The sequence below is a fragment of the Paraburkholderia sp. Ac-20342 genome (assembly GCF_017104985.1).
Lineage (GTDB): Bacteria > Pseudomonadota > Gammaproteobacteria > Burkholderiales > Burkholderiaceae > Paraburkholderia.
Genome location: NZ_JAAGPQ010000008.1, coordinates 1 through 115,343 on the forward strand (window position 1 = coordinate 1; position 115,343 = coordinate 115,343).

99 protein-coding genes and 1 pseudogene (1 of these 100 running past the window's edge) are annotated in these 115,343 nt (G+C 59.6%); 35 read left to right on the plus strand and 65 right to left on the minus strand.

Features of this window, described 5'->3' with window-relative positions; all coding sequences use genetic code 11:
• Window positions 1-54 precede the first annotated feature (54 nt).
• The 11 genes from hemF to G3N58_RS04430 all read left to right on the plus strand — a co-directional run bounded on the left by hemF (window position 55) and on the right by G3N58_RS04430 (window position 15,175).
• Window positions 55-978: an oxygen-dependent coproporphyrinogen oxidase gene (hemF, locus tag G3N58_RS04380; RefSeq protein WP_167047863.1), complete on the plus strand. Its 924-nt coding sequence runs from the start codon at window positions 55-57 to the stop codon at window positions 976-978.
• Between the two features lie 63 nt (window positions 979-1,041).
• Window positions 1,042-1,818 (plus strand): nicotinate-nucleotide adenylyltransferase, encoded by a 777-nt coding sequence (locus G3N58_RS04385; RefSeq protein WP_205998633.1) that lies wholly within the window; start codon window positions 1,042-1,044, stop codon window positions 1,816-1,818.
• 4 nt (window positions 1,819-1,822) lie between these two features.
• The gene (rsfS, locus tag G3N58_RS04390; RefSeq protein ID WP_205989199.1) at window positions 1,823-2,275 is read left to right on the plus strand and encodes a ribosome silencing factor; all 453 of its coding nucleotides are present in this window, start codon (window positions 1,823-1,825) and stop codon (window positions 2,273-2,275) included.
• Window positions 2,276-2,320: 45 nt separating this feature from the next.
• Window positions 2,321-2,791, plus strand: a complete 471-nt coding sequence (gene rlmH / locus G3N58_RS04395) for a 23S rRNA (pseudouridine(1915)-N(3))-methyltransferase RlmH (RefSeq protein WP_008919684.1) — start codon at window positions 2,321-2,323, stop codon at window positions 2,789-2,791.
• A gap of 340 nt (window positions 2,792-3,131) precedes the next feature.
• On the plus strand, window positions 3,132-3,761 hold the full coding sequence (locus tag G3N58_RS04400; RefSeq protein ID WP_205989198.1) for a Maf family protein: 630 nt from the start codon (window positions 3,132-3,134) through the stop codon (window positions 3,759-3,761).
• A 9-nt stretch (window positions 3,762-3,770) separates the two neighbouring features.
• Complete coding sequence (gene rng, locus G3N58_RS04405) at window positions 3,771-5,240, plus strand: ribonuclease G (RefSeq protein ID WP_167047872.1); 1,470 nt, start codon at window positions 3,771-3,773, stop codon at window positions 5,238-5,240.
• A gap of 152 nt (window positions 5,241-5,392) precedes the next feature.
• Window positions 5,393-6,670 carry a site-specific integrase gene (locus G3N58_RS04410; RefSeq protein WP_205998551.1) on the plus strand — a complete coding sequence of 426 codons (1,278 nt, stop codon included), beginning with the start codon at window positions 5,393-5,395 and terminating at the stop codon, window positions 6,668-6,670.
• A gap of 314 nt (window positions 6,671-6,984) precedes the next feature.
• The gene (locus tag G3N58_RS04415; RefSeq protein ID WP_205998552.1) at window positions 6,985-8,148 is read left to right on the plus strand and encodes an ABC-three component system protein; all 1,164 of its coding nucleotides are present in this window, start codon (window positions 6,985-6,987) and stop codon (window positions 8,146-8,148) included.
• On the plus strand, window positions 8,145-8,654 hold the full coding sequence (locus G3N58_RS04420; protein ID WP_205998553.1) for a three component ABC system middle component: 510 nt from the start codon (window positions 8,145-8,147) through the stop codon (window positions 8,652-8,654). Before G3N58_RS04415 ends, G3N58_RS04420 begins: the two co-directional genes overlap by 4 nt.
• Window positions 8,655-8,731: 77 nt before the next feature.
• Window positions 8,732-10,609 carry a DUF3732 domain-containing protein gene (locus tag G3N58_RS04425; RefSeq protein ID WP_346778235.1) on the plus strand — a complete coding sequence of 626 codons (1,878 nt, stop codon included), beginning with the start codon at window positions 8,732-8,734 and terminating at the stop codon, window positions 10,607-10,609.
• Between the two features lie 465 nt (window positions 10,610-11,074).
• Window positions 11,075-15,175: a P-loop NTPase fold protein gene (locus tag G3N58_RS04430; RefSeq protein ID WP_241016979.1), complete on the plus strand. Its 4,101-nt coding sequence runs from the start codon at window positions 11,075-11,077 to the stop codon at window positions 15,173-15,175.
• A 99-nt stretch (window positions 15,176-15,274) separates the two neighbouring features.
• Here the strand turns inward: G3N58_RS04430 and G3N58_RS04435 are convergent, their stop codons facing one another.
• A complete protein-coding gene (locus G3N58_RS04435) occupies window positions 15,275-15,940 on the minus strand; it encodes a hypothetical protein (RefSeq protein ID WP_205998555.1) in 666 nt (221 codons plus the stop codon).
• Window positions 15,941-16,470: 530 nt separating this feature from the next.
• On the opposite strand from G3N58_RS04435, the gene G3N58_RS04440 reads away from it, so the two are divergent.
• Window positions 16,471-17,304 carry a DUF932 domain-containing protein gene (locus G3N58_RS04440; protein WP_205998556.1) on the plus strand — a complete coding sequence of 278 codons (834 nt, stop codon included), beginning with the start codon at window positions 16,471-16,473 and terminating at the stop codon, window positions 17,302-17,304.
• Window positions 17,305-17,431: 127 nt separating this feature from the next.
• A complete protein-coding gene (locus tag G3N58_RS04445; RefSeq protein ID WP_205998557.1) occupies window positions 17,432-19,579 on the plus strand; it encodes a ParB/RepB/Spo0J family partition protein in 2,148 nt (715 codons plus the stop codon).
• Window positions 19,580-19,624: 45 nt separating this feature from the next.
• Here the strand turns inward: G3N58_RS04445 and G3N58_RS04450 are convergent, their stop codons facing one another.
• The 3 genes from G3N58_RS04450 to G3N58_RS04460 are packed head-to-tail and all read right to left on the minus strand — an operon-like array spanning window position 19,625 to window position 21,458.
• Window positions 19,625-20,299, minus strand: a complete 675-nt coding sequence (locus G3N58_RS04450) for a hypothetical protein (RefSeq protein ID WP_075296345.1) — start codon at window positions 20,297-20,299, stop codon at window positions 19,625-19,627.
• Window positions 20,292-20,984 (minus strand): protein mobD, encoded by a 693-nt coding sequence (locus tag G3N58_RS04455; RefSeq protein ID WP_075296343.1) that lies wholly within the window; start codon window positions 20,982-20,984, stop codon window positions 20,292-20,294. The genes G3N58_RS04450 and G3N58_RS04455 overlap by 8 nt, the downstream gene beginning before the upstream one ends.
• Window positions 20,985-20,993: 9 nt before the next feature.
• Window positions 20,994-21,458: a hypothetical protein gene (locus G3N58_RS04460; RefSeq protein WP_205998558.1), complete on the minus strand. Its 465-nt coding sequence runs from the start codon at window positions 21,456-21,458 to the stop codon at window positions 20,994-20,996.
• Between the two features lie 332 nt (window positions 21,459-21,790).
• Between G3N58_RS04460 and G3N58_RS04465 the strand changes: the two genes are divergently transcribed.
• The 3 genes from G3N58_RS04465 to G3N58_RS04475 are packed head-to-tail and all read left to right on the plus strand — an operon-like array spanning window position 21,791 to window position 24,107.
• Window positions 21,791-22,141, plus strand: a complete 351-nt coding sequence (locus tag G3N58_RS04465) for a transposase (RefSeq protein ID WP_205998559.1) — start codon at window positions 21,791-21,793, stop codon at window positions 22,139-22,141.
• Window positions 22,138-22,485, plus strand: coding sequence for an IS66 family insertion sequence element accessory protein TnpB (tnpB, locus tag G3N58_RS04470; protein ID WP_205998560.1), 348 nt, complete (start codon window positions 22,138-22,140; stop codon window positions 22,483-22,485). The genes G3N58_RS04465 and tnpB overlap by 4 nt, the downstream gene beginning before the upstream one ends.
• A gap of 29 nt (window positions 22,486-22,514) precedes the next feature.
• The gene (locus G3N58_RS04475; protein WP_205998561.1) at window positions 22,515-24,107 is read left to right on the plus strand and encodes an IS66 family transposase; all 1,593 of its coding nucleotides are present in this window, start codon (window positions 22,515-22,517) and stop codon (window positions 24,105-24,107) included.
• A gap of 695 nt (window positions 24,108-24,802) precedes the next feature.
• Here the strand turns inward: G3N58_RS04475 and G3N58_RS04480 are convergent.
• The 4 genes from G3N58_RS04480 to G3N58_RS04495 all read right to left on the minus strand — a co-directional run bounded on the left by G3N58_RS04480 (window position 24,803) and on the right by G3N58_RS04495 (window position 33,560).
• Window positions 24,803-29,167: a hypothetical protein gene (locus tag G3N58_RS04480; protein ID WP_205998562.1), complete on the minus strand. Its 4,365-nt coding sequence runs from the start codon at window positions 29,165-29,167 to the stop codon at window positions 24,803-24,805.
• A gap of 429 nt (window positions 29,168-29,596) precedes the next feature.
• A complete protein-coding gene (locus tag G3N58_RS04485; protein WP_205998563.1) occupies window positions 29,597-30,373 on the minus strand; it encodes a hypothetical protein in 777 nt (258 codons plus the stop codon).
• A gap of 330 nt (window positions 30,374-30,703) precedes the next feature.
• Window positions 30,704-32,491, minus strand: a complete 1,788-nt coding sequence (locus G3N58_RS04490) for a P-loop NTPase fold protein (RefSeq protein WP_205998564.1) — start codon at window positions 32,489-32,491, stop codon at window positions 30,704-30,706.
• Window positions 32,492-32,516: 25 nt separating this feature from the next.
• Window positions 32,517-33,560 carry a Swt1 family HEPN domain-containing protein gene (locus tag G3N58_RS04495; protein ID WP_205998565.1) on the minus strand — a complete coding sequence of 348 codons (1,044 nt, stop codon included), beginning with the start codon at window positions 33,558-33,560 and terminating at the stop codon, window positions 32,517-32,519.
• A 262-nt stretch (window positions 33,561-33,822) separates the two neighbouring features.
• Between G3N58_RS04495 and G3N58_RS04500 the strand changes: the two genes are divergently transcribed.
• Entirely contained in the window at window positions 33,823-34,254 is a 432-nt protein-coding gene (locus G3N58_RS04500; RefSeq protein WP_205998566.1) for a hypothetical protein, read from the plus strand.
• Between the two features lie 79 nt (window positions 34,255-34,333).
• On the opposite strand, the pseudogene G3N58_RS04505 reads toward G3N58_RS04500, so the two are convergent.
• The 23 genes and pseudogenes from G3N58_RS04505 to G3N58_RS04615 form a co-directional block, all read right to left on the minus strand.
• Window positions 34,334-34,591, minus strand: a pseudogene (locus G3N58_RS04505) (DNA adenine methylase); the annotation flags it as partial.
• A gap of 15 nt (window positions 34,592-34,606) precedes the next feature.
• Window positions 34,607-35,620 (minus strand): relaxase/mobilization nuclease domain-containing protein, encoded by a 1,014-nt coding sequence (locus tag G3N58_RS04510; protein WP_205998567.1) that lies wholly within the window; start codon window positions 35,618-35,620, stop codon window positions 34,607-34,609.
• A gap of 1 nt (window position 35,621) precedes the next feature.
• Window positions 35,622-36,158, minus strand: a complete 537-nt coding sequence (locus tag G3N58_RS04515; RefSeq protein WP_205998568.1) for a plasmid stabilization protein — start codon at window positions 36,156-36,158, stop codon at window positions 35,622-35,624.
• A gap of 8 nt (window positions 36,159-36,166) precedes the next feature.
• Entirely contained in the window at window positions 36,167-37,705 is a 1,539-nt protein-coding gene (locus G3N58_RS04520; RefSeq protein WP_205998569.1) for an LPD7 domain-containing protein, read from the minus strand.
• 56 nt (window positions 37,706-37,761) lie between these two features.
• Entirely contained in the window at window positions 37,762-39,612 is a 1,851-nt protein-coding gene (locus G3N58_RS04525; RefSeq protein WP_205998570.1) for a PriCT-2 domain-containing protein, read from the minus strand.
• Window positions 39,609-41,327, minus strand: a complete 1,719-nt coding sequence (locus G3N58_RS04530; protein ID WP_205998571.1) for a type IV secretory system conjugative DNA transfer family protein — start codon at window positions 41,325-41,327, stop codon at window positions 39,609-39,611. Before G3N58_RS04530 ends, G3N58_RS04525 begins: the two co-directional genes overlap by 4 nt.
• Window positions 41,324-41,698, minus strand: coding sequence for a hypothetical protein (locus tag G3N58_RS04535; protein ID WP_205998572.1), 375 nt, complete (start codon window positions 41,696-41,698; stop codon window positions 41,324-41,326). Before G3N58_RS04535 ends, G3N58_RS04530 begins: the two co-directional genes overlap by 4 nt.
• 9 nt (window positions 41,699-41,707) lie before the next feature.
• Entirely contained in the window at window positions 41,708-42,826 is a 1,119-nt protein-coding gene (virB11, locus tag G3N58_RS04540) for a P-type DNA transfer ATPase VirB11 (protein ID WP_205998573.1), read from the minus strand.
• A complete protein-coding gene (gene virB10 / locus G3N58_RS04545) occupies window positions 42,823-44,058 on the minus strand; it encodes a type IV secretion system protein VirB10 (protein ID WP_205998574.1) in 1,236 nt (411 codons plus the stop codon). The genes virB11 and virB10 overlap by 4 nt, the downstream gene beginning before the upstream one ends.
• On the minus strand, window positions 44,051-44,887 hold the full coding sequence (locus tag G3N58_RS04550) for a TrbG/VirB9 family P-type conjugative transfer protein (RefSeq protein WP_205998575.1): 837 nt from the start codon (window positions 44,885-44,887) through the stop codon (window positions 44,051-44,053). The genes virB10 and G3N58_RS04550 overlap by 8 nt, the downstream gene beginning before the upstream one ends.
• Complete coding sequence (locus tag G3N58_RS04555) at window positions 44,884-45,588, minus strand: type IV secretion system protein (protein ID WP_205998576.1); 705 nt, start codon at window positions 45,586-45,588, stop codon at window positions 44,884-44,886. The genes G3N58_RS04550 and G3N58_RS04555 overlap by 4 nt, the downstream gene beginning before the upstream one ends.
• Entirely contained in the window at window positions 45,585-45,812 is a 228-nt protein-coding gene (locus G3N58_RS04560) for a hypothetical protein (RefSeq protein ID WP_205998577.1), read from the minus strand. The genes G3N58_RS04555 and G3N58_RS04560 overlap by 4 nt, the downstream gene beginning before the upstream one ends.
• A gap of 10 nt (window positions 45,813-45,822) precedes the next feature.
• Window positions 45,823-46,527: a P-type DNA transfer protein VirB5 gene (virB5, locus tag G3N58_RS04565; RefSeq protein WP_205998578.1), complete on the minus strand. Its 705-nt coding sequence runs from the start codon at window positions 46,525-46,527 to the stop codon at window positions 45,823-45,825.
• A 27-nt stretch (window positions 46,528-46,554) separates the two neighbouring features.
• Entirely contained in the window at window positions 46,555-47,712 is a 1,158-nt protein-coding gene (locus G3N58_RS04570; RefSeq protein ID WP_205998579.1) for a type IV secretion system protein, read from the minus strand.
• Window positions 47,709-50,189 (minus strand): VirB4 family type IV secretion/conjugal transfer ATPase, encoded by a 2,481-nt coding sequence (locus G3N58_RS04575; RefSeq protein WP_205998580.1) that lies wholly within the window; start codon window positions 50,187-50,189, stop codon window positions 47,709-47,711. Before G3N58_RS04575 ends, G3N58_RS04570 begins: the two co-directional genes overlap by 4 nt.
• A gap of 1 nt (window position 50,190) precedes the next feature.
• Complete coding sequence (locus G3N58_RS04580; RefSeq protein ID WP_205998581.1) at window positions 50,191-50,511, minus strand: VirB3 family type IV secretion system protein; 321 nt, start codon at window positions 50,509-50,511, stop codon at window positions 50,191-50,193.
• A 15-nt stretch (window positions 50,512-50,526) separates the two neighbouring features.
• Window positions 50,527-50,826, minus strand: coding sequence for a TrbC/VirB2 family protein (locus tag G3N58_RS04585; protein WP_241016985.1), 300 nt, complete (start codon window positions 50,824-50,826; stop codon window positions 50,527-50,529).
• A 92-nt stretch (window positions 50,827-50,918) separates the two neighbouring features.
• Window positions 50,919-51,572 carry a lytic transglycosylase domain-containing protein gene (locus G3N58_RS04590; protein ID WP_205998635.1) on the minus strand — a complete coding sequence of 218 codons (654 nt, stop codon included), beginning with the start codon at window positions 51,570-51,572 and terminating at the stop codon, window positions 50,919-50,921.
• Window positions 51,572-52,066, minus strand: coding sequence for a hypothetical protein (locus G3N58_RS04595; protein ID WP_241016981.1), 495 nt, complete (start codon window positions 52,064-52,066; stop codon window positions 51,572-51,574). The genes G3N58_RS04590 and G3N58_RS04595 overlap by 1 nt, the downstream gene beginning before the upstream one ends.
• 446 nt (window positions 52,067-52,512) lie before the next feature.
• Window positions 52,513-52,797: a hypothetical protein gene (locus G3N58_RS04600; protein ID WP_205998584.1), complete on the minus strand. Its 285-nt coding sequence runs from the start codon at window positions 52,795-52,797 to the stop codon at window positions 52,513-52,515.
• Window positions 52,790-53,029 carry an AlpA family transcriptional regulator gene (locus G3N58_RS04605; protein ID WP_205998585.1) on the minus strand — a complete coding sequence of 80 codons (240 nt, stop codon included), beginning with the start codon at window positions 53,027-53,029 and terminating at the stop codon, window positions 52,790-52,792. Before G3N58_RS04605 ends, G3N58_RS04600 begins: the two co-directional genes overlap by 8 nt.
• A gap of 114 nt (window positions 53,030-53,143) precedes the next feature.
• Window positions 53,144-53,686 carry a hypothetical protein gene (locus G3N58_RS04610; protein WP_205998586.1) on the minus strand — a complete coding sequence of 181 codons (543 nt, stop codon included), beginning with the start codon at window positions 53,684-53,686 and terminating at the stop codon, window positions 53,144-53,146.
• Window positions 53,687-53,890: 204 nt separating this feature from the next.
• Window positions 53,891-54,289: an ACT domain-containing protein gene (locus G3N58_RS04615; protein WP_241016982.1), complete on the minus strand. Its 399-nt coding sequence runs from the start codon at window positions 54,287-54,289 to the stop codon at window positions 53,891-53,893.
• A 209-nt stretch (window positions 54,290-54,498) separates the two neighbouring features.
• Between G3N58_RS04615 and G3N58_RS04620 the strand changes: the two genes are divergently transcribed.
• Together G3N58_RS04620 and G3N58_RS04625 are read left to right on the plus strand one after the other, a co-directional pair.
• Complete coding sequence (locus G3N58_RS04620) at window positions 54,499-55,440, plus strand: fatty acid desaturase (protein ID WP_205998587.1); 942 nt, start codon at window positions 54,499-54,501, stop codon at window positions 55,438-55,440.
• Entirely contained in the window at window positions 55,433-56,716 is a 1,284-nt protein-coding gene (locus tag G3N58_RS04625; protein WP_205998588.1) for a hypothetical protein, read from the plus strand. The genes G3N58_RS04620 and G3N58_RS04625 overlap by 8 nt, the downstream gene beginning before the upstream one ends.
• On the opposite strand, the gene G3N58_RS04630 is transcribed toward G3N58_RS04625, so the two are convergent.
• From G3N58_RS04630 to G3N58_RS04640, 3 genes are all read right to left on the minus strand, one after another.
• Entirely contained in the window at window positions 56,705-57,649 is a 945-nt protein-coding gene (locus G3N58_RS04630; RefSeq protein ID WP_205998589.1) for an HTH-type transcriptional regulator ArgP, read from the minus strand. The two genes, G3N58_RS04625 and G3N58_RS04630, sit on opposite strands and share 12 nt — an antisense overlap.
• Before the next feature lie 539 nt (window positions 57,650-58,188).
• Window positions 58,189-61,167, minus strand: a complete 2,979-nt coding sequence (locus G3N58_RS04635; RefSeq protein ID WP_205998590.1) for an FAD-binding and (Fe-S)-binding domain-containing protein — start codon at window positions 61,165-61,167, stop codon at window positions 58,189-58,191.
• Window position 61,168: 1 nt separating this feature from the next.
• Window positions 61,169-62,197 carry a DUF1338 domain-containing protein gene (locus tag G3N58_RS04640; protein ID WP_205998637.1) on the minus strand — a complete coding sequence of 343 codons (1,029 nt, stop codon included), beginning with the start codon at window positions 62,195-62,197 and terminating at the stop codon, window positions 61,169-61,171.
• A 147-nt stretch (window positions 62,198-62,344) separates the two neighbouring features.
• Here G3N58_RS04640 and G3N58_RS04645 point away from each other — a divergent pair, with 147 nt between their 5' ends.
• Entirely contained in the window at window positions 62,345-63,250 is a 906-nt protein-coding gene (locus G3N58_RS04645) for a LysR family transcriptional regulator (RefSeq protein WP_205998591.1), read from the plus strand.
• A gap of 377 nt (window positions 63,251-63,627) precedes the next feature.
• Here the strand turns inward: G3N58_RS04645 and G3N58_RS04650 are convergent, their stop codons facing one another.
• The 6 genes from G3N58_RS04650 to G3N58_RS04675 all read right to left on the minus strand — a co-directional run bounded on the left by G3N58_RS04650 (window position 63,628) and on the right by G3N58_RS04675 (window position 69,616).
• Complete coding sequence (locus tag G3N58_RS04650) at window positions 63,628-65,010, minus strand: MFS transporter (protein ID WP_205998592.1); 1,383 nt, start codon at window positions 65,008-65,010, stop codon at window positions 63,628-63,630.
• A 177-nt stretch (window positions 65,011-65,187) separates the two neighbouring features.
• Entirely contained in the window at window positions 65,188-66,429 is a 1,242-nt protein-coding gene (locus tag G3N58_RS04655; protein WP_205998593.1) for a diaminopropionate ammonia-lyase, read from the minus strand.
• A 68-nt stretch (window positions 66,430-66,497) separates the two neighbouring features.
• The gene (locus G3N58_RS04660) at window positions 66,498-67,226 is read right to left on the minus strand and encodes an amino acid ABC transporter ATP-binding protein (protein WP_205998594.1); all 729 of its coding nucleotides are present in this window, start codon (window positions 67,224-67,226) and stop codon (window positions 66,498-66,500) included.
• A gap of 8 nt (window positions 67,227-67,234) precedes the next feature.
• Window positions 67,235-67,930 carry an amino acid ABC transporter permease gene (locus G3N58_RS04665; protein ID WP_205998595.1) on the minus strand — a complete coding sequence of 232 codons (696 nt, stop codon included), beginning with the start codon at window positions 67,928-67,930 and terminating at the stop codon, window positions 67,235-67,237.
• A gap of 38 nt (window positions 67,931-67,968) precedes the next feature.
• Window positions 67,969-68,685 (minus strand): amino acid ABC transporter permease, encoded by a 717-nt coding sequence (locus G3N58_RS04670; protein WP_205998596.1) that lies wholly within the window; start codon window positions 68,683-68,685, stop codon window positions 67,969-67,971.
• A gap of 16 nt (window positions 68,686-68,701) precedes the next feature.
• On the minus strand, window positions 68,702-69,616 hold the full coding sequence (locus G3N58_RS04675; protein WP_205998597.1) for an amino acid ABC transporter substrate-binding protein: 915 nt from the start codon (window positions 69,614-69,616) through the stop codon (window positions 68,702-68,704).
• A gap of 93 nt (window positions 69,617-69,709) precedes the next feature.
• On the opposite strand from G3N58_RS04675, the gene G3N58_RS04680 reads away from it, so the two are divergent.
• Complete coding sequence (locus tag G3N58_RS04680) at window positions 69,710-70,621, plus strand: LysR family transcriptional regulator (RefSeq protein ID WP_205998598.1); 912 nt, start codon at window positions 69,710-69,712, stop codon at window positions 70,619-70,621.
• A 38-nt stretch (window positions 70,622-70,659) separates the two neighbouring features.
• Entirely contained in the window at window positions 70,660-71,361 is a 702-nt protein-coding gene (locus G3N58_RS04685; RefSeq protein ID WP_205998599.1) for an alpha/beta hydrolase, read from the plus strand.
• Window positions 71,362-71,448: 87 nt separating this feature from the next.
• Here G3N58_RS04685 and G3N58_RS04690 read toward each other — a convergent pair whose 3' ends face one another.
• From G3N58_RS04690 to G3N58_RS04700, 3 genes are all read right to left on the minus strand, one after another.
• A complete protein-coding gene (locus G3N58_RS04690) occupies window positions 71,449-72,768 on the minus strand; it encodes a dicarboxylate/amino acid:cation symporter (protein ID WP_205998600.1) in 1,320 nt (439 codons plus the stop codon).
• 106 nt (window positions 72,769-72,874) lie between these two features.
• Window positions 72,875-73,336, minus strand: coding sequence for a RidA family protein (locus G3N58_RS04695; RefSeq protein WP_205998601.1), 462 nt, complete (start codon window positions 73,334-73,336; stop codon window positions 72,875-72,877).
• Between the two features lie 172 nt (window positions 73,337-73,508).
• Window positions 73,509-74,735 carry a diaminopropionate ammonia-lyase gene (locus G3N58_RS04700; protein WP_205998602.1) on the minus strand — a complete coding sequence of 409 codons (1,227 nt, stop codon included), beginning with the start codon at window positions 74,733-74,735 and terminating at the stop codon, window positions 73,509-73,511.
• A gap of 303 nt (window positions 74,736-75,038) precedes the next feature.
• On the opposite strand from G3N58_RS04700, the gene G3N58_RS04705 reads away from it, so the two are divergent.
• Window positions 75,039-75,962, plus strand: coding sequence for a LysR family transcriptional regulator (locus G3N58_RS04705; protein ID WP_205998603.1), 924 nt, complete (start codon window positions 75,039-75,041; stop codon window positions 75,960-75,962).
• Window positions 75,963-75,967: 5 nt separating this feature from the next.
• On the opposite strand, the gene G3N58_RS04710 is transcribed toward G3N58_RS04705, so the two are convergent.
• From G3N58_RS04710 to G3N58_RS04725, 4 genes are all read right to left on the minus strand, one after another.
• The gene (locus G3N58_RS04710) at window positions 75,968-79,096 is read right to left on the minus strand and encodes an FAD-binding and (Fe-S)-binding domain-containing protein (RefSeq protein ID WP_205998604.1); all 3,129 of its coding nucleotides are present in this window, start codon (window positions 79,094-79,096) and stop codon (window positions 75,968-75,970) included.
• Window positions 79,097-79,111: 15 nt separating this feature from the next.
• A complete protein-coding gene (locus G3N58_RS04715; protein WP_205998605.1) occupies window positions 79,112-79,816 on the minus strand; it encodes a haloacid dehalogenase type II in 705 nt (234 codons plus the stop codon).
• Window positions 79,817-79,946: 130 nt separating this feature from the next.
• Entirely contained in the window at window positions 79,947-81,611 is a 1,665-nt protein-coding gene (locus tag G3N58_RS04720; RefSeq protein WP_205998638.1) for an MFS transporter, read from the minus strand.
• A 176-nt stretch (window positions 81,612-81,787) separates the two neighbouring features.
• Window positions 81,788-82,690: a LysR family transcriptional regulator gene (locus G3N58_RS04725; protein ID WP_205998606.1), complete on the minus strand. Its 903-nt coding sequence runs from the start codon at window positions 82,688-82,690 to the stop codon at window positions 81,788-81,790.
• 118 nt (window positions 82,691-82,808) lie between these two features.
• Between G3N58_RS04725 and G3N58_RS04730 the strand changes: the two genes are divergently transcribed.
• The 3 genes from G3N58_RS04730 (at window position 82,809) to G3N58_RS04740 (ending at window position 85,412) form a co-directional block, all read left to right on the plus strand.
• Window positions 82,809-84,092 (plus strand): CoA transferase, encoded by a 1,284-nt coding sequence (locus G3N58_RS04730; protein WP_205998607.1) that lies wholly within the window; start codon window positions 82,809-82,811, stop codon window positions 84,090-84,092.
• Between the two features lie 3 nt (window positions 84,093-84,095).
• Window positions 84,096-84,512: a PaaI family thioesterase gene (locus tag G3N58_RS04735; RefSeq protein WP_205998608.1), complete on the plus strand. Its 417-nt coding sequence runs from the start codon at window positions 84,096-84,098 to the stop codon at window positions 84,510-84,512.
• Between the two features lie 75 nt (window positions 84,513-84,587).
• Window positions 84,588-85,412 carry a CoA ester lyase gene (locus G3N58_RS04740; protein WP_241016983.1) on the plus strand — a complete coding sequence of 275 codons (825 nt, stop codon included), beginning with the start codon at window positions 84,588-84,590 and terminating at the stop codon, window positions 85,410-85,412.
• Between the two features lie 251 nt (window positions 85,413-85,663).
• Here G3N58_RS04740 and G3N58_RS04745 read toward each other — a convergent pair whose 3' ends face one another.
• From G3N58_RS04745 to G3N58_RS04760, 4 genes are all read right to left on the minus strand, one after another.
• Window positions 85,664-86,968: an MFS family transporter gene (locus G3N58_RS04745; RefSeq protein WP_205998610.1), complete on the minus strand. Its 1,305-nt coding sequence runs from the start codon at window positions 86,966-86,968 to the stop codon at window positions 85,664-85,666.
• Window positions 86,969-87,181: 213 nt separating this feature from the next.
• Window positions 87,182-88,663 (minus strand): aldehyde dehydrogenase, encoded by a 1,482-nt coding sequence (locus tag G3N58_RS04750; RefSeq protein ID WP_205998611.1) that lies wholly within the window; start codon window positions 88,661-88,663, stop codon window positions 87,182-87,184.
• 68 nt (window positions 88,664-88,731) lie between these two features.
• Window positions 88,732-89,334 (minus strand): thiamine pyrophosphate-dependent enzyme, encoded by a 603-nt coding sequence (locus tag G3N58_RS04755; protein WP_205998612.1) that lies wholly within the window; start codon window positions 89,332-89,334, stop codon window positions 88,732-88,734.
• Between the two features lie 8 nt (window positions 89,335-89,342).
• Entirely contained in the window at window positions 89,343-90,032 is a 690-nt protein-coding gene (locus G3N58_RS04760; protein WP_346778236.1) for a phosphonopyruvate decarboxylase, read from the minus strand.
• Window positions 90,033-90,815: 783 nt separating this feature from the next.
• On the opposite strand from G3N58_RS04760, the gene panB reads away from it, so the two are divergent.
• The 3 genes from panB (at window position 90,816) to G3N58_RS04775 (ending at window position 96,141) form a co-directional block, all read left to right on the plus strand.
• The gene (gene panB, locus G3N58_RS04765; RefSeq protein WP_205998613.1) at window positions 90,816-91,646 is read left to right on the plus strand and encodes a 3-methyl-2-oxobutanoate hydroxymethyltransferase; all 831 of its coding nucleotides are present in this window, start codon (window positions 90,816-90,818) and stop codon (window positions 91,644-91,646) included.
• A gap of 583 nt (window positions 91,647-92,229) precedes the next feature.
• The gene (locus tag G3N58_RS04770) at window positions 92,230-93,531 is read left to right on the plus strand and encodes a serine hydrolase (protein ID WP_346778237.1); all 1,302 of its coding nucleotides are present in this window, start codon (window positions 92,230-92,232) and stop codon (window positions 93,529-93,531) included.
• Window positions 93,532-93,834: 303 nt separating this feature from the next.
• A complete protein-coding gene (locus G3N58_RS04775) occupies window positions 93,835-96,141 on the plus strand; it encodes an SdiA-regulated domain-containing protein (protein ID WP_346778238.1) in 2,307 nt (768 codons plus the stop codon).
• A gap of 118 nt (window positions 96,142-96,259) precedes the next feature.
• Here G3N58_RS04775 and G3N58_RS04780 read toward each other — a convergent pair whose 3' ends face one another.
• From G3N58_RS04780 to G3N58_RS04830, 11 genes are all read right to left on the minus strand, one after another.
• Entirely contained in the window at window positions 96,260-97,732 is a 1,473-nt protein-coding gene (locus G3N58_RS04780) for an NAD-dependent succinate-semialdehyde dehydrogenase (RefSeq protein WP_167047878.1), read from the minus strand.
• A 63-nt stretch (window positions 97,733-97,795) separates the two neighbouring features.
• Window positions 97,796-99,178: an aspartate aminotransferase family protein gene (locus G3N58_RS04785; protein ID WP_205998615.1), complete on the minus strand. Its 1,383-nt coding sequence runs from the start codon at window positions 99,176-99,178 to the stop codon at window positions 97,796-97,798.
• A gap of 125 nt (window positions 99,179-99,303) precedes the next feature.
• Window positions 99,304-100,869 carry a PucR family transcriptional regulator gene (locus G3N58_RS04790; protein WP_205998616.1) on the minus strand — a complete coding sequence of 522 codons (1,566 nt, stop codon included), beginning with the start codon at window positions 100,867-100,869 and terminating at the stop codon, window positions 99,304-99,306.
• Between the two features lie 93 nt (window positions 100,870-100,962).
• Entirely contained in the window at window positions 100,963-101,382 is a 420-nt protein-coding gene (locus G3N58_RS04795) for a DUF126 domain-containing protein (RefSeq protein WP_205998617.1), read from the minus strand.
• 10 nt (window positions 101,383-101,392) lie between these two features.
• Window positions 101,393-102,631 (minus strand): aconitase X catalytic domain-containing protein, encoded by a 1,239-nt coding sequence (locus G3N58_RS04800; protein ID WP_205998618.1) that lies wholly within the window; start codon window positions 102,629-102,631, stop codon window positions 101,393-101,395.
• A 35-nt stretch (window positions 102,632-102,666) separates the two neighbouring features.
• Complete coding sequence (locus G3N58_RS04805; protein ID WP_240159220.1) at window positions 102,667-103,503, minus strand: ABC transporter permease; 837 nt, start codon at window positions 103,501-103,503, stop codon at window positions 102,667-102,669.
• A complete protein-coding gene (locus G3N58_RS04810) occupies window positions 103,500-104,357 on the minus strand; it encodes an ABC transporter ATP-binding protein (protein ID WP_240159221.1) in 858 nt (285 codons plus the stop codon). Before G3N58_RS04810 ends, G3N58_RS04805 begins: the two co-directional genes overlap by 4 nt.
• Window positions 104,314-105,318 (minus strand): ABC transporter substrate-binding protein, encoded by a 1,005-nt coding sequence (locus tag G3N58_RS04815; RefSeq protein WP_205998619.1) that lies wholly within the window; start codon window positions 105,316-105,318, stop codon window positions 104,314-104,316. The genes G3N58_RS04810 and G3N58_RS04815 overlap by 44 nt, the downstream gene beginning before the upstream one ends.
• 25 nt (window positions 105,319-105,343) lie before the next feature.
• Window positions 105,344-106,903 carry an amidohydrolase gene (locus G3N58_RS04820; protein ID WP_205998620.1) on the minus strand — a complete coding sequence of 520 codons (1,560 nt, stop codon included), beginning with the start codon at window positions 106,901-106,903 and terminating at the stop codon, window positions 105,344-105,346.
• 68 nt (window positions 106,904-106,971) lie between these two features.
• Window positions 106,972-108,438, minus strand: a complete 1,467-nt coding sequence (locus G3N58_RS04825; protein ID WP_205998621.1) for a sulfatase-like hydrolase/transferase — start codon at window positions 108,436-108,438, stop codon at window positions 106,972-106,974.
• Window positions 108,435-109,235, minus strand: a complete 801-nt coding sequence (locus tag G3N58_RS04830) for an IclR family transcriptional regulator (RefSeq protein WP_205998622.1) — start codon at window positions 109,233-109,235, stop codon at window positions 108,435-108,437. Before G3N58_RS04830 ends, G3N58_RS04825 begins: the two co-directional genes overlap by 4 nt.
• Before the next feature lie 56 nt (window positions 109,236-109,291).
• On the opposite strand from G3N58_RS04830, the gene G3N58_RS04835 reads away from it, so the two are divergent.
• Window positions 109,292-109,474 (plus strand): hypothetical protein, encoded by a 183-nt coding sequence (locus tag G3N58_RS04835; protein ID WP_167047905.1) that lies wholly within the window; start codon window positions 109,292-109,294, stop codon window positions 109,472-109,474.
• Window positions 109,468-109,644: a hypothetical protein gene (locus tag G3N58_RS04840; RefSeq protein WP_167283340.1), complete on the plus strand. Its 177-nt coding sequence runs from the start codon at window positions 109,468-109,470 to the stop codon at window positions 109,642-109,644. Before G3N58_RS04835 ends, G3N58_RS04840 begins: the two co-directional genes overlap by 7 nt.
• Window positions 109,645-109,767: 123 nt before the next feature.
• On the opposite strand, the gene G3N58_RS04845 is transcribed toward G3N58_RS04840, so the two are convergent.
• Both G3N58_RS04845 and G3N58_RS04850 read right to left on the minus strand, forming a co-directional pair.
• Entirely contained in the window at window positions 109,768-111,471 is a 1,704-nt protein-coding gene (locus tag G3N58_RS04845) for a GGDEF domain-containing phosphodiesterase (protein ID WP_205998623.1), read from the minus strand.
• 426 nt (window positions 111,472-111,897) lie between these two features.
• Window positions 111,898-112,398: a GAF domain-containing protein gene (locus G3N58_RS04850; RefSeq protein WP_167047914.1), complete on the minus strand. Its 501-nt coding sequence runs from the start codon at window positions 112,396-112,398 to the stop codon at window positions 111,898-111,900.
• 373 nt (window positions 112,399-112,771) lie between these two features.
• Between G3N58_RS04850 and G3N58_RS04855 the strand changes: the two genes are divergently transcribed.
• From G3N58_RS04855 to G3N58_RS04865, 3 genes are all read left to right on the plus strand, one after another.
• Entirely contained in the window at window positions 112,772-113,185 is a 414-nt protein-coding gene (locus tag G3N58_RS04855; protein ID WP_167283338.1) for a DUF1493 family protein, read from the plus strand.
• A gap of 247 nt (window positions 113,186-113,432) precedes the next feature.
• The gene (locus G3N58_RS04860; protein WP_167283337.1) at window positions 113,433-113,798 is read left to right on the plus strand and encodes a tlde1 domain-containing protein; all 366 of its coding nucleotides are present in this window, start codon (window positions 113,433-113,435) and stop codon (window positions 113,796-113,798) included.
• Entirely contained in the window at window positions 113,795-114,286 is a 492-nt protein-coding gene (locus G3N58_RS04865; RefSeq protein ID WP_205989189.1) for a hypothetical protein, read from the plus strand. The genes G3N58_RS04860 and G3N58_RS04865 overlap by 4 nt, the downstream gene beginning before the upstream one ends.
• 149 nt (window positions 114,287-114,435) lie before the next feature.
• Here G3N58_RS04865 and G3N58_RS04870 read toward each other — a convergent pair whose 3' ends face one another.
• Window positions 114,436-114,858: a TOBE domain-containing protein gene (locus tag G3N58_RS04870; protein WP_167047923.1), complete on the minus strand. Its 423-nt coding sequence runs from the start codon at window positions 114,856-114,858 to the stop codon at window positions 114,436-114,438.
• Between the two features lie 208 nt (window positions 114,859-115,066).
• On the opposite strand from G3N58_RS04870, the gene G3N58_RS04875 reads away from it, so the two are divergent.
• On the plus strand, window positions 115,067-115,343 hold the 5' portion of the coding sequence (locus G3N58_RS04875) for an SH3 domain-containing protein (protein WP_205998624.1). Its footprint extends 1,457 nt past the window's final position; 277 of the gene's 1,734 nt are visible here — the first part of the coding sequence; its start codon is at window positions 115,067-115,069; its stop codon lies off the right edge, out of view.

Consider the following 115,343-nt stretch of genomic DNA (forward strand, 5'->3'; position numbering starts at 1 on the left):
TTCTTCGAAGAACCCGCGGCACGACGAGCGTGCCGCCCTCAGCAATCTGCATTCATGACCGATTCGAGCTACGACGCACAGGCCGTGCGCAGCTGGCTGCAAGGCCTGCAATCGCATATCGCGGACACGCTCGGCGCCTTCGACGGCACGCCGTTCGCAACCGACGCATGGCAACGCGCGCCCGGCGAGAAGCTGCGCGGCGGCGGCATCACGCGGATTCTCGAAGGTGGCCAGTTCTTCGAGCGCGCGGGCATCGGCTTCTCGGACGTCGCGGGCGACGCGTTGCCGGGCTCGGCAAGCGCCGCGCGTCCGCAACTGGCCGGGCGCGGCTTCGAGGCGATGGGCGTGTCGCTCGTGCTGCACCCGCGCAATCCGCACTGCCCGACCGTGCACATGAACGTGCGCCTGCTCATCGCGACGAAGGCAGGCGAAGCGCCGGTGTTCTGGTTCGGCGGCGGCATGGACCTGACGCCGTACTACGGCTACGAAGAGGACGCGCGGCATTTCCACCGCGTCTGCCGCGACGCGCTCGCGCCCTACGGTGCGGACCTCTACCCGCGCTTCAAGCGCGGGTGCGACGAATATTTCTTCCTCAAGCACCGCAACGAAGCACGCGGCATCGGCGGGATTTTCTTCGACGATTTCTCGGAGCCGGGCTTCGACCCGTCGTTCGCGATGCTCAAAAGCGTCGGCGAGGGTTTTCTCCAGGCCTACCTGCCGATCGTCGAGAAGCGCCGCGACACGCCGTACGGCGCGGCCGAGCGCGACTTCCAGGCGTACCGGCGCGGCCGCTACGTCGAGTTCAATCTGGTCTTCGACCGTGGCACACTGTTTGGACTGCAGAGCGGCGGACGCACCGAATCGATCCTGATGTCGATGCCGCCCGTGGTGAACTGGCGCTACGACTGGCAGCCCGAGCCGGGCACGCCGGAAGCGCGTCTTTACAGCGATTTTCTCGTGCCGCGCGAGTGGGTGTGAGGCGGCGTCCGCGCTGCGCACGATCACACTCGACACGCTCCCGGTCACGATAAGGATTTTCACCTGAAGCCGAACGCTCACCCTGTCGCCCTGCCCCGCCGGATCGGTCTGCTGGGCGGCACTTTCGATCCGATCCACGACGGCCACCTCGCGCTCGCGCGACGGTTCGCCGACGTGCTGCGGCTCACCGAGCTGGTGCTGCTGCCGGCCGGCCAGCCGTGGCAGAAGGCGGACGTCTCGCCGGCCGTGCACCGGCTCGCGATGACGCGCGCGGCGGCCGCCTCGCTCGCGCTGCCCGGCGCGAGCGTGCGCGTCGCGACCGACGAGATCGATCACGACGGCCCGACCTACACGGTCGACACGCTGCGCCGCTGGCGCGAGCGCGAAGGCCAGGACGCGTCGATCACGCTGCTGATGGGCGCCGACCAGCTCGTGCATCTCGATACGTGGCACGGCTGGCGGCAGTTGTTCGACTTCGCGCACATCTGCGCGGCCACGCGGCCCGGCTTCGACCTCGCGTCGATACCGCCCGCGGTCGCACAGGAAATCGCCGCACGCGAAGCCGGCGCCGACGTGCTGCAGGCGACGCCGTGCGGGCATCTGCTGATCGACACGACGCTCGCGTTCGACGTCTCGGCCACCGACATTCGCGCGCATCTGCGCGACCAGGTGAGCCGCGAACTCGCGCTGGCGGACGACCCGACGGGCGGCAACGCGGACAGGAAAGCGGATCACCAAGCGCAAAACGAGGCCCACGGCGCAACCCACGACAAGGCCGCGAGTCATGTCCCGGCCGCGGTGTGGGACTATATTCTTCAACATCATCTGTACCACCGGTAACTCCATGGATATTCGCAAACTGCAACGCGTGATCGTCGACGCTCTCGAAGACGTCAAGGCGCAAGACATCAGGGTGTTCAACACCACCCACCTGACCTCGCTGTTCGATCGCGTGATCGTCGCGAGCGGCACCTCGAACCGGCAAACCAAGGCGCTCGCCTCGAGCGTGCGCGAAGGCGTGAAGGAAGCCGGCGGCGAGATCGTCAGCACCGAGGGCGAGGATATCGGCGAATGGGTGCTGGTCGATTGCGGCGACGCGATCGTCCACATCCTGCAACCGGCGCTGCGCCAGTACTACAACCTCGAAGAGATCTGGGGCGACAAGCCGGTGCGCATCAAGCTGTCGACGCCGAATCCGTTCGGCGGCGCGCGCGCGAGCGAGTCCGACGAGGAGGACGAAGACGAGGAAGCCCCGGTCGCGAAACCCGCGCGCAAGACGGCGGCGCGTCGCAAGTAAGCCGGCCCTATCCGGCACACCGGGCACACCGCTACTTTCCTCGCGATGAAACTGCATATCCTCGCCGTCGGCCACAAGATGCCGGACTGGATCGCCACCGGCTTCGACGAATACGCGAAACGCATGCCGCCCGAGCTACGCATCGAGCTGCGCGAGATCAAGCCCGAGCAGCGTTCGTCGGGACGTTCGGCCGAGAGCGTGATGGCCGCCGAGCGGCAGAAGATCGAAGCCGCGTTGCCGAAGAACGCGCGCATCGTCGCGCTCGACGAGCGCGGCAAGGACTGGACCACGATGCAGCTGGCGGGCGCACTGCCCGGCTGGCAGCAGGACGGGCGCGACGTGGCCTTTCTGATCGGCGGCGCGGACGGGCTCGATCCCGAACTGAAGGCGCGCGCCGACATGATGCTGCGCGTATCGAGCCTCACCTTGCCGCATGCGATGGTGCGCGTGCTGCTTGCCGAACAGCTTTACCGCGCGTGGACCATCACGCAGAATCACCCGTATCATCGCGCGTGAGCGTGTGAGCGCATAAGGCGTGTGCCGCGTGCTGATGCGCGGCGATGCGCGATGTCCGTGCCCATGTCCCTGCGTATTGCAGATCAGGCATTGCCGGGCGACGACTCACGGGGCACCGGCCACCGATACTCGTCGATGCGCCGAACGATGCGTTTCGACGTAGCGTGTCCAGACATTTGCTCCGCGCCCCACTTGATGTAATGATCGCTGCGCGGCTCGTTGCGGCGCGCCGATGCGGCGCTCAGGCTACCCGCTCACCCTGCCCGCTCATCTCCGTCCGTTACCGTCACCGCGCCCACCGCCTCCACGCCATCCGAATCCCCTCCTTCGAGACCCGTTCATGCCCACGCCCGCCGCTTCGCTGCATCCGTTCGTCTACCTCGCCTCGCAAAGTCCACGCCGCCAGGAGCTGCTGCAACAGCTCGGCGTGCGTTTCGAACTGCTGCTGCCGCGGCCCGACGAAGATGCCGAAGCGCTCGAAGCAGAGTTGCCCGGCGAGCACGCGCGCGACTACGTGCAGCGCGTGTGCGTCGCGAAAGCGCATGCCGCGCGTGCCCGGCTCGTGGCCGGCGGTCATGCGAGGCGGCCGATCCTCGTGGCGGACACGACCGTCACGATCGACGACGCGATTCTCGGCAAGCCCGCCGATGCCGACGACGCGGTCGCGATGCTCACGCGCCTCGCGGGCCGCACGCACGAGGTGCTGACCGCCGTCGCGGTGATCGACGCCGACGGTGCCTTGCTGCCCGCGGCGCTGTCGGTGTCGAAGGTGTGCTTTGCTGCGCCGCACGCCGACGCGATCCGCCGCTACGCGGCCAGCGGCGAGCCGCTCGGCAAGGCCGGCGCTTATGGCGTGCAGGGACGCGCGGCGGAGTTTATCGAGCATATCGACGGGTCCTATTCGGGTATCATGGGTTTGCCGCTTTTTGAAACTGCTGCCCTCCTGCGCGCAGCGCGCATCGACTTCTAGAACAACACTATGAATGAAGAAATCCTGATCAATGTCACGCCGCAGGAAACGCGCGTCGCGCTCGTTCAACAAGGCGCCGTCCAGGAACTTCATGTCGAACGAACGCTGTCGCGCGGGCGCGTCGGCAATGTCTATCTCGGCAAGGTCGTGCGCGTGCTGCCGGGCATGCAATCGGCGTTCATCGACATCGGCCTCGAACGCGCCGCGTTTCTTCATGTCGCCGACATCTGGCATCCGCGCATGGCCGGCGAAGCGCAACATCAAGCACCGCATCAGCCGATCGAAAAGATCGTCTTCGAAGGTCAAACGCTGATGGTGCAGGTCGTCAAGGACCCGATCGGCACGAAAGGCGCGCGGCTGTCCACGCAAGTAAGCATTGCCGGGCGCACGCTCGTGTATCTGCCGCAGGAGCCGCATATCGGCATCTCGCAGAAGATCGAAAGCGAAGCCGAGCGCGAGGCCGTGCGTGCGCGCCTGACCGCCGTGCTGCCCGCCGACGAGAAAGGCGGCTACATCGTGCGCACGATCGCCGAGGATGCGACGAGCGAGGAGCTTGCCGCCGACGTCGCCTATCTGCGCAAGACGTGGGCGACGATCCTGTCGCAGGCGCAGCGCATGCCACCCACGAGCCTGCTCTACCAGGACCTGAACCTCGCGCAGCGCGTGCTGCGCGATTTCGTCAACGACGAGACCTCGCGCATCCAGGTCGACTCGCGCGAGACGCATCAGATGCTGGCCGATTTCGCCGCGGAGTTTACGCCGGCGGTGTCGTCGAAACTGCATCACTACACCGGCGAGCGGCCGCTCTTCGATCTCTACAACATCGAGGCCGAAATTCAGCGCGCGCTGTCGCGCCGCGTGGATCTGAAGTCGGGCGGCTACCTCGTGATCGATCAGACCGAGGCGATGACGACGATCGACGTCAACACTGGCGGATATGTCGGCGCGCGCAATTTCGACGATACGATCTTCAAGACCAACCTCGAAGCCGCGCATACGATCGCGCGGCAATTACGGCTGCGCAACCTGGGCGGCGTGATCATCATCGATTTCATCGATATGGAAAACGCCGAGCATCGCGACCAGGTGTTGGGGGAACTGAAGAAGGCGTTGTCGCGCGATCGCACGCGCGTGACCGTGAATGGCTTCTCGCAACTCGGGCTCGTGGAGATGACCCGCAAGCGCACGCGTGAATCGCTCGCGCATGTGCTGTGCGAACCGTGTCCGGTGTGCCAGGGCAAGGGGCAGGTAAAGACCGCGCGCACCGTTTGCTACGACGTGCTGCGCGAGATTCTGCGCGAGTCGCGGCAGTTCAATCCGCGCGAGTTTCGCGTGGTGGCGTCGCAGCAGGTGATCGATCTGTTTCTCGAAGAAGAGTCGCAGCATCTGGCGATGCTGATCGATTTCATCGGCAAGCCGGTGTCGTTGCAGGTGGAGTCGAATTTGAGCCAGGAGCAGTACGATATCGTTCTGATGTAGGTCCGCCAAGGGCCGACGAGCTCCAGAGAATTCCTATAAATTCGTTAAAATTCAAACGCATATAAAAATAACCATCCGTATCAATCCGTTGCCATCCGTGCAGAGCGCGCCTAAAATGTGTAGCTAGATATGTAGCTAGGCAGAGGCGCGTCATGGCAACTCGCGGGACGAATGTTCTATCGGATCTCGAACTAAGGCGATGGATTCGGGAAAGTCGACCTCTCGCAAGAACTGACGGCGGCGGCTTGACCTTTACCCTTTCAGCCACCGGCACTGCGTCTTGGATACTCCGTTTCCGGATAGGCGGAAAACCGGAAGAATTGACACTCGGCCGCTACCCCGATCTGACGCTGTCGGCAGCACGCAAGCTCGCGGCCGAAAAGCGCGTCGAAGTCCAGAAAGGCAACAACCCGGCGACCGAGAAGCGCAAGGACAAATCCCGGAAGAATTGGACAGTCCGCCAGCTCGTTTCCGACTACCGAGAGAAGGTGCTGGTCAATTTGGGATTAAGCACGCAGCGAAGCTACGGCCGAAACCTGAAGCGGACCGAGAACGTACTCGGTGCGATGCAGGTACGCGAAGTCGAAGCGGCAGATATCGTTGGGCTGATCGAGCGCGCCAAGCTTGGATGGGTCGAGGCGAACACGCTGTTAATCGTTGCAAAAGCCATCTTCCGTCACGCCGCTGGCAAGAAGGTCATTAATGCAAATCCCGCCATCGGGGTCGAGCTAGTTTCGATCATTGGTCCCCGTCCTCCCATTCGGCAACGTCTTATGCTGACGGCCAGTGAGCTGCACGTGCTTTTGAACGCAGACATGAATCGCGAGAACCTGCTCTCGGTCAGCATCCTTCTCGCGACTGGCGTTCGCTCGGAGGAGTTGTATAAAGGCCTGCGGACAAACGTATTCCTCGATGAAGCACGCTGGCATATTCCGGGCAGCAAGACAGGCACAGCAATGGACATTCCGCTCGCGCCGATTGTTGTCGACTGGTTCCGTGAACTGCTCGCACTCAATACCCGCTCCCGCTATATTCTTCCAACCAGGGCCGCCAGCCGAGCGGCGCGGCATGGTGGTGACGCACACCTCAGCAAGGACGCCATCCGGGAAGCCATCGATTACTGGATCGACAACCACAAACCTTCGATACGCCGATTTACACCGCATGATCTTCGTTCGACCATGAAGTCCCATATGCGGAAGCTAAGGATCAGCCGCGACGTCTCTGAGATGTGCCTGAATCACAAGCTCCCCGGCGTCGAAGGAATCTACGATCAATACACATACTACGGTGAACGACGCCTTGCCTTGGAACGGTGGGCAGCATTCATCGAAGACTGCCGACAATCAAAGGGGGAACTTGTCGAGTCCACAACAGAGACAGATTGCGACGACAGCGATCTTGATCTCATTGACGCGTTATCGGCTTGAGGGAGAGCAACCGACTCACCGACGAAGCGCCGGCCCAGGTAGTCGACGCGCCCACGATCATGGCGTTCGCTCACACCCCGAAACACTGCCCCGCCCCATGAGCTAAAGTCTTCCCCTACCACGCCGTTAGCCAGAGTATGGCCGTTTCATCGGATATGATTCGACTGCAGGAGACCTACATTAAGTACCCTATGCGTAACAAATCGTGCAGACCAGCCCTAAGCTGAATTGCGTTGAGATTCGGGGAACATCATGGAGTTTACGAATTCTAGATGGGAAGCATTCCATAGTCGGGCGGACTTGGGGCGAAGCGGATGAAAGCCTTGGTCAAGCACAGCGCACCTGGCCCCTATCTGGGCTTTTCATTGCAGCCAGTCCGGCTCTGTTACCACCTCCTCAGCAGTCCATCGGATTCGAGCGTTTCCTTAGAGCTTTTGGATGATGTCGCTGTTCACTATTCCGATGGAAATGTTCTTTTGGAACAGTGCAAGAGCGCGCTGTCCCACAACGCGCTCTCTGATTGGTCCGAGGACCTTTGGAAAACCATCGCGAATTGGCTTGTCGCGGTCGAGTCCAAGAAGGTAGATGGGACCAAAGCAACGTTTCGCCTGTACGTGACACCGCCGAAGTCCGGGAAGGTAAGCTCAGCCATTCATAATGCGACGTCTGCAGATGCCGTAGACCAGTTGCTCAAACAGGTCGAAGGCAAGCTTAGCAAGAAGGCTGAACCGCCGAAGTGCATGCTGCACGTGCAAAAATTTCTCGATGTCGCAACCGCTCTTCGCAATCAGGTCATTTGTAAGACGTCGGTTTTCAGCAACGATACAGATCCGATACAACCTCTCCGTGCTCTGTTGGCGCCCACTGTTCCGGATGAATCAATTGACGTCATTTGCGAAGCTGCCATTGGCATGGCACAGGCGAGAGCAGACCGCCTCATCCGTGACGGCATGCCGGCTCTGATTGGTGTCGGAGAGTTTCGGAAGAGTTTTCACGCCTTCGTTCAGCAGAACAACATGCCTGGCTACCTTGCCTCGCTATCCGCGATTCCAACGACGGTTGACACGAAAGCAGTACTCTTGAGTAGACCGATGTTCGTGCGCCAACTGCAGTTAATCGAAGCCACGGAGGCGCAGCAACTTCGGGCGGCAAGTGATCTCATGCGAACGTCCGGCGACAAGGTGAAGTGGGCCGAAGCCGGATTCATCTATGACGACACCTTTAAGGATTGGGAAGACTCGTTGCTGCGTCGGCACGAAGCGTTTGCCGGCGAGGTCAAAGATCTCTATTCGGACAAGCCGGAAGTCGTGCAAGGCCGACTCGTCTATGGCCGATGCTCGGTCTTGGAGGTGCCCATAGGTAGCCGCACGGTGCCGAACTATTTCACCCATGGAGCGTTCAACGATCTGGCAGACAAACGAGAGCTTGGCTGGCATCCGGAGCACAAAGCCCTTCTAGATGACGAGGACGAAGCATGAGCGAAGTCGTTCAACTACGCCGCCTTAGCGAGGCTGCACTGGTTCAGAACGAGGCGCTGGGTGCCTACGCCCTTTGGAAGTTTGGACTTGGATACCAAGATCGTGACGGACTTGCAGCGACGCTGCCCCTCGCATTCCTTGTCCTTCCGCTGATCCTGCATAGCCCAACCTTGGCGACGGTGCTGAGTACGCATAAAGTATCGGGGTTGCATCTGTTCGCCGGCAAGCTCGGGGATAAGCGGGAAGATCTCATTGCGATTCACAGTCGGGCGATAGCGCTAAGGCGACTGACCTTGGACTCACTAGTGTCGGCGGAGCGAGCCGGTCTCATTCGGATCGATCCGATGACGGCCACGATCTGGTCCAATGGTCCGTACGACGACTTGCGCATACCTGTGCTGCGGGAGCGAATTCGACGCCTTGAGCCGGCTTGCGAAAGGATCGGATACTGGTTTGCTGGCCTCACCGATCAGCAGGTAGTGCACATACTGAAAGTGGGATTTTGATGTATTTTCAACTGCGACAACTCATTTTATGGCCACGACGCGGCGGCGAACCGCGCATAGTGACGTTCGAGCCCGGCGTGGTCAACGTTATCAGCGGGGCATCGAAGACCGGCAAGTCGTCGGTGATACCCATAATTGACTACTGTCTGGGATCGGAAAAATGCACTATTCCAGTGGGCGTAATTCGCGAGAGTTGCTCCTGGTTTGGCGTGCTGGTCGATACACTTGAGGGACAAAAACTGATTGCCCGCCGGGAGCCTGGCGATTTGAAGGCCTCTGGCGACATGTTGCTTTTGGAGGGAGCGGAAATCGAGCCGCCGTCTGTCATCCAAGAGAAGAACCAGACAGTTGACTACGTCAAGGCAGTCCTGAATCGCCTTGCCAGCCTGTCAAACTTGCAATTTGAGCCTGGTAGCGAGGATCGATTCAAGTCACGGCCAAGCTTTCGAGATCTGATGGCTTTCATTTTTCAGCCTCAGAATATCGTCGCGAACCCCGATGTCATGTTCTTCAAAGCGGACACCACGGAGCATCGCGAAAAGCTAAAAACCATCTTCCCTTACGTGCTTGGTGCAATCAGCCCCGAGCTTCTGCAAGCGCGCCACGAATTGGAGCGCATCGCACGACTGCTTCGCCGAAAGGAAGGCGAGTTGAAAGCCCGACAGGCTTCCGGAGCTTCCTGGCAACGCGAGGGCTTCGCTTGGGTACGTCTTGCGATTGAGTACGGACTACTGCCCGCGGACACAACTGTACCGAACGACTGGTCCTCGATCGTAGACCTACTTCGAGCCGCAATGCAAAGCGACGCTCAAGCTGCGACCCCAACGCTCGCTTCCATGGACGTCATATTAGCGCGGCTCACTGAGCTTAGGGTGGCTGAGTCCAAGCTAGTGATGGATCTTAATCAGTCTCGTAATCGGCTGCACGAACTGCGGCGCCTAGATGAGAGTAGTGACACGTTTCTGGATGGCCTCCACGTCCAGCGTGATCGGTTGGAATTGTCGAGATGGATTCGCGAATTGGCCACCGAACGTCCGGCGTCGGTATTTGAACCGAGCGATGCGGGACGAGCGCGGATTGATCAGCTTTGCGAAGCGCTTGACGGCATAGAGCTTCGGCTGCGATCGCATCCGGGAGTTACGGAATCTTTGGGAAGAGAAACGCTTCGTCAGCGCGAAGCAGTGGATACGACCCTTGCGAATCTCGCGGCAATTCGTCAAGAAATAAGAACACTGGAAGGCCAATCGGAAAAAGCGCGCAAGGTGACAACTCGTGGCGAGGAAATCTCCCGTTTCCTCGGCCGCCTAGAAGAAGCCCTGAGGTTGTATGAAACGCTCGACACGTCCTCAACACTTCATGAAGAGATTTCCTCGCTAAGGACACAGGTTGAGGACCTGAACAAGCTGATATCTGAACACGAGATAGGTCGGAAAACGGAAAACGCTTTGGATACGATCCAATCTATTTCATCACGGCTAATTCCACAGCTTGATGGCGAGTGGCCAGATGCCCCTATTCGACTCAATATCCAAGATCTCACGGTAAAGGTTATTCGTGGTACGCGCGATGATTTCCTTTGGGAGATCGGTAGCGGTGCAAATTGGCTCGCATACCATGTCGCGCTCACCCTTGCCCTGCAAGGCTTCTTTCTGAGCAAGCTGAATCATCCAGTGCCGGGTTTGCTAATCTATGATCAACCAAGCCAAGTCTACTTTCCAACCCTACGGGCAGGAAAAGCATCAGATGCGAACTTAGACCCAGAATGGGACAACGAGGACGTAGCTGCTGTACGAAAGGTATTTACGCTTTTCGATGGAATCATCACAAAAACCGCAGGCCGGTTGCAGATCGTCGTACTTGATCACGCTGATGAAGAAGTCTGGGGTGGACTCGCCAACGTCCATCGCGTCGAAGAGTGGCGCGGACAAGGCCTAGTGCCGACTGAATGGATCTAAATTCTTGGGATCACGGCGATACGTACTGCGACGGCCAGCCGCAACAACAAACTCCTCCTTCTGCGATACGCGCAGCCAATCACCTGCGCGGAGTGGCAAATACATGCGTTCAGCGAACGGCCACGGCGGGCGCGCCTCGCACCCGTCCGTTCCACGAAGACTCGGTTGTTCCCATCGGCGACGACAGACCGCAGTTTATGGCTGTCACATGCTGTCAGTTTATCGAACCCGTAGCGTCCGGGCGCGTTTGTTCGGAGCTCCCGCCGGAGTATTATGCCTTGTGACATACTTGGACTCACGTCGCGTGTACGGTCAAAACCTTTCGGGAGCGACAAGGTTCGAACGAGGACTTTCGTTTGCCGGATGAACCGGGTCGCTTATTTCGATCGAGATCAAGTGGGCACAATCGAATCGAGCAGGTTTTCGATTGATCTTCATGTCAAAACAGCGCTAAAAAAATAGACCATGAAAAAAGAAGCTCCCACCGCCAGTGAAATGCCGTCTGTTTTAGACCGGGAGATCGCGGACGCGCAACTCGACGCGTTTGGTCACCGTCATTTCGCGCTTGCGTTACGCAGTCTGATCGAGTCTGAGGATCACCCGACCCCTTTCAGCATTGGCCTTCTCGGTGGCTGGGGCACAGGTAAGAGCAGTATCAAAGAGATGTACATGGCCGAGCTTCGAAACGATGCCACAAAGCATCAGGGCGCGAGGCGATCGGAGAAGATCCAGTGCATAACCTTTAATGCATGGCGCTTTGGCGGGCGTGACCAAGACATCAAGCGGGCGCTCCTGCGCCACGTATTCCTTGAACTCGGAGGGCACGAGGAAAACCTGCAGGACAGGCTCTTCCGGCAGATCAGCCACGTCACGGAGCAACCCAAACCGACGCTCAAATACTTCTGGGAGACGCTTCGCTCCTGGATGCTGCCGATTCCCGCTGTGCTGGCGGTCATGGTCGCATTCATCATCGTTCTCGCTGCCAGCAACTTGGTTTTTGGTTCCGGTCACGACGTGACCAAGGCGACGTTGACCTTGTGTGTGGCGATTCTCTTTGGGTATGTGTTCAAGCACGTGAAACCACCAGACGTGAAGGCAACATCTGCCATGACGCGCGTGATGCTTCCGAGCACCAGTTCGGAGCAGTACGAGGACATGTTGGTTGGACAGCTTGCCCGCTACAAGGACGGAAAAGACGAGTCCCCTGACGGGCGGAGCGGGAAGAAATGCGAACGGCTGGTTGTGTTCGTTGATGATTTGGACAGGTTGTCGGCGGAAGAGATGGTGCTCGGCCTGGATGGCGTGCGCACGTTCATGGAGATTCCGAAAGGTCGCCTTCCGAACGGACTGGGTCTGGTATTCGTTATTTCATGCGACGAAGGGAAGATTGCGGATGCGCTGGCCAAAGGCCGGCGCTCGGCCGACTTGCCCGCGACAGTGTTCAACCGCTTTGATGCCCGACGATATCTCGACCGGATCTTCCAGTTTCGCCTGGAGATTCCACCGTCACCGCGTAACGACATGCGAGACTTTGCTACCCGGAAGCTGGAAAGCATGGGGGGCGTTGCGGCCGATCTCGCAGCGCGCGGCGTACCTCTGGCGCCCGTTGTTGACCGAATGATTCACACGGGCGTGCAGGATCCGCGAAATGCGCTGCAGATCGTCAACGCGTTCGAGCAGTCGTGGTGGCTGGCAAAGAAGCGTGAAGCCGACGGGGTAGGCAGCGATCGTGCCGGTGGGTTGCACGAAGGGGCCGTCACCGATCATCCCATATCGCTAGGCGCGCTTTCAGCCCTGAAGGTGAGCTTTCCAGATTTTTATCGCGAGCTGCAGGACGACCCTGAGCTTCTCTTTCACTTCACAGAAGTTGTCGTGAGAGGGCAAAGTCTGTCGGAGCGGCCGGAATCCATCCGGCGAATCCTCACCGACAAATACCTGTCCGAGCCCGCGTTGGGTGGACAGCAGGCTGCCACCGAACAGAAACCGCAACTGCGACCGGAATACCGGCCACTACGTCAGTTTCTCGCCGGGCTCGTAGGTGTTCGATGGCCCCAGCCACTGGAAAGCTTGCTACTGCTTTCCGAAGACCCCATCTCCCGACGGCTGGGACCCAAGATTGCCCCCTTGCGAAACGCATTCATATCCGGCGACACAAATGGAGTTCTGGAGGGACTGGGCAGGCACCATGATGTTTCGCCGTTGAGCTTGGAACAGGCAAAGAACCTTTACAACCTCTTTGAGGATATGAGAGGCGAAACGGAAGCACGCCGCACGAATGGCGCACGCGTGATGGCAGACGTAATCGAGCGGATTCCAGACCCACCTCTCACACAGGTGCTAAACGAGCTTTGCAGGACGCTTGACGACAGTCCGGACCTGCGTGCGCAACTGGGACCTGCACGAATCAAGGGGCTGCTCGCCAAAGCGTCAGGCTCCGACCAACGCGCCGTGACTTCCCGACTCGTTGGCGACGCGATGGTGGACGACGACCTGGGCCTCAAGCTTGACTCTGGCCAAACGCCAAACCTGGACGAGGCAGTCGGGATGGTGAAAATCATTGTTGCGCTTGCCATCCGTGTGCGTGCGCAACAGGGTCTGGAAGCGAGGGAAGATGCCCTGTTCCTGGACTGGTTGCTGGCCCGAAATGTTCGTGTTCGCAACGCATCCCGACAGCTTGGTTTTGATGAGCTGGAGGGCTGGCTCTCCGTGGACACAGGTAGCATCGCCAGCTCTCTTGGGACGCGCTACGTGGACGCGCTCGCCAGTGAGCTAGATAAGGAGGAGCCAGCGACATTCGACATCGATGCCGCGACGCAACGTGCTGGCGGCGTGTTCTCGGCACAGATGACGCTCGGAGAGGAGGCACGGCGCGCAACGTGGCCGATCGTCTGCCGGTTTATGGAGCTCACCCAGCCAATTGCAGTAAGAACCGCCTGGCAGGTCGCCGTATCAAACGAGGGGCTCGCCACGAATGTCGAAATCTCGTCATTCGTCAACGCCTTCGCTGCCCGCCTGCTGCACGACCTCACAGACAACAGTTCTGAGGTCGACGTTCGTGAGGCGTTCCCCGAGTTGATGAAGCTGGTTGTCGCGCGGATTGAGTCGCTCGACGATAGCGCGCTGCAGAGTCTGGTTGAGCTTGCAACAGCGTGGAGTCGCAACGATGCTCACGCCCGGTTCGCGTGCGACGTCGTCTCTCAACTGCGTCGGGTGAACAAGACCAAGGCCACGGCAGTGTTGACCACCTGGGCACCGCGGGTTATTTCGGACCTCCCGCTGCCGTGTCTTGAGATGCTGACGGAGCTTCTGCCCGGAGAAGATGACAGCCTCAAGGCCTCAGCCGTGAACACAGTGACCACCATACTGAACAAGGAACCGATTAACGATGCCATGTCAGCCCGTTACTCAACCTTCGTCACGGGGCTTCCCGCTTCCAGCTGGGACAAGGCGCCATTCAAGCCGCACCTAGACAGTGCCTTGAGCAATCTCGCCAACCGGAGCGCGAACGAGAGCTATCTTAGAGCGATCTTCCCCCCCATCGCAACAGTGCTTGCCCATGCAACACCCTCCACGCTTGGAAGCTCGCTGCAGCAGCTCTTCCAGCAGGCCAAAAACCATCCGGGTCACTACGCGTTGCTACATCGACAGATGGTCGGTCGCTGGCCTGCGTCGGCCCCGACGATTGCGCCGTACGACCCCTCTGTCTTGTTTGAAGAGGCCTGTGCCACTTCAATCAGCCAGGCGGCCACCGTGAAAGACGATGTGCTCGCCTCCGTTTCCGATATGTTCGACCGCGGTGTGGTCGGGCAGGACAAGCGCGCGCGTCTCATCGAGACCGCATGCGCCCTCTGGAAGGTCGAGCCGCGACTTGCGCTACCGTTCGTCCGTCGATATCCGGGCCTGTCGGTCGAGCAGATTGATGCGCTTGTGAGCACGTTGAAAACCAGCGAGCCGGAGCAGATAGCGACACTGAACGAGGCATGGCAGATCGTGTCACGACACATCGCGGATGATGCGCGTCGGGCGGTTACCGTTGCGCTGCTTCGTCGCGGAGCCATTCAGGCCAGTGGGGACGCAGACCTAGCCTTGAATGTATGGCTTTCTGCTCAGGATGACAGCGGACGTGCGTTGCTGAACGACTTGCTCGTCGATTCCACAATTGCTGATGAACAACGAACAAGACTCTGGCGACAAGCCATCTCACGCTCTCAGATATTTGGCAAAGGTTTTTTTGTTGACGCAATTCCACGTTCCTTGGGCGTGCAGAACAGCGAGGCCACCTCGGCCGCCATTTTCGACAGCGAACAGACCATTGAGAAGCTGATGCACGATGGCGAGTCACGTTCGGATCTAGCCCGTGGCCTGATGGGCCGGTTCCACGAGTTCGGAACGGAAACGATCAAGGGCGGCGCAAGTGCAATGGCAAATCGGCTGGTTGGCAACGTTGCGCTGAAAGGGTTGAGCATCGAGAGTCTAACGACAAACGATGTTGCAATTCTCTCTGGCGCTTTTGGATCGTCCAAGGAGCTAGACCGGATCGGAGACAGGATCCATAAGGACACTTAGAAGCGTGCTGGCTCTCGCAAGCTGTTCGCAACTTTATCTGATCGTCCGAGCCAATCCGGTTTGTTAGAAACCAGATTGGCTCGTTAAACCATGGGATAGTCACAGCACGTTAGAGTCAGGTCCATCGACAGTCATATCGGCCGCCACTGCCTGCTGTTTCTTCTGACAAGCCTTGCGCTTCTCACCTTGCTCTGCGATGTACAGCGTGAGTTCTCTTTCCAAATCAACATCCGTCACGCCGGGATCCCACGACGCAACGCCGTGCTTCGCACGCGTCAAACGTGAAAGTTCGAGCGCCCGTTTCGCCGCTTTTGCACACTCGAATTCCACCTCAGCGCACCAATCGAGCGGATCACCATACTCCCATTCCGCAGCCAAGGACTGACGAACCGAATGCAGCGTGGCCGGAAACTCCCGGAGTTGCGAGGCCACCTTGTGATTCAGCCATTTCCAGTCAATCGGCTCCGGAAATGTGAATTCGACAACGGAAACGCCTTTGAGCGAAGCATAGCTTTGCTCGCGTGAGGCCTCCTGCCTCGCCCAATCTGCCCGATGCATCATCAAACGTGCGTCCCGCGAATAGCTCTCCAGCGAAATGGCCACGGTCAACGCCACATGCCGCACTTCGCGCCTGGTGGTCCTGGCTTCCCGAACGCCATTCCAGCCCAGCGTGATAACCGAACTGATGATGCTTGCGATACCCCCAACTTTCAGCAGATCCATCCAGCCGCTCTGCTTCAGATACCCAATCCACTGAAGCGCCATATCCGCTCCCCTGTTTTCACGTCGCTAACAGTATAAGGGGCGCCTGGTCTCTAGCCGTCCGCCACGCTCCCGAGAAAACGCTATTCACCTCGTTGACGCCCAAAGCCTAATTAATTTCGTACTTGCGACTAACCTCGCAGGCAAATCCTATATCACTCAATTACTTGCGGTTTCGTCCATCAAGTTATCCACAGCATTGCCCCCAAAAACTGTGAATAAGCGAGGCTTCGCCGTTCCTCCCGGTCGGACTCGTGCTTAGGCATCTGCCCGGCACCCGGTTTCCTGCCCTGTCCCGCGACCGTAGTCGAAGGCGGGGCGGCATCAAGGGGCGAGGGACCGTGTTGCCCGCACCATCCCTCGCCTTTTTCCTTGACACCGCCCCGCCTTCGACTCCTTGAGTCGCACGGGCAGGAAACCGGGTGCCAGGCAAAAGCAGAGGCCAACCCCGAGTTCCACCGGGAAGGTTTCGCACGCAAGTGGCAAGACCATCTCACAGCCCGTCATTCAACCCTCTTGCTGTGGAGATTGTCATGCAACTCGCTTCCTCTTTCCGTTACGGCTCCCCGATACTCCGCGCCGACTCACCCCTGTCGGACGACCAGATCCATCGTGTTGCCCCGTCCATCTTCGCGGACAGCAAGCACGAAAGCCGCTCGGAACGCTACACCTACATTCCGACCATCGACGTGCTGCGCGGCCTGCGTAATGAAGGTTTCCAGCCGTTCATGGTCTGCCAGACGCGCGTGCGCGACGAAGGCAAGCGCGAGTACACGAAACACATGCTGCGGCTTCGCCACGCCGACCAGATCATCGGCGACGAAGCCAACGAAATCGTGCTGCTGAACTCGCACGACGGCACAAGCAGTTACCAGATGCTCGCGGGCGTGCTGCGCTTCGTCTGCCAGAACGGCATGGTGGCCGGCGACAACATCCGGGACATCCGCGTGCCGCACAAGGGCAACATCGTCCAGAACGTCATCAACGGCGCATTCGACGCGCTCGACGGCTTCGACCTGATCCGCGAGCAGAAGGACGGCATGCGCGCCGTCGAACTAAACCGCGACGAACAGCAGGCGTTCGCACGCTGCGCGCTCGCGCTGCGCTACGACCCGACCAACGCCGAGGCACCGGCACCGGTCACCGAAAGCCAGCTACTGGCTCCGCGCCGCTTCGAGGATCGCCGCGACGACCTCTGGACGGTCTTCAACCGCGTACAGGAAAACATGACCAAGGGCGGCCTGCGCGGACGCTCAAGTAACGGACGTGCTGTATCCACACGCCCCATAACAAGCATCGACCAGAACGTGAAGCTCAACCGCTCGCTGTGGATGCTCGCTGACGCTATGCGTCAGATGAAGGCGTAAGCGCTCCGGGGGCGGCGCTATTCGCCGCCCTGCCACCTCATTCCGTCAGGAACGCTGTCCGGGTCATGTCCTGACGGAATACGGTAGCAACCCCGACCCGGAACCTTCCATCTTTCTGGAGTCAATCATGCACGCCCAAGTCGAAACCATCACGGCAGACATCGCCGAAACGACTACCATGCTCGAGACCCACTTCGGCAACGAGCAGCCCATCGTCACCGTTCCGTATTCCAGCCTGCGCCGCTCGCCGCTGAATGCGCGCACGAAGCCCCTGTCGGGGATTCCCGGCCTCGCCGCCAACATCCGCGCAAAGGGTCTGCTGCAAAACCTTGTCGTCCACGAAATGAAGGGAACGCGGGGCAAGCAACGCCGATATGGTGTCTGCGCGGGTCAGCGCCGCGAAGCCGCACTCGACCTGCTGTACGAGCAGAAGCATATCGCCGCCGACTATCCGGTGCCGGTACGAATCGTCAGCGAAGGCGAAGCCCTCGCGATTTCTCTGATCGAAAACAGCGAGCGCGAAGGACTCGATCCGTTCGACGTGCTGCGCTCGTACCGGATGCTGGCCGAGGAAGGCCGCAGCGTCGACTATATCGCCGCGCTGTTCTCCGCGTCGCCGCTCACCGTCAAGCGGCGCATGAAGCTCGCCAACGTATCGCCCAAGTTGCTCGGCCTGTTGCGCGAGGACAGCATCACGCTCGACCAGTTGGCCGCGCTCGCCCTTTCTGACGATCACGAAATGCAGGAACTGATCTGGTCGGAAGCGAACGAGTGGCAACGTCAGCCGAACTACCTGCGGCAAGCAATCACACGCGCCGAAATCGACGCAAGCCGCAGCCGCCTCGTGCGCTTCGTCGGTCTCTCCGCCTATGAGGCAGCGGGCGGCTATGTACGCCGCGATCTGTTCAGCGACGACGAGAACGCCGGATTCATTGCCGACACGGAACTGCTGCAGCGTCTTGCGGGCGAAAAACTCGAAGCCGTGGCCGGGGAAGTCCGCGCCGAGGGTTGGAACTGGACCGAGACACGCGTGGAGCGTGACGTCATCGAACTGAACCGCTACCACAGGCTCGATCCGCTCAACCGTCCGTATACCGGGGACGAGCAGCGCGAGATCTACGCACTGACGGCGCGGCAGGACGAACTCGCGGAACAATACGATGCCCTTGCAGAGGACGACGAGAACGCCTATGAAGAAGGCGAACGGATCGAGGCCGAACTGAACAGCGTTACCGCTGCGATTCGGGCAATCGAAACGCGCACGCTGACGTGGGATGCAGAGCAGATGGCCGAAGCAGGTGCGTTCATCATCCTCGACCCGCAGGGCAACCTGACCATCGAGCGCGGGTTGATTCGCCGCGACGGGAATGCCACGCACGATACGGCGGTAACTACCGTGGGACAGGCTGTCGCCACGCTCAACGAGGCCAACCGGAAACCGGAGCCGGTACACAGCGCGAAGCTCTGCCAGCGTCTGACCGCCCACCGCACCGCAGCCCTCCACGCGGAACTGATCGCGCAGCCGTCCGTCGCGCTCGCAGCGCTGCTGTTCCGGCTCGTGCCGGTCGCCTTCCCCGAGCGGTACGGTGTCGGGCCAAGCCGCGACTATCTGGAGCTTAACGCCACCAGCAACCACGATGCACTGCTGAAAGCCGCCGATGACCTGTCCGCCAGTACCGCATGGGACGTCATCGACGCACAGCGCCAGCAATGGCTCGCCGCCCTTCCCCGCAATCTGGCTGCCCTGCTGCCGTGGCTGACCGGACAGGACGCCGGTACAACGCTGCTCGATCTGCTGGCGTTCTGCACCGGCACCCTGCTCGACGGGGTCACCGGCACGGAAGGACCGCACGCGATCAACGCCCTGAGCAATGCGCTGCACCTCGACATGGCCCGGTACTGGACGCCGACCCGCGCGACGTATTTCGATCACGTCAGCAAATCGCGTATCGTGGACGTAGCCATGCAAGCGGTGTCGCCCAAGGTCGCCCTCGACCTCAGCAAGATGAAGAAGGGCGACGCCTCAGCCACTGCCGAAATGCGGCTGGCGAAGTCCGACTGGCTCCCGGAAATCCTCACTGATCGGGAAGTGCCGCCTGTCCGTGCGCTCGGCGTACACAGCACGCCGGACGATGACGCGGACGAGGACGAAGCCGGCGCCGAGGAAGCAGAGGCACAGCCTGATGCGGAATCGGCCGACGAAAGCCGTACAGCATGGCCTTATCCGACCGCAGCAAATATGGCAAATACGGAAACCACGCAGCGCACCGCGTGATTGACCACTTCCTGCCTGTGCTCTGGCACAGGCAGGAAGCGCACTTTACCGTGCGTGTTCCCCTACCCAGAACGCAACGGCAACCATCACGGCGAACAGACCGATCACGACGGACAACAGATAACCTAGTCTGCGTGTCAGGCGCTGCCCAGATGCATCAATATTCTCCTGCGCCTGTCTGGCAGCAGACTCCATCGTCCGCTCAAACAGCCTCGCGACCTCATTCAGCCGCTCCCGCTGTTCCCGTGCCGCCACCGCTGCCGCACCGACAAGCCTGTTCCCGGCAACGCGCGCAACCTGGTTCGCCATCCGTTCAGCGAGCGAAGTCATCGATGCCGTGTTGAGTTCTGCCAGTGCTGCCTGATACCTCGCTTCGTGTTCCCGGATCATGCTCTCAGCCAACTGGATCGTGGCCTTGCAGCGCGCAAGCGCGTCGCGATGCTGGCGCATCAAGGCATCGGTCACCTCCCCTGCCTCCCGGCGCACGGCATCGAAACCGCCGTCTCCGGCCCTGCGGATGCGATCCGGCATCGCCTCGTAAAGCCGCGCGTAGTATTCGAGCACGGCGATCATCGACCAGAGCGCATCGTTGTCGCGCAGGTTCAGCGCCCCGGACATCCGGCGCATGCGCAGCAGACTCGTATCGTCGGGCATCTCGCCCGTGACATCGAGAAACAGACGGGCGAGCGCATCAGGCGACTTCGCCCGCCGGTTACGCATTGGCCGTTACCTTGGCAAACATGGCATCGCACAACGAACGCCAGCGCAACAGTTCGACCCGTTCACCGATATGCATCGTCTCTGCTGCCTTGCGGATCGACATACGCTGACTGCGAAGCTCGTCGGCGACGCGATCCGCGAGATCGGGAAAATCCAGCGAATGGCCGTGCAATTCGACAGAACGGCGAAGCTGCGACCCCTGATACAGGGTGAATTTTTCTGCTGGGCCGAAATAGCCGTTGCGCACGACATTCATCACCGCGTCTGGAAACGTCCGGTTGAAAGCGTTCAGCAGTTCAAGGCTGTCGCGTTGCCGGTTGATCACCCACAGAACCACAAGCTGACGCCGAAGCTCGCCAAGCGCACCGGCCAGTGTCGCGCCGAACTGCTCGACACCCGTCTGGCTCCGCGCCGCCGTGTTCACAACGATTGCTGCATCCCGGTGCTCGTCGCAGTAATTGACGAGTCCGATCCAGCCGTTTGCATCGTCCAGGTTATATGCGATGCAATGCATCTCGTCCTGAACTGCTTTCATCACGTCTGGATTTGAGGTATCGGTTTCCACCAGCGCCGCATGGATATCTCGCCGCAGCAAATAATCGGCCAGGGCGAGCGCAACAAAGCTCTTGCCCACGCCGCCCTTGCTGCCACCAACGAGATAGATGGGGTAAGTCGTCGTATCCATTTGAATCCTCTAAAGGTTCTCGGTGTCGGGCGTAATCTCGAATGAGTACGCGTCACGCATCACCATGGTTGCCGGCTTGTTGACCACCTTTCCCCCATCCTGCTTTTGATTCTCCCGGACTATCTCCACGCGCGGTACGTCGCCCTTGCTTGCCTTCTTCGAGCGAGGCGATGGTGCGGCACTGTCTCGTGCGGACTCCTTTACCGTCTGTCGAGCCGGCCGGCTTTTCTTCGACGGGTATAGTGCGTATTTGATGGAGCCGACACTAAAATCGACACCCTTTTCCTTCGCATGCTCGACGATTTCCTCCAGCGTATATCCCTTCTCTCTCACCGCGCTGATAACCACGCGCATCTCTTTCATCGCGTCGGTAATCGAGAGACGCTGCTCCGCCTCTGGCTTGATCGGCAGTGATTCGAGAGAATGGACAAGCTCATCCCATTGCGCCCGAGTGTAGCTTTTCGCAACCGGCATGGCTCGCTCCGTCGTGCTTTCTTCTCCCCATCTTGTTCACTTGGGAAAGGGCCGTCAATACCTGTTTTCGACCGAAATTTTGCTATCGGAACATCATGGAATTAACCGGATTGCGTCGGAATAAAGGAAATATTTTGGATGTGTCGGACACGAGCAACGGACCCGGATCGATGTCCATAAAACGCGTCGAAAGGGTACCGGGCAGACTTCATAACGGCGCAAGTACAGAGCGATCACAGCCAGCAGGCGTAAGCGTTGCTTCACCACCGTCTGTTCATAGGTGCGCTCAATCGGCAACCTAGTTCCCACCAAATCAAGTGGGAACTAGAACGATGGAAACGAAGGCGGTAGGCCGACGACTGGGATCCAAGAACTACTCGAAGGCATTCCGGGCGATGGTCGTAGCGCAATCAAACGATCCGGCCCGTTCGATCGCGGACGTAGCACAGGAGCACGGTTTGAATGCCAACATGATTGCGCGCTGGCGTCGTGCTCATGAGCGCGCTCAATCGATTACGCAGGCTCAGCGCACTGAGACGTTCATTCCTGTGCATTTGCCGGTGCCAGCACAATTGCCGTCGAGTATCGTCGTCGAGTGCGGCGCCGTGCGAGTCCGCTTTGATGGACCACCTGACCTGAGCGCGCTTCGGACGGTACTGGCAACGTTGCGGTCGTCGTCGTGATTGGCCTCCCATCAGGAACGCGCGTCTGGCTGGCTGCCGGTGTAACTGATATGCGGGCCGGGTTCAACAGTCTCGCGGCCAAGGTGCAGACCGTGCTTGAGCGAGATCCGTTCTGCGGGCACGTCTTCGTGTTTCGTGGCAAGCGCGGCGACCTGCTCAAGGTGCTGTGGTGGAGTGGCGATGGCATGTGCCTGCTGATGAAGCGACTCGAGAAGGGGCGCTTCGTATGGCCTCAAGCCGACAGTGGCGCTATTTGCCTGAGCCCTGCGCAACTATCAATGCTGCTGGAAGGCATCGACTGGCGGCAACCGACGAGAACGGCACGACCGACCTCAGCGTTGTAAACGTCGTTGCCGGCGCGTAAACTGCCTGCATGACGCGCGCGAACCCACTTCCCGACGATGTCGAAACGCTGAAGGCCATGCTGCTCAGCCGGGAAGCGGCGCTTCGCGAGCGCGACGCTCAGGTGCTCAAACTGCAGGAAACGGTCGACTCGCAACAAGCCGCGTTGGCTTCGCGCGCAGCCGAAGTTGAACACCTGAAGCTGCTCATTGCCAAGCTGCGCCGTATGCAGTTCGGTCGCAAGTCGGAGAAGCTGGACCGTCAGATCGAGCAACTCGAGCTGCGTCTCGAAGAGCTTGAGGCCGACGAAGGCGCGGCACCGGTCGAAATCCCGAAGACGCCGCGCACGGCTGTGGAACACGCACCGCGCAAGCCACTGCCCGATCATCTGCCGCGAACGATCCAGACGCACTTGCCCGAGTCCGCCGGGAAGTGCACGCAGTGCGGTGGCCTTATGAAGTCGCTGGGCGAAGACGTCGCCGAACAACTTGAGTACGTACCCGCCAGCTTCCGGGTCATCCGTCATGTGCGCCCGAAGTTTGCCTGCGTGTGTTGCGACCACATCTCTCAGGCGCCTGCACCGAGCCGCCCCATCGGACGCGGTCTCGCTGGTCCAGGGCTGCTGGCGCACGTGCTGGTCTCGAAGTTCGCAGACCACATACCGCTTTACCGGCAGTCAGTCATGTACGCGCGAGAAGGCGTCGAGCTTGATCGCTCGCTGCTTGCGAAGTGGGTCGGTCACGCAGCGACGCTGCTGCAACCGCTCGTTGAAACACTGCGTCGTCACGTGATGTCGGCGACGAAACTGCACGCCGACGACACGCCGGTTCCAGTGCTTGCTCCGGGCAACGGCAAGACGAAGACGGGTCGCTTGTGGGTGTACGTGCGCGATGATCGTGCGTCAGCCGACATCACACCACCGGCGGTGTGGTTCGCCTATACGCCAGATCGCAAGGGTATCCATCCGCAGCAGCACCTCGGGTCGTTCAACGGTACGCTGCAAGCCGATGCATACGGTGGCTATCAGGCCATCTACGAAACCGGACGCGTTACGGAGGCGGCTTGCTGGGCGCACGCCCGACGCCAGTTCTATGAATTGCACGCAGCGCGCCCCAATGCGTTGAACACCGAAGCGCTCGAGCATATCGGCGCGCTATACCGGATTGAGGAAACGATCAGGGGCCAACCGCCCGACCAGCGCCACGCGTATCGCCAGGAACACGCGCGGCCGTTACTTGACCGATTCCATGCGTGGCTCACAACGACGCTCGAAACACTCTCGCGCAAATCTGACACGAGTCAGGCGATCTTGTATGCGTTGAACCGGTGGGAAGCGCTCACACGCTACCGCGATGATGGCCAGCTCGAAATCGATAACCTGCCAGTCGAGCGCGCGCTACGCGGGGTGGCCATCGGTCGACGCAACTATCTGTTCGCTGGAGCAGACTCTGGCGGCGAACGTGCCGCCGCCATCTACAGCCTGGTGGGCACCGCAAAACTAAATGGCATCGATCCTGAGGCGTATCTGCGCTTAGTGCTCGCACGCATCGCCGATCATGCGATCAATCGCATTGACGAACTCACACCGTGGGCCGTCGCCGATCAGCTCCGCAGCCCCTCCTGACAATCACGATCCCCCGTCAAGACGTCGCTGCTGCCACGCTTACCAGCAGGCTGAATCGTTCCGGACATCAGGACGCACACGATGTGACTGCGCGCCGACAGCGACACGATGGGCTCGCAGACGATACCCGTCACCCCACGAACGCCCGATAGCCCGCTTGCATACTCTCGGGAATGACCGTGCAGACTTCAGATAATCAACGAACAGCCGAAGCAGGATCGATTTCACCGATTCAGAGCGCGCGCCTGCCGACTCCGGCCGCAGCCCTCGTGAACATTTGGCAGTCAGCTATCGGCGATATACCAAACCACTAAGCAGAAAGCGATCTGCCCGGTATGCGGATTCGATCAATCGACGTCCCGGACTCACGAGGTGAAGTACGCGGTCACGCAACAGAAGACCAGCGGACTCGTGAGGCGTATCCAGCCGACACCTCCGGCTACCTCACGGAAATTTCCAGTCGACCGCGCCGAAAGCGTTTAGACGATGGCATTAAAAACGACATTGAAACGAGGGATGGCAGGATAGGCTTGCGCCGGGATTCGGCGCCGTGCGCGTGCTGCAATGCCAATAGCCCGTGAAACGCACCGTTCTGCCTGGGCCAAGCTCTGCCTCTCGTGTTTCAGCACCTGGGCGAAACGCAGTCCGGCACATCTACCGCTTACCCGCCTGCCGGAGCGACGGTTATATGGAGGCTAGCCTTCAGCGGTCGCGCTCGGGTCCGGTGCCATGATAGGCCAAGGCTTACCGGACGCAAGATCGGGATGGCGTGGCTCGGACATAGGCATGCCACGCTCGTCCCTTATTGTGTCGATGGTGTTCAGGCAGCGCGCGGCAGCATCCGTTGGGCCGCCGTCCCTCGTCTCTGCAAGCAGTTTCTTTCTAAGTTCGGGGACAGGAACAGAGACGACGTTGTAAGCGCCGCTCCAATTCTCAACGGGAACGTGTTCGGTGACGGCGTTCTCTATCGAGCGCCACCCTAACAAGGACTGGTTCTGTTTGTTCTCAATGTCGGTCAGGAGCAGAATTCCCTCAACATCGGGACTTTCCGCGACTGCCCGCGCCAGCAGCACAAGCGCCTGCGACATTGCCTCGTCTTTCAATAGTCCGTATACGTGCCTGCGGACTTCAGGGAATTTGGCAATCAACGCGGCGAGTTCCCTCGCCTGGCGCCAATGGTCAAACGACTTGCCGTGAAGAGTGCCATTCGCCGTCAAGTCGATGAGGCGGAGTGCGGAAGATGTGGTGCCGAACTTCAGGGCAGTTTCGCGCCATCGATAATTTTGATAAAAGCGCGGGTCGTCCGCGGCGAGCTTGAACAAGATTTCCTCCCCCTCCTCTGAGGGGGTTTCGGCGAGACAGCCAATCATTTCTTCAAAGAATCCGGGATGGCGCAGGGTCGCAGGCATTTCACGTACGACCTCAAGCGTGTCTGCTGGGCGATTCGTGAATGGCAATAACCGCAGCCATTCGCGCAGCTCGTAGCCGTCGCTTTGCGTGAGTATCCACGGTTCCTTCTTCGCGGCCTCGAATGTTTCTGCGATGCCGCTAACGACAAGCTTGCTGTCGATCTCCTCGCCCGACAAGATGAGGCTCAGGAGCAGTTTGGAGCGTTCTCGCCGGGAAGACAGGGCGAGAAGCGTTTCGATCGTTGTTTTGCGCTGGCCGTGTGGCAGGCGCGCTGCGACGATGCCGAGTGAAACCGCAAGTTTCTTCTGCTCGTCGGTTGCGCCGTCCGCGATCAACGGCCCAATCGCAGTGAAAATAGCTTCCGATTCCACCGACGTCTCGGTGGGGTCGGTGGTACGTGCCGCGCGCTTTTCCTTCACACAGCTGAAATCCACGCTGCCGAAGAACCCCTTGTCGCGTGGTGGTTCGTTTGCGGTTTCCCATTGCGAGGCAAGAACCCTAGCCGCGAGCTCTCCGAAGTGCGGATCGGCGAGATATTCGCGCATGAGCGCGGCGGTCTCCGGCGCGGTGATCGCGAGAAACGCGCGCTGATACTCGTGCGTCATCGGCTGGCGTGCCTCATTGACAGCATTGCCCTGTCGCCAGCCTGCGGCTTCGGCCTCTTCTCTGAAGGCGCGGTAGCGTCGAAGATTTTCATCCAGCAGCTGCTTCAGCAGCGGCAGCAGGCTCGGGTCCGGAGCGTGGCTGGCGAGCGTTGCGATCGCCGCCAATTGCCATCGTTCTGCGATGCCAGAGACCAACATACGGTCGCCCCAGTCTGCAATAAGCGTGCGGATCGCTACGAGTCCTTCCGCATTGAAGGGCCTGGAGCTATCGGTTTCACCATTGGAATGACGTGACAGCCGCTCAGCCAACCGTGCCATCTGCTCGCTGTTTGCCTGCGCTGAACGAGCTTGCACTGCGGCGACGAGGCTCGCACCCGGCACGTGGGCAATGCGGGCTTGAATTTGGTTATAACGGTCGGCCGCCCTTTTGTTGTACGTGCCGTCTGAGTGGCGTAACCGCGTCGCGACATCCAATAGTGCGTCAACCAGGCGGCCTGTAGCCTGTGGACCGAGGACAGATGCGGCCGCTTCCGCACGGTCGTCGCGAACCGGGCCTTCCGCTAGCGCGAGCTGCAGCAGCGTGTCGTCCTCGAAGCTGTACCCCGCCGAAGTGAGAATGTCGTCTGCGCCATAGAACAACGTGCGGCCTGTCCGCACGCGGGCCAGCAGACCTTCAGCCACGGCACGGGGATACCGATTGCGCGCTTCATAGACGAGATGCACTACCGCATCCTGGCTGTTCTCGACTGCCATCTCGCTGATGATGGCTACGAGGTCTGCGCTCCTGTCCTGACCGTCGCCGGCAAAAACGATCGTGCGCAGTCGATCGTAAGCTGACTCGCATTCCTTGGCCTGCCTCTCATGAGCAGCTGCAATCCCTTGCCTTACGCGCTCGTCGCTTACCTCATCAATGAGGTCTTTTCGAACCAGTAAGTCGAAGGTCGATTCTTTCGCCTCTTTCAGCAGTACGGCAAGGTGGTGATCAGCGCGACGAAACGCCAGTGCTTCGGCCACTGAAGCCTGCACTTCAGGGTCTGGATCATCTTTCGCGATCGCAATCGCGAGATCGAGGCCATCCATCTCGCTGTGCGACGCCATTTCAGACAAGAGGACCAACCGTGGCTGTGGCGGTAAAATCTTGATGCGCTTCACCGCGTCCGGCCCAAGCAAGGGAGGACGGAATCGCCTGCAATTGCGCAGCGCCTTGAGACTTACCTGATCGTTTTCATGCGTAATGAGTGGCCAGACGCGATCGAGGAATTCGGGGCGCCCCGAGTTCATCATGAAGCGCAACGCGCGGTCGCATTTTCCCGGCGCGTGCCAGTGTTCGACTCGCTCTTGGATGGTCGAGGCGATGGAAGCCCAGACGTCGTCCGTCGCTCGATATATCATCTCGGCCGCAAGGAGCGGATCGACCTCGAAAGCGGCAAGAATGGCCGCTCCGCAAGCAGCCTTTTCGGGCACTTCGCCGCGCGCCATGCGTTCGACGGCGAAGAGAATCGCTTCTTCCCATACGGGGAAATTGAAGATTTCCGCTTTCAGAGTTTCGAGCCCCGCCATGACTAAAACGTTCGCCATGATCTGCCGCTCCACCCAGTGAGAGGCGTACCATTCCTGAAACTGCTGGTGCTGGAACGACACACCGGGCGTATCGCCCGCGCGCATGAGCACGTGGTTGTCGACCAGGACTTCAAGGACGGCGTCGGGTTCGGGCTTGGCCGCGATTTGCCCGTTCGCGACGAGCAGTGTTGCCGTTTCGGAAAGCGAGCGCCGCGCGCTGTAATCTGTGATGGCCGTGTTCGCTGTTTGCGTGGCGAAGACGGCCAAACTGTCCAGAAAGTCCTGCTGGAAGCCCCTCGCCACAGCTCGCAACGCCTCAGCGCGGCGCGCGTCTTTCTCGTGAGCCGCCACAAACCGTCGCAAGACTTCTTCCTTGGTTGTAGGAAACGGCGCGCCGTCTGGTAGAGAGAGCACGGCGATGAGATAGAGCGGAATTGAGACCAGCTCGCGCACGCCCGCCGTACGCCAAGCTTGATCGACAATCTTCGCGCCCGCATCGCCGCGCATCGCCTTGGCGATTTCCATTTGCTGCTCGTCGTTTAGCGACAGCAGCTCGACGAGTTTTCCGGGAAACGGAACATCGAGGACTTGCTTGCGTGTCGAAACGACGAGGCCAAGTTGGGGCAATGCCGCTTTAAGTGCTTCCACCTGAACTCGCGCACGCTCGCGCGCGACTGCGTCCAGCTCGTTCCAGCCATCGAGCAACAGCACGACACCGGGTACGGCCGCAGCGACACGGAAATCGACTTCTGAAATATCGCGAAACGCCGGGCGTTTCAGGATCGAGTCCAGTATCGCGATGTTCTCAGTCGCCCAATCGCCTAGAGGAATGACTACGGGTATGCCGCTGTCGCTGGCCAAAACGCCATCGGCAATCTGAAACAAAGTCGTTGTTTTGCCCATTCCGGGCGACGCGACGAGGATCAGGTCGTCGAACGTCCTAACGGCGCTGGCGAGCGCGGTCGTCATCGCGGATGTGTCGTAGCCGTCTACCTTTACCGTCAGCGCAACGGATGTGCGCGGCCACTTTGCCGTTCTCCGAAATGTCGCAAGATCAGCCTCGGCGGCACGGCGGAGTCGAGTATGCGAGTCGTCTTGCGGCGGAGACGCCAGCACTGGCAGCGCTTCGTTCCGCAGCACGCGTCGCCACGAGTCTTCTTCTGCCAGTTTCTTCCACTCGCGCAAACGTTCGGCGGTAAATTCCCTTACATCGGAGTCAACGGCCTTGCCGTGATCGCGACACAGCCAAATGCCATTGTTCGCAGAACTGCGTTCGTCCGCGGACATCGAAGCGTCGTAACGCGGACCGCCGGGAGCGGCGGCACAGATGTGTGCCGCTGTACCGATGTTGATCTCGCCCGTCCCATCCGCGGTTGCTCCTACCGTTGGCGTACGGCAAGTTGGAAAGGAGCAAAGCCAGCCCGCGCGCTTCGCGATCTGCAGCGCCGTCGTCTTTGAGAAATCGTCTCTGCGTCTGTTCGTCACGGACTAGATACTCGAACGTTCCACCAACTTGCCGGAGCAGCACGCTCGAAATATATCACTTCGGCGTTGCAGCCGGCCCTGACGCGGAACATCGTCGGAAGCTTGCGTATCGCCACGCCCTGCGAACAAGTCCGTTGATGGGAATAGGGTGGGTTGTGCGGATGAACCAAGGATGCACACGCGGCTCGCCTACAGGTCAAGTACATACGACCCCTACGCCTCTTTTCAAGGCATCGTACGAATATCACGCTTGATCGGACGACCGCTGTGCAACCGAAAGTCGCCATTTGCACAACCGCCGGACAAGCAGCAGAGAAGGGTCGCTTGCCGCCGTTTGCCTCGAAAATGGTGAAACCTTTTGCGACCTGATCTGACTGTGTCTATCAGATCAGGTCCGACTTGTACACCTGACGCAGGCGAAGTCTATACCTAGATTGGCGTTTGCTCATCAAGCGCAGGCTTCGTGGTCTCTTTCGCTTCGCTGAGGAGTTCGCCCCGATCCAAGATGTATTCCGAGCGCCGGTCCAAGTCGTTCGGAAAGAAGCGCATGCGTAAGCAGAGAATCCAGTTTGGCCACGAACTAAAGACGAACCGGTCGAGGTAGTAGTTTGCAAGTATCGCGTGTTCCACGCAGCGACCCCACGCCCACGTTGCCTGTGAAGCGCAGATGTCCAGTTTTAGCTCCGACGCGGAAACATCCTCGGGTGATGGATGCGGCGCGCGCGCTTCGTTGCGCGCCTCCCGATATTGTTCAAGTCTTGGCTCAAACTCTTCATGCGTTCGATGAGCATTGATTATATGAAGAAAGAGCCTCGTATCAATGTCGTATAGCTGCGTAACGACCGCGCTGTGAAGTGCGTTTATCGTCGGGCGCGCCCTGATCAGCATGTCGCAGACAAGGCGCTTCTTACGTGCCTTTGTCAGGTGGCTTGCATTCACGGCCGCAACGATCTGGTCGTTCTGAGCTCGAAGGCTGTAGATCTCGGGAAACACGGTGCTCGCAGCGCTCCTGCGCTCTCTTCGCGTACCGCGTGTCGCCACAATCAGCGCGCCGACGACGCCCATCAGCGCGCCGATGATTGCACCAGCAAGATCTTGCCAGTCGTGCAGTGTAGAGATGAAGTCGAAGCTGTTTGGCATGGGCAGGTGTTCGCACATCAGTGCGGCAGCCTGCGTGATCTGGAATATATGTCCGTCCGCCACCACGGTTGCCCTCGGTTGTTTTGGTCGCTAGTGTAGCAACGTCGCCGCCTGAGACTTTCCCCCGATCCTCCCTCCGTTCTTTCTGCCGCGTCCTCCGCTCGCCATACTCGATCCGCCGCCCGCTGAACCTGACAGTTTCGCCCACCGGATGCGCGCCGGCCGGGGACGACAGTGTGAATGGCGGCTGTAGCTGCCTCGGCCAACCGCATCGGAATCGCTTGTCAAGAGTCGTTCATCATATGCTGTCATACGCAGCTCAGGCGTCGGTTTTTCATCAGACGGCGCTGATCCAGTGGCGACAGTGCGGCCGCATCAACTCCCTGTGTTCCGATTCTAATCACCCACGTCATCGGCGACTTCAGCGTCTACGGCTGATGCGTATTGATCCGCTTGCGTAACGACACCTATGGAGCCAGCCAGCACAACTGGAGGCAATACGGCTTGCAGTTTTGCGTCTTCGAACAGCATCCTGAGTGTGCGGGAAAGGCGCCTTTGAGCAGGGTCCGCGCAAATGTTCCGGCATGCTTCGATGAAGTGGTCCAGGGCAGTCCCGAAGTGTGAGTCGTACGTCCTTCGGTGCATGCACATATCCACGCACCGACAAACAAAATGCTTGAAGCCGTCGCCTTCAAGGGTCTTCATCGCCACCTCAAAATCCTGAACGGTCGCGCTCGTCATTATTGCGGTTTCCGTGTGCCCCCACCCGCTCCGTTCGATGATATTCCGAACCGCGTCGACAACCGTCAGCTTTGCATGCGCTGTCGTCTTCGCAGCATCGAATGCGGCCCGTACACGAGGGTGAACTGGGCGTCTTAAGGCGTTTAGGAGATCGCTGCCATCATCCTCGTGATTCGACTTCTGCCGAAATACTTCAATCCAGTGGTCTACCATCTCTTCTGCGACCGACTTGCCGTCATCCAACTCCGACACGGCATCGCACAGTGCGGTAAGGTTGAGGGCATCGAGATGGTGCACCAATTTCACGAGCAATTTTGCCTCGGCAACGAGCTCAGCATCGGTCATCGTGTGATGCCAGTTGATGTGTTCGTAAAGCTGATTGCGCAGTCCGTGCGTTCGCATCGCCTCTGCCGCTGACGCATATCGCGCAATGAGATTCGTTACCTCCGTTACATCAAACAGGCCGGACTTCAGATAGTCCACCACGAGCCGCTCATATTCATCGCTACCATGGATGCCGAGCTGCCGTAGCTTGAGTCGCCATTGGGCTCTGCGCTTACCTTCTTCATCTAGCTCTTCTTCTTTCTTCCCCCAGTCGGCCCAATCCCTGTTATCAACGTTCAGAACAAAATCAAAGTCCGGTCCATCATCGATGCCCTTGTAGTAGATAGCCGACAGGAGCACCGTCGAAGGAATAACCCGGGCGAGAACATCATCCGACAAATTTTTCTGCTCTCCCAAGATTCGGCTTACTGCCCGGATTATCTTGCTGATGATCCGTATATTGGTCACGCCGCAACCTTCGACCGTCGTCCTGATCCGTTCGGCATAGTGCGAGGAAACCAGGCTCACTGCAATATCAAACGCTTCCGCAGGAGAAGTATCCAGCCGGATCTCCTGGTCGATCACTTTCTCCCGTAATGTATCCCACAAGTCCGGATCCGATAGTTCGTCGCTGTTCAGGATCAGAATGATCCTTGCCCCATGCTGTTGAGTGAACTCGTCAACGAATCCCAACACCTCGTCAACACTCAGCCTTTCGTGTTTCCGCTCTATATCGTCAATCACGATCACCCGATCTTTTAGAATGGACGGCACCGCCAGTAGCGCGATCTCATTGAGCGCCGAAAAGCCTTTATGAAAACTCTCCAATACCTTTGATGCTGCTGCCCAGCCCTTCTTGGTGCTGTCCCACCAAGTCGGATGCTGGTCGGCACTGGGAATCGCACTCTGCACGATCTTGAGCTTTACCTGTTCGATGTTCGACAGGCCAAATAACGAGACGTACAGTGCTGCATTGACCTTCCCGTCCTTCGACTCCTCCTTCACCTGCCGCCACAGATGGCTTTTCCCTGTGCCCCACTTTCCAGAAAGCGCTACAACCTTATTTTCCTGATCTGCGAGCACGTGTATCAGTTGCGCTTTTGTCGACTTAAGTGACATGCGAGGTTCCTTGAACGTTATTCACTCATGCAGAAAATAGGCTGCACCCCTCCCACGCGGGATCCATTGCTGCCCATGGCGTACCTGCATGCACGCGCGGATCCACATTGGCGTAACGCCGTGCCCACGTGATCGGATCGTCTTCGCAGGGGTGGTGACCAAGATTCGTGAGCGCCGCGTCAAAGGTTCGACCGATCACGTCGCTGACCTGCTGCTGATCTTCGAGCGCCGCAAAAGAGACTTGAAGACTCGACGCTGAATCTGCGCACACCAGTATGATCAGGTCCTTGTGGATCGCGATGTCTCGCCAAAATTTTGCGAGATCGAAGGATCGTCCGCCCCTGAAATACCAACGGGCGTGCCAAATATAGCCGGCTCGGCAACCAAGTTGCCCTTCGTCGTGTGTCAAGGGTGCCGCCCAAGGACGGGAGGAATATGCAAGACTGAAGTTCGTCTCGTACTGGCGCCTTGCATGTTCGATCAGATGTGCCTCGGGATGGGCACCGCGCACCCAATCCCGAACCAGGATATCCGGCCAATCCTCATCCGGCCTCGATTGATCATTGAACGATGACGTTGCCCGAAACGCGCCACCGTCGAGGTCACGCAGTGTCTGCTCCAAGCGATCGAGATCGTCATCATGAGGTCGGCGACAGTGGCCGATGCGATTTCGAATCGCCTTGAGTTCCTCGATCCGGCCCGCCCAGATCTTTTCGGCTGGGAAGTATGACCCAAACAGCGGCCACTGATCCAGCGTCAACTGCAGCAGCAGCGACGCGTCCAAATACGCGAGCTGGTCCTGTGCATCGGGCGTTCGCATGTAACGAATCTCATCGTCCTTTTGTTGACGACTCGCCGAGCCTGCCGGTAGTGCACTCGCCCAGGCGGCACCTTTCGCGCTGCGGAGTTCCAGGTAGACGAGCGAGCGTACCCAGGTCTCCAGTTGCCACCAGCGGCTGTACAGCGCTGACGCAGCGGCAGGCATCGCGCCGTTGTTCCAACCCGCCAACAATGCTCGTTGAACCTGAGCGGGCAATTGTCTCCAGTCCGAGTCTTCTGATGGTGTCATGGTGTCCCCGAAGGCGTGGCTTCTTTGCGTTCAATGTAGTTTAACCGGCCCCGCGCACGCCCTATCGTTCCATCGATCAGCTCGGAATCTGCACGCGCTTGCTCCACCGCTCCATGCGAGCGCGAGGATCCAAATTCAGCATCATTGCATTCGTGATACGAACATCTATATTAAGGGAGGCGGCCCTTGCGACTTGTTCGCAGTTTAGCTTTTCGATCGTTGAGAGAGCAGGTTACCAGGCCGAATGCGGGGAGGACATTCCATGGAACTTCTAAAACTTGCAATCATCCTCGGAACTGTTGTCGGGATTGCCAAGGGCATCCAGATTTTCAGTCGCCACTGCCGCCAGCGTTTCGGCCATCGCCTTTTCACGAAGCGCGGATTCTGGCTGGCAGCCATCGGCATCAATCTCCTGTGGTGGGGATTCTGCGCGTGGGGAACTGGGTACCTGCACCACACCCCTCAATCCGGCGGCATCGTCCTCATGGGAATGGGACTGGCCGCGGTCGTATGGCTGATTTACGAGAACATCCGAGACACCGATCTTCCGCACGGCGCCGGCGGATCGGCACTCCAGATCGTGCTGTTTTTCCCGCTCGCAGTCTATGGCGTTCCCATGCTCCTGATCACGGTGTTCTTTCTGCTGTTTGCCACGTTCAGGGCCGGCCCTGCTGCATGGTTCGCTGAGTCGTAAGTCCGCCCGCCGGTCGATAGCTGCCACGAACGACTCAAGTCTATCGTTCGGCGGTCTTAGGTCAGATCAGGTCCGCTGGAAACACTTGCCGGCTGCTCAAGGCCCACTTGCACCGGTGGGTGAATTCTTCGGGATGGTGCTGCACGACGCGATACAGGTTGACGAGATCATCGTTGATGTCGTTCAATACTTCGACCTCCGTCGGCGGCCGCAGGAAGAACAGCGCCGCCGCGCCCGCAAACACCTCGACATAGCAGGAATGCGGCGGGAACCGGGTAATCAGGATATCGGCCAGACGTCGCTTGCCACCGATCCACGGCACGATAAGTATGGCCACGCCGCGCTCCCATCGTCAACGATTCACATCCGGCCCGACATCGCCTGACCGGTCTTCGGCTTCCGGCAACTCCGGATCTGGCTGCTCACGCCGCACGTCATACCCCCGCTCTGATACAGGCCTATCTCGCTGCACTGGCATGCCACCGACGAAATACGCCATCTCGACGCCCATCACACGATCCTCGCGCGCACGCGACCTCGCCATCGCATAAGCCATTTCCCGCCACGCGGCGAACACCCCGCCGTGCGCGGCCCACCTTGCGTCACGCTGGGTATCAGCCGGCAGCGGCTTCCAGTATCTAGGAACTTCACCGCGAGCGATCAGATGAACGACTGCTGGTTTCGGATAGCGCTCCGTTACACCGCGCGCACGCCGAGGCGTCGCATTTGCCTCGACGCCATGTTCACGCAGTTGCTCGGCGAAGCATTCACGCCAGCGCTGCAGATCCTTGCGGCGAGGATTCAGGCGACGGCCATCCGGACCGCGCACCTGCACGCTCAGATGCACATGCGGATGGGCTTCATCGTCGTGCGCCGCGAACACATACGCACGTCCGTCACCGAACTCCTGTGCCGCAAAGTCGCGTGCCGCATCGCGCACAGCCCGCCGGTCCGTGCCAGGCGGCATCGACAACAAAACATTGAACACCTCGCGGCGTGTACTGTTCTCCGGGATGCCCCATCCGCTGAGCTGCCAAGCTTGCGTCAGATCGCGCAATGCTTCGACGCCAACAATGCGATCGCCGTTCTGGTCTTCCAGCTCGACCCTGCCGTTGCGCGAGATATAGCGCAGATGCCGGCGCACGGCCCCCATGCCCTGCGCGCTGGCCGCCTTGTTCGTGATCTTGACCATCACCTCGGGCGTGCGCCTAAGCGTGCGTGCGATCTGGGCACGCATGCGGGCGGCTTCGTCCCGAAGACCTGCACGCGAGAGTCGTGGGGCACGCGCGTGTAGCAACGGCTCCTGAAACAGCCTGTCGCCCCAGTTCACGAGCATCGCGTCGATGTAGATTTTCGGATAGGGCATGTCAGCGGCTCCATCGATCGAGGTTTGCGCGAATGACAGCCGAAGTCGCACGCAGATGCGCATCGATCCGGTCCCGCATGTCCGCCCAGTCCAGCATCCGATCCAGAGTCGCTAGTTCAGCCGCACCGGAGCGGACAAGCTGACCCAGCAGACGATTGATGCCGGCCAACTGCTGACTGGATTCCGACAGCGCGCGCATCTCGTGCTCGCCGAGCTGCGGCTCGCGCGTCAGCTGCACGCGAACAAGCGACACAATCCAGCGGTTACCGCTAAGGCCCGATGCCAACGCCCGCTGCTCCACGGCGGCCAGTTCGGACGCCGTCAGCCGAATCTCAATGCGGGTGCGCGGTTCGCCGACCACGGGTCTGGCCAGATCGCGCACGACCATAACGGATTGTGCGTCGCCATCATCATAGATAGCGGCCATGATCAACCGGCGTGCGCCTTCGCCCGTCGTCAGACCACGGCGCGCGCACCAGTCGTCCCAGTGCAACCTGACTGCACCGAGTTCGACACACAGACGCTCACGTGCGGCCACGAGCCACCTCAGCGGGATGGCGACATCGGCGCCGGACTCGCCGGCTCGCGGTCGATTTCGAGCGCGGGTGTGCGCTCCGGCGCCGGACGCCTGCGTTGATCCCGGCCCGACGGCGCCTTCGGATCGAATACCTTCGGTGCCGGAATGCGTGCGCCATCCTTTGCGAACGCAACCAGCAGGCGTTCAGCCTGCTGCTGCACACGGGCTATCGAGCGTTCGCTGAAACCCTGGTTGCGCATGGCCGTCACCAGCACGGCCAGATGCACGGTCTGATCAATCTCCGGACGCCGTGCGGCGCCATGACGGTGTGGCACCTCGTCCATAACAGGCTCGGTCTGCGAAGCGGCGGCGCGTGAATCACCAACGGTGCGATTGTAGGATCCTGGCGGAACAGAAGCGTCACGATCACGCTGTGCGACATCCACCTGCCACGTGTTCCGGTAAACGTCCTTGTCTTCCTCGCGAACCACATTGCCTTCGCCGTCGAACACCGGCACGCGCACGGTCACGAGACGCTTGCCGAGATTTTCGAGGACGACCGGCTGTCCAATGCCGGCCCCTGATTCCCGCACGGCGCGTTCGAGATCGACACCCCACACGGCCTGATCGACTCCTGCCGGATCGCGGAACACCACGTAATACGAGTCACTGCGCGCGGGATTATGCAGATAAGGCGCACCGCCGTGCTCGCGCAGTTCACCGACATAACGCCTCGGCGCATCGGGTTCGTCGCCGGCCGCGCTCCGGTCTGCCCGCGGGGTATGCGGTTCCCGCTCAGCGTCGTGGACTGGCGCAGGAGATGAGGCTCCATTGGCAGCAGAAGCTGGAGCAGAAGGCGTCGCCTCAGACGCAGGCGACCGGGTATCCGCACGGCTCTGCGGCCCCGTCGCTGCCATGGGCGCCGTTGTTAGTGGCGCGACCTCAATACGATTGTCGAGCCTCGCCTGCCGGGCATCAGCCAAACGGGCCAGGTCCGCCGCCTTCGGCTCGTAACCAGTCACCTCGATACCGTTCAATGTCGCCTGCAGCCAGACCTCACGCCGGAATGCTTCGTGACCCGACACGCGGACGCGCTGCCACGATTTGGCATGCACCATGTCGAGCATCGACTCGACCACGTCCGGCCGGTTATGCTCGGTGACAAGGTACGGCCCCAGATCCTCGAAGGCAAGCTGAAACGGCGCGTCCTTCAGGAAATACTGGTTGCCCGAGCGCATGTAGCGCTTGGTCACGCGTTCGGGCGGCCGTTCGAGCGGCACGTAATTCCGATCGCCCCCGGCCGCCGCCTCAGCAGGTGCCGGTGGTCCCGCCTGCTGGTCTGCCTGTACTTCCGCACCAGGATCGTCTCGGATCGCCTGATCACGCAACCTCGCACGGGCAGCGTCGAACTCGCGCCGGCGCCGGGCTGAGACGGCATCCCTCGCGGCCGAATCCAGCGTGTCCCAATGGGTGTCCGTCGGCACCGGGTCGCCATCACTGCCCGGAACGTCCTGCTCGATCACGTTGATGACCGGATCGGCCGCCTGAGCCGACGTTGTCTCTGCCATTTCGCCACCTCATATTCTTCAGGAACAGTCTGTTCGCGCGTAGGAGCCCGCGTGTGCTATCGGTCAGGCTCCGTACCCGGCTCACGCGACGCGCCCGACTCCTTTGATTTCTCCAGCGCCTCGGTCCTCAGTTCTCGAATACGCACCCACGATCGCGCCTGCAACTGGTCGAGCATGCCTTCAAGGTTCGGACTGAAGTTCAGCTCCTGGGCCGACTTCTTCAGTGAACGCACTGCCCGGTCGAGCAGATCGCGCGCACGGTCCCACGGATAGACCTTCGCCTCGCTACCGTCGTAGCCAATCTGTAGCTCGGCACCATTCAGCCGCGCGTTTTCGTTCATCCATTTCAGGCGGTCGGAAACAAAGGTCATCTGGTCCTTGCGGTGAAACACGACGCTGCGCGTCGCGACCTCCTGGATCAGGTAGTGCTCGGTGTTGAACACCTCGCCACGATACGGTCCGCCGTTCTCGCGCGGCGTGCCCATCCGGAGAGGCGAACCGAACCGATGCTCGGCCAGCGCCCTCATCTCATTCGGCACGTCACCAACCGCAAACAGGGGCTCGCCGACCGGTGGGCGCGACGGCGGGAAGCGCGACGGGCTGACGGCCTGCGCCGCCGGGGGAACAGCATCCGGCGCTGCGGCGGCCGGAGAATCGGCCGCCGCGGCGATCTCCGGTGCAACACTGGCCGATGGCTCACCTACTACCGGTACATCCGGCCCGGCCGGCTTCGACGCGCGTCGCTTCGATGACCCGCGACGCGGACTGCCTCCTTCATCCGACACCAGCTTTTCCTTGACGTTGCCCATTTCTCCGCCCTCCTCATGCTCGCCCATTTCAATCACTCTCACGCCGTCCGCCTTCGCGACGGAGCGAATCACCTCGCGCAGATGCGCGCCGACCGCATGGAAACCCGAGAGCACCGCCATGTCGCAGAAATCGTTCGGTACCTTGTCGTCAATGCGTTCATCCGCGTCAAACTGCGGCCAGACCACGCGCGCCTGCGCGTCTTCCGCTGCCTGCCGGGCCTGCGTCTCGCCTCGACCCAGTTCACCGAGTACGATCAGGTCCGCGTCGGGATACCGCTCGCGCAGGCCCGTTGCCACCAGCGACAGATTCGCGCTCGAGAGCGCGGCCACCGCGAACCAGCCCGTGGCGCGCGAAGCGGACAATGCTGTCGCCATGCCCTCAGCGATCAGGATCATCGACGACTCGGCGTCTGGGACCAGCGTCGGCTCCGTCATCCAGTAGCCGCCCTTCTTCACGCCACCAGCCAGCGACGACTTAAGCCCCTGCTCGTCGATCAGTTCCAGCGTCGAGATGGGCCCATTCCAGACCGGTACGAGCAGCACGCGACCCGCGAGCGTTTCCTCCTCGCTGGCAGGCGCATAGCCAAGCAACGCGTGCAGTTCCAGCGCGTCCAGTTCGCGCAGCGTGTCCACCGGTTCGAGGCGCTTACGCATGAGATACGGATGCTCCGGCCCGACTGGGCGTGCCCACTGCCAGATCGATGCGGCTTCGCGCGCGACGGCGACATGGCGCGCCTGACGCTGGGCCTCTTCCCGCTCTCGCTGCGCGAGCACCTCGGCAGATGGCACAAGCACGGCCGTCATGCGGTCGGGGTAATGTGTGCGGCTGAGATCGAAGCCGTTCTGGCGCGCATGCCAGAACAACGTGGCGAGCGTCTTACCGCCCGAGGCACTGGCCGAGCGCCATGTCGTGCGAGCCGCGCGCTCGTTATAGTTGGCGGCCGTACGGCTCCAGGCGTCCCAGATCTCGAATCCTTCGTCGCCGAATCCGTGCTTGAGCGCAAACGCCATGTCTACCCAGGTCCCGTAGTCATCGGCGGGAATCGCGGCGAGAGCCGCACGCGCACGTTCGGCTTCGTTTACATAGGGCGCCGTCATTGCAAGGCTCCTGCCATACGCGAACCGTGCGGTGCGAAACGCTGCGCCGGCTCAACGAAATCGAGTTCGGCCACGTCGAGATCGCCAGCAGCCAGACGGCGACGAGCCAGCTCGACCTTCTTCGCCGGCACGCCGAGCAGCATGAAATGCCGCTCCACGTAAGCCGCCGCATCGTCCTCGCTGATATCGGCCAGATTCGGTGGCAGGTCGCGTGGGTCCCATGCCTGCAATACTTCGAGGTACTCGGGCGGCAGGTTGATCACCCCAGCTCCGTCCGGGTCAATCTCGTGCGGATGCAGATCACGCAGTCGGCGCTCGACCACGGCACTGAAGTGAGCGAGGTTCATCGCAGGCACCGCGGGCGCGGTCATCACGCGCGCGGCAAACTCGGGATCGCGCCAGTAGCAGATCTTGTCGGCCAGGATCGGCTTCGTGCTTTCGAGGACGATGATTTCCTTCTCACGTCCAAGCTCTTTCAGTTCCTGCGGCAACAGCAATGGCCGGCGCTGCTCGGACACGCTCTCGCTCGATCCGCCCCGTCCGCCGAAGATCGCGTTCGACCGGCTGACGCTGCGCGACTGGTCGGTCAGCGTGCCGAGCATTTCCGAGTAGTCGTTCGCGTCCTTCTGCTCGCGAGGTGCATATAGGATCTGCATCGCGTGGTTCGTGATGAAAGTGCGGGCATCGGCCCGCCCATATACCGATTCGAGCTGCGCGATCGACTGGACGATCGACAGCAGGCGCAGGTTGTAGCCCGCCATGTAGGCCACGGCGCGGGCAAGAATGTGGATCTTGCCGATCGCAGTCATCTCGTCGAGCAGAAGCAGGCACTGGAATTGGAGCGTGGAATCAGCCTCGGGCAACTGCTTCGTATTCAGATTGATCACCTGCGAAAACAGCAGGTTCACGATCAGCGCCGCTTCCGACAGGTGATCGGGCGTTACGCCGATATAGACGGAGATGCGTCGCCGCCGCAAATCGCGCGGATCGAAATCGTTCGCGCTGGTTGCCGCATCGACAACCGGATTGGCCCAGATCGTCAGCGGTGCGTTGAAGGTCGCGAGGACGCTCGCCAGCACCTTATCGTCGTTCGACAGGAAGCGGTTCAGCGCATCGACACACTGCCCCGACAGCAGGTCACGATGCTGGACCAGTGCGCGCTGCAGATACGTCTTGACCGGCATGCCGTTGCCCGACGACTGCCGCAATACCTCGCCCATCGTGACCGGACAATTCGGAATCGACGTGTCCTTGCCGGCCCGGCGCGCGTCACGCCACTCGCACAGCAGCAGCACAATGGCGAGGAACAGGTTTCTGGCCTGGTCTTTCCAGAAATCATCGTGCCCGCCAGGCGGATACAGGGCGTAGCCGATCGCGAGGATGTCACCGACGCGGAACAGACCCTCCGAGATCGCCGACAGCGGGTTGTAGCGATGCGTGCGACCGTCCTCGGCGAACGGATTGAACAGGTACACGTCCTGTCCGCACGCGCGACGAAACCCAGCCGTGATGGCGTAGTTCTCCTGCTTCACATCGAGCACCACGACCGAATCCGGAAAACTGAGCAGGTTCGGAATGACGATGCCCGTGCCCTTGCCCGAGCGCGCGGGTGCGGCCAGCAGCACGAACTGTTGGCCGGTGAAGCGTAGGTAGCGCCCACGCCATACGCCCACGACAATCGACGGCAGAGAACCGGGGTATGCGGGCATCGTCATAGCAGCCCCGCCCGGCGGATTTCCGATTCGCTCGCGAAACGCGCGCTGCCGTAGAGACGGCGCCGGCCCGAGCGCTCCCACAACGCATGCAGACCGAATACCGGGCCGCCGAAGGACAGGAGCACACCAAAGAGCCCGGCACCCGCAAGCTTGCGGCCGGCTGCCGGCATCAGACCGTGCCGCCACGCCAGTGCCGCGTCGAGCCAACCCCACAGGCCCGCGTGCAGGGGATTGATCCGCAGGCTCGCGTACAGGAAGAACGACGCGAGCCAGAGCGATGCGGCCAGTCCGCCAAGAAGGCACATCAGCACGGCCAGCGTCAACGCCGCTGGTCGGAAGTGCTGAAGCAAACGCGAGGGTGACTCGATCATGGCCATCCCCTATACGAACGCGGTGCGCGTCTTGCGCACCGGATCAAACCAGACTTCCGTCATGCGCCAGCGTTTGCCGGTCTGCTTGCCCGCGGCATCGAATACGGGCTGCGCCTCCATGTGCGCAACGACGTCGATCGTCAGGAACAGCAGGCGCTTGAGCGCGGCATCGTCCCAGGCCGAGGCCTCGGGATGTTCCTTTGCCATCAGCGCAAACCGCTCAATCGCAACCGCAGCATTGGGTGCGTGATAGCTCGTGATCGAACCCGCGTGCCCGGTCGTCAGCAGCTTCAGGAAGTCGTAGGCTTCGGCACCGCGCAGTTCGGCAAGCAGCACCCGGTCGGGGCGCATGCGCATGGTGCTGGCGATGAGATCGGCAGGCGTGACGCGCGCCTGCCCGTGGCCGCCCTTGCTATACAACAGGTGAACGCAGTTCTCGATGTGGCGGATGAACAGCTCGCGGACGTCCTCGATCGTCACGATCCGCTCGGTCGCCGGAATCGAGCGGCACAGGGTCTTCATGAAGCTGGTCTTGCCCGACCCCGTGTTGCCGACGACCACGATATTGAGCCGGTCTGTCACCGCGCGCCTGAAGAAGGCGCCCCAGTCGTGCTCTTCCAGACACCGGATGAGCCCGCGGTCCTCTGCGCGCAGCACGGCCAGCGCGGCGTCGAGCCCGTCCGGGCGATGCCATACCGTGTCGTCGAACAGCCCTTCGTCGCGATACGCGTCGAGACTCTTCTCGCGCGCGGACGGCCGGCGGATCGTGACGGAGACCGTGCGCGGCGAGACGACCGGCGGCACCACGATCTGGATACGCGCATCACCTGGCAGCAACGCCGACAGGACCGGATGCTGGGCCGATATCTCCTGGTTCGCCAGCGTGGCGACTGCCACGGCGAACGACATCAGCCGGTCGAAATCGAGGTCCATGCAATCGTGACCGTGCCAGCCACGCGAGTTCTCAGTCAGGACGCGCTGCGGCCGGTTGATCACGAGTTCGGTCACGTCGGCGTCCTCTAGCAGCGGTGCGAACGCGCGCATCAGTTCGCGCACGGAAGCATCGTCGGGCAGACGGACCAGCACTGGATCGTGGGATGAATCCGGCATGTCGACACGGGGCATCATTGCGCGCCCTCCGGCTGCAGCGCGTAGACCGATCCGAAATCCAGGTCTCGCGCGATCACGATCGTGAATTCCGCGCCCTGGTTCTGTGTCAGCGTTGGCGGGATGTTGATCGTGCTGTTGAGCACGCGCGTGGCCATATCGTTGCCCTGCTGCTGCGTGTTCTCATACACCACCGACCCGTTGCTGTTGCCGCCGCGCGTCGCCAGATAGCCGATCGCGTCCTGCGTGATGCCGAGCAGCATGGCCGCGCCGATGCGCTGTCCCCAGTGGTTGTCCACATAGCCGTCGATCCCCATGCGGCCGAGTGCATCCGCCGCTGGCGAATCGATCTCGACCGTCACACCATTCGGGGTCTTGATGCGAGCCGACAGCACGAATACGCGCTTCTGCCCCGGTGCCAGGTTCGAACGGTACTCGCTGTTGATCTGCGAACCACGCTCGATCAGCAGGACGTGCCCGTCGTCCGAGTACACGTTCTTCGTGACCGTGCAGGTTGAGATACCGGCCTCGGTCGAATCGAAGGCCGTATCGCCCACGCAGTCGATCTTGGCGCCCTGCGCGAGAATGAAACCACGATCGCCAAGGATCGTGGCGCGCACACGCGGGGTCACCGTCGGCGTCAATGCCTGAGCGAGCGTCCCGCCCGACTGTTCCATCACGTGGCCCTGCCTCGCGACCCCGCTAGATAGAGCTGTCGCGTCTGACGAAGCGGCACCTGTCGCACTGCCGGCCTCAAGCACGCCGGGTAGCCCAGCCGAGGCTTCCTGCCCGCCGCCGGTAGCCAGTAGAGGCGCGTCGTAATAGGTGCGGGGCGCCGCCGCGTGCGGGGCGCTAACCGGGGAGATAGTCACACCCGACGCAGGCACAGGACGAACGACAACGGCACTCGCGGGCGCTGGCACCGATGCTGCGGTGACCGCAGACGCAGGCGCATCCCGGAACGTGCGCCCCTGCGCGGACGTGTCGGCCACCGAGTCGCGCCGTGCCTTCGTGTCGGCATCGTGACGCGCGAGGAAGCCATGCACGGTCCAGACCGCGCCGGCACCGACGACCAGCACGATTGCGATCGGCGTGAGCCACCAGGCCCGCGGACGGACACTACGGTACTGACCCAGTGCCGGCATGCCGCGATCGGTGGACGTCGGCGCAACACCGCCATTCGGGTTGCGGCCGGGCTGCGGGCCCGCGGAGTCGTTCGGCTCGATCAGGTTGCGTTCGGCATTGTCATTCATCGCCGTGACTCCGCAGGACACGCTTCACGCCGCTGACCGTTGTGCCGTCACGAGGCGGCACGCCGTCCATGTCGTAGGCGTCGTTCCAGATGCCGACGACTTCCTTGCCGAGCCGCAGCACAAACCGTTTCGCGACTTCATGCACGACAATCGCGTCGCCCTCGACGTGCTTGTCGACCACGCTCTCCGTGCCGTCATCAGCCACCCGGAAAATCGCCGGCATGCGACGGTTGTTCGGGATACGCAGGTAGGTGAAGCGCCTGTCGTCCCATGCAGCGGTCGGCGCGATGTCGTCCGAATCGCGCATGACCTGCATCGAGTACCGTGCGTTACGCACAACGGGCGGCTGAGCCAGGCGCTTCTCGACGAGCCCGGTGTCCGAATCCGCGTGCGCCTGCTTCGCGAGGTCGTCCGGATAGACGAAGGTCAAGCGGTACATCACCCGGTCGTTGCCGAATTTCGACTGGAGCGGCAACACCACCAGATCGAAGCTGTAGCTGCGGCAGTCCGTGCGGATCTCGAGGTTCGAGTCGTGCGCGGCGAGCTGCGGCTTCAGGTACACGTCGTGATCGCCCTTGTTCGCCACGATCTGCCAGCCATCCCGGTCACCAGGAGCTACGACCTGGATCTGTTCGTGCGGATCGAGCGCGATATGTGTGGCAAAACCGCGCTGCGCCTCGACGCGCACCACCTCGTCGGCGTGATAGATCACCTGGCGCACGCGCGAGTCGTCATCCCACCCCGGCAGATCGACCGCGTGGACCATGCCGGAAAATAGCAGGCTCGCGAGCGCCATACCGGAAAGAAGCGCGTAGAGAAGCGTTTTCATGGCGTGCCTCCCGCAGCTGCGGCAGAAGCCGGCGGCGTATATTCAGGATCGCGGCTGTAGGCCATGACCTTGAATCCGAACGGATTGGCGATCGCCACGCTCTCGCGCGTGAACACGGGCGGTCGGTAGATATAGGCCAGCGTGATCACGAAACGCTGCGTCGGCTCGGCGTCGGCCTGGCCGCTTTTGAACGAGGTACGCTCGATATGCACAACCGCGTGACCGGGTTCGTCGGGCGGCAGCGTGACCGAGATAATCCGCACGCGCCACTCAGTACCAGCCCCAAGCTGCCGGTCGAGTGAATCGGGACCGCTATAGATGCCACGGTAGTCGCGCGCGACCGCGTCATCGCTCATGGCAAGCACACTGTCGTAGTCCATCTGCAGCAGGCCCCAATCGTAGCGTTCACGCTCGCGCACATAGGTTTCGACCCAGTGCTTGTCCTGGATCTCCTTCGTATGCACATGGCGGGCGTCGAGCACGTCGATCACCTGGGATTCGCCCGTCAGGCGATCGACCTCGATCGGCAAGGGCACCACGCGATAGAACGGCACCATCACCGCGAGCGCGGCCACACTGAGTACGGCGACGCCGACCGCTGCATAGGCAACGTGCCAGGCGCGCCGCTCGGAACGTTCCTGCAGGTAGGTCAGCGACGCCTCGATGTCGAGCACGCGCCCGTAGTCGTGTGGCGCACTCATGATCGGTCTCCGGTATCCGGTGCAGCAGACAGATCAGAAACAGGCCGAGGCGTCGTTGGCGCAGCAGCCGGCGCCGCATTCGACACATCAGGAACGGGCGGCACGCGATTAACCGGCACGCGATGCAGGCCATCTGGCAGCACGGGTTTCGGTGGCCCGCTGCTGCACGCGGCCAGGCTCCAGGCAATGCAGCCGGCGAGGATCAGGGAAGTGGGCATGGACATGGCACCCTCCTCAGTTCCCGAACGACGCGGGAACCATCTGGTCCTGCAGCCGGCTGGTCTTGCCCGCGCGACTCAGTACCAGTTCGCCCTGCTGCTCGGCCACGAGCTTGTCCTCGGCGTCGGAGAGCATCCGGAATAGTTGCAGCTTCGTCATCTCGTTGCCGACCGTCGTGCTCTCGGCCTGGATGCGCGCCTGCAATTCGGCGACGCCCTTCGGGTCCTGGGTCACGTCGATCTGCTGCGCGAGGCTCTGGATCTGGTCCAGTTCCTGTAGTTCGGTCTGGTACGCCTGCTGCCCGAACGCCTTGTCCTGGAACGGCTTGTTCAGCGCACGCTGGCAGACCTGCTGGTCGAGTCCGGTTTGGTCCTCGCAGTTGTAGATCTGGCTCGCCGAACGCAATGCCTGGGCACTGCCTGTCAGGCCCGAGTAGCCACCGTTCTGGATCGCCGTGTAGACACTCTGCCAATTCGACGGCAGTGACTTCGCGACGACGGGATTGCTCATCAGTGCGCCAAAACCGCGCGTACCGACCGTCGACTGGTAGATCTGGATTTCCTGCTGCACTTCCTGCTCGAGCTGGGCTACCGTCGCGATGGCCTGCACGACGTTCTGTGCGTCAAAGACCGGGATGCCCTGTGCGTACGCGTTGTTCCAGTACACCGTGGATACCACCGATATCAACGCGGCACTCGTGCATCTGCTTAATCTGTTCATCGTCATCACCTCTTAATCCATTCGTCTTCAATCGCCCTGCTGGCCCAGGTTGGCGTTCGCGGCTCGCTGGTAAGCCGGCGTCGCACCGCCACCAGTGCCAATACCTGAAGCCGTTCGATCATGAATTTCGCCACCGGGACGCGGACCGCGTCCGTTGCCCTTGAACGCGCGGCCAATGGCAGTCAGGAGGCTTCGGGAGGTCATGCCCGCCACAAATGCACCGAAGCCGGAGAGTGTTGCGCCACCAGATAGCCCCGCTGCGACGGCTGGTAATTGCCAGCCGACCATCGCGAGGAACACGCCGGTCGCGAACAGTCCGATCGCGGCAGCGGCAGCCGCGGCGTCATCAAGGGATGCGGAAATGGCCTGTACGACGGCAGATGCGTCGGCGCTAGGCGTGCTGCCCGTCGCATGAAGCGCCGTTAGATTCGTGGAAAACGCCGTGAGCGCCATGCCGAGGAATGCCGCAACGAGCACTTGAAGCAGCGCGTAATTGACGACCTTCGCGGTCCACGCCTCGAAGAAGCGGGCAGTCGGCGAAAATGCCGCACAGGCGATGAAGACCGGGCCGAGGCCGAGCACCAGATCGAGCAGCATCCTCGCCATCACGACCTCGAACGCAAGCACAATCAGGAAGATCGAGCCACCGAGCGCGGCCACCAGGCCGCACAGGAAATCGCCGATGGCGGCGGCCAGTCCGCTCGGACTGAATCCTTCGTGCGTCGCTTTGTCGAAGTAGGCGTCCATTACGAGATCGATCTGCTGGTCGTAACAGTCGAGTGTCTGGTAGATGCTGGTCGCCGCCCCCTGCCCGGTCACGCTGCCGCCGTTGACCGATCCACACCCCGGATTGCCGCCACCCGTCGTGTTTGCTGCGTTCTGGATCGTCTGCGCGAGTCCGGACGTCGCACCGTCGACTGCAGTGACGACCTGCTGCTGGTAGATGCCGGAGCTCAGTGCGAACGCGAGCGTGATCGCCACCTTCAGCGCCCGCCACGCGAACGCCGGCACGGCTTCGTGAGCTTCGCCACGCACGACCGCGAGACCATAGGCAAGCACCCAGATTGTGACGCCCGTGGTCACGACGGGCACGAGCGCGCCAGACAATGCCGACGAGACATTCGTGACATAGGTCGACATGCCGTTTTCGAGGGTGCCGCCGACAGCGGTGAAGAGACCGCTCATCGCACACCTCCCGGCCTTGGCAACTGCTGCGACTGGCGCGTGCCGGCCTGCTCAGACTGTGCGGCACGACGCTTCGCCAGTTGCTCGTGGAATACGGGCAGCCAGTTCTGCGGCACGTCACCGACCTGGGCGCGGATAGCGTCGAGCAGTTCCACGTTGTCGGTCGTGCCGGACAGCACATCGAGCACGTCGCCGAGGCCGGCGAGATCGAGCCGGCCGATGGCCGAGCGATGCCCCTGCTTGACGAGGAACATGCGGCTGTTCTCGCCGAGGTTGCGCACGATGTTGAATTCGGCTGCGGTCAGCTTGAAGCCGCGCACGTAGTCGTCGTAATCGGCACGCGGGTTCGGCAGGAAGAAGAACGTCGCGCTCTGCTCGATCAGCGCGCTGGCGATCGGGCTGCGCAGCACATCGGCCGGCGACTGCGTGTCGAAGATCCCGAGGCCGTTCTGCTTACGGATCGTCTTCTGCTTGTTCTGCGCAAACTCGGTGAAGACCGGGTCGCCGAGCCGCTTCCAGAATTCGATCATGACGTACACGAAGCGCCGGCCGTCGATAAGATTCTCCGTCCGGTGCAGCAGGTACATCGTGACGGGCGTGGAGACCTCCGCGTCATCGAGCAGTTCGGTATCGTCGAAGCCGAACAGCGTCGCGTGCGAAAGATCGATACGGTCGGTCGGGTTGTCGAGCACCCAGCCCAGGCGCCCGCCCGCGCACCATTTGGCAAGCCGAGCATGCAGGCTGTTCTCGCCCACGTTGGGCAGGAGCTGCCGGACCATCGACAAGCGACGCAGGGGTTTGTCCATGCGCGCGACCTCACGCACGGCGCGCGAGATGTCGAGTTCGTCCTTCGCGGACAGCGCCACGCCGATATCGACAAGCTTGCGGACCATCCGCTCCCAGAAGTCGATCACGGGCTCGCCCGGCTCCATCTGGAACGGGTTCAGCCCGGTCGGCTCGCCGCGACGGAACACCGTATACGTGCCGCCCATCGCCCGGATCGCGATCTCGGTGCCGCGGTCCTTGTCGAATAGCACGGCCGTGATGCTGTACTTCGTCGCCATCGCGAGCAGGAACAGTTCGAGCACGGTCTTGCCTGCGCCGGCGCGGCCGATGATCTGGGTATTGGCGAGCGCCTTCTCGTCGAGCGAGTCCTGCTTGTCGGGCGTGACGTGGAAGTTCAGGTAGAGCGGCTGGCCGCTCGGCGTCTTGACGATCGTGATCGCTTCGCCCCACGGATTGCCGTCGCGCTTTCCCGTCGCGAAGTTGTGCAGGCTCGACAAGCCGCAGAAATTGCGCGAGGTGAGTTTCGCTTCGCGCGGCCGGTAGCGCCAGTTGCCCGGTAGCTGCGCGAACCAGGCCGCATCGGCGACAAGGTCAACCAGGGCTGTCTGAAAACCGGCATCGGCCAGTTGTGTGCGAGCCTTCGCTACGCTGCGCGACACGTCATCCAGCGTGTCGCCGAGCACGGCCAGCGAATAGTGGTATTCGCCAAGCACAAAATCGCCGTTGATCAGTTCATCGAGCGCGCGGTCCATCGCCTCGACCTGCGACACGGCGACATCCTCGCCCGCAATCAACTGGTTGCGCTGCCGCTCCAACGCTTCCTTCGCACTGGGCCGGTCGAGAATCGTGAACGACTGCGTCTCGATGTACTCGAAATCGCCGTACAGCAGGCCGTTGAGCATCCCCGGCTCGGTGTCTTCGGGGTAATCCTTCAGATCGAGCATCGCGGCGAAGCGTGTCGCGGCCGGCATGCGGATCTCGATCTTCTCGGCGCCGACGAAGAGGCGCGAGGTCGGCAGCGCCTCGCGGATCGGGCCGGATGGTATGGGCTCGCGCTCCCAGACGCCGTTCACCAGATAGCCAAGCAGTTCCAGCGCCGACGAATAGCGACGCGGGCGCGGCGCGAAGGAGGTCTGCCGCGTATAGACGCCGAGCGCAGCCGGATCGTAGGGCTTGAGGCTCGATTCGACCTGGGCGGCCAGCTCGGCCATGACCTTCAGGGCGTCGAACTGGTCGCGCCGGATATCGTCACGCGTGCGCCGCGCAGCGCGACTGAACACGCGCCCGAGCCGCGTACGGTTCGGCCGGTAGACCAGCGTCAGATACAGCTCGTTGGCCATCATCCGGTAGCCCGCGAAGCTCGCGTAGTAGCGCGTCGCCAGCTCCTCGCAGAAGCAGTTGCGGTACTCCGTCGCAAAGCTGTCCGACACGCGTCGACGTAGGCGATGCGACCACAGCGCCACATGGCCGCCGGCCAGCCCGCGCACGAACTGGTTGAATCCGTCGTGCCGCGCGAGGATATCGGCCGGGTCCGCCGCCTCGAACGCGATGCCGGCGATCTTCCAGACCTGCAGGTAGTCGCCTTCGCGCGTCTTGATGACGTGGTCGGTGACGTGTGTCGAGTACGGGATATAGCCGGCGAGCGGCACTTCCCGGTTGGCGACGGACACGAGTTGCGGTTCGGCCGGCATGTCACGCCCTCCTCTTCAGGCGGACCGGCACGTAGGCGTGCCCGCCCCAGAAGCGGCGGTTGCCCTGGCGCAGCACCATACGCAGGCGCAACAAATACTGCGCGAGGCGCTGGTCGTCGTGGCGCGTGATCACCCGCATCACGACAAACACCGGGATCGTCAGGAAAAGGATCGTGACACCCAGCGGCGGACTCGCGAGGAGCGCCCAGATGGCCGGGATCAGCATGCCGCCACCGACCATCAGGAAGGCCACCAGCGGCACGCCCCAGATCATCGCGGGACGTGTGGCGCCCTTGAATACGGGGTCCTTGAACGGATTCATGTGCGCGCCCCCGGATCAGCTCGTCGGAATCAGCATGCCGGCGATCACGGTCGCGCAGCCGACGAAGAGCCCGCCGATGAACACGTTCGCGATGTCGCCGAAGCGGGCGTGCTGGAACATCATCCGGAAGCCAGCCCAGATGATGGAGATCGAGCAGATCACGCCGCCGACGCCGAGCAGCGTCGTCTGGATCGTCGTCAGCAGCGTATTGACCTGGGAAAGCTGTGCCCACGCCGGTGACGTGGCCAGCAGCCCCACGCTTGCCGCGGTTGCCCACCGAGCAGTCAACCGGGCTTGCCTTCCGTCACGTGGCATGAAGAAAATACGCGATACATTAATTAGTATTCCTAATTTCATGAATAACTCCTTTCCGCAATGAATATTTCTGCTACCGCCTAATCGCCGGGCTAGAAAACCACAGCGCTGCCGTCCGGATCACCACCGGAATTCGTTGATGACGCGTCTGCCGGTTTCGATGCGTGACGCGGTTGCGTCCGGGAGGGCTCCGACGATTCACGGGTATCGGAATCGACCGGAATGACTGGAATCGGGACAATGGCCGGCACGACGACAGGCGTTGACGAAGCCGCCATGGCGCGCGCATTACCGACCACGCGCTGCACATAACCTGTCCGATACCCGGTCGAAAAGTCGCCACTGGCGTAACAGGACAGGCTTGCTCGAAGATTCGACTGCTCATCGACCGATGCACGTGCGTGCGCCTTTCGCGCCAGTTCAAAGCAGCCCTGGAGGATCGCGGCACCCGCGGCCAGGTTGCGGCACGGGTCGAATGCACTCCGTTCGCTCAGGCCATAGGCCGGCCAGCTGGTGCGGTTCACTTGCGCAAGCCCGACACTGAAATTCCAGCCGCCGCGCTCCAGCGCATCTACTGTGGCGACAGCCTCGGCCTCACTGGCGGGCTGACGCGCTAGCCGGCCACGCACGACACCGATCGCATACGGGTTGAAGCCCGATTCGGTCCGCACGACCGCTGCCATCGTCGAAAGCGAGACCTGCGGTGCACACTGTTGCGCGAGCGAAATAAAGTCGAGCGGCAACATCATTGTCTCCCGCCGCCAGCGCGGTCCTGTTGCTCCATCTGCTGCAGGAACTTCAAGGCAGATTGCGACGGGTCATATGGGGTCTGCGTGCTGCCCGCGCCGTAGAATTCGGTGAGCGTGCGATCCTGGCCGCTTACGTCCCACCAGACGCGGGTGTAGAGCTGGCTGTCGATGTCGACGTTGATCGCTCCGGTGGCACGGCACAGCAACTCGCTCTGCTCCGGGCCGCCCCAGTACAGCAGGTCTTCGCGGCAGTACCCACCGCTCGCGAAGGTGTTGGTGGCGAATGTCCTCTGAGAGCCGCCAGCACCGAAGTCACACGCCGGAAACGGATCGCCGTGGCGCAGCGCGCTCCACAGTTTCTCGATCGGCGGCACGCACTCGCTGTACTGTTCCGGGCCACCCGGATTGGAGAGGCACAGGAGCACCTGGCAGCCCCAGTCGTCTGCATGGGCCACACCGGGTGCGAAGATCGAGGTGCCGGAGAGCAGCATCAGCGCAATCGACCAGCGGCGCGCGACACGCCGCGCCGCACGCAGTCCGGGACACCAGGGAACAGTCCGACCCGTCTTCACGATCCACCCTCCATCAGTTCCTTCCATCAAGCCGAAGTACCGAGGTAGATGTGCGCGGAAAAAAGAACCCACGGGGCCAGGAAGGCACGCCGCGGGTTCAAGGGGGATCAGCACCAGAAAATGAAAAAGCCTGCGACCGTCAAGTTCGCAGGCTTCACACGCATCGCGACCACCACGCCAACGCACATACGTCGGTACATCGGGCCGCTAACGCGTACTCGGTCTCGCGTTGATGCGTCGACCGGAACAAGTTGTTGACTGCACTCTAGGCTTGATTTTCCTCCGATGCAAGCCACGAAACTGCCGGATTTTCTACGACTTCGTCCGTTGCATTCCGGGACAGTCCGGCAAGGTCCGAAAAATTTTTATGCCTCTCCCTTTCCGAGCAGGCGTGCAAGCGCGTGCTGGGCTGAAGCCAGTTCCAGGTCGTAACGGCTACGCGGATAACGGGGAATGCGGAGCCGGCGACAAACAACCTCGCGACCGGCATGCCACAGGTACACCACGCGAAGCAGTTCCTTGTGACGAGGTTCGAGGCAACGCCATGCGGCTTCGATTTTCGCTGCGTCGACGGGATCGTGCGGACCACGCGATGCATTTGCCCAGTTGTCCAGCCGGGATTCGATCGAGGTACGCGACGTGTCAATCATCGCCGTGCTCCTCGCCGGACTTGCTGGATGATGCTCCGTATCCGGCCGGATCGACGAGAAACAGCTCAATATCCGACGCACGCCAGCCAACCATCCTGCCGCCGAGCGGAACCGCCGGGGGAAACGTACCCTCCTTCATCCGCTGATAGATCGTCGAGCGAGATAAACCAACAAGCTGTTCCACCTGCCTGCGACGCAAAATCGCGCCCACCATCTTTATCGAATCCGACATGACTCCCATCTCCTGGTTCTACCCGGATCTGCCCGGTACAGATCCGATTCAAGCAGTAGGAGAAGGAACCGAAAATTCCGTCATGTCGACGGAATCACCCGTCGCAGTCTGCCCTCAACGGTGGCGACCATCTGCATCACTCAGGGAATCGGGACGCAGCGCAGCCGCAAACGACTGCGCGTTGCGGGATGCTTCGCCATCGGCCTGACCTTTCAGTCCAAGCTTTGCATCGATGGCGCGCGCAACCGTCGAGGACTTGGGAGGTCGTTCCGGGTCCCACTGTGCCCAGTGCTCCCACATGACCTCAAAGAGAAGAGAAAGCGTGCGCGTCAGATGGGGCAGCCGAACGATCACGCTGCTGCCCGCGCCGTCGGACCGAGCCTGTGGCCGCTGCTCCGGTGCCACGGCATGCTCCGGCAGCGATGAGCATTGTTCGAGGCGCTGCTCAAGGCTGTCTTCAAGCGCATGATGGAGTGCAGCAGTACGCGCGAGTGCGCGCTCAAGCAGCAGGATTCGCTGATCACGCCCTCGCAGGCGAGATGCAAGACGGGATGCAACGGCCTGGGCATCCTCGAAGCGGGTTTGCCAGTACACGGCAGATTCGGTGAGAACTTCGCTATCTGCCGGATGAAGATCACCATTCTCGGAATCGCACATTTGCTCTCCTTCCCCCTCCGTGCATGATCAGCAGGAGGATCACAAATCCCCGACTCTCGAATGCTCTTCTATATGAGCCTACAAAAGCAATCTAGAAAGGAGTGTCTTCAGATGCAAGGCAGGTGATGCGGGCGGCACGTTAACTATCCGGCCATCAAAAAAACTCATCACATACAACTTAATCTCGGCATACATGCAATCGACTCACAGGGTTGCCCCGCGTATCCCTTTCAACACAGAAAATGCCTCGTCTGCGCGATCGACGGGAATAAGAATGTGATCATGGTGATAACCGGCGATTGCATTGCAGGGAATTTCAGCTTTTGCCAGGTGTGCCGATACGACAGCCAAGAAACCCACCGCTTCGAGACTCGAATGCACCTTGAGGGTAATGAGGCGTGCCTTGAACGTATACGGCAGCGCGTACTGGTCCGCATCCCGCAGATCGAGCACGGCGGTCAATCCTTCGATTTCCCTGAAAGTAAAAAGCGCAGACAAACCTTCAGGCAGTGCGAAATCGGGAAAGGAACAGTACACGTAGATTGGCTCGGCCATCTCCGGTTCGATCGTCGCGCAAAGTATCGCAAGGTCTTTCTCGCTCAACGCTTCCTCCATAAGTTGTGGTGCCATCTCAACCTTACACCACTATTCACGACTCCTCGCAGCCAGAAAAATTAACTGCCCGGAAAGATTATTAACCACCCCGATGACGACGCGATTTATTCCTATCCTCAGATCGTTGCACCCAGAAAAGACAATACTTCAACCCAACCTGAACTACGGGGAGTTCATGCCTTCTGACGGAGGCCGCGATGAATCACGGCGATACATCGATGATCCTGATTGAACGGATCTCAATCAAGCAATCCCTTCTTTCCCATGCTCGGGTCTGGCAACAGCCGAAAGTCAAAACATGGTATGCCGTTTTCGATATCGCGCTCGACTGGATAGTTATCTACTTGTCAGTCTTCGCCGTGTATCAAATCGGCTGGGCGCTAACACCGGTTGCACTCGTCGCTATCGGAAACCGACAGCGTGCGCTGGGCAACCTTCTGCATGAAGCCAGTCACGGCAATCTGAGCCAGAATCGTCGCCTCAACGATTATCTTGCGCACCTGCTGCTTGCGGCTCCGCTGCTGGACAGCCTAACTCTCTACCGCGAGCTGCACGCGCGTCACCACGCGTGGCTAGGTGATGCCCAGCGCGACCCCGACCTGTTACCGCTGCTCGCTCATGAAGGAGATCGATGGTTTCGCGTCTACGCTCGATACCTCTCAAAATTCTCGCTCATTTGTGGATCGATCACGGGTCATTTGATAACGGGTCAATGCCACTATCGACAACAGTTTGGTATCGCGGCATGGTGGATGGCAACATTGTCGGTCCTGTCCGCCGTCAACATCCACTTCGCGATGGTATTCCTCGTTCTCTGGTTCGGAGCCCGTACTACCGTTTTCCATGCGATCACAACCTTCCGCGAGATGACGGACCACTACGGCCTGAAACCTGGAGGCATCTTCAGTTTTACGCGGGAAATTCCTGACCACGGGGTAGTGTCGACGCTGATTCACCCGCATCACAACGGCTACCACCTGACACACCATCTCTTCCCGGCAGTCCCATACCATCAGTTGCCCGAGTTGCATGCCCACCTAATGACGCTGCCAGCTTTCACGGAACGCGCCATCGTATGTCCAGCATACCTCTATGGCCGCCATTCAAGCGTGTTCGGATGGGGAGTGAACCATGGCTGAGCGAACATTGGCTGTCTGGAACGTCTCAAGCCTGCTTGTATCGACCAGTTGCGGAATCGGCTTCTTCCTGGGAACCGGCGAACTCGCACTGCAACAAGGTATGGCCGCCTGCCTTTACGCTGTAGCGACGGCCCTCGGCCTGGTCGCGCTGGCGCTTTCTGCGCCACGCCTCCAAGAATCCGGGCAGTCCATCTGGACGTATTTCGGCGCGCTATACGGTCCCACTGTCAGCCAGCAGGTCGCGGCATTTTCATTGATCTGGATGACTGGCGTGCTAAGCGCTCAGATCCGCGGAGCGTCAGCAATACTGGCACTATCGGGCATGCCGCAAACAGCCTCGATCATCTCCGTCGATTGCCTCGTGCTCACCTTTTCGTTTCTCCGGATCTCATGGCTCTCCGGCATGTTCGCACTCTGCATGTGCGGATGTACCGCGATACTGGTCTTTGCTCTGGCCGAAACTCACAACCTGATTTTATGGCTTCGCGCGCCGGCTATCTTCGTCGAGTCGATACGCACGCGGCCGGTTGAGCACACAGGATTGGTACTACTCTCCGTCGCCGCGCTAGTTTTATGCGGTGCCGACTATCAACAGTTCCCCGCTATGGCGCGAACGTCCACGCACGCTCGTGTCGGCTGTCTGATTGCTGCGGTAATCGTACTGGGTATTGGATTTCTTCCTGCCGCTGCAGTCATCGCTGGCGCAGTTCCGTGGCAGCTCAACCATCTGTCCGATCAAGCTCAAGTAGTCCCAACACTGCTCACTCGAGCGATCGGCAGTTCCAGCCAGGTCATTTCGCTGGCGGTGACATGTATCTTGATAATAACGGCCCTTGGTTCGGCCTGTTCGATTCTTCGCGCCATGAGCGATGCGACGGCCACAGTATCGCGCGGCGCCTCTATTCCACTTATCCTCCATCGGGTGCTGCCCATCTTCGCGGCAACACTCGTCGCGATTCACAGGCAGAGCATCATCAACGTGATGGTGACACTGAACATCGTCTACCTCGCAGCGGTGGTCCCGCTGCTCGTATTGACGCTACTGGGCTATCCGATTCAGGATCAGTCTGCGAAGCGATCGATGTTTATCGGCGCGGTAGTGTCGGCCCTATGTTTCATGATCGAATGGACACGTGCTATCAACATGCCGGAGGCAACACCGCTCATACTGGCGTGGCCCTGTGCGCTAGTTGCGGCCTTGCGATCGCGCTCCATCACCCAGACCAGACGTAGTTGTCTCAGTGCGCGAGAACTCCGTCAACGCTCACAGGGATGACTGGTCTATGGATTCGTCGTCATCGATACATGACATCGCATGAACGCTTGGCTGAATAAGCGCCTGACGAGAGTGACGAACTACGAGCTCGCTGATCGCCTGCGCGTTCGACGGTGCAGTCTCCCAGTGATGCCAATAAAGGTTGACCTCGACCTTATGGTCGGGAGCTAACCGCATCAGTTTTCCTACGTCGATCAGAGGCTTGGCTTGCAAGCAGGGAACGAGGCCGTATCCGATTCCCTTCTCGATCGCGGCTAGCAATGCCGACGGAGAGGGGAAATAATGCATCGCGTAGTTTCTTACCTCAACATCCAGAAACCGTTCGAGAAACTGTGTATGCAACCCATCTTTCCGGTTATAGAGCACAGCGGGCGCAGCAAGGACACCGTACAGCCCCAGCCCCTGCGGGAAGAACTTTTCGGCAAACGCCAAGTTCGCTACGCACTCGTACTCCATCATGCCGATAGGCTCGGCCAAAAATCCCGTCGGAGGATTGCTGGAGGTCGAAACGCAGCCCATCGCTTCACCCTTGGCCAGCAGCGGCAAGGTGTAATCCTGGTCGTCAACAATTAGTTCGAGGGCTACATTTCTTTCTGCGATTTCCCAGGCAACAGCCTCGAACCACGTTGCAAGAGAATCTGCATTTACAGCGATAGCCATGCGAGGACGCATGCCGTCCATCGGCTTGATCTGCAGTTGTGTATCTGCCTCGAGTATCTTGAGTACACGGATGTGCCTCAGGAGAACTTCGCCTGCCGGCGTGGGAACATTTCCGTCTCTTACCAGGAGCGGAGTACCAAACTCCTCTTCAAGCGCCTTGAGCCTAAGAGACACAGCACCACGAGTAACATTCAATAACGCCGCTGCCCGGCCGAAGTGCCGTGTTTCCACGACGACGGAAAATGCCTCCAATTGTTGACGGTCAAAATTCATATTACGTTGGCGACTTTGTCATTTTTTCCTCCTGAAGGTCCACCCGTCAGTTGGTTATAGACTCTCCACGAAATCCTCGGAACCCCATATTCTTTACATAGAGACTAACGACAAAGTAACCCATCGAGCTATGGTTTTTAGATATTGGGACATTCAATGCGTGAATACTTTGAAACATCTCCGTCGTGAGAAATATGGATTCTTAATCTAGTGAACAATTCCTATCGCATCCTTTGCAGGATCTCTCCGATGTCCTACTCAGGAAACCATCGTAGCGGCGCGCGATGTTCGGGTAGTGGAGCGAAGAAGACAGTATCGCAGCAGATCGTAAGCCTCTTTTTCCGGGTTGATGGCAATTTTGTGAGTCTGAATCAGACCGGCGCGACACCCGGCGTCCAGATAGTTTGAAGGATTGATGGAGGCCACCGAGGAACGTCAAGCGCCTCTCGCAGCTTCTCTAGCGACCGGGAGTAACCCCGCGCAAGACAGGTAGGTCCCGCAGCCAATCATGAGCCTGCGGGACATGCAAACTGAAACGCTCAGCCAACGTTCGTCAGATCTCTATTTTCACCACGCTGACGGGTGGCAGACCGAACTCCCTCGCCTTGTAGCGCCTTCAGAGCCAACTCCGCAATATGAATTGTCTGCCGCTCTGCGCCTTGTTCAATCTGCTCTCGACAGGAAAAGCCGTTCGTCACTACATAGGCTGATACGTGTGATCGTCGGATAAGAGGGAGCAATGCACTTTCGGCGATCTGCATTGAAAGATCGTAATGCTCGGCATTAAACCCGAAAGAGCCGGCCATCCCACAGCATCCCGTTTCCAGCACGTGGTAGCGCACGCCCAGTTTGTCCAGGAGCGTCGTATCCCCCTTCATACCGAAAACCGATTTCTGATGACAGTGCCCATGGACCACTGCGTCGACCTCGAGGCGCGGCCAGTCGTAGTCGACGCGAGCGACGAAATCTGAGAAGAGATGTGTTTGATCCGAAAGCGTTTGGGCTCGCTCGTCGCCGGGACACTGCTTGAGAAGTTCGTCCTTAAATACGGATAGACAGCCTGGCTCTAACCCTACGATCGGTACGCCGCTTCGAATTTCCGGCCAGAGTTCGTTCACCGCTCTAAGCAACAATGCTTTCGCCTCGTCCAGCAGTCCATAGTCGTACAACGGTCTTCCGCAGCAAAGGCGTTTGCTTGGAAGCACGACGTCGTAGCCAATCATGGCTAAAACGTCGTACGCAGCCTTCGCAATCTGAGGGGAAAAGTGTTCGTTGAAAGTATCGACCCAAAGAATAACCCGTGGACGAGTTGTTGAAGGCCCCTGTCGCGCTAGCGGAGCGTCCCGATCGATCATCCGACTAAAGCGCTTCGCCGCAAAAGCCGGCAATTGACGCTTTGGCGAAATGCCGGCAATCCATTTGCCGACGGCGCCCAAACCGGGAGAAGACATCACAAAGTTTGCAAGCCGGGGAAGGCGAGCCGCAATCGGAGCCCACTGGCCGATTCGCCCCATGAACATCGCCTGGCGCGGACGACGATGCTTCTGGTAGTAGTGCGACAGGAATTCCGCCTTGTAGGATGCCATGTCGGTATGCGTCGGGCATTCCGACTTGCACCCCTTGCACGCAAGGCATGTATCCAAAGCTTCCTTCACTTCCTTGCTGTCCCAACCATCCGTGATGATCTCTCCCTGCAGCATCTCCCAGAACAGGTGTGCGCGTCCGCGAGTCGAGAACCGTTCTTCTTTGGTTGCCCGATAACTCGGGCACATCGTTCCTCCGCTTGCTGAACGGCATTTTCCCATACCGATACAGCGCTCTACTGACCGCTGGAAGCCGTCGCCCTCTGGACTAGCGAACGTCAGTTTGGTGTTGATGGTGACAGCTTTGTACGATGGCCCCATCCGGAGGTTTTCATCTGCTCGATAGGCGTGAACCACCTTTCCGGGATTCAGACGATTAGTTGGATCCCAGATAGCCTTGAACTCCTCCATGGCCCGCATGACATCGGGGCCGTACATGATAGGCAAAAACTCTGCTTTAGCCTGACCATCGCCGTGCTCCCCGGATAGAGAGCCTCCGAACTTAACAACGAGCTGAGCCGCCTCTCGCAAGAAGGAACGCCAAGTCGCTACTCCTTCGACGGTCCGGATGTCGAACGTGATCCGGGCGTGCACGCATCCATCGCCAAAATGCCCATATAGACACGTTTCGTAACCGTAGCGATCAACTAGAGTTTGAAACCGGCGCAGATAGTCGCCGAGCCGCATGGGGTCAACGGCCGCGTCCTCCCATCCAACGATGGGATCAGGCTTTGACGAATCAATCGAAAGCGCAACGGCTGAGGCGCCTGTTTCGCGGATCGACCAGATTCGCAGTTGCTTTGACCGATCCTCGACCACAATGCCACTCACGTTCGGTCCCGCATTGCCACCGGTAAAGTACGCGTGCGCTTCCTGCGCTTGCGACAAAGCATCGGCAACGTGGTCAGCTCCGAACTCCAGAATCACCCATGCATCGCCGTCTGGCAAGAGAGCGATCTCCTCCGCTTTCAAGCCGCGTGCCTGCAGTCCGCGGATGATGCCTCGGTCCAGACCTTCGATCGCAAGCGGTGAGAAGTTGTTGAAATGGGGAACCGCATCGGCGGCCGTATAGATATCAGTGAAGCCCAGGGCAAGCAGTACACGACAGCAAGGGCTGTGTACCAGACGCACCTTAGCTCGTAACGTGACAGCACACGTACCCTCAGTACCAACCAAAGCGCGCGCGACGTTGAACCCGTTTTCTGGCAGAAGCTGATCGAGGTTGAAGCCGGACACGCGTCGCTTGATCTGCGGAAACTCCCTGCGGATGTCAGTTGCGTACCGGTCGCGCAGGTCGCGCAACTTGCGATATACCTCCCCTCTGCGGCCACCTTCCGCGATAATGCGCTCCAACTCCGGCTCGGAGGTCGGCCCGACCCAGAACCGCGCACCGTCATATGTGCAGACTTCAAGAGCCTCCACATTCTCGACCGTCTTCCCCGCCATCACAGAATGAGCGCCGCAGGAATTGTTTGCGATCATTCCACCCAAAGTGCAACGGCTGTGAGTTGCTGGATCGGGCGCGAAAGTCAGCCCATGTTTCTCGGCGGCATCGCGCAGCGCATCGCACACGACACCCGGCTCGACGATGGCGGTACGATCATCAACATCAATCGAAACGACGTTGTTCACATACTTGCTGGCATCTGCAACTACCGCAACGTTGACGCACTGGCCGTTTTGGGAGGTGCCGCCTCCGCGCGTCAGGAAAGGCACATCATTGCTCGCGCAAACATTCAGGGCACCCACAAGATCGTCGACGCTCCGCGGAACAACGACGCCGAGTGGGACCTGTCTATAGTTTGAAGCGTCAGATGCGTAAAGCGCCTTGGATCCTGCGTCGAAGCGAATCTCGCCCGCAACGGCGCGTCTTAGGTCTGCCTCTACTTTTTGCAGCAGCGCACTGCTCGCTTCATATCGTTTGGCTTCTTTCACGTTACTTAGTTGCGCTCGCTGTCATCTTGAAAATGCCGGTTGCGTTCCCTGCATCGAATCGGAGATCAGTTTCCCAGCGCCGATCGACGCGGTTTAGCTCGCGCTTTCGCGTGATGAACTCGTAGAATGAGCCGGGAACTTCGCGGACAACCTTAACCCCGTTTGCGGACACGAACTCGCGTTTCACCATGTCGGCCCGATATGCCGTCTGAAATACCCTTCCTGACCGGGAGCTTTCAACTTCGAGCTTCATCGGCCGACCCTTCGCTTTCTCGCTCTCGGACAATGCGAACACATCGCCGACCCGATCAGTTGCGTGATTGAAGGCGTTACCTTCGGTTGCAATCCAGGCCATTTCCGCAGACTCTTCCAGAAGGGCTTCGTAGTCTGCTTCCGCGGGAATGTCGTGCTGCCTCGCGAACGCGCTGACGATTACTGGCAAAAGTTCATGCGCGCTCTCGATCGTCAGTGACCCGTCTCTTTCCAGTTCAGCCAGTTGCGATTCCGCTAACGGTGTGATCGGATCTTTCGAAGTGCTTAACACGTTGCTAACTGCCGATTGGAATCGATCAGAGAATCGCTCCGGATGGAGTTCACTCAGAAAGAACTGGGCAATTTCGTCTGGTGCATCTTCGTGAGCATACGCTCGTCCCGTCATGCCGAGTTTGTCCAGCGGGTAGCGTCCGTTGAGCTTGAATCCAAGCGGTCGCAAGATACGCGTGAATGCCGCTTCTCCGGGCGGCAACTCGCCATGGTGAGGCCAACGCACTGTACGCAACGCACCATGATCGAAATACACGGAGCCGCCATCGGCGATAGCGTCATTTGTATATGCGCGGCCGTTCGCTGACCTCTCCAACAGATCCTCAAAAAGAACCATATTCATCGCTTGTGCCAACTCGGCACGCGTAACCAGGCCCGCTTCCCACTCCTGCAACGCGGAAGGGAAATTCAACGTCCGGAAAAGCGTCTCCGTTTTTTCACGACCAAGCAACTTGCAGAGGAGGCTTTCAACATTTGGGTTTCGCATCATCGAACTCTTGAAGATAGTCAGTTGTAAATCGGAGGGCTCTCGCGCCGCGCTACTGCCGATCAATGCATTTCTCTCATTATCAAGGCGCGATCGATCCTAGTAAAACGAGTTAAAATTCAAAGGTGATGAGTTTTTGGAAAGACCATGCGCAAGTTTCACGTACCCAATATGGGGGCCCTGCTGGCATTCGAGGCAGCGGCAAGATATGAGAGCTTTACGCATGCTGCCAGGGAACTTCTCCTGACGGAGAGTGCTATCTCCCGCCAGATCGCGACGCTCGAGTCGAATCTCGGAGTCTCGCTGTTCGTACGCACGAGGCAGCGTGTAGTGCTTACGCGAGCAGGACGACTCTACGCAACGCAAGTGCGTCGAACCCTGGAGAATCTGGACCGCGACACGCTTTCCATCGTTGCGCATGGAAGCGGTGGTGGTCATCTCGAGCTCGCCGTGCTTCCCACCTTCGCGTCACACTGGTTGATACCAAGATTGCCAGACTTCAACGAAACGGCTCAAGATGTGCGGATCAATATGGGCGTTCGAACTGGAGTGTTCTCGTTCGATGAATCTCATTTTGAGGCCGCCATCCATTATGGCGAACCAACATGGCCAGGAGCCTCGTGCGACTACCTCTTCGGCGAGGCAGTTGTGCCGATCTGCTCGAAGGCCTTGCTAAGAGGCAAGGTAAGAGAGCCCGCCGACCTTCTTCAATATCCCTTACTCCATTCGACGACCCGTCCAGAGGCCTGGAGCCGATGGTTCTCGGAGCAGGGCGTTGAAGATGCGTCAGCAATGCAAGGGGTCAGGTATGAGCTGCACACGATGCTGATCGCGGCCGCCGCTGCGGGCATCGGCGTCGCGCTAGTGCCCGAATTTTTTGTTGTGAATCAACTCGCCCAGCATGGTCTTGTCATCCCTTTCAATGCGCGCTCCACGGTCGACTCTGCATACTATCTCGTCTACCCGACAGAACTTAGTCACGGCAAGCCGCTAGCACTGTTCCGAACTTGGTTGCTTCAACAGGCGAGCTCTTATGACAGCAAGAGTGGCTAGCACGATAGTTGTCCACTCGCCCGTACTTGCCGGCTGAAACCCTCACACGCGTGCTCATCCTAGTTGTAGCCGAGTATTGCTGCATATGTGACGTCCGGCCTTTCTGGTACGTTTCCGGCTATTCGCCAGCGCTCTCGAAGCAAGCAAGATTCCGTACGTTGAAACTGGCTTGGGAGTGGACCTCAGATCTTCCTGGCGAACAATTCCGACGCGGGCGTCTTCACTCACTTCACTGTACTCATTCCGAGATTTGTACACTACAGCCTCGACACAATAATCGTTCGAACGGCTCGCCGTTCGCACTAGAGAAAAAAGTTCATCTTCACGGTCGTTGAAGACATCGCCCTACCACCCGAACATGAATGGGCCGAGTGACGTTATGCCAGTTGTCGAGCTGGCGTCCTCAACCGGAGTGCGCTGAATACGAGGCCGACCATCGCACTACCACTGCCGAGCCATAAAGCGAGTTCGGGGCCATGCTGGCTGGAAATGCGAAAACACTGTGCTACGAGTGCCGCGCCGGCCGCCTGCCCCATCAGCCTGCTGATGGCGACGATCCCGCTCGCACCGCCACTTCTATGGACAGGCGCGCTGCTCATGATCGCTTTCATGTTCGGAGCCTGGTAAAGACCGAATCCTGCTCCACACAGGACGAGCCTGAATGCAATGCTGGCAATCGAGGTATCGGACGATGCGCTGGCCAGAGCCATCATGCCAACGCACAGAATGAGCAGACCGGTACTGCACAGCCCGCCCGCAGACCACCTGTCGCTCAAAGGACGCACGAGCAACGCCATCGCTGCAACAACCAACGGCCACGTCGAAAGAAGAAGGCCGGTATTGACGACTGAAATACCAATCACGGCTTGCAGGAAAAACGGCAACGCCACCAGCGCCAAAGCCTGTGTAGCAAAGGCGCAAACGGAGGTGACTGAGGATAGTCCAATGATCGGCATCTTCAGTAAATCCACGGGGAGCATAGGCGCCGGATGGCGTGCCTGATTCTTGAGCAGTAGCGAGAGGGACAGCGCGCACACCGCCGCCGCACAAATCGCCACCGACTTCTCCATTCCGTTAGCGAGCGTGCAAAACGAGAAAGCCAGCAGTCCCAAAAACGCTGCGCACAGCGACCCTGTGATCGCGTCCAGCGAATTGCGTGTGCCGCACACATCCGGGAGAAAGCGGAAAGCCAGTGGCAACGCAATTAAGCCGACAGGGACGTTCAACAGGAAAAGCCAATGCCAGTTGGCCAAAGACAGGATGCCTGAAGCCAGCGGGGGGCCCAACGTGAAACCCACCGCAACGACAAGAGCGTTAAGGCTTAAGCCTCTCCCGAGTTGCGCGCTTGGATAAATGTGGCGAATGAATGCAGTGTTCACACTCATGATGGCGGCCGCACCGACGCCCTGGGCAACCCGACCCACTATCACCCAGCCAAGTGAACTGGACGCACCGCAAACGAGGGAGGCGATGACGAAGACCACCAGTCCGAACAGGTACACTCGGCGATAGCCGATCGACTCGCCTAACGAAGCGAGCGGCAACAAGCCCGCAATCATCGCGATCTGATATGCGTTCGCGATCCAGATGATCGATGCCTCCGAACTTTGGAGTTCTCTTGCGATCTGTGGAAGTGCCGTGTTGCTGATTGTGGTATCGAGCGTCGCTAGTACCACCCCGCTCATCAGCGCCACCATCGCCAGGATGCGCTGGCGCGGTGTCAGACTGAGGACAGATGTTTCAAAAGTTGTCGAAACCATGATGTTGTAATGCCATTAGGGATACTCCTAATGGTAGGCGCACTGCAAAATAATACTAATCAATGTTTAATATCGCGTTATTCAACGCGTGAATGCCCTCAGATACCGGTCGAATAGTAGGACTCGAGTCCGTCTCAGGTAAGAGCCCTACCCCAACTCACAGCATTTTCGGCACCGTCACCCGGCCGGCGCGCGCTCCGCCTGTCGCTCGAAAACCTCGTGCGAACTCAATCCGACTACCTGCTCATAGATTTGCGGGTCGGTCGCGCCCTCACAACCGAAGAGGAGTACCTGACTGTTTTCATCGAGGCCGAGCTGGTCCCGCAGCTCCGGGTTCAACATGCTTTGCAGCAAGACGCCCATCCCGCCTGAGGCTGACTCTCCGCTCACAATTGGCGTGTCTCCCCCCCCATCCGCCAAAGCGCGCATCGCAGATACGACCCAGTGATCCGGGATCTTGATGAAGTCACTTGCCAACCATTGCAAAACCGACCACGCCGCGGGAGAAACCTCACGGCAAGCAAGTCCAGCCATCAACGTGTGGAGAGATCCCGCCGAAGGCGTAGGACGCCCGTTGATTGCGCTCTGGAATAGGCAGTCTGCCTCCGTCGGTTCAACAATGACGAATCGCGGCGTCTTGCCGGGATACTTCTTCGCAAAACCCAGGAATACCGCGGCGGCGATGCTTCCTACCCCACCCTGCATGAAGACGTGCGTGATTCGGCTGTCAGACGGAAGCGCTTCCAGCGCCTCCTCGACCATCACCATGTATGCGTTCATCACATTCCGCGGGAGTCCTTCTTTGAAGTTATCCCATGATGTGCTGGATACGAAGTGCCAGTTGTTTATACGACCGTCCTCCTTCGCGCGAGCGACCGACGCCTCATATTCACCGTTTATCCGGATAACGATCGCCCCAAGCGCCTCCATTGCCTCCTTTCGACCCGGGCTAACGTGACCATGGACGTAGATTACGCATCGGCACCCAAAGACCTTGGCAGCATAAGCAAGTCCTCGTCCCTGGTTCCCGTCGGTTGCGACGCAGACAGTAACCCGCTCCGTGATCGAGTGGAATTCATGGGACCGCAACTGGTCTGCCGTCGGACGCTTGCCCGTCTTCGCCTCCACCTCGTCGGCCAGAAGTGCGTAAACCGCGTAGGGAGCGCCCAAAGCCTTGAAGCTGCCAAGTTGACGGCCGAATCGCTGGCTTTCGTCCTTGTAGTACAGCTTCTCAAGCTTCAAATTCCGTGCACGATTATCGAGTGACCACATCGGCTGAGGGGAGTATTCCGGCCATTGATGGATCTCGTTCACCGCCGCTTCCCACTGCAACAGGTTCTCAACTGCCGCTTTGGCCGCGAGTTCGGCATCCGGAGTCATGCGTCCAACATTCTTATGATGCTCATATTCTCGACTCATGCTTTACCTTTCAAAATCTGAGGGTGAGGTGCCAAATACGCTCGGCTGCGAACGTATGCCGATCAAAGTTAGTTTTGCGAAATGGACGAAATAAATGCTCTTGCACGATCAGAAGTCGGGCGATCGAAAAACTGTGCAGCGAGCGTCTTCTCAACGATCTCGCCTTTGTCCATGAACACAACCCAGTCTGCGACCTGACGAGCGAAGCCCATCTCATGTGTCACTACCATCATCGTCATGCCCTCTTTGGCCAGCGAGACCATCACGTCAAGCACTTCGCCAACCATCTCAGGATCGAGCGCCGACGTCGGCTCATCAAAGAGCAATACCTCCGGATCCATGGCAAGCGCCCGCGCAATCGCGACGCGTTGTTGCTGGCCGCCGGACAACTGACCAGGAAACTTGTGGGAGTGTGCGTCCATTGCTACTCGCCGGAGCAGGACTTCAGCCTTCTCTTTTGCATCTTTGCTAGTTCGGCGGAGCACCCGGGTCTGGGCAAGACAGAGGTTCTCCATCACGCTAAGGTGCGGAAACAGCTCAAAGCTCTGAAAGACCATCCCAACCAACCGCCGAAGTCGCGGCATGTTGGTTGTGCGTGCGCCAACCGCCGTCGCGTTCACCCGGATCAATCCATCCTGATACGCTTCCAGTCCGTTGACACACTTGATCAAGGTGGACTTACCCGAACCCGAAGGACCACAGATCACGGTTACCTCTCCTCTCTCAACCTTCATGGAGCACTGGTTCAAGACCTTGAAGGCTCCATACGATTTCGACACGTTTTCAATTTCAATCATCGGCTAACCTAGGTTCGAGGTAACGCAACGCGCAGTTGTAGACGCCGCACGACCTGCGACGCAGTGAATGAGATCGCGAAGTAGACCACCGAAGCGAAGACGTACATCTCAACTAGGCGGCCATCGCGTTGAGCCACATCGCTCGCCGCGCCCAACAGATCAGTGAGCGACAGCACGTACACAAGCGACGAGTCCTGAAAAAGGACAATCGTCTGGGTGGCCAGCACCGGAAGCATATTGCGCAGCGCCTGAGGAAGAATGACGTAACGCGTGACCTGAAAATAGGTCATCCCAAGCGAATACCCCGCAAACAACTGCCCCACCCGAATCCCTCTCAGGCCGGAGCGGATGATCTCGGCAAAGTAAGCCGCTTCAAACATCGTGAATGTCACGAAAGCAGACGTACGTGCTCCGACCTGTACGGGGCGAGGAGCTCCAAGAACCCACTGGCCTACAAACGGCAGTAGAAAGTAGATCCAGAAAATCACCAGAATCAGGGGCAGCGATCGCGCAATGTCGACATATAGCTCGGAAAATTTCTTGAGTGGCCAGATTGACGATTGCCGCATCAGCGCCAGGATTGTTCCGAGTACAACTCCGCCAACTGTCGCTGTTGCCGTTAGGGAAAGTGTGAAGCCGAGGCCGTCAATGAGGACGTAGTGCGCGGAGCGCTCGACAACGCTCCAGTCGAATGAGTAAGCCAATGTGAATCCGATTTCGCAAGGTTGAACCTAGGCGTTCGTCAATGCCGGAGTGCCGTCTTTTCTTCGATCACACGCGAGACGACGACGATCACCACATTCAGGATGAAATAAAGCAGGGTGGCTGCGGTGAACGCCTCGAATACGTTGAACGTGTACTCCTGCATTGCCCGTGCTTGTGCGGTCAGCTCCGCGAGTCCAATCGTCAGCGCGACAGAGGTGTTCTTCACAATCGCGATACCCTCCGAGGTCAGGGTTGGAAGCATCGCGATGTAAGCTCGCGGCAGCAGGATGTGTCGGTAGGCCTGCGGCAAAGTCATTCCCAACGCAAGCGCGGCTCCTTTCTGTCCAACAGGCAGCGCCTGGATGCCAGCCCGGATCTGCTCCGCGATGCGTGCAGAGGTGTAGATACCAAGACCTAAGAAGGCAATGTAGAACGATCCAAACGGAAGCGTCTTCAGCCACATGCCCCACTTCTCAGGCAAGAGTTCGGGCATCACGAAATACCAAAGAAAAAGCTGCAGTAGTAACGGCACGTTTCTGAATATCTCGACGTAAGTCCGTGCGGATACATTCGCAAACCGGTTGGGCACTGTTCTCAGCACGCCGACAACCGTTCCGAGGGCCAGTGCGATTACCCACGCTAAGGCTGCTGTGCAGACCGTCAGCATCAAACCTTTCAGCAAGAAAATCGCATAGTTGTCCGAGCTTCCCATTGCGGTCTGGGCAAATACACCCCAGTTCCATCTGTATTCCATAAGGCCCTCCGTTGCGTCACTTCATCACGTAAGTTGCCGGATCAGCGGAGTCCGTCGGGGAATGCCACACGCGCTGAAGCGCCTTGCTGGGTGGCAAATTCAGTGTGATGTTTCGCGGGGGAATCGGCGCCTGGAACCACTTCTTGTAGAGTTGCTCAGCCCCGCCGGAGGCGTAGAAATCTTTGAGTGCATCATCCACGACCTTCTTGAAGGCCGGATCATCCCGGCGCATCACGATCGCATAGGGTTCCGATGACAGTGCCTCGGACGAAATCACGTATTCCTGGGGATTCTTGGAATTTGCGATTGCACCGGCCAGAAGAATATCGTCAAGAATCAGGGCACTCGCCCGACCTGTCTCCAGCATCAAGAACCCTTCCGAGAAGTCCTTCGCCGGCAGCACCGTCATTCCGAGATGTTGCGACTCGTTCAACTCGTTCACCTGAAGCAGATTGTCCGAACCCGCATTCGACGTAACGGTTTTGCCCTTGAGGTCCGCCAGCGTGGTGATGTTGTCGGACTTGCGCGTCGCAAACCGGTTTGCCGCTACGAAGGTCGTGACGGAGAATGCCACCTGCTTCTGTCGTTCGAGGTTGTTCGTCGTCGTCCCGCACTCGAGATCGACAGTCCCGTTCACGATCAGCGGAATGCGAGTGGATCCGCTCACCTTCGCATAGCGAACCTCCAGAGACTTCATGTTCAACTTCTTTTGCACCGCCTCAGCAACCTTACGGCACAGATCAACGGCGTAGCCAATCGGTTGCTGCCGATCGTCCGTGTACGACAACGGAATACCTGCCTCGCGGTATCCAATCGTGATCGCACCGGTCTCAGCGACCTTGCCAAGTGTCCCTGTGGAGGTTTGTGCCGATGCGCTCAAGTTGGCAAGCAAAGCGATGGCGGAAAGCAGAAGCGTTTTTGTTCTCATCATCAAATCTCGAATGTGTGGTGGAAGAACAGTGATGATCTTAGATAGAAAAAAATATATGATTGGTATTGAAAAGTGCAGACACCTCCATAAAAAATGAACCTACGGCAGCTTCGTTACTTTTGTGAGATCGTCGAGTCCGGCAGCTCCGCTCAAGCGGCGGCCAGGCTCTATGTAGCCGCTACGGCCGTAAGCGCGCAGCTCTCTCAACTCGAGGGCGAGCTTGGCGGCGAACTCTTTGATCGATCGCGTCGTCCAATGGAACTCACGGCGCTCGGGCGGCATTTCTACCCACGTGCCAAGGAACTCCTCACAAACGCCGCCCGGCTCTGCGAAGAGACCCAGGCCATCGCGGCTGGACAGAGGGGGTGGCTTGCGATCGGTTTCGCGCGTTCGGCCATGTTTTCGATCGTTCCCAATGCGGTTCGCAGGTTTAGAGAAGCCTCACCCGAGGTGGAGATCGAACTGCTTTACAGGCCGAGCGAGCAGCAGCCTACAGAGCTTCTTACCGGACGAATTCAACTCGGCATATCCCGTTTCGTCGGCTCCTTTGATCGTGTCGACGGCCTCACATACACTCCTCTTTTCGAAGACCCCTTCGTTGTTGCATTACCGTGTGATCATCGGCTCGCGCGTCGCAAAGTGTTGAAGCCCGGTGAGCTCGACGACGTCCCATTCATTTCCTATCCGCGGGTCCCGCAGACACATTACGCGGAAGATACGTTTGCCCTGCTGCGCAAGGCCGGCGGAAATCCGGTGCCTGCCTACCACGCGGACGAGATCAATCTCGCGCTCGGGATGGTGGCGTCTGGTCTCGGCTTCTGTCTCGTTGGCCGTTCGGCCTGCGAGGGAAGCCGAAGTGATATTTCGTTCGTGAGACTCGCGGGCCTTCCCGAAGTCGCCACGATCGTCGCTGTCACACGTGCCAGTGAAGAGAACCGAATCGTGTCTGCGTTTGTCTCAGCACTCAATACCCACCCTCTTGCACAGAACGTCGACCAAGAATGAGGTCGATCTTCTAGCGCATCAACCCATAGAGCTGCCCCATGAATGTTGTGTTCCTGCCCGGTACCATGTGTGACGAGAGGCTCTGGAGCCGGTTGCTGCCCGAATTGGCACCGCTCGTCCATCCCAAATTCGTGTCGCTCTCTGAAGTCACAGATCGCGAGTCAGCCAAACAAACGCTACTGCGTGAGATTCCTTCAAGCTCGCACATCGTCGCCTTCTCGATGGGTGGCTATCTTGCGCTGGAGCATGCGCTGGCGAATCCGCATCAGGTGAGGTCGCTGGTTGTCGTTGCCGCATCAGCCAGAGGTCTCAACACGCAAGAAAAGGTTCGGCGTCAACGCATGCTCGAGCAGCTCTCCACGCACCCGTACGCAGGAATTTCGAAGCCCCAGTTAGCGGCATACCTAGGGCCGGCCGGCACTGGCAATCCGGAGATCGCCGCGACGATCGTAGAAATGGATCGAACGCTGGGGGGCAGCGTATTGCAGGCCCAGATGCGAGCCACAATGGAGCGCCCCGATCTCATCCCCTCATTAGATTCCATCGACTGTCCCGTGCTGATTGTTGGTTCTGTCAACGACAGGATGGTCCGGGTCGAGGATCTGCAGGAGATGCACACACACCTTCGCGACAGTCGCCTGCAGTTGCTCGACGGACCGGGTCACATGATCCCACTGGAATCGCCAGATGAACTCGCGATCCAGATTCGCTCGTTTTACGACACCCTGCCGTCGCTGTAGGCTGCCCCAATAGTGCTAACAGGTCAAAGCATGTACGCGAGGTTGGGCAGTTTGCTGCTCGACCGCCGCCACCGCGCCTCCTGAATGTCAGCTTGAGGCGGTGACCGTTCGATCTGGCGTCTCCATGGCATGTACCTCCTGAACTTCGTTTGCGATCCGTTCCGTCTCTGGCTGTGCGCGATTGAGCGCCCCTTCCCACTTCGCGACAATCGCACATGCGATCGAGTTGCCCACTGCGTTGGTCGCGGAGCGTCCCATATCCATGAAGGTATCTACGGCCATAATCATCAGCACGCCTGCTTCCGGAAGGTGAAAGTGGGAAAGCGTTGCCGCGATCACGACCAATGACGCGCGTGGGACACCCGCTATGCCCTTCGATGTCACCATCAAAACGAGAAGCATCGTGATCTGCGTTTCCAGCGGCAAAGCGATGCCGTAAGCCTGTGCAATGAATAGGACGGTGAAGGTGCAATAGACCATCGTTCCGTCGAGGTTGAACGAGTACCCCAACGGGAGAACGAAACTTGAGATTCGACGATCGACGCCGAATCGGTCAAGGGCCGTAAGCATCTGCGGAAACGACGCTTCCGAACTTGCCGTCATGAGTGACAACAGGAATGGAGCCCGAATCATTCGGATCAGCGAGAACACTCGTCGACCAAGAAACAGGAAGCCCGCGAAAATCAGAAAGAGCCACAACGACGCCAAACCCAAGTAAAAGAAGCCGACTAGCTTGGCGAACGTGAGGACGATCCCGATCCCCTTTGTTGCGATTATTGAAGAGATCGCTGTGAATACTGCGATCGGTGAAAATCGCATCACAGCTTCCGTGATCTTAAGCATCATGGCGCCGATCTGCTCAATTACATCGACGAGAAGTACCCCGCGCGCCCCGAGTGCGGCGAGTGCAGTACCGCAAAAGATGGAAAAGACGACGACCTGCAAGATCTCATTCTGGGCCATCGACTCCGCCGCAGAGCGCGGCACTAGATGGGTGATGAAGTCTTTGAGCGAGAATGCGTTCGTTGCCAGTGAAGCGTGCGCCGAAGTCTCTGGAAGCGGGAGCCCGGTATTTGCACCGGGTTGGAGCCAGTTGGCGAGGACGAGGCCAAGGGCAAGGGAGACGAGTGATGCTGAAATGAACCACCCCATTGCCTTCAGACCGACTCGGCCGACAGCAGACGCGTCGCCAATCCTAGCAATTCCGGGCACCAATGTCGCAAAAACGAGTGGGGCAATGATCATTTTGATCAGGCGCAGAAAAACTTCAGTTCCGATCGAAAAGTAATCTGCGAGTGAAGACATCACGGCAGGGTCTGTGATTTGTTCGTGACAGATCCCACCGGTGATCACGCCGAGAATCATCGCGGCGACGATATAACGCGTAAGAGATTTGGTCTTACTCATGTCATGCTCTGTGAGAAATCCAGGGGCGTATCTCGCCGATCGGCAAATAGCCGATGCGATGCAATCAGGCAGAACTGGATTTTCTGAAGGGCAGCCGGTCGGCTGGCTAAACGATCTCGAAGATTGCTTCGATCTCGACTGCGAGGCCTGCAGGCAACGATGCCATCCCGACCGCGGATCGCGCGTGGCGCCCCATTTCGCCGAAGACGCTCAGGAAGAGCTCCGAACATCCGTCGATCACCTTCGGATGATCTCTGAACTCGGGGGTTGCCTGAACCATTCCAAGAATTTTTGCAACACCGCGCACCCGCTCGAGATCGCCGATCGCTGTCTGCACTGTTGCGAGAAGCTGAAGACCGATCGTACGCGCATCGCGGTATCCTTCTTCCACGGTGTAATCGGCTCCGAGGCGCCCCTTTCGCAAAGTTCTGTCTACGTTGCGTGCGCCTTGGCCCGACACGAAGAGAAGATTATCGACTTTGTAGTAAGAGGCGTAACTGCCTACCGGTTTGGGAACATTCGGCAATTCGATTGCCAGCTCTGCCAGACGCTGCTTAATGGTGGTCACTGCAGTCTCCGTATCTTTTGTGGAACGCGACGCGTGCTTCCAGAACTTGCGTCGCTGTAGTGAGGCGTGTTGGGCCGTCTATGGCCGACGGTGAACGGAAGTCTCACCGCCGGCTTGTTCATCTGCGAGAACCGCGATTTACCTGTCGGATTGACTCGACTCTTGTCTGCGCTCAGTTAACCGAGCTCTCGAAGATCTCGGAGGCGGGCCGTCCCACGATCCGCTCATAGATGCTCGGGTCGGTCGCGCCCTCCAGACCAAACAATAGGACCTGACTGTTTTCATCGAGGCCTAGTGACTCTCGCAGAGCCGGGATCTCTTTCGACTTCAGGACCACCGCCGTCCCGCCAGCAGCCGTTTCTCCGCAAACCACGGGCGTGTCACCATTGCCTGCAGCGAGCACGCGCATCGCGTGTTCTGCCCACGAGTCGGGGATAGTCACGAAATCACTGGAGATCCAGTCCAGTATTGCCCACGCCGCCGGCGAAACTTCACGGCAAGCAAGGCCTGCCATGATCGTGTGCAACGAGCCGGCAGAAGGCGTCGGAGCCTTGTTGAAGGCGCTCTGATAGAGGCAATCGGCCTCGTTCGGTTCGACCATGATCATGCGCGGGTTCGAGCCACCCAGACTCTGGTGGAATCGGAGAAAAATCGCTGCGGCGATGCTGCCCACACCGCCTTGAACGAAGATGTGCGTGACGGCCTTCGGATCCGGCAACTGATTCAGGGCTTCATCCACGAGCACCATGTATGCATTCATCACGTCGCGCGGAGAGCCCGATGCGTAGTTGTCCCATGAGGTGCTGGAAACGAAATGCCACCCGTTGTTCTTCGCGTCGCCCCGCGAGCGACCGACCGAGGCTTCATACTCGCCCTGGATGCGGATGACGATGGCGCCCAGCGCCTCCATTGCTTCCTTGCGACCAGGACTCACGTGTTCATGGATGTAGACCACGCAACGACACCCGAAGTGCTTTGCTGCGTACGCTAGCCCGCGCCCCTGGTTCCCGTCGGTTGCAACCGTAACGGTCACGCGTTCCGTGATAGACCGAAATTTCCCGCTACGAAGGTCGTCCGAAGTCGGACGCTGACCGGTCGCCTTTTCAACTGCGTCCGCGAGGATGCAGAAAACCGCGTACGGCGCGCCGAGCGCCTTGAAGCTTCCCATTCCGCGGCCGAAGCGCTGGCTCTCATCCTTGTAGTAGATCTTCTTGACACCGACCTGTGAGGCCAGATTGTCCAGCGAATGCAGCGGCTGGGCTTCATACTCGGGCCAGCCATGGATCTCCTTGACTGCAATGCGCCATTCGCCCAAGTTGTTGACGGCGGGGAATGCGCGATCAGCCTTGGCGGCGTCGAACCATGCGGCGTTCTTATAATGCTGGTATTCGGGGTTCATACAGTTCCTGACTAAGGTAGCAAGCGGGACGCGATATCTGCTGTCCAACAGGTGTTTCAAACAAAATCACAGGGTGCCCACGTCTCGTCGCACCTCGACGTGAGGCATCGATGGCAGTCGGCACGCCCGGCGAATTCCGGGACAACCACTTGATTCCAGTCAGCGTACGTGTTCAAAATCTTGTACCGTGAGCGTCATGCGCATTCGGAATACCATCCCGCGAAACGTGCAACACAGGGCCGCCAGCACCTCGCCTGGACCACGCCATATGGCGCAAGCCAGGCCGCATAGACAGAGAATCGAATGGAAGCAAAGTGGTTGGAAGACTTTCTATCCCTGGCAGAGAGTCGGAGCTTTTCGCGTGCGGCACACGACCGTCACCTCACCCAGTCAGCACTGAGTAGACGCATTGCTGCGCTTGAAGCATGGCTCGGTGCCCAGCTCATTGACCGGAGTGTGAGCCCCATACGTTTGACATCGACGGGCATCATGTTTCGAGGACAGGCAGCCGAGATCCTTCGCGGCATCTACGCGGCGCGAACGTTGGCGCACGGCCATGAATTGGTCGCCGACGGCGTTGAAGTCGTCCGCATGTCGGTCGTTCACCCTCTTCTGTTCACACTCGTGCCCAACCAGTTACGGCAGATCAGGGCGGAGCTGGGTCATGTGAAGGCCAAAGTTCAGGCGGTCAACGTTCCTGACGGCGTACGCGCCATGGTCGAAGGCGAGACCGACCTTTTTCTTGCATATCACCACCCTCACCTACCGATCGTGCTGGACCCCAATCGATTTCCCTTTCTTTCGTTGGGGTCAGAAAGGTTCATTCCGGTGTCGGCCGTGGGCCCGAACGACGGTCCCCTCTTTCAGCTACCGGGTGACAGTGCCGAGCCGGTGCCGTTCATGGCATACGCTCCCGGGACGTTTCTCGGAAACGTCGTTGAGATGCTACTTCTGAATGCATCGAGGCCCTGCGCCCTTCAACGCGTATTTGAGACACATCTTTCCGAGGCGGTGAAGGCGATGGTTGTCGCCGGCAACGGGCTTGGCTGGTTACCAGAGAACAGCATCGCTCGAGAAATGCGGGAAAAGTCCATGACGTTCGCGGGAGGCGAGCAGTGGACAACGCAACTGGAGATCTGCGTGTATAGGTCGAGTGACACCCAGAACGCCGCAGCAGACGAACTATGGGGCTGGCTGGCGAAAAGCGCTGCGAGCAACCATCCATGAGATGGCTAATCGGCTACCAGTGCGAGTGAGACTCCTTTACCTGGTAAGAGAGCGCCGGTGAATGCACTTTCGTTCCCGGTGGCCACGGCAAGTAGCGCCTGTATAGGATGCCGCAGGCGTTGGCTCGAGAATCTCTTCGCCTGACAGCGGCACGAGAAGCCGTCACTGAGAACGGGAGGCCTGGTCCCGTCCTCGACAACACTTTTCCAACTCTGACTGTAAATGCGCTCCGACTGGTCCCGATGCTCGATCTCGTGACCGAAAGTACCGGCCATCCCGCAACACCCGACACTTACGAGATCGACTGAAGCGCCGAACATGGAAAACAGGTCTTTCCAGTTTTTCACAGCAGAGGGCACGTTCGCCCGCTCGGTGCAATGCGCGAGGAGCCGATATGCAACATCGCGATTCGGCATCCTCTCCGGTCTCGTCGGCGATGTGGCCAGTGCCTCGAGCAACCACTCCTGGATCAGTCGCACGTTCACCTCAGCGATGCCGCTCCCGGTTGAACGATACTCCGAACGATAAGTGAGTGTTGTCGCCGGTTCAATGCCGACAAGGGACACTCCCAGTTTTGCAAACTGATCTAACTGTCGAGCATTCTTTGCAGCGACGCGTTCGAAGCGCTCGAGGAAACCATGCACTTGTAGCGCCTTTCCGTTAGGAAGAAACGGGACAGCATGAGGCTCGAAGCCAAGAAACCGCAGAAGCCTGAATACGTCTAGCATGACCTCCGTGTCGAAGTAGCGCGTGAAAACATCCTGTACAACAAGGACGTGTTTGCGCCTCTCCAGCGGCGTCAGATTAGCGAGCGTGTCCACACTCGCTGGCGTGAAACCTTGGCGGGAAAGTTCCTTATCGAGGTGTATCGGCGCAAGCTCGGGCACATCGACGAGACCGATCCTAGATTGCAGCCACTTTGCAGCGAGGTTTTGCGAAAGCACACCATAGACCTTAGGCATCTTTGCCGCCCAAGGCAGCAGCGATTCGAGACCTCCCACAACGTGATCTCTCATCGGCCGAAGGTAGCGACCGTAATAGAGCGCCATGAAACGCGCACGAAAACTCGGCACGTCCACACTGACCGGACATTGTGTTGCGCATGCCTTACAGGCAAGACAGCCTTGCATGGCATCCATCACTTCGTTCGAGAAATCATATTGCCCGGCTTTTCGCGCGACAGAATTCTTCAACCGCCGGAACAAGCCATCGCGAGGCGCCGGATTCGCCAACAGCGCGTGCTCGTCGACGCCGGCGACCGACAGCCTCGCCAACCATTCGCGCATGAGTGACGCCCTACCCTTAGGAGAGTGTCTCCGTTCCCGGGTTGACTTCCAGGACGGACACATCGGATCGTCCAAGTCGAAGTTATAGCAGGCACCGTTCCCATTACAGGACATCACGCCGGGGTAGTCTTCACGGACGGCTATTGGTACTCTCCGATCAGCAACGCCTCTTGTAGGAATGTCGGCGATTTGCGCTAGTCCATGCGTGGCTGGCGAAGCGATCTTGCCAGGATTGAGCTGATCATACGGATCGAATGCTGCCTTGATCTCCTGTAAGAGACCATAGACGGGACCAAAGAAGCTGGGAGCGTATTGCGACCGGAATCCCTTGCCGTGCTCTCCCCACAGCACCCCCCCATACTGTGCAGTGAGTCGCGCTACCTGGTCCGATACCTCTCGCATGATCAGATTGTCTTGCGGCTCGATCATATCGAGCGCCGGGCGGACATGCAGGACGCCAGCATCGACGTGGCCAAACATGCCATATCGAAGTTGGTGGCTATCGAGCACCGCACGGAAGTCAGCGATATAGTCCGCCAGGTTCTCGGGCGGAACCGCAGTATCCTCGACGAACGGTACCGGCCGCCCCTTCCCAGGAAGCTTGCCAAGCAGGCCAACGGCGCGCTTGCGCATTTCCCACAGATTGCTCACCGCTTCCTCGCCGCGAGCGATTACATGTATCAGCCGGCCGGTTATGCTTTTTTCCTGTTCCCCCAAAAGCTGATCGACCTCCGCCAGCGTCGCGTTCAATGCGTCGAGATCATCGCCTACGTATTCAACAAGGTTGATGCCCTGCGCAAGCGTACTTCCGGTGTCGGGAATGTACTCCCTTACGGCTGGCCATACGCGGTCAGTCCGAGCGAGCTGAAGCACCATGCTGTCGACAGTCTCGATGGAGGTCGGTTTCAGCGCCATCAGCGCCCGAGCGTCACGCAATGCTGCGTCGAAGCTACGGTACTGGATTGCAATGATGGCCGCGTGCTTCGGTATCGGCAAGACATTGAGCGTCGCCTCGGTCACAAGGCCCAACGTGCCTTCGGCGCCACACAACACCGAATTCATGTCGAAGCGGCCGTCGGTCCGCCTCAGATGGGCCAGGTCGTAGCCAGTGAGACTTCGGGTAAGCGGCGGGAAATGTTCCTTGATGAGCGCACGGTTGTTGTGTTCAAGATTCTGCAGCAGACGATACACCGCGCCGATCTTGCCCGGCAGCTTTGTCATCGTCGCAAGTTCCTGGCTGTCGACCGGTCGCGACCGCAGCGATTCGCCGCCCAGCAAGGCCGTACGCAACTCCAGCACGTGGTCTCGCGTCTTTCCGTAGACTACCGACCCTTGGCCGCTGGCATCGGTGTTCACCATCCCACCGATCGTGGCGCGGTTGGACGTTGATAGTTCCGGTGCGAAGAAAAGCCCGTGAAAGCGCAAGGCTGCGTTGAGCTGATCTTTGACCACACCGGATTGCACGCGGGCGATCCGCTGGGCGGGATCGATCTCGAGAATCTGATTCATATGCCGCGAAAAATCGACCACAAGACCGTCCGTCAGCGACTGTCCGTTGGTGCCGGTGCCGCCCCCTCGTGCAGTCACCTTGACTTCTTTCCAGGCCGAAGTTCCCGCCAGTGCCAATAGCCTGACAACATCGTCGTGGTGTCTGGGAAAGGTCACGCACTGCGGCGTGACCTGGAAGATCGAGTTATCGGTCGAAAAAACGGTCCGATCTCCCTCGGAAGTCGATACTTCGCCCTCGAAGCCACTTTTCGCCAATGCCTCAACAAAGTTGAGGTAGAGAGGTGCCGGCGTCCCGACTGCGTTCAGCCGCGGGATGGCGCGATCAGTAGAGCGAAGCATCGTTGTTCCCTTCCCTTATACGATCACGTCCGCGAGCGACGCCATGTCGTCGACCCACAGATCCGGCTGGTGGGGCGTGCCGCCGAACGGGCGCTTGCGGCGGTCGATGAAGGCCGAACGCATGCCCGCGGCCTTCGCACCGAGACAATCGAAGGCGTGGTTCGCGACGAACAGGACTTCGTTCATCTTCACGCCCATGATCTCGGCGGCCTTCGTGTAGGTCGCGACGTGCGGCTTGAACGACTCTGCTTCCTTGACCGAGATGACGCGGTCGAACGGGATCTTGTGATAGTCCTTGGCGGTTTCGAGCATGTCCGGATCACCGTTCGACAGGACCACGATCTTGTACTTCGTCTGCAGACGAGCCAGAGCTTCGGGCACGTCCGGGAACGGCTTCAGACGCTCGATGCAGGAGACGAGATAGCGAACTTCGTCGTCGGTGTGCTCGATACCAGCGCGATCCAGCGTGTAGGCGACCGCGCGGAAACCGATCTCACGGTACGGCGTGTGTTCTTTATGCAGCAGGGCGTCAATCATCGAGTTTTCGAAGTGCGTCCGACGCCACCAGGTAACGAACGAATTCGGGTTACCCGTCCAGCCCTTCTCTTTCAGGAAGGGCGTGGCGAATTCCGTGAGGCCCTTTTGCATGTCGACCACGGTACCGTACTGGTCGAACATGACGACCTTGATCTCGCTCTTGAGTTGTTCCACGTTGCTCATCACTATCTCCTTGGTTGGATGTGTCGCGGTGTTCTGTTTGTCACCACGCAGTTTCACTTTAAGTACCACTCAATCATTTTTCAAATGGATTGAAGGTATTTCGATATTCATTCAGTCAATGTTGTATCGGCTAGTCGTCGCTATAGATGCTGTCTGGCCGAGGCTCGCGGACGAAGAGCAGACCGATCACAAACGAAGCGGCAGCAACTGTCACCGGATACCACAACCCGAAGTAGATGTTCCCGGTCTGAGCGACCAGCGCGAAGCAGATGGTCGGCAGAAGTCCACCGAAATAGCCGTTTCCGATGTGATAAGGCAACGACATGGCTGAGTACCGGATGCGGGTCGGAAACATCTCGACCAGAATGGCCGCAATGGGTCCCAACGTCATGGCGCCGAACGTCATTAGCGCGACGAGTAGCAGCAGGATCATCGGCTGATTCACCATCTCCGGGTCGGCCTTTTGCGGATAGCCCGCCGCTCTTAACGCCTTACTCGTGGTGGCTTGAAACTCCTTTTCCAACGCCTTGGCTTGTGCAGGCGGCATTCCCTTAAGCGATGGAGCGACTAACTCGGTCGTTCCGATCTTCACGTGAGCGGTGGACCCTGCTGGCGCGTCTACGGTCGCATAGCTCGCAGAGTTAGACGACAACACGCGGCGCGCAAGATCACAGCCACTGTTGAAGGTCGCTGTTCCTGTGGGATTGAACTGGAAAGAGCAGTCCTTGGGATCGGTTACGATCACGACCGGCGACGATTCCTGTGCCGTCGCAAGCACCGGGTTCGCGAAATACGTAAGCCCATGGAAGATGGGAATGATGAAAATCGACGCGAGAAGGGAACCGCCCAGGATGATCGGCTTCCGTCCGATTCGATCAGACAACCGCCCAAAGAAGACATATAGCGGCGTGCTGATCAGAAGCGCCAGCCCCACTAGCAGATTCGTCGTACTCGCGTCGACCTTCAACGTCTGGGTCAGGAAGAACATCGCGTAGAAGAGCGCTGTGAACCAAACCACAGCCTGGCCAGCCAGAAGACCAAACAGCGCTTGAAGCACGAGCTTCAGGTTCCGCCATTGACCGAATGCTTCGGATAACGGAGCGCGTGAAATCTTTCCTTCAGCCTTGATCTTCTGAAATGCCGGAGACTCGTGCATCGACATTCGCACGTAGACCGAAATCCCGAGCAACACCGCCGAAAAGAGAAATGGAATTCGCCAACCCCAAACCTCGAACGATTTCCCGGTCAAGGTCCGCACAATGAGGATGACGACGATCGACAACAGCAGGCCGACCGTAGAGGTCGTCTGGATCCAGGACGTCCAGCCGCCCCGCTTGTCGTTCGGTGCATGTTCTGCGACATAGGTTGCCGCGGCGCCGTACTCACCGCCGAGAGCGAGGCCTTGGAGCATGCGCAAGGCTACGAGGACAACGGGCGCCGCCACGCCAAGGGTCGCATAGCCAGGCAACAAGCCAACCAGGACCGTCGAAAACCCCATGATGAGGATCGTCAGCAGGAAGGTGTACTTGCGCCCTACCAGATCGCCCAAACGGCCAAATACGAGCGCTCCGATCGGACGAACGATGAAGCCCGCCGCGAAGGTCAGGAGCGCGAAAACGAATGCCGTGGTTGGATTGAGACTGCTGAAGAACTGAGCCGCAATCAGTGCCGCGAGCGACCCGTAGAGAAAAAAGTCATACCACTCAAAAACTGCTCCGAGCGAAGCAGCGAAAATCACCTTCCTTTCTTCGGCATTGATCGCATGCGGACGCGCCGCAGCTAGCTCGTTGCTCATCATGTCTCCTCCTATCCTGTTCGCGCCGACAGGATTGCCGACGGATAGCCGGCTTGGACACGTAGTCTCGTGTCTGGAGGCCTGCAGGTATCAACGATATGTCTGCAGGTTTTATTTTTGAAATGGATAGGTTATATCGAACTATTCACGTGAAAAATGATCGCCACTAACACCGCTTACAGCCCCGCGCATGCGCTGGCGACCAGGTCCCGCATCCACTTGTGCGTCACGCTGTTGTCGTTGCGACGATGCCAGTAAATATCCCAGGAAAACGGTTCGGAAGTGAACGGTAGCGCGCGAACGGCGAGGGGCTCGGCTGTGAAGCGTGCAGCCAGCTTTCCAGAGATAACCGCGATCAGCTGGCTCTCGCGCAGGATCGGCGGAATCAAAAGCCAGTGCGGCACCTTGGCTACGACCTTGCGGGCATACCCTAGATCTGCCAGCACGTTATCCACGAAACGGATGTCCGTCGGGCTCATTGCCACTCGAAGGTGGTCAGCATCGAGGAACCTCTCAAGCGTCAGTTTCCCTTTAGTAAGCGGGTGGTCAGCGCGCATAACGCAGACCATCTGATCCATGAACAGCTTTTCACTGCGTATGTTCGATGCGTGCTGCAGCTGCATGCTCAACCCAAAATCGAGTTCGTCAGCCTCCAACGCCTTGATCGTCCGCTCCGGGGACATGTGGAGTATGTCCAATGTCACGCCGGGCGCAGTTTCGGAGAGTGTCGCCAGAATCTGCGGAAGTACAAGGCAGCCGACCAGGTCAGACATCCGGGCGGTGAACTCTCGATTGGCGGTCGACGGATCGAAACCCACGTCGCTAGACATCAGTCTCTCAGTTTGTCGGAGGATTTGCCTAACGGATTCACCCAGCTCGATCGCGCGAGGAGTTGGTTCCATGGTGCCGCCGGACCGGATAAACAGGTCGTCCTTGAAGAGATGCCGCAATCGCGACAACGCATTGCTCATCGCTGGCTGGCTCATCGGAATTCGCAGGGCCGCCCGCGTCACATGCCGTTCTCGCATCAACGCATCGAAGATGACCAGAAGATTCAGGTCGATGGAGCGAAGATTCATGACAAGGTCTCCAACCGCAATGGCTTCATATCGTACATGAATATTCGAATACGTAAAATCCATTTCGAAAATAATGATGCGCGCTATAAGCTGGTGAAGTGACATCGAGGAGACGAACATGAGCACGAACGTGGCGGCGCAACGCAGCACGCAACCGATCAGCGGCAAAGACTCTAAGCCGCTCAGCGGGGTGAGAATCATCGATCTGACACGCGTTGTGTCAGGACCGTTTGCAACTATGCATCTGGGCGACCTTGGTGCGGAAATCATCAAGATCGAAGAACCCGTAAACGGCGACGACAGCAGAGCGTTCGGACCGCCCTTCGTAGGAGGCGAAAGCGCTTACTTCCTGTCCGTTAATCGCAACAAGCGGAGTTGCGCCATCGACCTCAAGAGTGACGCCGGGCGGCAAATCCTGCTGCAGCTCATCGACACGGCCGATGTAGTAGTGCAGAACTTCCGGCCCGGAACAATGGACCGGCTTGGCCTCGATAATGAGACGCTCAGGAAGCGCAATCCGAAGCTCATCTGCTGTGCAATCTCGGGCTTTGGCACCGAGGGTCCCGATGCGCAACGACCGGGGTACGACCTCATCGTCCAGGGCGAAGCTGGCGTGATGGACATCACCGGCGATCCCAAAGGGCAGCCGACCAAAGTCGGAACCTCGATCGCCGACATGATCGCGGGACTTTTCGCCGTGCAGGGCATCCTGTCGGCGCTCTATGAACGAAGCCAGACAGGTATCGCTCGCACGGTCGAAATCTCGATGCTGGATGCCCTTTCCTCGCTACTCACGTTCAACGCCGGTATCTACTTCACAACGGGAGCATCGCCGACCCGAAGAGGAAATGAACACCCGACGATCTGCCCATATGAGACCTTCCAGGTCGCGGATGGCTGGATCAACCTGGGCGTTGCCAACGACAAATTCTGGCGACTGTTCTGCGAAGTCACGGGTGCAAAGGATCTGTTTGAAGATGAGCGATTCACCACGGCGCCGGAGCGGGTGAGTCATCGTCTGGAACTCACGCCGCTGGTTGCCGCGATCCTCCTCGACCATACTCGCGAGTACTGGGTGGAGAAGCTGGGGAAGGCCGGCATTCCTTGCGGACTGATTCGCACCGTTGCTGAGGTCTGTGAAGCACCTCAGTTGACGCAACGCGGAATGATACTGTCGATGGAACACCCGGCCGCGGGCGACGTTAAAAATATTTCAAACCCCATTCGGCTAGACGATGAGCCGTTGCGACAAGCTGCTCCGCCTCCGATGCTTGGGCAGCATACGCACGAGATCCTCAGTTCTTTGCTGGGTTTCTCGCCTGCCCAAGTTGCAGAACTATCTCAGCGTGGCGTCATTCGTGAGCTCTCGGAGCGCACCGAACAACAGACGATTGCTAACTGAATTATGGACGAAACACTAGCTCGATCCGCGTTCGAAGAAGCACTGCGGACGTATCACCAAGACTTCAACACATTCTTCCTCGCGCGCCTGTTTGGCATGAAGGTCGAATACGACGAAGACTCTTGCATCGTAGCGATGCCCGTCAAGGACTTCATGTTCAACCCGCAAGGCTCGCTGCATGGGGGAGTGACTGCTACCGTTCTCGACATCTCCATGGGTCACCTGCTCAAGCAGCACGTTGGCGCCGGTGCGACCTTGGAGATGAATATCCAGTATATTCGCGCAGCGCGCGAGGGAACACTCACCGCCCGAAGCAGTTTCATCAGGAAGGGGCGACAGATCTGCTTCCTGCGCTCGGAAGCCACCGACGATAGCGGATCCATCGTCGCCAGTGCCACATCGACTTGGAAAGTACTCTAATTCACATCATCAAAGAGAACCATGTCAGCCCCAATCGACCCTTCAGTTAGGCCGGCGGGGCGAGCAGGACGAACGTTGCTGGAGACGGCCACGACGTTCCTGTTCGTACCTGGAGATAGAGAGGACCGCTTCGAAAAAGCACTTCGATCGGACGCCGACGTAGTGATCATCGATTGGGAAGCGTCCGTCATCACGAGTCGCAAGGAAGCGGCTCGCCAGAACACTATTTCGTTTCTGAAACAAGCCGACGGCAGGAAGATCGCCGTCCGACTTAATCCGTACTCAGGACGCGACTTTCTCGATGACGCAGCCGCCCTTTGGGCTATTCATAGGTCCATCGCCGGCGCATTCCTGACCATGGTCAGTTCCCCAGACCAGGTTAACTGCTCGGTAAAGGCGCTTCCGCCGTCACTGCCTCTCGTTGGTATGATTGAGACGGCGCAGGCGCTTATTCAGGTCGACGATATTGCGGCGTGCCGTCCACTTTGCCGGATTGCGTTTGGCAACATGGACTTCCAGACCGACTTGGAGTTGCCCCCGGAAGAGAACGTTGGCTTGATCTACCCCAGTTCGAGGTTGATCATTGCGTCTCGCGCTGCGGGTCTGCCAGGCCCGATCGCAGGCGCAACGGAAAACATCGCGGATCTGGATCACTTTGTTGCCTCGGCGCGATTCGAACGGAACCTCGGTTTTCTCGCGAAACTTTGTGTCCATCCGTCCCAACTGGCACCGGCTCGTCAGGCCTTCGCACCGTCCGAACAGGAAATTGCCTGGGCGAAGCAGGTGTTAGAAGCAACGTGTGACTCACACGCCGTTATGATCGACGGCCGGATGATTGATCGCCCTGTCATTGATCGCGCGCAGAAAATACTGGCGCGTGCTCAAACCCGGACGAAGTGATGCCGAGCAGTCACCGAGCATGACCAATCGGGACGCCATCCTGTCGGTCAGGCCCTACACCGCGGCACAGTGTTAGCCCATTTCCCAATGAACTCCGCAGAGACGAAGGTCTGCTAACCACTGCGGCAACCGCGACCCAGTTCACATAAGATGGCGACGGTCTGTTGCCGTCTTCCATTGTCTGAGCGCAGCAGGCCCGACTTACTTTCGAGCTGCTGCCCTTCGATTTGGCCGGAAATCGAAGGTAATCGTCAACTATCATTGCGCAGATAGCCAACCTTTCGAGAATCCGGCATCTTGTAGCATACGATCAGTGCAATCGCGCAGATGACTGTAACGTACCAGTAAAACGTCGACTCGCTGCCCACGGACTTAAACCAAAGCGCCAGATACTCCGCTGTCCCACCAAAGATCGAGTTTGCCACTGCGTAGGACAGCCCCACGCCCATCGCCCGGACTTCGACCGGGAACATCTCCGCCTTGATCAGCCCACTGATCGACGTGTAGAAGCTGACCATGATCAGGGCTGCAGAAATCAGCGCACAGGAGAGCAACGGACTGTCTGTACCTTTGAGGACATACATCAAGGGAACGGTGCCAAACGTGGTCAAAATGCCGAAACAGATCATCGAGTTTCGCCTACCTATCCGGTCAGAAAGAGCACCAAGCAGTGGTTGCATGATCATGAACACGAACAGCGCACCCGTCATCACTGCGCTCGCCGTTTTCGCGGACATGCCTGCGGAATTGACCAGGTATTTCTGCATGTAGGTCGTAAAGGTATAAAAACTCAACGAGCCAGCCATGGTAAATCCCGCAACCGTAAAGAACGCTCGCTTGTGCTTCAACACACCTCGAATCGTCCCGGCATCTTCAGAGTTGCGCGAATGCACCGTAGAGGTCTCCTCCAGCGACTTGCGCAGGTAGAGCGAGATCAAGGCTGCCAGTGCGCCTACGAAAAAGGGGATACGCCATCCCCAAGCCTTCAACTCGTCAGCCGTCAGGATCTGTTGAAGAACCACGCATACGACAAGCGCGGCAAGCTGTCCGCAAATCAAGGTCATGTACTGAAAGGAGGCGAAGAACCCCCTGCGCGCCGGCGGGGCCACCTCGCTCATGTAGGTCGCGCTTGTACCATACTCTCCTCCGACCGAAAGACCCTGAAACATGCGGGCGACCAGAAGCAAACACGGCGCCCAGACGCCTATCGATGCGTGGGTCGGCAGGAGGCAAATAACCAGCGATCCACCACACATCATCAGCACGGACACCATCATTGAAGTGCGCCTTCCATGACGGTCGGCGATTGTTCCGAAAAGCCAGCTCCCAATGGGCCTCATGAAAAAACCCATGGCGAACACCGCTGCGGTATTCATGAGTTGAGTGGTGGAATTGCCACTCGGAAAGAAAGCAGGAGCAAAGTAAATCGCGCAGAACGCGTAGACGTAAAAGTCGAACCATTCCACAAAGTTGCCGGAAGATGCGCCAATGATAGCCAATACTCGTCGACGGGTGTCGCTATCCGCAACGACTTTAGTTGCAGCAAGGTCATTCATTTTTGAATCCTTCACAATTGAAAATCGCTCATACCCCTTGCCGATATTGAAATAGCTAGCTCATGATGTCGCGCGATTATCGCCGTATTGCATCGGCATAGAGGGTGTCTCCTGTCACGCGACTGAATTAGCGAAGGGCGGCGATCCTGTTGTCGATCGGTTTGCTTGTTCTATCCGCCCTTCGAAGATTGCTCTACGGAAAGCTACGCAAGGCTAGCTCAACCTCATCACGAAAGGATTCTCGGGTGTTTTGTCGGAGTTATTGATCCAGACGGTCTTGGGCTGGAGATAAGCCTTCATCATTTCCTGTCCGCTTTCCCGTCCAAGGCCACTGTGCTTGATACCTCCAAACGGAGCCATGAAACTTAGCGCGCGGTAGGTGTTCACCCAGACAGTCCCGGCTTGAAGCTTTTTCGTGAGGCGAAAAATCCTCTTGATATCGGTCGTCCAGATGCCAGCACCGAGACCATAGTTAGAGGCGTTGGCTAGTTCAAGAGCGTGACTTTCATCATCAAACGGGATGACTGCGAGGACAGGGCCAAAGATCTCGCGTTGCGCGAGTTGTGACTCATTCTTCACATCCCTGAAGATCGTGGGTTTCACGAAGAGGCCCTCTCCGGCTGCGTGATGTGCCTCCCCACCAAGCGCCAGCCTCGCTCCCTCGGCTTCTGCATCGGCGATGCAGTTCAAGACTTTTCGATAGTGCGCAATGTTTGCCATCGGGCCCATCTGCGTCTTCGGATCCATCGGATCGCCGAGCTTGATGTCGGTAGCAAGAGCGCAGATCTTATCCAAAAACTTTTCATAGACAGACCGTTGAAGCAGCAGCCGCGAACCGGCCATGCAGGTCTGCCCACCGGCGGCAAAAATACCCGACGCGACGCCTGCTGCTGCAGCGTCTAGATCGGCATCTTCGAACACGATATTCGGTGACTTCCCACCGAGTTCCAGCGTTGTGTGCTTGAAGTCATCGGCTGCCGCGCGATTGATCAACCTGCCGGCGTTGTCGGAGCCAGTAAAAGCGATCTTTGCGACATCGCGGTGGCGAACCAGAGGCTCGCCCACTGCAGGGCCCGTACCGCAGACCACATTCACGACGCCCGGCGGGAAACCAGCTTCATCGAAGAGTTCTGCAAAAGCCACCGTAGACGCACTTGCGAACTCTGACGGCTTGACTACAAAGGTGTTGCCCGCGGCAAGGCCCGGAGCGAGCTTCCACGTCAGCAACAGGAGCGGAGAGTTCCACGCCGTGATAGCGGCGACGACGCCCAATGGCTCCCATGTCGTATATACCAGATGATCGGCTTTATCGATTGGCAGGACACCGCCTTCGATTTTGTCGGCGAGACCGGCATAGTAGTAAAACCATTGCGGAATGTAACGAAGCTGAAGAAGCATTTCGGTCATCAGCTTCCCGTTGTCGCGCACCTCCAACTCCGCCAGGCGTTGAGCGTGAACGCCAACCAAGTCGCCGAATTTCCGCAATAGTGCGCCACGCGCCGTCGCCGTCAAACCTCCCCATTCTGCGCTGGCAAAGGCGGCTTTCGCTGCCTGAACTGCACGATCGACATCGGCCTCGTCGCTATCAGGAATTTGACACCAGTCCTCATTCCTGAACGGGTCGAGACTAGGAATCCATTTGCCTGAAGCCGCCCCTACCCGCTTCCCAGCAATGATATTTTCAAACTGTTGCATGAAAGACGCTCCATCCAATTACACAAAGCCTTCTTCGTTCAGGAGGCACTCAAGCCTTCGGTGGCGCACTACTCGTATGCGGCCTCACCCAATAAGGCGTAACGGAATCGGTCCTTCAGATGAGATCCGTCTCGCGGTGGCATCACCAGTGGGGCTCGCGTCGGTGCGATCTTCACCTGAGCGAAGACAGGGCCTTCTTTACGGTGGATCCGGTCGCGCAACGTCAGGACCTCGTCCATTCCCGTTGCTACCGCCGAAGCAGTGATTCCGCATGAAGATGCAACGCCTGCAAGGTCAACACCGCACCCAGTGTGTGTCGGTTGCCCGCCCGTTTCGAGATAGACCTCGTTATCAAGGACGACGACGGTTAGATTCGCCGGCCTTTGAGCGCCGATGGTTGCGAGCGCGCCCAGTTGCATCAGCATCTCACCGTCGCCAGTGACAACAACCACCGGTCGATCGGGTTGAGCTTGCGCTAGACCAAGCCCAGTTGTGCTGGCCGCGCCCATGGCACCCCAGACCGGAAAAGTCAGCGGGCTATCGCCAACCGCGGCACAGTCCCAGACCGCCGACCCCAATCCCGTCACAACCAGCAAGTCCCCTCGATCACGCAAAAGAGCGGCGACCACTTCGCGACGATCCAACCGATTTTTCCCCTCTTGGCGCTCCATGGCGGCCCTCACTTTGAAAATGTTTTCGCGCCAATCAGACGCTGAGAAATCAATACGGCGACGCTCTTACCACCTCCGTATGCCATCTGAAAAGCGGCTTGCATCGTGCCGGCGACTGACTCCGCTCGGTCTACCTCGAGCACCGGAAATCCCATCAACTCGAAGCAACCCTTCGTGGCCTGCCCCATCGGGATCTGCCAAGGCACATACTCGCCCCACTGCCCGCGCATGGTTACAACGATGACAGCGGGGAACGTACATGCGGAAAGCAGGGAAAACAGATTGACGCAATTGCCGACACCGGATGACTGCATGAGAAGCACGCTACGCTGTCCGCCAAGCCAAGCCCCGGCAATCAGTCCAACGCCTTCCTCCTCAGTCGTAAGCGCGGTCGAAACGATCTCCGCATCGTCGCGACACATCGAGATAAGTCGCGCGTGGCCACCATCCGGCACAAAACAGACCTGTTTGACGCGGTTGGCCTTCAGTGAGTTGTAAATATCGACCGGCCACTCGATGGTGTTGTCAGGGATGCCCAAATCACGCTTTGCATCCTGGCTTTCCCGAGAGTCAACAAAATTCATACTCAAAGCTCCCCCTTTCACTGTGAACCAATCAGAAGATTTCGACGTTTGATGCGAACGCTTACTTACTTGCGATTTGCCCCGAGTCAGAAACTCGGCGAGGAATTCGTCCACGGGATGTCGACAGCCGGGAGCCAACAGACGTGCGCAGCGAGGGGGCGCGTGAGAAATGATGACGCGGGCGTACGGCTATTGCCCACGAATGCCGCCTATTGCGGTGTCTCCGGTGTCGCTTCTCTCGTCTTAGATGCAGGAAGCGTCGCATTTTCAACCATGGTATTTTCCTGGTGAAGACGGCACCAATTGATATTTGGCATGGCGACATTCGTGCAGGCTATGCCGCACTACGAACAATTCGAGTTCTCGCGTCCGCCGACTTATCTTTGTTCGACCGCTGCGCATAACCGGATGTATTTCGGCTGAAGTGGCGTAACGACAAGCTCGATCAGTCGAATTAGGCGTTCAGAACTGCACGGCATATCTCGATCTACGCTTGCCGGAGCCATTGCTCGAAGGATTACCTCAAGCGTCCGTTCGAACGCATCTACACCGATCAGGGAATCGCAATGACTGCCGGATGCGCCTGCGTGTACCGGCCGCGACGCTGCCGACCGACGGCCTTCTCGATCCGTCGCGCGAGTCGCGACATCGATACCGCAGCAACACTAGACCCAGTCGCCATCTTAAGGGCGCGATCTTCTTCTAGAGCCTGGCCTACACCGTCTTCCGGATCTTAGCAACCGTGGGAAGGGCATAACCCTTCGTCGGTGCTGCGACATTGGTCATCGTTGTTTTATGATAGCGCCTCCGCTCGCTATTGAGACTTAGTCTCAACAGCGGATGTTTGATCTCTGCGCGAGCGATGAACGACTAGGAACTGATTCGAGGAAATAGAACATGTCAGGATATCTGCAGGAAAGCGAAAGCACGACTCGGAACAAAGCTGTGACGCTTCCATCGCTTTGCGAAATGCGTGCCTCGGGCAAAAAAATCGCCATGCTGACTTGCTACGACTCCAGTTTCGCTGCTTTGATGGACCGATGCGGTGTGGATATGCTTCTCGTTGGCGACTCTCTGGGTAACGTAGTGCAAGGCCGGAACACGACGTTGCCAGTGACAATTGAGGAGATCGCGTATCACACATCCTGCGTTGCGCGCGGCAATCGGACCGCGTTCCTTGCTGCGGACTTGCCCTTCGGGACGTATGGAACGCCCGAAACGGCCTACGCGAATGCGGTGAAACTGATGCAAGCAGGTGCGCAGATGGTTAAGCTGGAAGGTGGCGCCTGGCTAGCCCCCACTGCGAAGTACCTTAGCGAGCGCGGCATTCCCGTCTTCTCACACATTGGCTTGATGCCTCAGTCGGTGCATCAACTCGGCGGGTACAAGGTGCAGGGCAAGACGGCAGAAAGCGCAGAGAAGCTCAAGGCCGATGCTCTCGCGCTACAGGCAGCGGGAGCCTGCTTTTTCTTGTTGGAAGCAATACCGGCTTCGCTTGGGAAAGACCTGACGGGTATCTTAGATGTTCCAACTATCGGAATTGGCGCTGGGCCTGATTGCTCCGGGCAAGTACTCGTGATGCACGACATGCTGGGCGTCTTCCCGAGAAGAAAGGCCCGCTTTGTGCGGAACTTCATGGAAGGGCAACCCAGTATTGAGGCTGCAGTGCGCAATTATGTTGAAGCGGTCAGAAGCGGGACTTTTCCCTCATCTGAACACGTTTTCTAAGACATCACGACGTGCCCGATGTCCCCACAACCGAAGCGGACTTCGATCTCCGCCTTGCATCCTCGACACCAAGGTCAATCAATTTCTTCCGGCGACGGGCGGTCCAATCATGCTGTCCTGCCCCGTTCTCAAATGTGTAGCCAGATATGTAGCTAGAGGTCTTTTCTGGTTACCATATCGGCGGCAAAGCTCCTTCCAGAAAGGGTTATTGGCCAGGAAGCAGAACAGTACGACATCGTGTTGATGTGATGCATGACATGTGCCGCAGCTCGATCAGGGCCGTCGTCGTGCTGCACGACGGCTGCAATGCAAGCGTCGGGGAGCATACATAGCCCTACGTACAGCCAGCAAGGCAAGCCTCGCCTTGCTGGCTCCCTTCCCAAGCTCAGGCATGCCAGGCGGTTATCACCTTATGCCTGACGCAGCCTTGACGCCACTGCCCGCGTCTTTCAATCTCCGTCAGGAACGCGCTGCTTTACGCCCCGCTTTACGCCTGTTATGCACGCCGACAGCGTAGTCGACATTGCCAATGCGCGCCGGAACAATCAATCACATCGGAGACTGCATCGACATGAATTGCCTCGTGCCTCGTTCAAAGGGCGCGTCACGTGCGCTGCTCGCGTTTCTGCTGGGCGCGGCGTGCGCATTTGCACCCACCACGCGCGCGGACACCCCACACGCCGCCGACGCCCAGGCCGGCAGCATGACGCCCGCCGCCTCGCAAACCGCAACCACGTTGAGCTGGAAGCTGCGCAATACGCGCATGATGATCCCGACCGCGAACGTCGAGCGCTCGCGCGAGCCCCTCGCGCTGCCCGATGGCCGCCCGCTCGATCCCGATGCGATCACGTTCACGGTCGACGGCACGACGCTCACGCTGAGCGACTATCTGCGCCGCACGCAGACCGACGGCTTCATTGTCGTGCGCGATGGACGCGTGGTGCTCGAGCGCTACTTCGACGGCTTCGGTCCGCATCAGACGCATATGTGGGCATCGATGACGAAATCGGTGACGGGCCTTCTCGCCGCGCAGTTGATCGTCGCCGGCAAGCTCTCGCCCGACGCGCCGCTTTCGAGGTATGTGCCGGAACTCTCGGGCACGCCGTTTGGCGACGCGACGCTCCAGCAGAACCTCGATATGGAGGTTGCCGTGCGCTATCCGGCCGCGCTGCCACCCGACCTCGGGCTGTTCGCGGCGGTCGGCTTCGTGCCGCGAGCGAGCGGCGCGCCCGACAGCATCCATCGTTTCCTGCGGGTCGCGCTGGCGTCGCCGGATGCGCATGCGGACGGGCTGTGGTACTACCAGAACGGATCGCCCGAAGCGGTGGCGTGGGCGATCCGCAACGTAACCGGTGAATCGTGGAGCAAGCTGGCATCGCGTGAAATCTGGAGCAAGCTCGCCGACGACGATGCCGACATCGTGGTCGATCACACCGGCACCGAGATGGCCAGCGGCGGTCTCAACACCACGCTGCGCGACGCGGCACGCTTCGGCGAACTCGTGCGCATGAGCGCGGCCGGCGACGGCACGCGTTTTCCTTCGAACGTTACGCATCTCGCGCTGCAACCGGCCACTAACAGCGCGGCCTTCGCCAGGGGCAATCTCGCGCCGGGCCGGCCGGGCTACGGCTATCGCGACTACTGGTATCAGTTGAAGGATGGCGACGGTTCCTTCGCGGCGAGCGGCCGCTTCGGCCAGGCGATCATCGTCGATCCTCGCGAGCGGCTCACGGTCGTGAAGCTCTCGTCGTCGCCCGATCAGGCCGCGCGGCCGACGAGCGCAACAGGTGGCGCGATCGGCCACGCGCCGCTCGATACCGCCGACGCGCTGCATCAAGCTGTCGTAGCCATCGCAAAAGCGGCCGCGCAAGGCGGCACGCGATAGAGCGCCCGTTCATACATGCCACGTCCGCGTGACTGGCGTGCCGCAGGCCGTTGCAGGCGAGGCGCAGCGCCCCGGCTTTTCCTGCAACGGCCGGACTCATCGGCCGACTTGCGATCGACCCGCGATTGACCCGCGGCCCAGTCTGAATCCTGCGGAAGTTCACGATAACTTTCTCTTCTCAAACAAGCGAGCTTGCAAGAAAAATACAGGTCCTTTCACGAAGCTGAAATACAAGACCGATAGTGTCGCGGTTCCTGTCAACTGCCCGACGTTTCTGTCAATCAGCCAACTTACAACAATATCGTGAAGACCAAAAACTCGACCCGCACCTATTCAATCTTGCTTTCCGCAATTCTGGCAGCCAGTCTCAGCGCATGTGGCGGTGGTGACAGCAACATCGGCGCCGCGGGCGGCAACAACGGCAGCAATGGTGGCAACGGCAACACAGGCGGCAATAACGGCGGCGGCACGGTTGACAGCAAGATTCCCGTGCTGACGTTCACCGATCCGCAAAGCACCTACGATCTGAACAACTATACGCAGACAGATAGTTTCCCTCTGCAATACGCGACGAGCGGCACCAATCTGCTGAATGCCGAGGCATCGGGCGTGGCCTACGATAAGGATACCGATTCGCTGTTCGTCATCGGCGACGGCGGCACCGCGGTCGTGCAGGTCGCAAAGAGCGACGGTCATGTTCTCGATTCCATGACGCTCAATGCCGGAGATTTCGAAGACACGGAAGGCATCACCTACGTCGGCGGCGGCAAGTTCGTGCTGGTGGAAGAGCGCCTTCGCCAGGTCGATATGTTCACTTATACCGCAGGCGGAACGCTGAAAAGAGCCGACGTGCAGTCCGTCAAACTGGGCACGACGGTTGGCAACGTCGGTATCGAGGGCGTGAGCTTCGATACCAAAACGGGTGGTTATATCGCCGTGCGCCAGTCGCAGCCGACCAGCATTTTTCAGGCTGCGATCAATTTTGCCGGCGGCTCGGCGACGGCGTCGGACGGTACGCCCATCCTGCCGAGCACGGACAATCCGCCCGTGTTGTTCGATGCGGACAAGACCGGCCTCTCCGCATTCAATGACGTGTTCTCGCTCTCGAACATCGTCCCGGGCACCGCGCCGGACTACGACAACGTCATCATCATCGGCGCGCCGGATGGCAAGATCGTCAAGATGGATCGTACCGGCCGGTTGCTGAGCAGCCTGTACATGAGCGCCACCGCCCAGAACGAAGGCGTCACCATGGGCTCGGACGGCATCATTTATTCGGTCGGCGAGCAGGCAGCGGGACCGAGCCTGCCGGGCCTGACCATCTTCAAGCCCACCACCGACAAGACCAACGTCGGCATCGGCAGCAACCTGTACCTGAAGTTCGATCAGGCGGTGCAGGCCGGAGCCGGCAATATCGTTCTCAGCAACGGCGCCGACGATACGCGCACGATTCCGGTCACCGACCCCACGCAGGTGACGTTCAGCGGCGGCGTGATGAAGATTCATCCGAAGTTCTTCATGGTCGCCAATACCGCGTACAACATCACGTATCCGGCAGGTACGGTCAAGACCGCGACGGGCAGCAATCTCCCCGCCGTGTCCGATGCGTCCACATTCTCGTTCAAGACGATCGGCACCGTCGACAAGACCGCTCCGACCTTGAGCAGCAGTGCGCCGGTCGATGGCGCGACGGGCATTATCGGCAATCACCTCACGCTGTCGTTCAGCAAGGTCGTTCAGGCCGGTACGGGCAACCTCGTCATCAGCAACGGCTCCGATACGCGCAATGTTTCGATCGACGATACGACGCAAGTCAAATTCAACGGCGGCCGGGTCACCGTCACGCTCGCGACACCCTTGCAGGATAGTTCGCGCTACAGCGTGAAACTGGCTAGCGGCGTGATCACCGACCTGTATGGCAACGCCTATGCCGGTCTGACACAAAGCTTCACGACCGCGGCCGCCGGTGCGCCCGTGCCGACCGTGCTGATCTCGGAAGTGAATTCGAATGCCGACGGCGGCCAGGACTTCTTCGAGCTCTATAACTACGGCAGCACGGCAATCGATCTGACCGGCTGGAAGTGGGGCGACAGTCATGCCGACGTCAACGATGCCAACAATAGCGCGGCCTTTGCGGCCGGTACGATCCTTTCGCCGGGCGAGCATCTGGTCGTGGTTCCGGGTGTGCCGGGCACGGACGAAAATACGTTCCGCACGACCTGGGGGCTGGCAGGCACGGTGCCGGTCATGGCGATGCTGAACGTCAATAACGATCCGGCGAATCCTATCGGCCTGGGCAAGGGCGATGCGGTGATCGTCTATGACGCGAATGGCAATGTCGTGGCCGCGATGAACTACGGCACGCCCATCGAGGCCACGCAGGGCGATGGAACGCTGAAAGCGATTCCGTCGGCCCTGGGTACGGATGCCACGCTCGTTGCCGCCGGCAATCATGCGGGTGCCGTCTTCGTCGGCGGCAATGCGAAGGTGTCTGCGGTGTGGGATACCGTTTCCACCTCGGCGCCCAACTATGTCGAAGCCGTGGTGGGCGTGAACGGCGGCCAATCCGAGCCGGCTAAAGCGGCGTCGATCGGCTCGCCTGGGCAGTAACTCCTGGGCCATCACTGCCCGCCGCGTCGCGGTACGAGTCTCGTGAAAAACCGTCCGACTTTCTGTCGGGCGGTTTTTTTTGCCTCTGTTTTTTCCTCAAGCTAACCGTCACCGCACATCAGTCGAGATTGCCCTGACAGACGTACTTGATGGTCAGGTAATCGTCGAGACCATATTTCGAGCCCTCGCGGCCGTATCCGGACTCCTTGACGCCGCCGAATGGTGCGGCCTCACTCGACACGGCCCCTTCGTTCAGGCCGACAACGCCAGCTTCGAGTCGCCGCGCCACACGCTCGGCCCGCCGCATGTCGCGAGTGTAGAAATAGGCGGCGAGCCCGAATGGCGAGTCATTGGCCAGGCGCACTGCTTCTTCTTCCTGATCGAACCGATAAAGCGGCGCGACGGGCCCGAACGTCTCCTCGCACGTCACGAGCATATCGTTCGAGGCATGGGTGAAAACGGTCGGGGCATAGTAGTTCGGTCCCAACTCGGTCAGCCGTTTGCCGCCCGTCAGCACGATCGCGCCTTTCGATACGGCGTCTTCGACGTGGCGGGCAATCTTGTCGATCGCCTTCGCGTTGATCATGGGGCCGATCTGTGCCTCGGGGTCGGTGGCCGGGGCCACTTTCAACGCGCCGACACGAGCGGCAAGCAGTTCGGCGAATCGGTCGAATACGCCCGCCTGCACATAGATCCGATTCGGACAAACACAGGTCTGTCCGCCGTTGCGGAATTTGGCGGCCATCAACCCGGCGATTGCCGCGTCGAGGTCCGCGTCGTCGAAAACGATAAACGGCGCATTGCCGCCCAGTTCGAGAGAGAGCTTCTTGAGCGTGCCCGCCGATTCGCGCGCCAGATACTTGCCGACCGCCGTCGATCCGGTGAACGTGACCTTGCGTACCCGGTCATCCGCGAGCCAGTCCGCCACGGCTTCGATGCCCTGCTCCCGCGACGCGCTCAGCATGTTCAGCACACCGGCCGGCACGCCGGCTTCCCCGGCGAGTGCAGCCAATGCCAGCGCGGTAAGCGGCGTGTCTTCCGCGGGTTTGCCGACTACCGTGCAGCCCGCGGCCAGAGCGGGGGCGATTTTCCGCGCGATCATCGCAAGCGGAAAATTCCATGGCGTGATGGCCGCGACGATACCCACGGGCTCTTTCATCGCCCGCATCTGTTTGCCACGCTGCTGTTGCGGAATGAGGTCGCCGTAAGTGCGCGTGGCTTCTTCCGCGAACCATGCGACATACGACGCGCCATAGGCGACTTCGCCCCGGCTTTCGGCCATTGGCTTGCCCTGCTCCATCGACATCAGCGTGGCCAGGTCTTCGCTGTTCTCCACGAGAAGTGCATGCCAGCGGCGGAGTATCGCGGCGCGCTCGCGTGGCAGGCGATTGCGCCAGCTTTCGGCGGCCTGGTATGCCGCGTTTGTCGCGGCACGCGCGTCGGCGGGACCGCTATTCGCCACTTCCGCAATGATTTCGCCGGTGGCCGGATTCGTCACCGGATAGCGTGCGCGGGATACCGCCTCGCTCCACTCGCCGCCGATCAGGTTCCGGGTTCTGACCAGTTCTTCGCGCTTGAGCTTTAAAGCCATGATGCGTGCCTCTGATAATGGGTGTGCCCGGATCGACGCATGCCGGGCCATACAGAGTTTCTGTCAGCCCTTCAGTGCATTGCGCACGTCGACGTGCTCGAGCATTTCGTCGAGCGTCTTGCGCACGCGTGTCACCAGCTCGTCGATCTCGCCTTCGGAATAGCAGAGTGCCGGCGCGAAGCCGAGGATGTTGTCGCCAAACGCGCGAAAGATAATCCGGTTGCGATATGCGGCATCGGCGATACGCTCCGGCAGTTTCAACGACGGATCGAAACGGGCTTTCGTCTTCCTGTCCGCAACCAGTTCGACGGCGCCGAGCAGACCGCGGTGGCGCGAATCGCCGACGAGCGGATGATCGAGCAGACTGTCGAGTCCGCGCGCGAAACGGGCGCCCTGCTTCTGACCGTTGGCAAGCAGTCCGCCTTCGAGATAAAGACGCAGGACTTCGAGGGCGACAGCGGCGCTGACCGGATGTGCCGAATAGGTTTGCCCGTGGCCGATTGCCTCGCCCGCTTTGGCGCCGTCGGCGATTCCCTGATAGACCTCGTCGGACAGGAGCAGCGCGCCCATCGGCGCATAGCCTGCCGTTAGTCCCTTGGCTACCGTCATGAGGTCGGGTTCGACGTGTTCCGCCTCGCAGGCGAACAGCGGGCCCGTGCGACCGAAACCGGTGATGACTTCATCCGCGACGAACAGAATATCCAGTCGACGACACGCGTCGCACATCGCCTTCAGCCAGCCTTTCGGCGGAACGATCACACCGCCGGACCCTTGCACCGGCTCGCAGAAAAACGCCGCGACATTCCCCGCGCCGAGTTGTTCGACTTTCGCTTCCAAGGCGCGCACGGAAGCCACGATGATTGCCTCGGGATCGTCAGGCGTTTCGCTACGGTAAGGATATGACGAGGGAATGTGATGCTGCGTCGCCAGCGGCACGTCGAAGTTGCGATGAAAACTGGCGATCGCCGTCATGCCCGCCCCCATCGACGACGAACCGTGATAGCCGCGTTCGAGTGCGATGAACTGCTTTTTCGATGGCTTGCCAATGGCGTTGTAGTAGTGCGTGATAAAGCGGATCGCGGAATCTATTGCGTCCGAACCGCCCAGCGAGAAATAGACATGGCGCAATGACGCGGGGGCAAGATCGATGAGGCGTTGAGCCAGCTCGATGGCCGGCTCAGAGCCGAAATGGAAGTACCCGGTGGCATAAGGCAATTTCGACATCTGCCCGGCTGCCGCCCTGACAATGCTCTCGTGCCCATAGCCTGTGTTCACGCACCAGAGGCCGGCGAAGGCATCCAGCAGCTCGTTGCCGTCGGCGTCGTAAAGCCACGCACCCTTACCGGATTTCAGCACGGTGACGCCGCGCGCTTCGTGGGCGCGATAGCTGACTACGGGGTGAATAAGATGTTGACGGTCTGATTCGATAAGCGAGGTGAGCGACATTTTCGGGCTCCTTGATAAGCGCTTCTATCGGATAAGCAACAGGGAAAACTGCCTGCACCCATTTGCACCCATTAAACCGCGACACTCGTGCACAGTCTTCCTATCAAAAGTAGTAAAACCGGCCACTAATTTTCCCGGAGACGATAGAGCGCTATGGCAACCTGAAGCTGAAAGCGCACGTTCGGGTCGTCGAGCGTGACGCCGAGAATCTGCTCGATGCGCTCCAGCCGATAGCGCAGCGTGCTGATATGAATACCCAGGGCACGTGCGGCGTGTACAAGCTGGAAACCTTCGTCGGCGAGCGTATGGAGCGTATCGAGCAGCGATTCGCCGCGCGGACGATGGACGAGCGGCACGACCAGCCGCTCGATCAGCATCTCGCGCGCATCGGCGTCCCCGAGCAATGCCCGCGGAAAAAGAATTTCCTCGAAACGGTGCAGCCTTCCGGGACGAAGCATCGGAAGCAGTGCGTCGACGTCTTTCGAGCCGACCGCCATGCCGTCGATGCCCGTATGCGCGCGACTGACTGCCATCGCCGCGTGCCGGTCTCCGATTGCCGCCCACAGGGTCTCCACGGACGCCTCGGCAGGCAGGATGAACTTGATCTGATTCAGCCACACCGCAATCAACGCGGACTGCCTCTGCGCTCTCAATTGGCATTTCAGAAGCTCGACCCATCGCTCCCTGCGTTCGAGTGCTTCTGTCGTCAAAGGAACGGGTTCGCCGAGCAGCACGAGACAGATGCGATACGACGCGGTCTGACTCCAGCCGCATACGCGCGCGCGCTCGAGCGCACTCGCAGTCGCGGTGAATTCGCCATCGAGCAGCGCGGTAACGAGCGCATACCCAAGGCGATCCTCCTGCTGCGCGAGTTGCTGTTGATGCGTCAGATGCAAAGCGGCGACGACGCTGGCATGCTCCATTGCACGCCTGTCGAGTTCGTCGATGTCCGGGTTGTCCAGATCGAGCCAAAGTATTGCGACAATCGTGTCGTGCAGGCGAACGGCCAGTTGCATCCGATGCAATACGCGATCGCTTGCGAGCTTGAAGCGTACTGTCGCGGGTCGCCGGACAGTACTGGCATCGACGGGGGCATCCGAAAGAGAACGCGTAAACTGCGCCTCCAGCATGGTGATGTCCGAGGCCGGCGCGGAGCTTCCCAGGATATGTCCGGACGGATTCGTGAACGAGACCGCGCGGCCCACCAGCGTTTGCAGCGTGGTGGCAATGTCGGAAAGGCTGCTTGCGGACACGGCGGCATTCGTCAGTGCCCGATGCAACTGGTCTGCTCGCGCGATGATCTCGGACTGGAAGTTGATGATCTTCGCGAGGATTTCATGCGTGATCTGGCTGAACGGCACCGCCCACGGCATTTCGAGCAGCGGCAGGCCAACCGCGCCGGCTTCCTCGATGGCCTCCGGCGGAAAGTGATCGCGGAAATGCGGCACGGCCAGCACGATGCCGGCAAGCCCCGCGTGACTCAGTTCACGGACGAGCTGCCGCGATGCCTCGCCGCGCGCGGGCCAGTTATAACCGGTAGTCAGCAGTAGTTCGCCGGGCTTGACCCACTGGACGATGTCCGGGTGGTCGACCATATGGACCCAGGTGATGTCCCGGCCAAGCTGTTCGCTTCCGGCCACGACTTCAGCTTTGCGAAGAACGGTCTCCCGGATGGCAGTGTCAAGTTTCATGGCGGCAACGATCACGCGCGGCGGCATCGGGCAAGACACCGCGACGTCAATCAGTCCTCCTTCGGCCGGCAACGACTCCGCTTGTTTTTCCGCTCAGGCGCGTGTCTTCAGCGACAGAATGCGGCGCGCGCCGTCGAACAATACGCGGTCGCCCGATTTGAGGTACTTGCGCGGCGAGTCGGTAAACCCGTCCATGATCGGAATGCCCGCCAATACCGCGCCTTGAACGAAAACGGGATTGGTCATATCGCAAACCAGAGCGGCGGGACAGGTGCCGCGCTTCCTGAGATTCAGCAGCGCCCAGCCTGTCGATACGCCGCCCTTCGTCGATTTGAATACGATGATCTTATTGACCACGCTCATGCCGTAGAGATCATGGTCGGGTCGAGCGATAACGCCAAGGTCGGGGTCGATATCGTATCGAACGCTCAAACCATGATTCGACACGATGACTTCGCCTTCGAGGCTCATTGCCATGCTCTGGCTTGCATTGAAAAAAGTGCGCTCAAGCATAGTGTCCTCATTAAGCCAGCGTACCCAGCGTCGCCGCCCGGATGCAATCGTCGAATCGCCGGAATTTCACCTGATAGCCCTGCCCCGCCATGATGTTCGCGAGTTTCGCCGAGTTCGTGACGAGCCGGCTGAAGCCATTCAACTCGGACAATTGCCGGGGCGTCATGAGGTAAAAGCAGACGCCGGCGATCAGTTCCGCGCCGGACGCTTCGAGCCGCGCACGAATACCGAGTTGCTCGGTGGAAGCCGCGATCTGCGAATTCGTCGTGACGATCAGCTTGACTGTCGGGTGGACCTTCTTGCCGTCCAGAGCCTCGGCAATGGAAACGATCTCGAAGAGCGAGAGTTGAGGCGCGCTGAAAACCACCAGATCGGCCTCCGTGAAATCGCCGCTCCAACCGTGGTAGACACTATCGAGTGCGCCTTCGGGCACCTGGAGATGACGGATTTCTCTTTGGGTCGACATAGCCGCTTCCAGCGACCGGGCCTCAGGCGTCACGCCGACTATGTGAAACATCGCCGCCGAGCCATAGCTCGCGAGTGCGGCGCCGAGGTGTTTGAGCACGTCGCTGTCGGGTTTCGACGTCAATCCCTCGAATACCGGCACATCCCAATAGCCGTTCAGTTGCCGGCCGACACAACAGCCGAGCGCGCCCCAGTCGGCCAATTCCTTTGGCTGATCTTCGACATGCACGACGACATTGGCTTTCCGGCATTCGTCCAGATGAAAACCGTATCGGGGCACGCGCCCTGTCAGCGACGCGGCCAATGCCGCAGGACCCGACTCGTAATTCGATCGGGCGCCGAATACGGAGTTGGCATAGATCACGGACCCGGTATCTCCCCACGCTACATGCTCGCCAAAATGCGGTTGCAGCGTGGTTTGATACACGATGCAGTTACTGCAATTCAGAAGACCGATCTTCTCGAATGCGGCGACGGTCCGCGTTTCGATTTCCTTCGTCGTTTCCAACTGCTTCAACGTGCATCGAGGCTCGAACGCATAGCCTCGCGGGTCCGTGACCGCTTTCACGGCACAGCGGGCGCCGCTGCGCGCGACCTGCTCCAGATATTCGACGCCGGCCAGACCCAATTCCTCGACGTCGCCCGAAGCATGCACCGAGCTGATCTTCACCATATCTTCGGCGCCGAAGTATTCGCCGACTTCGACCTGCATCTTCAGCGCTACGCGCATTACCTCGCCGTGCTCTCCATTGAGCATGGCGATTTCTTCGTCCGTCAGCTTCATCGAGGTCAGCTCCCGTCAGAACAGATTCGTACCTGCTATCTCTTCGCGTTGGAATCGAAACGCCGGCCAAACCTGTGGATCGCCACTTCCAGAATTTTGTCGGTCAGATAGCCGAGGATGCCCAGAGTGAAAATACCCACGAAGATTTTGTCGGTTGCCATCCAGAGCCGGGCATTGAGAATCGAATAACCTATCCCCGCATTGGCCGCGAGCATCTCGGCGGCGATGACCGTCATGAAGGCGATGCCCATGGCAATGCGCATCCCCTGCAGAATCGGCGTCACGGCGGCCGGCACGATCACCCATCTGAAGATCTGCCATTCCGTGGCGCCGAACATCTGGGCCGCGCGAATCTTGTTGGTGTGAACACCGGCTACGCCAAGCGCGGTACTCAGCGATACGGTAAAAACCGTGCCGTAGATGATGATGAAGATCTTCGATTCCTCGCCGACGCCAAACCAGATCATCGCGGGCGAGACCCAGGCGATAGGCGGAATGAAACGGAAGAACTGCAGATACGGATTGAACAGCGAGCGGACTATCGGGAAAAAACCGACCAGCAGGCCCAGAACGATGCCGATCACGGAGCCGATTAAAAAGCCGGCCAGAATACGGAACATGCTCGCGCCGATGTCGACGAAGATACTGCCGCTCTGGATCTCCGCGATGGCCTCGGTGCCGACCTGCAAAGGCCCCGGAAACAGGATCGAGGAGAACATATAGGTACTCACCAGATGCCAGATGAGCACACCGGCCGACAACGAGGCGAGCAACATGATGGTCGAAGCCAACGTGGAACGACGCTTCGACGCCCGCTTCTTTTTCAGTGATCCGAAGGGGGTTTGCATAATACCGGAGGTCTCTGGGCTCATGATGTCACGCGATCGGTTTGAACACCAAGCACTTCGTCGGCAATCAGGCTCGAAATGCGGGAATAAAGCTCGCCGAACCTGGGGTTGCTGCGGTCCCGGGGGCGGTCGAGATCACAGTTCACGATCTCCTTGACGTTGGAACGCGGTCCGCGCTTCAAGACAACGATCCGGTCGGCGAGCGTGATCGCCTCGGCAATGTCATGCGTGACGAAAAACACCGTGCGCTGCGTCTTTTGCCAGATGGTCGCCAGTTCGTCTTGCAGCACGATTCGGGTCTGCGCATCGAGCTGGCCGAATGGTTCGTCCATCAGCAGGACTTTCGACTCGCAGGCCAGTACTCGTGCGACATTCACGCGCTGCTTCATGCCGCCCGACAGTTCAGCCGGATATTTGTGCTCCTGTCCGCGCAGACCGACGAGTGCCAGATATTGCCGCGCCTTGGCCGCGCGCTCGGTTTTTTTCATTCCCGACACGCGCAGGCCGAATTCGACATTGGCCTGCGCGGTAAGCCAGTGATAGAGAGAATCGTCGCCCTGAAATACGACGCCGCGCTCCACACCCGGGCCGTCGATCGGGCGGCCGTCCATATGGATGCTGCCCGCCGTGGGCGACTCGAATCCGGCGATCAGATTCAGTACGGTCGTCTTTCCGCAACCGCTCGGACCGAGAATGCACATGAACTCGCCGCGCACCAGCGACAACGATAAATCCCGCAGAATGTCGGGGCTATCCGCCGGCAAGGAAGCATGTTTGAACGACACATCTCGAATCGATACCAGGCTCGCATTGCTCATGGCTGCACCTGCTCCGTCACGATTTCGGTTGAGAATTCGCCTTTGACGACGCGTCGGCATTCGAGCGGTCGATGAGAACAGGGGTGATCAATTTGTCGATCAGCGCCTTCGGATCGAAGGGCTGCACCGTTCCCTGCTGTTTCACCCATTCGGCGATGCTCACCATGTCCTTTGGAAAGGCAGGCGGCATGTCGACGACGAACTGCACGCTATCCATCATCTGTTCGGCATCCGCCGTGGAAATCCGGAAGGTTTTCGACATCAAGGCCACCGCAGCCGGACGGTTCTTCCTGTCGTTCAGCCAGGCCGTCGCATTCCTGATGGCGGTAAAGGCTTTTTTGGCATCCTCAGGACGCTGATTCAGCAATTCGTCCGAAAACATCAGGAAGAACTGCATCGTATAGATGCCGTTATCGCCCGACCATCCGATCACCTTCGTGTTCGGCATCACCGCCTTCAGGCGGGTGAACCACGGGTCCCACGAAAACATGGCCTGAATGTCGCCGCGCGCCATGGTCGCGACCAGTTCAGGCGGAGCGACATTCACGAGCTTCAGTTTCTCCCGGGCGATACCGTAATGGTCGAGGTAGCGATTCAGGTAGTAGTCGCTGGCCGTGCCCTTCGAGTAGCCCACGCTCTTACCGACGAGATCGCCCGCGTTATTGATGCCGTTTATCGCAGCGAGGCCAATCAGGTGATTGCTGTAGACGCCGCGGGCGACGGCCTTGACTTTGGCGCCCTTCGCCGCCGCGATGATCGCCGGCAGTTCGGCGACGAGCGCGATATCCGAATCGCCCACCACGACCGATTCCAGAGCCAGCCCCCCTGCGGGGAATTGCTTGATCGTGGCATCGAGGCCCTGATTTTTCATAAACCCCTGATCCACGGCGACGATCAGGGACATGAAGCTTCCGTCCGCTCCGGTGGCGAGGCGAATCGGCGCGGCAACCGCGCTGCCGGCAAAAGCCCCGGCCATCAGCGTTACAGCAAGAAGTGCTAGATTGAAGAAATGGCGTTTCATGCTTTTCTCCTATCAAATATTGCGTTCACCGCACCGAGTAAACCACCTCACCGTTTTTCATCGTTGTCGTGACGTTGGTCTGTCGCAAGTCCTTCGGGGGACACGTCAGAGGATTTCGATCGACGATGATCAAGTCCGCGAATTTCCCAGCTTCCAGAGAACCTTTTTTTTCTTCTTCGAAGGCGGCCCAGGCTCCATTGCTGATGCACATCCTGAGTGCATCGTCCATCGAAACGCTTTGGCGCGAATCGACGGGATTCTCGACCAGCAATTGAAGCCACAGGAAAGGATCGGCCGGATAGACAGGCAGGTCGGCTCCGCACGCGACGACCACACCGGCGTTCAGAATATCCTTGTACGTGTCGATCCGTTTATAGCGTTCCGCGCCGTAGCGCTCGAAAAAGATGCCATCGGTGCCGCCCCACAGGTAGGTGAAAACGGGCTGCATGCTGAGCACGACGCCGAGATTCGCCGCACGCTCGATCTGCTCGGTGGTCGGAACGTGAAAATGCTCGATGCGATGGCGCCGTGAGCGGCCCTGCGCGATTCCCTCCGCGTTTTCGAACGCATCGAGCAGCTGGTCGATCGCGGCGTCGCCCATCGCGTGTACGCCCACTTGCAACCCCGCAGCGCAGGCTTCGCTCACCAGGGTATTAATGTCGTCCTGCGCATGCAGCAGAACGCCATGATTCGAGCAGCAGTCGGCATAACCGCTGTGCAGCGCGGCACCGAAAGTATTCGGCATGCCGTCGAGACAGGACCGTCCGCAGCCACCGACACCGTGTACCCCGAGCGCCTGCGCGCGCGGGATATCGAAAGTCTCGTAGTACGGCACGATATGAATGGGCAGCGAATCCTTGATTCGCATCATGATGTCTATATCCCGGTCACCGTCCATCTTGCTGCCTTCGAATGCATGAATGGTGGTAATGCCGCGTTCGATGGCACGATCGGCCATGAGACGGATCATCCGTTCGGCGTCGGAGTCCGAAATGAAGCCGAATACCTTTTGCCGCGCCGGAACATGGGCCACGTCGCCCGCATACGCACCGGTCGGATTGCCGGCCGCGTCGACCTCGAGACCCGGCGTTCCCTTCCCGATGCCGATTGCCTCGAACCCCAGCGTGTTTGCGGTACTCGAATGAAACGAATCCGAAGACATCCAGATCTTGTGCCTCGTCGACGCACGATCGAGATCGGCCATGCCCGGGTGACGCTTTTCGCGAAGTTTGTCAGGGTCATAGCCCGAGGCGCGAATCCACTCGCCCTCGGGTGTTTCAAGCGCGCGTTTGGCAACCTTGTCGACAATCTCGTCTATGGATTCGGCGCCCAGCAGATCCACCGCTTCGCTGACCAGCCCGCCGAACATCACATGGGAATGCGCGTCGACGAATCCCGGCAAAACGGTCTGCCCCCCGGCGTCGATTACCACGGCGCCGTCATGCTTTAGCGCCGCCACGTCGGCGTTGGTGCCGACGGCGGCAATGAGCCCATTGCGGACCAGAACGGCCTCCGCGATCGTATTGTTGGCGTCCAGCGTAAGGACGTTTGCGTTGATGATCAACGTTTCCTGCTGTTCGTTCACTGACACGGAGTCCTCCAATCGGAAATCGTCTCTATTAAGCGTACTAATTAATTCATACGTCAGTAAGATCAACTGGCCTTTTCGAAAACCGCTGCTGTTCCCGGTGCCGGAGAAAACGAAAAGTCGCCTTTCTCGAGTACCTTCTCCCGTCCGCCATGCTGGATCAGCAATGCTTTCTGCACCGCCTTTGCTTTTGCATCGACGGCTTCGGGATCGCAGTACGTTCTGAGCTTCTTTTCGAACGCGATCAGGCGTTCGCGCTGCTCAGGTAGCGCGGCAAGGTCGTGCTTCTCTTCCGGGTCGAACGTCAGATCGAAAAGCTGCGCGGGATAACCGACGTAATAGATGTATTTGTATTGATCGTCCCGCAGCATATAGGCAGCCGTTTTAGAGCCCATGCCGTGGAATTCGGCGAATGCGGTTCTGCCGTTCTCCATCTTCCACACGTCGAATAGCGACTGCCCCGGCAGATCCGCTTCGGACGGCAAACGCTCCACGCCAGTGGCTTCGAGAAACGTAGGATAAAGATCGACGTGCGAAACGGGTGTCGCGCAGACGTGGCCGACGCCAAAGCCTGCGCCGGCAATAATCAATGGCACGCCCGCCGATTCTTCGTACATCGTGGTTTTACCCCACAAACCTCGGGCGCCGAGGTTTTCGCCATGATCGCTCGTATAGACGATGCGGGTCTGGTCGGCCAGTCCGCAACGCTCGAGGCATGACATGACCTGGCCGATCTGCTCGTCCAGAAACGAGCAGAGTCCCAGATATCCGGCCAGCCCCGCCCTCACCTTTTCTGGCGAGTCGAAATAATCGTCGTAGGGAAGACTGTGTGCGTAATCCCGCAGATAAGGATGATTCGGGCGCTCGGACTCGCCGTAAAGCTTCGGCCACGGCAGATCGGGGTTGTTGTAGAAGCGGAAAAAATGTTCGGGGGGCGCGGTCAGCGGGAAATGCGGGGCGACGAACGAGACGAAAAGCACCCACGGCTTCGTCGAGGCTTCCGCCGACTTGTTCTTCAGCCAGGCTTGGGCCCGCGCCGCAATGTCCCGGTCGTATGCGGTATAGGACGACTCCCCCGGTCCCGCGCTCATCGCCATCTGGGCGACGCCCCCGCGTACGGGCAATTCGTCGCGAATCAGATCGCCCAGATCGCCGACGCCATCCACGACATGCATCGGGACGATCTCCTCGGTGAAGCCGTTGTCGTCGTCGCTGGAGCGGAAGTGCAATTTCCCGATCGCGGTCACGTCGGACCCGCTATCGCGAATCCGCCTGTGCCAACTCATCGCCGAACCGTCGAACGGCTGCGCATTGTCCCAGTTGCCGAGATCCTGCACGTATCGCCCGGTGGCCAGGACGGCACGGGCCGGCACGCAGGCCGGCGAATTGCAATACGCGGCGGAGAAACGGGTGCCGCGCGCCGCCAATGCGTCCAGATGCGGCGTCACGGCAATGGACGAACCGCTGCAGCCCATGATCTTCGGGTTATGTTCGTCGGAGATGAATACCAACAGGTTCTGGCTAGCGGTCATGGCTCTTCCTCGGAGTTTCCTCTCGCCGCGAGGCTGCCGGATAAAGCATGGGCAACAAAACCCATGGCAGCGGATATTTCGGTGGCGGCCTTCTGCGACTCAATCGCAAGCATCTCTAACCGTTCAGGCGACAGACGGGAAATCGGTGCCGCCGCGCCGAAGGTTGCAATGACGCGTCCCTGCTTGTTGAAGATCGGTGCCGCGCCCCCGCCGGTGTCGGGCTTCCAGCTCCCCACGGAAATGGCATAGCCGCGAGCCCGAATCCGTCCGAGTTCGGCGAGCAGTTTCGCTTTGTCGACGATCGAGTCCGGCGCGGTTCCTTCCAGGTGTTCGGGAAGAATCGCCTGAAGCTCGTGGTCGTGCAAATTCGCCAGCATGGCGAGACCGCTAACAGTGCAATTCGCCGGGGCACTCGCGCCGACGGGCATATGTACCCGGATCGTCTGCGTCGGCTCGACCGTGTGAATCGTCACCATCGAAAAACCGGTTAACACCGAGAGGTAAGTACTTTCGTTGGTGCTGGCCGTCACCCTTTCCATGAGTGGTGTAGCGATTGTCAGCAATTGCTTCTGCGGCATGCTGGCCCCCAATTCGAACAGACGGGGGCCGATTTCGAAATTGCCGCTCTCGTTCTTGAGAACGTAACCGCGGCTTTCGAGGGTTGCGAGTATGCGGAAAACGCCGGATTTGGAGAACTCCAGATCGCGCGCAATAGTGGACAAGGAAGAACCGGAGCGCGGACGCGCGACCGCTTCCAATACGTCCAGAGCATTCAGCAGATAGGCGAGTTGTTTCACTGTAGAGAACGATGTGCTTGTCTGGAGAACAAATTGTCCCACCGATATTTTTCGCAATGGATCGGGACAAACCCTTCACGGATACCCAGGACAAACCCTTCATCGGGCAGGCGGCGCGGAATCCGCCGGGTTCGGCGGCACCGGCAAACGGCACGGCGCTGTTCTGGTGTCGCGGCATGTTGCTGCATCAGGCCGCCAGGCGTCGGCAACTCTTTAAGGATGACGATTCAATTTGCTGACGGAGTCGCAAGACATCCGGCACAAGAACATCGCCATGCTTGTTGCCACACAGTTCGGCGATACACGGCCGTTCGAACCCACCCCGAACGCCGTCAACGGCGGTGCAGAAGAATTGGAGAAATCGGTGGGAACGACAAATGGCGCGCTCGAGATCGACGAGTGCCGGTAAATCGGCAACGACAACGCGAGAAGGCGAGAAGACGAAAAAGCAAGAAAGGATCGCTTTTGCACTGCATCGATCGACTGACGAAACTAACGAAACTGGCGAATGCGCAAACGGGCACCGCGCCCCTCAAACCGTCCCCAACGGCTTCAGCACATTGCGCAGCATCGCGATGGTCAGCGGACGCGAGAACCAGAACCCCTGTGCTTCATCGCACCCGAGCGCTTCGAGTTGCGCGGCCTGGTCGGCCGTTTCGACGCCCTCGGCGGTCACGCGCAGCTTGAGCGCATGCGCCATCGCGATGATCGCGCCGACGAGCGCCGCGCTTTGCGGATCGGTGCTCATGCCGAGCACGAACGAGCGGTCGATCTTGATACGGTTGAGCGGAAAACGCGTCAGATAGGCGAGGCTCGAATAGCCGGTGCCGAAGTCGTCCACCGCGACCTCGACGCCCAGTTCGCGCAGCGCATGCAGCGTCTGCAAGGCCTGATCGGTATCGCCGAGCAGCACGCCTTCGGTGATTTCGACTTCGAGACAGGACGGATCGAGCGCCGCGTCTTCGAGCGCCTCGCGAATCGTGTTGAACAGATTCTGCCGCTGGAACTGCTGCGGCGACACGTTCACCGCAAAACGCGGCAACGTGCCGGTCTGCCGTAGCAGAAGACCGGCGTCGCGGCACGCGGTGCGAATCACCCATTCGCCGATGCGCTCGATCAGCCCCGCCTCTTCCGCGACCGGCACGAACTCGACCGGGCTGATCAGGCCGCGCTGCGGATGATGCCAGCGCAGCAGCGTCTCGACCTGCGCGATGCGGCCCGTCGCGAGCGTCACCTGCGGCTGGTACACGAGGTGCAGTTGCTGACGCTCGAGCGCGTCGCGCAGCATCGTCTCGAGTTCGAAGCGACGCGCGGCCTGCCCTTCGAGCGCGGTCGAAAAACGCCGCACGGCGTTGCGGCTCACCGCCGATGCCGCCGACAACGCCACGCCGGCGCGGCGCATCAGCGTCGGCGCATCGGCGCCGTCGGCCGGATACGCGGCGATGCCGATGCTCGCGGTGATGTTCAGCGCGGTCCCCGCGTAATCGATCGGTTCGGCGAGGCGGCCGAGCGCTTCGGCAGCGAACGCATCGGCGGCCGCGCCGCTTTCGTTGATGAGCAGCGCGAACTGCGTGCCGCCGACCGACGCGATCGTGCCGTCGTGCGGAAACAGGCCGCGCAGCCGCTCGCCGACGATCTGCAGCACGAGTTCGGCCGCATGCAGACCGAGTGCATCGCGCAGCTTGCGCAGGTGATCGAGTTCGGCGATCAGCACGGTAAAACCATGACCGTTGCGCTTGCAACGTGCGATCGTCAGTTCGAGCCGTTCGATGAACAGCGTCTGATTCGGCAGACGGGTCACGCCATCGTGATGCGCGACGTACCAGAGACGCGCCTCGGATTGCGCATAGCGCGTCATGTCGACCGCAATGCCGACGTAGCGCTCCGGCGCACCATTCGACGCATCGGCTTGAGCTGCGCTCAGGGGCGCGAGGGCGAACGCGACGCGAACCCGCGAGCCATTGCGCCGCAGATAAGTCCACTCGCCTTCGTAGCGCGAACGGAGCGCCGCGAGCTGCGGCCATTCCGCGCGGCGCTTCAGCAGTTCGGCCGGATCGTGCAGCGACTCGAGCGAGCGCCAGCCGATCAGTTCCTGCGCCGTGTAGCCGGTCAGTTTCTCGAAGGCGGCGTTGACGGTCTCGAAGACGCCGTCCGCTGTGCAGATGAACATGCCATACGGCGCGCACGCCAGGGCGGCGTCGCGCGTGCGCGCTTCGACGTTGATGGGGTCGTGCATTGCGCCGGCCTTATGGTCCCGAGTCCTCAAGACGATTGAATGTATGCGTTACGCGCGGGGCGCAAACGGTCATGCCGGCGCGTCCTGCTCCACGCCGCGCGCGGCAACCATGCGCATGATAGCGGCTTTCGCATGCGATCCGGCGGACCGGCGCGGCGAAAAACACCGCTGGCGAAGACCGGAATGAAATAAACACCGGTAGCGTCGGGTAGCCGATGACCGTGGTTTAAAACGGAAGCCGGGCGAATGCCGGCGGATACGTCGGCGCGGTGCGGGCCGTTGCGCTTCGCCGTGTCGGGCCGTATTGCGCCGCATTGGCGCGCCCGTCATGCACATTCATGCGGATAAATGAAACGCCTGCGGCGGGAACCCTCGCGGCAAATGCCGGCGCACCTCGAATTGCACGCGGGAAAAAACGTGCAAAAACTACACGCCGCGCGGCAGCGCCGCTTCGATGAACGCCGCGCACAGCGCTTCCATGCCCTTCGCGTCCTCTTCGTCGAAGCGCGCGACGAGCGGGCTATCCACGTCCCACACGCCGATCAGCGTGCCGTCGGGTGCGACGAGCGGCACGACGATTTCCGATTGCGACGCCGAATCGCAAGCGATATGGCCGGGAAACTCGTGCACGTCGCGCACGACCTGAGTCTGCCGGGTTTGCGCGGCCGTGCCGCAGACGCCCTTGCCGAGTGGAATGCGCACGCACGCGGGCTTGCCCTGGAACGGACCGACCACCAGCTCGCGGCCATCGTGAAAGTAGAAACCGGCCCAGTTCAGATCGCTCAGCGAATGAAACACGAACGAGGAAAAATTCGCCGCATTGGCGATCCAGTCGGTTTCGCCGGCGAGCAGCGAGCGCGCCTGCGCGACGAGTTCTTCGTATTGCGCGGCTTTGGGCAGATGCGAGGTGGCGGAAACTTCGAACATGACGGCATCCGTGATGAAAGCGGGAAAGAAAAACGGCAAGGGGTGCAGTGTAAAGCAAGCGGCGTGTTCGAGCGGTGCGCGGCGATGTGGGGCGGGTTGGCGGTAGAGCGGTATGGCGGTCGTGCCCGGCAGGCTTATTTTCATCTTTGTCTGATGTCGGATTGCCGTGGCTTTGTGAAGGATTGACGTCGGGTTTGCGTGTCCATCCGGAGTATGCAAACGGGCCGCTGAGAGGCGCTTGTACCGTATCGGCGGCTGACGCTTCGAATTTGATATCTAGCGATATTTGATAAAAATCGCCGTTCTAGCGATGCTTCACTATAACGATGCAACCATGAAAAGTGTCAGTTAAATATCTCCCTGCGATAAAAATATGGACAGTCATGACGCTTCAGTTGAGCTTACTGAATTTATCCGGAAAAAAATTCTATATCCTGAAAGACTTCCTATAAACCCAGAGACCAGCGTGGAAGACCATCTCGGCGTGACCGGAGATGACTCCCCCAAATTCATGGAAGCATTTTTCGACCGGTTCAATGTTGGTCCTGGCGATTTTGATTGCAATAGATATTTCGAAGGGGAAGGAGTATTTGATCCGTTTACGTCAATTGTACGTTTTCTATTTCACAGGATTAAGAAGGAACCGAAGCGAGAGCCGCTCACCGTCGCCATGCTTCAACATGCCATCGAGCTTGGCGTATGGGATAGCGAACGCTTGAAGGAACTGAATAGTCAGCACACTAAAGAGTGGCCCAAAGGCCCGCTATGCGGGCCTCTCTTTACCTGATTGCAACCGAATCAGTTCCATCAAAAAACGTGCCGCGCTCAGGAATCCATCAACGCGCGGCGACGAAAATACCCGCGCATCGTACTGCCCCTGCTCCTTCAGAGCCCCGATGATTACAAGCACCGAAGCCCGGAGCGGTACACCGCGCAGCATTTTCGCTTTCATCCGTATTTGGGCCACGACCCATATTCACCGCCCCCCCATTCGACTAGCCTTATCTTTTTGGCACTTGGGAGACAAACAGAAAATGCCGTGGTCCTATCAGCAAAGCACCGGAAACCTCTCGTTTAATGGAGAACTCGTCGAACGTGGTTACTCCGGCGCGGCAACCGGTAAAAACAATCCCGCCATGCAGGCGATTTCCAACATCGGCCCCATCCCGCGCGGCAATTACCAGATAAGCTCGCCTCACACGTCCCCCCACACCGGGCCCGGCACGCTCAATCTGTCGCCGCTGCCCGGTACCAATACGTTCGGACGAAGTGCTTTCCGCATTCATGGCGATAACCGGAATCATCCGGGTACGGCGTCCGAGGGCTGCATTATCCTGGGTCCCCAGACTCGTCATCGCATATGGGCGAGCGGCGATCATCGGCTCGAGGTTGTTCAATGAAACGTGCATCCGGTTTCGCTTTCGCATTCACGTTCGCCCTGGCCTGCGCCGCGGCAAACGCAAGCGCCGAAGCAAATCCCTCCGCCCTTGCCAGGCAAATCAACGACCAGGGCGCAAAAGCGGTGGTGAATGGAATGTCTGAATCGGAATGGGACAACGTGCTCACCCATATCGATTCCGGCAGCACGGCGTGGATCGCACTGGTCCCCAAGCTGGCAGAGGGAGCGGACAGCGGCAACGCCGAAGACCTTGGCATCGGATTAGCCTACGCGCTCCCCAAAAGTCCGCGCGCGGTTCTCAAGGCCATCGATCCCGGCAACGGGCCGGTGCTGGGTGTCAATCGCGTTTGCTCCGCGCCGTTCATCGAAGACACCGTTCCGGATATCCCTGCCTATGTCAAACGCGCTAAAGCTGCGCTTGGCAAGGTCCATGACCGTTCGTTGCGAGACGTCAAAAAGGCCTGTCTAGCGGAACTGGCGAGGCTGTAAGCGGCGTGTTACGGCACAAACGCCAAGCCACGGTGAACCGGCCCCTTGCCGTCCGCTGGGCGCCCGGCACAATCAGGGCAGCCGTCAGGCAAGGGGCTCGGCAAGCAAAACAGCGAGCCTTGCCCAACAAGACTCAGCGGGTTGCAAGCTCACTCGACGCCGACGATCACGCTCGACGCCTTGAAGATCGCGGTCGCCGGCTTACCGCTCGCGAGCCCGAGGCGCTCGACGCTGTCGTTCGTGATGATCGCGGCAATCTGCGCACCGTCGGCGCTGATCGTCACTTCCGAGTTGACCGCGCCCTTCGTGACCGACGCCACGCTCCCCGCGATGCAGTTGCGTGCCGACACCTGGTGCTTCGCCACGTCGACCATCACGATCACCGACGAAGCCTTCACGAGCGCAAACGCCTTCTTGCCGGCCGCCAGTCCAAGCGACTGCGCGCTGCCATGCGTAATGATCGCGACGATCTCGAGACCGTCCCCGGTACGCAAGATCACTTCATCGTTGACGGCGCCGTGCTTGACGCCGGTCACTTCGCCGCTGAACTGGTTGCGTGCGCTGGTTTTCATATCGTGCTCCTTGTCGGTCGGCATGCCTCGCATGGGTATTCGGTGTTGCGGCGCAACGTTGCGAGGCACGGTGTTGATAGATAAGGCGAGTGTAATGGACAACAACGTGGACAACACGGGGCAAAACCCACAGGAAAGCCCCAGGAAGACCCGCGCGAATCGCCGAGCCCGTATCATCGTGCCCTTGGACCCCCTACGCCAGATCTCCATGCCCGTTGCCGTTCCGCCCCGCTCCGCTTTTTCGTGGCGCTGCGCGCGCCGCCTGTGCCGCGCCGCCGTGCTCGGCGCCGCCGTCACGACGCTCGTCGCGTGCAGCAATCCGACGCCGCCGCGCGACACGCACGCCTTCGTCGACAACCTCACGCTGTTCCCGCTCGACCACTACGACCAGAACGTCGATCACTGGCTCGATCCGCACAGCCCGGACTACGACCGGCCGTTCTTCAGCGCCGAAGATCAGCAGGCGCACTTTCACGCGCTCTATG

Coding starts and splice junctions, on each gene's coding strand:
- hemF (WP_167047863.1), top strand. CDS start 55: ATGACCGATTCGAGCTACGACGCACAGGCCGTGCGCAGCTGGCTGCAA.
- rsfS (WP_205989199.1), top strand. CDS start 1,823: ATGGATATTCGCAAACTGCAACGCGTGATCGTCGACGCTCTCGAAGAC.
- rlmH (WP_008919684.1), top strand. CDS start 2,321: ATGAAACTGCATATCCTCGCCGTCGGCCACAAGATGCCGGACTGGATC.
- G3N58_RS04400 (WP_205989198.1), top strand. CDS start 3,132: ATGCCCACGCCCGCCGCTTCGCTGCATCCGTTCGTCTACCTCGCCTCG.
- rng (WP_167047872.1), top strand. CDS start 3,771: ATGAATGAAGAAATCCTGATCAATGTCACGCCGCAGGAAACGCGCGTC.
- G3N58_RS04410 (WP_205998551.1), top strand. CDS start 5,393: ATGGCAACTCGCGGGACGAATGTTCTATCGGATCTCGAACTAAGGCGA.
- G3N58_RS04415 (WP_205998552.1), top strand. CDS start 6,985: ATGAAAGCCTTGGTCAAGCACAGCGCACCTGGCCCCTATCTGGGCTTT.
- G3N58_RS04420 (WP_205998553.1), top strand. CDS start 8,145: ATGAGCGAAGTCGTTCAACTACGCCGCCTTAGCGAGGCTGCACTGGTT.
- G3N58_RS04430 (WP_241016979.1), top strand. CDS start 11,075: ATGAAAAAAGAAGCTCCCACCGCCAGTGAAATGCCGTCTGTTTTAGAC.
- G3N58_RS04435 (WP_205998555.1), bottom strand. CDS start 15,940: ATGGCGCTTCAGTGGATTGGGTATCTGAAGCAGAGCGGCTGGATGGAT.
- G3N58_RS04440 (WP_205998556.1), top strand. CDS start 16,471: ATGCAACTCGCTTCCTCTTTCCGTTACGGCTCCCCGATACTCCGCGCC.
- G3N58_RS04445 (WP_205998557.1), top strand. CDS start 17,432: ATGCACGCCCAAGTCGAAACCATCACGGCAGACATCGCCGAAACGACT.
- G3N58_RS04450 (WP_075296345.1), bottom strand. CDS start 20,299: ATGCGTAACCGGCGGGCGAAGTCGCCTGATGCGCTCGCCCGTCTGTTT.
- G3N58_RS04455 (WP_075296343.1), bottom strand. CDS start 20,984: ATGGATACGACGACTTACCCCATCTATCTCGTTGGTGGCAGCAAGGGC.
- G3N58_RS04460 (WP_205998558.1), bottom strand. CDS start 21,458: ATGCCGGTTGCGAAAAGCTACACTCGGGCGCAATGGGATGAGCTTGTC.
- G3N58_RS04465 (WP_205998559.1), top strand. CDS start 21,791: ATGGAAACGAAGGCGGTAGGCCGACGACTGGGATCCAAGAACTACTCG.
- G3N58_RS04475 (WP_205998561.1), top strand. CDS start 22,515: ATGACGCGCGCGAACCCACTTCCCGACGATGTCGAAACGCTGAAGGCC.
- G3N58_RS04490 (WP_205998564.1), bottom strand. CDS start 32,491: ATGTCACTTAAGTCGACAAAAGCGCAACTGATACACGTGCTCGCAGAT.
- G3N58_RS04495 (WP_205998565.1), bottom strand. CDS start 33,560: ATGACACCATCAGAAGACTCGGACTGGAGACAATTGCCCGCTCAGGTT.
- G3N58_RS04500 (WP_205998566.1), top strand. CDS start 33,823: ATGGAACTTCTAAAACTTGCAATCATCCTCGGAACTGTTGTCGGGATT.
- G3N58_RS04510 (WP_205998567.1), bottom strand. CDS start 35,620: ATGCCCTATCCGAAAATCTACATCGACGCGATGCTCGTGAACTGGGGC.
- G3N58_RS04520 (WP_205998569.1), bottom strand. CDS start 37,705: ATGGCAGAGACAACGTCGGCTCAGGCGGCCGATCCGGTCATCAACGTG.
- G3N58_RS04525 (WP_205998570.1), bottom strand. CDS start 39,612: ATGACGGCGCCCTATGTAAACGAAGCCGAACGTGCGCGTGCGGCTCTC.
- G3N58_RS04530 (WP_205998571.1), bottom strand. CDS start 41,327: ATGACGATGCCCGCATACCCCGGTTCTCTGCCGTCGATTGTCGTGGGC.
- G3N58_RS04535 (WP_205998572.1), bottom strand. CDS start 41,698: ATGATCGAGTCACCCTCGCGTTTGCTTCAGCACTTCCGACCAGCGGCG.
- virB11 (WP_205998573.1), bottom strand. CDS start 42,826: ATGATGCCCCGTGTCGACATGCCGGATTCATCCCACGATCCAGTGCTG.
- virB10 (WP_205998574.1), bottom strand. CDS start 44,058: ATGAATGACAATGCCGAACGCAACCTGATCGAGCCGAACGACTCCGCG.
- G3N58_RS04550 (WP_205998575.1), bottom strand. CDS start 44,887: ATGAAAACGCTTCTCTACGCGCTTCTTTCCGGTATGGCGCTCGCGAGC.
- G3N58_RS04555 (WP_205998576.1), bottom strand. CDS start 45,588: ATGAGTGCGCCACACGACTACGGGCGCGTGCTCGACATCGAGGCGTCG.
- G3N58_RS04560 (WP_205998577.1), bottom strand. CDS start 45,812: ATGTCCATGCCCACTTCCCTGATCCTCGCCGGCTGCATTGCCTGGAGC.
- virB5 (WP_205998578.1), bottom strand. CDS start 46,527: ATGAACAGATTAAGCAGATGCACGAGTGCCGCGTTGATATCGGTGGTA.
- G3N58_RS04570 (WP_205998579.1), bottom strand. CDS start 47,712: ATGAGCGGTCTCTTCACCGCTGTCGGCGGCACCCTCGAAAACGGCATG.
- G3N58_RS04575 (WP_205998580.1), bottom strand. CDS start 50,189: ATGCCGGCCGAACCGCAACTCGTGTCCGTCGCCAACCGGGAAGTGCCG.
- G3N58_RS04580 (WP_205998581.1), bottom strand. CDS start 50,511: ATGAATCCGTTCAAGGACCCCGTATTCAAGGGCGCCACACGTCCCGCG.
- G3N58_RS04585 (WP_241016985.1), bottom strand. CDS start 50,826: ATGCCACGTGACGGAAGGCAAGCCCGGTTGACTGCTCGGTGGGCAACC.
- G3N58_RS04590 (WP_205998635.1), bottom strand. CDS start 51,572: ATGTTGCCGCTCGACTTTATTTCGCTCGCGCAACAGTGTGCACCGCAG.
- G3N58_RS04595 (WP_241016981.1), bottom strand. CDS start 52,066: ATGCTGCTCTCCGGCACCTCGATCTTCGCACCCGGTGTGGCCCATGCA.
- G3N58_RS04600 (WP_205998584.1), bottom strand. CDS start 52,797: ATGATTGACACGTCGCGTACCTCGATCGAATCCCGGCTGGACAACTGG.
- G3N58_RS04605 (WP_205998585.1), bottom strand. CDS start 53,029: ATGTCGGATTCGATAAAGATGGTGGGCGCGATTTTGCGTCGCAGGCAG.
- G3N58_RS04610 (WP_205998586.1), bottom strand. CDS start 53,686: ATGTGCGATTCCGAGAATGGTGATCTTCATCCGGCAGATAGCGAAGTT.
- G3N58_RS04620 (WP_205998587.1), top strand. CDS start 54,499: ATGAATCACGGCGATACATCGATGATCCTGATTGAACGGATCTCAATC.
- G3N58_RS04625 (WP_205998588.1), top strand. CDS start 55,433: ATGGCTGAGCGAACATTGGCTGTCTGGAACGTCTCAAGCCTGCTTGTA.
- G3N58_RS04630 (WP_205998589.1), bottom strand. CDS start 57,649: ATGAATTTTGACCGTCAACAATTGGAGGCATTTTCCGTCGTCGTGGAA.
- G3N58_RS04640 (WP_205998637.1), bottom strand. CDS start 62,197: ATGCGAAACCCAAATGTTGAAAGCCTCCTCTGCAAGTTGCTTGGTCGT.
- G3N58_RS04645 (WP_205998591.1), top strand. CDS start 62,345: ATGCGCAAGTTTCACGTACCCAATATGGGGGCCCTGCTGGCATTCGAG.
- G3N58_RS04650 (WP_205998592.1), bottom strand. CDS start 65,010: ATGGTTTCGACAACTTTTGAAACATCTGTCCTCAGTCTGACACCGCGC.
- G3N58_RS04655 (WP_205998593.1), bottom strand. CDS start 66,429: ATGAGTCGAGAATATGAGCATCATAAGAATGTTGGACGCATGACTCCG.
- G3N58_RS04660 (WP_205998594.1), bottom strand. CDS start 67,226: ATGATTGAAATTGAAAACGTGTCGAAATCGTATGGAGCCTTCAAGGTC.
- G3N58_RS04670 (WP_205998596.1), bottom strand. CDS start 68,685: ATGGAATACAGATGGAACTGGGGTGTATTTGCCCAGACCGCAATGGGA.
- G3N58_RS04675 (WP_205998597.1), bottom strand. CDS start 69,616: ATGATGAGAACAAAAACGCTTCTGCTTTCCGCCATCGCTTTGCTTGCC.
- G3N58_RS04680 (WP_205998598.1), top strand. CDS start 69,710: ATGAACCTACGGCAGCTTCGTTACTTTTGTGAGATCGTCGAGTCCGGC.
- G3N58_RS04685 (WP_205998599.1), top strand. CDS start 70,660: ATGAATGTTGTGTTCCTGCCCGGTACCATGTGTGACGAGAGGCTCTGG.
- G3N58_RS04690 (WP_205998600.1), bottom strand. CDS start 72,768: ATGAGTAAGACCAAATCTCTTACGCGTTATATCGTCGCCGCGATGATT.
- G3N58_RS04700 (WP_205998602.1), bottom strand. CDS start 74,735: ATGAACCCCGAATACCAGCATTATAAGAACGCCGCATGGTTCGACGCC.
- G3N58_RS04705 (WP_205998603.1), top strand. CDS start 75,039: ATGGAAGCAAAGTGGTTGGAAGACTTTCTATCCCTGGCAGAGAGTCGG.
- G3N58_RS04710 (WP_205998604.1), bottom strand. CDS start 79,096: ATGCTTCGCTCTACTGATCGCGCCATCCCGCGGCTGAACGCAGTCGGG.
- G3N58_RS04715 (WP_205998605.1), bottom strand. CDS start 79,816: ATGAGCAACGTGGAACAACTCAAGAGCGAGATCAAGGTCGTCATGTTC.
- G3N58_RS04720 (WP_205998638.1), bottom strand. CDS start 81,611: ATGAGCAACGAGCTAGCTGCGGCGCGTCCGCATGCGATCAATGCCGAA.
- G3N58_RS04725 (WP_205998606.1), bottom strand. CDS start 82,690: ATGAATCTTCGCTCCATCGACCTGAATCTTCTGGTCATCTTCGATGCG.
- G3N58_RS04730 (WP_205998607.1), top strand. CDS start 82,809: ATGAGCACGAACGTGGCGGCGCAACGCAGCACGCAACCGATCAGCGGC.
- G3N58_RS04735 (WP_205998608.1), top strand. CDS start 84,096: ATGGACGAAACACTAGCTCGATCCGCGTTCGAAGAAGCACTGCGGACG.
- G3N58_RS04745 (WP_205998610.1), bottom strand. CDS start 86,968: ATGAATGACCTTGCTGCAACTAAAGTCGTTGCGGATAGCGACACCCGT.
- G3N58_RS04750 (WP_205998611.1), bottom strand. CDS start 88,663: ATGCAACAGTTTGAAAATATCATTGCTGGGAAGCGGGTAGGGGCGGCT.
- G3N58_RS04755 (WP_205998612.1), bottom strand. CDS start 89,334: ATGGAGCGCCAAGAGGGGAAAAATCGGTTGGATCGTCGCGAAGTGGTC.
- panB (WP_205998613.1), top strand. CDS start 90,816: ATGTCAGGATATCTGCAGGAAAGCGAAAGCACGACTCGGAACAAAGCT.
- G3N58_RS04780 (WP_167047878.1), bottom strand. CDS start 97,732: ATGGCTTTAAAGCTCAAGCGCGAAGAACTGGTCAGAACCCGGAACCTG.
- G3N58_RS04785 (WP_205998615.1), bottom strand. CDS start 99,178: ATGTCGCTCACCTCGCTTATCGAATCAGACCGTCAACATCTTATTCAC.
- G3N58_RS04790 (WP_205998616.1), bottom strand. CDS start 100,869: ATGAAACTTGACACTGCCATCCGGGAGACCGTTCTTCGCAAAGCTGAA.
- G3N58_RS04795 (WP_205998617.1), bottom strand. CDS start 101,382: ATGCTTGAGCGCACTTTTTTCAATGCAAGCCAGAGCATGGCAATGAGC.
- G3N58_RS04800 (WP_205998618.1), bottom strand. CDS start 102,631: ATGAAGCTGACGGACGAAGAAATCGCCATGCTCAATGGAGAGCACGGC.
- G3N58_RS04805 (WP_240159220.1), bottom strand. CDS start 103,503: ATGAGCCCAGAGACCTCCGGTATTATGCAAACCCCCTTCGGATCACTG.
- G3N58_RS04810 (WP_240159221.1), bottom strand. CDS start 104,357: ATGCCGACGCGTCGTCAAAGGCGAATTCTCAACCGAAATCGTGACGGA.
- G3N58_RS04815 (WP_205998619.1), bottom strand. CDS start 105,318: ATGAAACGCCATTTCTTCAATCTAGCACTTCTTGCTGTAACGCTGATG.
- G3N58_RS04825 (WP_205998621.1), bottom strand. CDS start 108,438: ATGACCGCTAGCCAGAACCTGTTGGTATTCATCTCCGACGAACATAAC.
- G3N58_RS04835 (WP_167047905.1), top strand. CDS start 109,292: ATGGATCGGGACAAACCCTTCACGGATACCCAGGACAAACCCTTCATC.
- G3N58_RS04845 (WP_205998623.1), bottom strand. CDS start 111,471: ATGCACGACCCCATCAACGTCGAAGCGCGCACGCGCGACGCCGCCCTG.
- G3N58_RS04850 (WP_167047914.1), bottom strand. CDS start 112,398: ATGTTCGAAGTTTCCGCCACCTCGCATCTGCCCAAAGCCGCGCAATAC.
- G3N58_RS04855 (WP_167283338.1), top strand. CDS start 112,772: ATGGACAGTCATGACGCTTCAGTTGAGCTTACTGAATTTATCCGGAAA.
- G3N58_RS04860 (WP_167283337.1), top strand. CDS start 113,433: ATGCCGTGGTCCTATCAGCAAAGCACCGGAAACCTCTCGTTTAATGGA.
- G3N58_RS04865 (WP_205989189.1), top strand. CDS start 113,795: ATGAAACGTGCATCCGGTTTCGCTTTCGCATTCACGTTCGCCCTGGCC.
- G3N58_RS04870 (WP_167047923.1), bottom strand. CDS start 114,858: ATGAAAACCAGCGCACGCAACCAGTTCAGCGGCGAAGTGACCGGCGTC.